Below are 111,044 nucleotides of genomic sequence, written 5' to 3'. Positions count from 1 at the left end.
CAGCGCGGGCCAGCCGCCCTCGACGAACTGCTTCCAGGCCGCCGGATAGCCGTCGGGGGTCTTTACGCCCTCCGGGCTCCAGCGGCAGCCCTGCTTGTCGCCCGGGCCGTTGATCGGCACCAGCACCTCGGTGGCGAAGCGCGCCGCCTGCTCCAGCACCTCGCGGGCGATGTCGCCGTCCAGCTCGGCAAATGCGGGCTGCGCGCGCCAGGAGGCGGGGGCATCGAGCACCTGCTCGATGACGAACTGCATGTCCTCCAGCGGAGGGATGTACGTGCTCATGGGGTTCTTCCCTTTGGGCTCGGCTGCCGGACCGGCGGCCGGGGCAAACGCAGCGGTTCGATGTTCGTCAAGCGGCCACCGCGGATCCGGCTCAGCCGGTCCGCTGGTGGCGCCCCCCTGGGGGGGAGCGGCGTCAGCCGCAACGGGGGGTTACTTTTTCGCGCCGAGGTAAGTCTCGATGACGCGCGGATCCTCGGCCAGGTCCTTCGCCGGCCCTTCCAGGCCGATCGCGCCGGTCTCCAGCACGTAGCCGTAGTCGGCCACCTCCAGCGCGGCGCGGGCGTTCTGCTCGATCAGCAGGATCGACACGCCCGTCTCGCGCAGCCGCTCGATGATGCGGAAGATCTCGCGCACCACCAGCGGCGCCAGGCCGAGGCTGGGCTCGTCGAGCATCAGCACCTTGGGCTGGCTCATCAGCGCACGGCCTACCGCCAGCATCTGGCGCTCGCCGCCCGAGAGCGTGCCCGACAGCTGCGTGCGGCGCTCCTTCAGGCGCGGGAACAGCTCGTAAACCTTGTCGATCTGGTCGCGCCACTGGGCGTTGCCGGCGCGCATCTGGCGGTAGCCGCCCAGCACCAGGTTGTCCTCCACCGGCATGGTGGAAAACAGCTCGCGCTTTTCCGGCACCAGCGCCAGGCCCATCATCACGCGCTCTTCCAGCGTGACGTTGGCCAGCGGCTGGCCGTCGAAGGTGATCTCGCCGCGTGAGGGCAGCACGCCCATCAGCGCGTTCAGCGTGGTGGACTTGCCCGCGCCGTTGGGGCCGATCACGGTGACCACCGAGCCGCGCGGCAGCTTCAGGTTCAGGCCCGACAGCACCTCGGCGCGGCCGTAGCCGGCGTGGAGGTTGCGTACATCGAGCAGCAGGTCGTTCGGGTTCGCAATGCTCATGGCTCAGTGCTCCGTGCCGAGATAGGCCGCGCGGACGGCCGGACTGGCCTGGACCTCCTCCGGCGTGCCCTCGATCAGCTTGGTGCCGAACTCCATCACCGTGATGCGGTCGGTCAGGTTCATCACGAAGTCCATGTCGTGTTCCACCAGCAGGATGCTCAGGCCTTCGGCCTTGAGCTGGCGCAGCACCGTGCTCAGGGCCTGCTTCTCCTTGTGGCGCAGGCCGGCGGCGGGTTCGTCCAGCAGCAGCAGGGCCGGGTCGGTGCACAGCGCGCGGGCGATTTCCATCAGCCGGGCCGGGCCCAGCGCCAGGTTGCCGGCCAGCTCGTGCATCTGGTCCTTCATGCCGATGCGCTCCAGCTGGCGCTCGGCCTCCTTGAACAGGCGCCGCTCCTCGTCGCGGTCCAGCCGCAGCATGGCCTTGACCACGCCGGCGTGGCTGCGCAGGTAGCCGCCCAGGGCGACGTTCTCCAGCACCGTCATCTCCGGCAGCATCTTGACGTGCTGGAAGGTGCGGCTCATGCCGCGCCGGGCGATCTCGCGCGAGGCCAGCCCACCCACCTTCTCGCCGCGGAAGGTCACGTTGCCCGCCGTCAGCGGCAGCACGCCGGTGATGAGGTTGAAGGTGGTCGACTTGCCGGCGCCGTTCGGGCCGATCAGGCCGATGATCTCGCCGGCACGGATCGTGAAGCTCACGTCGTTGACCGCCACCAGCCCGCCGAACTGCTTGCGCACCGCCTGCACGTCCAGCAGCAGCTCGCCCGGCGTGGGCTTGCTGCGCTCCTCCAGCGCGGCGGCGTCGGCCCAGTCGCGCACGCGGCGCTGGGCCGGCAGCCAGCGGCCCGCCAGCTTCTCGACGAAGGGCCACAGGCCCTGCGGCGCGTACTTCAGCACCACCACCAGCACGATGCCGAAGACGATGATCTCGTAGTTGCCGCTGCCGCCGAACAGCTTGGGCAGCAGCACCTGCAGCTGGTCTTCCAGCAGCTTGACCAGACCGGCGCCGACGAAGGCGCCCCAGACGTTGCCCACGCCGCCGAGCACCGCCATGAAGAGGTACTCGATGCCCTTGGAGATCGCGAAGGGCGAGGGGTTGACGGTGCGCTGGAAGTGCGCAAACAGCCAGCCCGACACGCAGGCGAGGATCGCCGCCAGCACGAACACCAGCACCTTGTAGCTGTAGGTGGAGATGCCCATCGCCTCGGCCATCGTCACGCCGCCCTTGAGGGCGCGGATGGCCCGGCCGGTGCGCGAGTCCAGCAGGTGGATCACCGCCACCGCGGCGAGCAGCGCAACGACCCAGATCAGGTAGAAGTAGCTGCGCCCGGAAGCCAGGCTGATGCCGAAGAACTCCATCGCCGGCACGCCCAGGATCCCGTCGTACTTGCCCAGGAACTCCATGTTGGACATGGTGTAGTACAGCGACAGCCCCCAGGCGATGGTGGCCAGCGGCAGGTAGTGGCCCGACATGCGCAGCGTGATCGACGCCAGCGCCAGCGCCACCGCGACGGTGATCACCAGCGCGACGAGGATCGTCAGCCAGGGCGAGACGCCATGCGCGGTGGAGAGGTAGGCCGAGGTGTAGGCGCCCAGCCCCACGAAGGCCGCCTGGCCGAAGGAGGTCAGCCCGGACACCCCGGTCAGCAGCACCAGGCCCAGCGCCACGATGGCGAACAGGCCGATGTAGTTGAGCTGGGTGATCCAGAACTCCGGAACCCCCGCGATGGGCAGCAGCGCCAGGAGGGCGGCCACGCCGGCAAGAACCATTTGACGTGCATTCACGTGTGTCACTCCTCGTCGCTGTGCGGGTCGCGCAGCGAACGCCACAGCAGCACCGGCAGGATGGAGGTGAACACGATCACCTCCTTGAAGGCGCTGGCCCAGAACGAGCCGAAGGCTTCCAGGACGCCCACGCCCAGGGCGCCGACGGCGGCCAGCGGGTAGCTCGACAGGCCGGCGAACACCGCCGCGACGAAGCCCTTCAGGCCGATCAGGAAGCCGCTGTCGTAGAAGATCGTCGTGGTCGGCCCGATCAGCAGGCCCGACAGCGCGCCGATGAAGGCCGCCATCGTGAATGACAGCCGCCCGGCGTTGGTCGACGAGATGCCCATCAGCCGCGCGCCCAGGCGGTTCACCGCGGTGGCGCGCAGCGCCTTGCCGTAGAGCGAGCGCTCGAAGAACAGGAAGAGCATCACGATCAGCGCCGCCGAGGCCAGGAAGATGATCACCGCCTGGCCCGACAGGGTCAGCGCGCCGATGCTGAAGCGCTCATCCCAGAAACTCGGGTTGCGGAAGCCCTCGGCACCGAAGAACAGCAGCGCCAGCCCGGTCAGTGCGAAGTGCACGCCCACCGAGACGATCAGCAGCACCAGCACGGTGGCATCGGCCAGCGACTCGTAGGCCAGCCGGTAGACCAGCGAGCCGAAGGGCGTCACCAGCGCCAGCGTCAGCAGCGCCTGTACCCACAGCGGGAAGCCCTGCGGCGCGGCCCAGATCGTCAGCAGCGAGATCGCCACCGGGTAGGCGGCCGTCTGCGCCGCGGCCCTGAGCCAGCGTGCGGCCGGTGCGCCGCGGCGGATGCCGTGCACCACCTCCAGCAGCGTGGCCACTGCCGTCATGATCAACAGCAGCCAGACCGTGCCGGGCACCTGGTTGGTTTGCAGGATGGCCAATGTGAGGGCGCCGAAGGCGACGAACTCGCCCTGCGGGATGAAGATCACGCGCGTGACGGCGAACAGCAGCACCGTGGCCATGGCCAGGAGCGCGTAGATCGCGCCGTTGGTGACGCCGTCGAGCGTGAGGATGCTTGCGATGGAGAAGTCCATGCGGATTCCGTCGGAGGCTGTGCGAGGCGGTGCCGTTCAGGCGCGCAGGGGCGCGCTCGGGCATCGGCTCGGGGCTCGTGCGCTGCCACCCCGTGGCGGCGCACGCAGGCCGGGACCGGCGCCCCGCCCCAACCGGTCAGCGGTGGTAGGGGAGGAAGCGCCGGCCTCGCCGTTCAGAGCAGGGTCACTCGACCTTCCAGTCGCCGTTGACCACCTTGAGCATCACGCCGGTCTCGGTGGTGAAGCCCCAGTGGTTGTCCTTGGTGTAGGCCAGCACGCCATGGGACACGACCGTGCGGCCCATGGTTTCGACGGCCTCGCGCAGCGCTGCGCGGAACTCCTTGGTGCCCGGCTTGCCCTTCTTCAGCGCCACCGGCACCACCTTCTGCAGGACCAGGGCAACGTCGTAGGAGTGGCCGGCGAACTGGTTGCGGCTGTTCGGGCCATAGGCCTTCTCGTACTGGGCGATGAAGTCCTGGGCGATCTTCTTGGACGGGTGGCTGTCGGGCAGCTGGTCGGCCACCACGGCCGGGCCAGAGACGACGTAGGAGCCTTCGACGTCCTTGCCGCCCACGCGCATCAGGTCACGCGAGGCCGCGGCGTGGGTCTGGTAGATCTTGCCCTTGTAGCCGCGCTCGACGATGGCCTTGTGCGGCATCGCGGCGCCCGAGCCGGAGGCAACGACCAGCATGGCGTCCGGGTTGGCGCTGACCAGCTTGAGCGCCTGGCCGGTCACCGAGGTGTCGGAGCGCTGGAAGCGCTCGGCGGCGACGATCTTGATCTCCGGGGCGATCTTGGCGGCCTCGGCCTTGAAGTCCACCAGCCAGCCTTCGCCATAGGCGTCGGTGTAGCCCAGGAAGCCGACGGTCTTCACGCCCTGCTTCTTCATGTGCTGCAGCATGGCGTGGGCCATCACGGCGTTGGACTGCGGCAGGCGGAAGGCCCAGGCGTCCTTGCCGGCGGGCAGGTTGGCCGGCGAGAGCATCAGCTGCAAGGTGCCCGATTCGGCGATCGGGTCGGCCATCGCGATGGCGGCCGGCGTGGCCACCGAGCCCACCACCAGGTCGACCTTCTCCTCGGTCACGAAGCGCTTGGCGTTCTGCGCGGCCTTGGTCGGATCGGCGGCGTCGTCCAGCACGATGACCTTGAGCTTCTCGCCCGCGATGGTGGTCGGCCAGAGCTTGACGCCGTTGTTGCAGGGGATGCCCAGGCCGCTGGCCGGGCCGGTCAGCGAGAGGCTGACGCCAATGGTGATGTCAGCCTGGGCGGCGCCAGCAAGCGCGATCAGGGCGGCGGCAGCGAGGGTCTTGAACGTGGGGGTCATCGTCATGTCTCCTGTGGGGCTCGGGGGAAGCTTCGGTGGGAAATCGGGCCGGACTGTGCCGCTTGCACCACGGGGCCGCCATTGGGGCCGCCCCGGTGTGGGGGTTGTGCGCGGGCACCTGGTCCGGTGGTTGCGCGCTCAGCGCGGCGCCATGCGCAGCGCGCCGTCCAGGCGGATGGTTTCGCCGTTCAGGTGCGTATTGCTCACGATGTGGCAGGCCAGCGCCGCAAACTCCTCGGGCTTGCCCAGCCGCGAGGGGAAGGGGATCGAGGCGGCCAGCGACTGCTGCACCGGCTCGGGCAGCGTCTTCATCAGCGGGGTGGCGAACAGGCCCGGGGCGATGGTGCACACGCGGATGCCGTACTGCGCCATGTCGCGCGCCAGCGGCAGCGTCATGCCGACGATGCCGCCCTTGGAGGCCGAGTAGGACTCCTGGCCGATCTGGCCGTCGAAGGCCGCCACCGAGGCGGTGCAGACCATCGCGCCGCGCTCGCCGTCCTCCAGTGCCTCCAGCTTGGCGATGCGCGCGGCGGCCAGGCGGATGACGTTGTAGGTGCCGATCAGGTTGATGCGCACCACGCGCTCGAAGTCTTCCAGCGGGGCGGGCGAGCCGTCCTTGGCGATGATGCGCTTGGCACCGCCGATGCCGGCGATGTTCATCACGATGCGCGCCGGGCCGTGGGCGGCCTCGGCGGCGTCCAGCGCGGCGGTGACCGAGGCGCTGTCGGTGATGTCGCACTTGCACGCAACGCCGCCGATCTCCGCGGCCACGCGCTGCGCGCCGGCCTCGTTGACGTCCAGCACCGTGACCTTGGCGCCCAGGCGGGCGAGTTCGCGGGCGACGGCCTCGCCGAGGCCGGAACCCCCGCCGGTGACGAGGGCGGCTTGTCCTTGGATCTGCATGGGAAATCTCCTGATCGGAATGCGGCACGGGGCCGGTACGTTGGGGTCTAGCCCTTGACGGGCAGGATGAGGTAGGGGTCGGCCGTGGGGCCTTCGTACATCGCCTCGACCAGCGAGGCGCGGTGCGTCAGCACGGCGCGCTGGTTGATCGAACTCTTGTCGGTGATCTCGCCGTGGTCGATGGAGGGCGGCTCCACCAGCACGTGCAGGCGCGCCACGCGGTTGGCGCTGCCGGTGCCCTCGGCCGCCAGGCGGTTGCACAGCGCCTGGAAGAATCCGCGCACCGCCGGGTGGTGCAGCACCTCGGCCGGGCCCGCGCCCGGCGCCAGCCCGGCGGACTCCGCCAGCGCCTGGCAGTCGGCCAGGCGGGGGAAGACCATCATGCCCATCTCGTCGCGGTTCAGGCCGGTGACCACCACGTCCTGCACGCAGGGGTGGCCGTAGGCGATGGCCTTGGCGCGCAGCGGGCCGACGCTGACGAAGGTGCCGGTGGAGAGCTTGAAGTCCTCGGCGATGCGGCCGTCGAACAGCAGGCCCAGGCGCAGGTCATCGGGATCGACCAGCTTGACCGCGTCGCCGGTGCAGTAGAAGCCTTCCTCGTCGAAGGCCTCGGCGGTCTTCTCCGGCTCGCGCCAGTAGCCGGGCATGACGTTGGGGCCGCGGAAGCGCACCTCGGTCTTGCCGCTGTCCTGCGCGTTGGGCACCAGCTTCACCTCCACGCCCGGGCAGGGCAGGCCGATGTAGCCCGAGCGTGCGTGCGTGCCCACCACGAAGGTGCAGGAGGGCGCCGTCTCGGTCATGCCCAGGCCGGTGAGGATGCGGATGCGCTCACCCACCGTGGCCTCGGCATGCGCGTCCAGCGCGTCCCACACCGCCTGCGACAGGCCGGCGGCGGCAAACATGATGGCCTGCACCTTCGAGAAGAAGGTCTGGCGCAGCTGCGCGTCGCCGTCCATCGCGCGGGCGATCTCCTCCAGGCCCTTGGGCACGTTGAAGTAGACCGTGGGGGCGATCTCTCGCAGGTTGCGGATCGTCTCGGCGATGCCCCGCGGCGTGGGCTTGCCGTCGTCGATGTACAGCGTGCCGCCGTTGTAGAGCACGATGCCCAGGTTGTGGTTGCCGCCGAAGGTGTGGCTCCAGGGCAGCCAGTCCACCAGCACCGGCGGTTCGTCGGCCAGGAAGGCCATGCACTGGCGCAGCATCTGCTGGTTGGCGCAGAGCATGCGGTGCGTGGTGATGACGCCCTTGGGCGTCTTCGTCGAGCCCGAGGTGAACAGGAACTTCAGGATGGTCTCGGGCGTGATCGCCGCATGCGCAGCGTCGATGCCCGCACCCGGCGCGGTGGCCAGCAGCTCGGCGAACGAGCGGGTGGCGCGGCCCTCGATCTGCCCCTCGCCCAGCACCACGGTGGCATCGGCCGCCACCACGGTCTGGATCGCCCGGGCAAAGCGCGCGTCCGACGCATACACCAGCCCTGGCGTGACCGTGCCCAGGATGTGGCGCAGCTTGCCGAAGTCGGTGGAGATCAGCGAGTACGCCGAGGAGACGGACACGAAGGGCACGCCGGCCCACATCGCGCCCATCATGATCGACAGGTGCTCCAGGTCGTTGTCCGACAGGATGGCGATCGGCCGCTCGGGCGACAGCCCCAGGTCGACGAAGGCCTGGCCCAGCGCCCGGGCGCGCTGCAGCATCTGCGCGTAGCTGATGCGGACCCAGTCGCCGCGCGTGCCGTCGGGCCGTGCGGCGCGGCGGGCGGCGAAGGTGCGCTCCGGCACTTCGGTCGCCCACTGCGCCAGCAGGTCGCCCAGGTTCTCCGGGTGCCAGCCGAGCGCCTCGGTGGAGCGCAGCACCTGCGTGCCGTCGGCACGCGTTTCCAGCGTGGCCTCGGTGCAGCCGCCGACGTGGGCTTCGCGGAAGCGGGCAGCGCTCATGGGCTCAGCCCTCCTTCACGACCTTGCCGGCCCGGCCTTCCAGGAAGGCGCGCAGCCGGTCCTGGGCCTCGGGCGTGTTGCTGGCCACGGAGGCCATCAGCGATTCGGCGAACAGGCCCTCGCTGGGCGACATCTCGGCGATGCGCGGCAGCGCGTGCATCACCGCAAAGGCCGTCATCGGCGCGTTGCTGGTGATCTTGCGGGCGATGGCCACCGCCTTGGCGAAGCCCTCGCCGTCGGCGGTGCGGTAGTTGACGACGCCGTAGCGCTCGCCCTGGTCGGCGTCGAAGACCCGGCCGGTGAGCATCATGTCCATCATGCGCGAGGTGCCCATCAGCCGCGGCACGCGCACCGAGGCGCCGCCGCCCACGAAGATGCCGCGCTGGCCTTCGGGCAGGCCGAAGTAGGCCGAGTCCTCCGCCACGCGGATGTGGCAGGACGCCGCGATCTCCAGGCCGCCGCCCACCACCGCGCCGTGCAGCACCGCGATCACCGGCACACGGCCGTACTGGATGGCCTCGAAGGCCGCGTGCCAGCCGCGCGAGTGCAGCACCGCCGCCAGCGTGTTGCGCTCCACCAGTTCGGACAGGTCCAGCCCGGCGCAGAAATGCTCGCCCGCGCCGCTGAGGATCACCGCCCGCACATCGGCCGGCAGGTTCACGAAGGTGGTGTGGATCTGGGCGATCAGCGTGTCGTTGATCGCGTTGCGCTTGGTCGGCCGGTTCAGCCGCACATGCAGGACGGCCCCGGCCTGGGAGATCTCCAGCAGGTCCAGGCTGGCCAGCAGGCCGGTGACGGGTTCGAACACGGGGGCGTCGGAGTGGCTCATGGCGGGCGGGCAGGAACGCGAAAAGGGAGGGGCGGGCCGAGGGGACAGGGCATCCGGGCAGCGGGCCTGTGTCACCGAGGTGCCACGATTTGCTTACTTGCCTGAATTATCTTGAGGTGCACAATGATGCAGGTGGCGCGGCTCGCACGCAATAGGATCTCGGTTCACATCGGGTTTTCCCTAGAGGGGGATCTACCAAGTGATTCATGAAATAAACTATCAAGCCACAGGATCCCTGGCGCCTGTCGCCGCGGCGGTCCTGCCCGCGCGAGGCCGGTGAACGGCCTTGCACCTCCTGCGCCCCCGTTCTGCCGCGTCCCCCCCGGAGTCCCCGATGTCCGCCTTCCTGCCCTACGGTGTCTACTGGTCCACGCCCTTCGCCAAGTGGCAGGGCTCGCTCGCCAACCTGAACTCGGTGCGGCTGGCCGCCATCACCGGCAAGACCGCGCTGGCGGCGAAGCACTTCCCGATGGAGCGCGTCGACTTGGGGCTGCTGGGCATGACGAATCCGCAGAAGGGCAGCTTCTACGGCCTGCCGTACCTCACCGGCCTGATGGGCATCGACCGCGTCGCCGGCCCGACCGTGCAGCAGGCCTGCGCCACCAGCGTGCGCTCGCTGCAGATGGCCACGCAGGAGATCGACGGCGGCACCGCCTCCTGCGCCCTGCTGGTGATGTGCGACCGCATGTCCAACGGCCCGATCGTCCACTACCCCGACGCCACCGCCCCCGGCGGCAACGGCATCACCGAGCGCTGGACGCTGGACAACTTCGCCGCCGACCCCTACGCCGGCAAGGCGATGCTGGAGACCGGCGAGAACGTGGCCGCCAAGTACGGCGTGACGCTGGCCGACCAGCACGAGCTGAAGCTGCACCGCTTCGAGCAGTACCAGGCCGCGCTGGCCAACGACCGCGCCTTCCAGCGCCGCTACATGGTCGACGCGCCGATCTTCGACTCGGGCTTCCGCAAGCAGACCGGCGCGCTGAGTGCCGACGAAGGCATCTTCCCGACCACCGCCGAAGGCCTGGCGCGCCTGAAGCCGGTGCGCGAGGGCGGCACCATCACCTTCGGCGCCCAGACCCACCCGGCCGACGGCAACGCCGGGGCGATCGTCACCACCCGCGAGATCGCGCGCGAGGTGTCGATGGACGCGGGCATCGAGATCGAGCTGCTCGGCTTCGGCCAGGCCCGCGTCGAGAAGGCCCACATGCCGATGGCCCCGGCCCCGGCGGCGCTGAACGCGCTCAAGCATGCCGGCCTGACGATCGCTGACGTGGATGCCGTCAAGACCCACAACCCGTTTGCCGTCAATGACCTGGCCTTCGCCAAGGACACCGGCTTCGACTGGCGGAAGATGAACAACTACGGCAGCTCCATCATCTGGGGCCACCCGCAGGGCCCCACCGGCCTGCGCGGTGTGATCGAGCTGGTCGAGGAGCTGGTGCTGCGCGGCGGCGGCGTGGGCGTGTTCACCGGCTGCGCCGCTGGCGACAGCGGCGTGGCCTGCGTGCTGCGCGTGACGGACAGCCGCAAGAAGTAAGCCGCGCCAAGTCAGCGCGCGCTGACCCAAGCCCGCCTCTCCCCGCCCGACCGAACGCCCCAGGAGCCCCGCATGCAGATCATCACCGCCGACCAAGCCGGCGCCCTCATCAAGGACCGCGCCACGATCTTCCTCGGCGGCCTGGGCATGGGCAGTCTCGCGGAGGAGGTGCTGCAGGGTCTGGAGCGCCAGTTCCTGGCCACCGGCCACCCGCAGCAGCTCACCACCTGGGCCTGCGGCGCGATCGGCAACTCGGGCGACGGCGGCATGAAGCACTTCGCCCACAAGGGCATGATCCAGCGCGTGATCGCCGGGCACTTCGGCCAGACCGGGCCGGAGATGATGAAGATGGTCCACGCCGCGGAGGTGGAGGCCTACAACTTCCCGCAGGGCTCGATCTCGCACCTGACCCGCCACATCGCCGCCCGCACCCCCGGCCTGCTGACCAAGGTGGGCCTGCGCACCTTCGTCGACCCGCGCTACGAGGGCGGCAAGATGAACGCCGCGTCCACCGAGGACCTGGTCAGGCTGGTCGAGTTCGCCGGCGAGGAGTGGCTGCACTACCCGACGCCGGTGATCGACGTGGGCATCATCCGCGGCACCCTGGCCGACGAGAACGGCAACATCAGCGTGGACAAGGAGGGCGTGCTGCTGGAGCAGCTGGCCATCGCCCAATCCGCGCGGCGCTGCGGCGGCATCGTGATCTGCCAGGTCGAGCGCGTCGTCGAGGCCGGCTCCATCCACCCCAAACGCGTCAAGGTCCCGGGCTACCTGGTGGACTACGTGGTCGTGGCCACCCGGCCCGAGAACCACATGCAGACCATCTCGACGGTCTACAACCCCTCCTTCAGCGGCGATGTGAAGGTGCCGCTGGGCCACCTGGAGCCCCTGCCGCTGGACGAGCGCAAGGTGATTGCCCGCCGCGCCGCGATGGAGCTGCGCCCAGGCGCCATCACCAACCTGGGGATCGGCATCCCGGCCGGCGTGCCGGCGGTGGCGGCCGAGGAGGGCATTGCCGACCTGCTGACGCTCTCGGTCGAGTCCGGCGTCACCGGCGGCGTGCCGGCGCAGGGCGGCGACTTCAGCCAGGCCTACAACCCGGAGTCGATGGTCGAGCAGAGCGCGCAGTTCGACTTCTACGACGGCGGCGGTCTGGACTACAGCTTCCTCGGCCTGGCGCAGGTGGACCACCACGGCAACATCAACGTCAGCAAGTTCAGCGGCCGCCCGGTGGGCTGCGGCGGCTTCATCAACATCACCCGCTCGACGCCCAACCTGGTCTTCTGCGGCACCTTCACCGCCGGCGGGCTGAAGCTGGCGATCGGCGACGGCAAGCTGACCATCCTCCAGGAAGGCCGCTCGAAGAAGTTCATCACCCAGGTCGAGCAGGTCACCTTCAACGGCGAGGACGCCGCCCAGCGCCGCCAGAACGTCGTCTTCGTCACCGAGCGCGCCGTCTTCCACCTGCGCGAGGAGGGCCTGGAGCTGACCGAGATCGCCCCGGGCGTCGACCTGCAGCGCGACGTGCTGGACCAGATGGACTTCCCGCCCATCGTGCGCGATGTCAAGCGGATGGACCCCGGCCTGTTCAGCGAGACCTGGGGCGGCCTGGGCGACATCGTGCGCCGCGCGCCTTCTGCGCATCCCGCCCATCCTGGCCACTGACCTTCTTTCCTTGTAGCGCGCCCCCCCGTGGCGCACGGAGCCCCGCATGCAAGTCATCACCGCCGACCAGGTCGGCCCGCTGATCCCCGACCACGCCACCATCTTCCTGGGCGGCCTGGCCGTCACCAGCCTGCCCGAGGAGATCCTGCAGGGCCTGGAGCGCCACTTCCTGGCCACCGGCCACCCGCAGATGGTGTCCACCTGGGCCTGCGGCGCGGTGGGCAACTCCGGCGAGGCGGGCATGAAGCACTTCGCCCACAAGGGGATGATCAAGCGAGTGATTGCCGGCCACTTCGGCCAGACCGGCAAGGAGATGATGAAGATGGTCTTCGACGGCGAGGTCGAGGCCTACAACTTCCCGCAGGGCTCGCTGTCGCACCTGACCCGCCAGATCGCCAACAAGTCGCCCGGCCTGCTCACGCAGGTGGGCCTGGGCACCTTCGTCGACCCGCGCTACGAGGGCGGCAAGATGAACGCCGCCTCCACCGAGGACCTCGTCAAGGCAGTGGAGTTCGACGGCCAGGAGTGGCTCTTCTACCGCTCGCCGAAGATCGACGTGGCCATCATCCGCGGCACCGTCTGCGACGAGAACGGCAACCTCACGCTGGACAAGGAAGGCGTGCTGCTCGAACAGCTCTCCATCGCCCAGGCCGCCAAGCGCTGGGGCGGCGTGGTGATCTGCCAGGTCGAGCAGATCGTGCAGGCCGGCAGCCTCCACCCCAAGGCGGTGAAGGTCCCGGGCTTCCTGGTCGACTACGTGGTCGTGGCCAAGCCCGAGAACCACATGCAGACCATCGCCACCCAGTACAACCCGGCGCTGTGCGGCAACATCCGCGTGCCGCTGGGCCACCTGGAGCCGATGCCCCTGGACGAGCGCAAGGTCATCGCCCGCCGCGCCGCGATGGAAGTGCGCCCCGGCGCCATCACCAACCTGGGCATCGGCATCCCCGCCGGCATCCCCACCGTGGCGGCCGAGGAGGGTGTGTCCGACCTGCTCAAGCTCTCAATCGAATCCGGCGTCAACGGCGGCGTGCCCGCGCAGCTGGGCGACTTCGGCCTGGCCTACAACGCCGAGTCGATCATCGAGCAGAGCTTCCAGTTCGACTTCTACGACGGTGGTGGCCTGAGTGCCAGCTTCCTCGGCCTGGCCCAGGTGGACCACCACGGCAACGTCAACGTCAGCAAGTTCAGCGGCCGCCCGGTGGGCTGTGGCGGCTTCATCAACATCACCCGCTCGACGCCGAACCTGGTGTTCTGCGGCAGCTTCACCGCCGGCGGCGTGGAGCTGAAGATCGGCGGCGGCAGGCTGGAGATCGTCAAGGAAGGCCGCAACAAGAAGTTCATCGACCGCGTCGAACAGGTCACCTTCAACGGCCACGACGCCGCGCTGCGCCAGCAGAACGTCATCTTCATCACCGAGCGCGCTGTCTTCCACCTGCGCCCCGAGGGCCTGGAGCTGACCGAGATCGCTCCGGACATCGATCTGGAGCGTGACGTGCTGGCGCACATGGCCTTCAAGCCGATCATGAAGGACGTGAAGATCATGGACCCCGGCATCTTCAGCGAGACCTGGGGCGGGCTGGCCGCGGCCGTGAACGCCCACTGAACCCGCAGCGCCCAGCCCTATCCGACCTGGCCCGCCACACGCGGGCCTTTTTCATCCCGGACCTGATCCAGGACCGCATCCCGAATCGAGGAGACACCCCATGGCCTTCGCTGCCACCTTTGATGACATCTGGCTGGTCGACGGCGTCCGCACCCCCTTCGTGGACTACTGCGGCGCCTTCGGCGGCATTTCCGCCACCGACCTGGGCATCAAGGTCGCCCGCGAGGCCATCGCCCGCAGCGGCCTGCCCGTCGCTGACATCGGCTCGGTGGTCACCGGTTCGATGGCGCCCTCCGACTTCGACGTCTTCTGCCTGCCCCGCCACGTCGGCCTCTACGCCGGTGTGCCGGTCGAGGTGCCGGCCATCATGGCGCAGCGCATCTGCGGCACCGGCTTCGAACTGTTCCGCCAGGCGGCCGACCAGATCAGCCTGGGCTATGCCGACAGCGCGCTGGTGGTGGGCGCCGAGTCGATGACGCGCAACCCGATTGCTGCCTTCACCCACCGCACCGGCTTCAAGCTCGGCGCGCCGGTGGGCTTCAAGGACTTCATGTGGGAGGCGCTGATCGACCCGGCCCCGGGCATCGACATGATCGCCACCGCCGAGAACCTGGCGAAGAAGTACGGCATCACCCGCGAAGAGGTGGACGCTTTCGCCGCCCAGTCCTTCGAGCGCGCCCTGGCCGCCCAGGCCGAAGGCCGCCTGGCCGCCGAGATCTGCCCGGTGGCCAGCGAGCGCTTCGAGCTGCCCGGCTACGCCACCCGCGGCCTCCAGATCCCGTCCAAGCTCGGCACGGTCAGCGCCGACACCCACCCGCGCCCCTCGCCCATCGAGGCCCTGGCCAAGCTGCGCGCCGTGCACCCCGGCGGCGTGCAGACCGCCGGCAACAGCGCCGCGCTGGTGGACGGCGCCGCGGCCGCCGTCGTGGCCCGCGGCAAGCTGGTGCGCGAGCGCCACCTGCAGCCCCTGGCCCGCATCGCCGCCGCCGCCGCGGTGGGCGTCCCGCCCGAAATCATGGGCATCGGCCCCGCCCCCGCCATCCGCGCCCTGCTCGCCAAGACCGGCCTGACGCTGGCGGACATCGACCTCATCGAAATCAACGAAGCCCAGGGCGCCCAGCTCCTGGCCTGCGAACGCGAACTCGGCCTGGACCGCGCCAAGCTGAACGTCAACGGCGGCGCCATCGCCCTGGGCCACCCGCTGGCCGCCACCGGCGTGCGGTTGACGATCACGGTGGCGAAGGAACTGCAGCGGCGTGGTGCGCGCTGGGGGATCGCCTCCGCCTGCGTAGGTGGGGGGCAGGGGATGGCGGTGTTGGTGGAGAACCTGGGAGGGTGAGTTTGAGTTCGTGGAGTCTGATGAGCGCGGCCGGCTCTGATCGCCTCACCGTGATGGATGCCTCATCTACAAAGCACAAACGGCGTCGACTGTGTGAGGGCTCCAGTCTCAGTGCCGCGGACGTGCCATGCTTTCCGCAAGCAGACAGCATGGAGGCGCGGCGATGGACTCACGAACCTTTTCCGTTCAGCAGATCTACCAGGACCGGCGGCAGTACCGCGTTCCCTTCTACCAGCGACCTTACGTCTGGAACCGGGAGGATCAATGGGGCCGCCTGTGGGAGGACATCCGCGACAAGGCCGATGCCCGCCTGCACGACAACAAGCCCGTGCCTCACTTCATGGGCGCAGTCGTACTTGAACCTCAGAAGAAGGCCGGGCTGCTCGGTGTGGAGCGACACCACATCATCGACGGGCAGCAGCGCCTGACAACGCTCCAGTACGTTCTGACGGCTCTCGTCCATACCCTGCGTGCCGCAGGACACGAGAAGCTGCTTCCGCTGATCGATGCATGCCTGACGAACTCGAACCCCGAGACGATGGAGGACGAGTCGGTCGAGCAGTTCAAGCTGTGGCCGACCTTCCGAGATCGCAAACAGTACGAGATGGCCATGACTGCAGGGTCGGTCGATGCGCTGCGCGAGCGTTTCCCGGCGAGCTTCACCCAGACCGGAAGCCTGCGAAAGATCGGCATCGATCATCCTCCGGCGTTGGAAGCGATCATGTTCTTCCACGAATCGATGCTGGACTGGGTGCGTGACCCGTCGGAAGGGGACATCGCAACTCGTTCGATGGCTTTGGCATCAGCGGTACTCACTGACCTCTCCATCGTCTGTATCTCGCTGGGCGAAGAGGACGATGCACAGGTGATCTTCGAGACGCTCAACGGTCACGGGGCCGAGCTGCACGCCACAGACCTGATCCGCAACTACATCTTTATGCGGGCTGGAACGGATGCAGACGATCTCTACAACAACCTTTGGAGCCAGTTCGAGGCGCCGCTGTGGTCCGAGCTTCAGTCCAGAGGGCGCCTGAACCGTCCGCGATTGGAATGGTTTGTCCAGACGGCGGTGCAGGCACAAACAGGCGACGAGATCGATGTCGGGCGGTTGTACGCCGGCTACCGCCGTTTCGTCGACGGTACACCGGGGCTGAGCCACGCTAACGCTCAACTTGGGATGCTGAATAGCCTTGCTGGGCACTACAAGGCGCTGGTGCTGGGATCGGGCGACAGTCCGGTTGCAGTCTTTGGCCGCAGAGTGGCCGTCTGGGATGCTTCGCCGACCCATGCCCTCGCCATCCGCGTGGCAGCATCCGATCTCAGCCTTGACGAGCAGCACCTGATCTTCTCGTGCATTGAGTCCTATCTGGTCCGACGTGCGGTATGTGGGCTATCACGAAAGAACTACAACAAGGTCTTCGCGCAACAGTTGAAGAAGCTGATCGATGGGGAGCTCAGCGCTGCGTCACTTCGAACGGTGCTGTCATCACTCTCGGGTGACGCGTCGCGCTGGCCCACTGACAACGAGTTTCGGCAGCAGTGGCTCGCGGGATCTGCGTACCCCGGCCGGTTGGATGCGGCCAAGCTCCGCGCGGTTTTCCATCGATTGGAGACGGCGATGCGAACAGCGCGCTCCGAGGAGCGAGTTCCGCTGGACCTGGACGCACTCGACATCGACCATGTGATGCCGCAGGCTTGGACTGCACACTGGCCACTGTTCGACGGTACCACTGTGACCTCGGAGGAGGCTTCTGCAGCGGCTGCCAAGCGGTTTGCGACGGAAGGTATCGACGCGCGCAGCGACGCCATCCTGCAGCGCCAGGAGGCCATCCCCCGACTGGGCAACCTGACCCTTGTGCACTACGGCGTCAACCGTTCGCTGCAGAACTCTGCCTTCGCGGCGAAGCGCAAGGCCCTATTCGAACACTCGAACTTGCACCTGAACCGTCAGCTGATGCAGCAAGACGCGTGGGACGAGGCAGGCATTGCAGCGCGCGGAGAGGCACTCGCGCAGAGTGCTCTGAAGATCTGGCCGGGGCCCTTGTGACAAGGACAAGCTGAAGGAGTTTGCGCAGTCGCTGACGACAAGCCAGTTCACCACTCCAGTTCGTGGCATCGTCTTCGAGCGGCTCAACAATGCCCTTCTTGAACGACTCGCGCATGCCCGGTACGGCCAGCAGGTACAGGGTTTCCTGGATGGCCTGCCAGTCTTCTTCGGACAGCAGCACCGCGCTGCTGCGCTTGCCGGCGATGTGAGTCGGTTGGTGCGACTCGGCCGTCTGATCGATCAGGCGGTACAGGTGGCGCGGGCTTCACTGGCGGTGAGGACGGGCATGGGCGATCTCCGGTTCCGAGGAGTTGCACCAATCGTACGCAACGACGTACGTGAACGTCATTCGCTGTGATCGGCAGTTGTGTTCCAAGGCGGGCGGGCCCGGAGGGTACGGCGCAAGCCAGCGGTTGGTGCAGGCGGCTGATCGAGCAGGGCTTGGAAGGCGTCGAAGGCGACCGCGTCCAGCGTGAAGTCCGCCTGATCGCGCGAGTCGTACGGTCCTGGATCGGCATGGCTGCCGATCGTGATGGGTTCGTGCGCCTGGTGCATTGGACTTCCCTCCTGCGGCAACAGAGTTTGGCTTACGTCATGCACGCCGGGATGGCGGGCAATGCAGGCAGCGAGCCGCAACCACCGCTGAAGCCTCTTAGTGCCCGACCTACTCAATCACCAACTCCCGCAGCCAGCGCGCCTGCGGGGGCATGTCGTGGCGCAGGGCCTTCTTGAAGGGGGGGATGGACGGATCACGCGGGGGCGCGGAGATCTCGTTGAGGTCCACGGCCTTGGGTGTGCCGACCAGCGCCGCGCCCTGTTCCTGGAATTCGTAGTAGACGCCGTTCCAGAGCTTGGCGCCGAATTCGGCCGGGCTCTTGAACAGGAACAGCAAGCTGTGCTCCAGCCAGGCCAGCTGGCCCGGGCCCACCGTCGCGGGGGTCGGGTAGGGGTAGGGGACGTGGCAGCTGATTTCCTGGGCGGCGTTCAGGCACTTGAACTCGCGCATCGACAGGAAGTGGTCAGTGAAGACCTCGGTCTTCAGCGTGAGGCGGAAGGTCGTGGGTGCGCCGGCGGCCGGGGTGAAGTCGATGCTGCCCAGCGGGGTGCGCGCGCCATCGGCGGTCACGGCGACGAGGGTCTTGCGGCCGTTGAAGTCAAAGGCCGTGGCGGCCGAGCCGGCCAGGGCCAGCGCCACCAGCAGGGCGGTCCTCCCGCCGTGGATCCCGGCCAGCCGGCGCACCACCGCCCAGCCGCAGCGCCCCTTATTCATCCAGCTCATACATCGCCTCGAACTTCTCGCGCCCGATGCAGTAGGCGTCGCCGCCGTCGGACTGGTTGGCGACGAGGTAGTCGCCGGGCTGGTAGTGGGAGGCGCCTTCCTTGGTGGCTACGCTGCCGGCGGTGGTGGCCGCTTCGGCCCAGACCGGGGTGGACTTGACGTAGCGGCCGGGGGCGACGGCGCGGTAGGTGCGCTCGAAGACTTCGGCGTCGACGGTGTAGGTGTCGCCGTCGTTGTCCACCAGCCAGTCGCCGGGCTTGCAGCGCTGTTCGGCGCCCCACTTGAGGTAGGTGAAGCCGGCGGTGTCCAGCGCCAGGCGCACGGCGGTGACGGCGAGATCGGCGCGCTTGCGGTAGCGGCGGCGTGGGTGGGTCATGGCGCGGGTCCGGTGGGCAGGGGAGGGGGTTGGCTGGGCACCCCACCCGACCGGACGGGGCCGGTCAGGCGGGGAGCAGGTCGAACACGGCCGGGAAGTCGTCGGACTGCACCTCGCGGTCGGCGACCAAGCCACCCAGGTGGAACAGGGTTTCCATGTTCTCCGGGGCGTCCATCTCGCTGAGGTGGGCGATCAGCTCGTCGTCCAGCGCGGGGTCGAGTTTGTGCACTTCGTCACGGCTCAGGTCGACGTTGTAGCGCAGATAGCTCAGCAGCGCTCGCCCGCCGATCAGGTCATGGCGCAGGTCGCCCAGTTCGCGGTCGATCGTGCGGGCCTGCGGGCTGGCGGACATCCACTGCAGCAGGGTTTCCTGCAGGGTCGCGCAATCGTCCATCAGCGCCTTGAGCGAGTTGATGGCGTGCAGCGCGGCCAGGCTGGAGCGCTGCACGCGGGGGTCGGCTGTGCCGGTGCCGACCGACACGACCATGAGGCGATCCGCGCCGCTGGGCCAGCCGATGCGGTAGCCGTCCAGCGTGGCGTACATGACGGCCTGCAGCGCCGGGTTGTTGAAGGGGCTGACGCCGCCGTCGACGAACTCGCCCTCCACGCCGGCGGCGATGGCGATGTGCTCGGGGTCGAAGAAGGCGGGCGCGGCGGTGGAGGCGCGCACGACCTGCCACAGCGGGTAGGCGCCGTTGCCGATGGCACCGCTGGGCCGGGTGGCGAAGTACTTGCCGCGCGGGTTGTTGCTGATCGGCCAGGGGCTGCCGGAGTCGAGCCGCTTGGTCATGACGAGCAGGCCGGTCTGCAGCGAGGCATCGCCCAGCGTGGTGTCGGCGCCGTAGACGCGCTGCAGCCCGGCGATCAGCTTGTCCTCGTCGTACTTGGCGCGCAACGCGCCCTGGCGCAGCAGGCTCTTGCGGAACACGTCCCGGCCCAGCTGGCGGTACTCGGCCAGGATGGCCTCGACCGACATGCCCTTGGCCAGGGCGGCGGCGATGATGGCGCCGGTGGAGGTGCCAGCGATGAGGTCGAAGTAGTGGCTGAGGCGGAAGTCCGCCCCGCCGCCATGGCGTTCGCGCAGGGTCGACTCGATGCGCAGCAGGATGCCCAGGCTCAGCATGCCGCGCAGGCCCCCGCCGTCGAGGGCAAGGATGCGCTTGGGGGTGCCGTCGCTGCGCAGGTGGTCGTCGCGGGTGCGGGTGCGGTATGCCATGGTGCTGCCTCCAGGTGGTTGCACGTTGCGCGGTCACCGACTGCGTGGCCACGGAAAAGTGCAAAAGCCATGCTGCGACGGAGCACCGGGCGCCGTCAACACCCATGAGGGGGGCACGAGAAAGGGAAAGGGGCGCCATGCGCCCCTGTCGAAACCCGTGCGGATGCCGCGGTGGCGGCGCCCGTCTCAGTGAGTCAGCCTGTCCATCGGTCCGTCAGCCCATCAGGCCGCGGCTTCGGCCAACTCCGGCAGCGCCACGCGCTGCTCGGTGCTGAACTGGTAGTCCTGGAACACGTGCTCGGCCGAGAGCAGCTGGTAGCTGCCGTCGGTGGCCTTGACGGTGGTGTCCTTCAGGCGCCAGGTGAGCTGGCCGCAGGTCCAGATCTCGAAGTTGCGCATGTGGGTGCACAGGCAGGTCTTGTCGAATACCTGCACGCGCTTGGCGCCGGGGTGGGCGGCCACTTCGCGGTTCCAGGAGGTGATGTAGGCGCACTTGCCGTTGGCGTCGAGCAGGTAGCCGTAGGCCTCGCAGTTCGGGCGGATGCCGTCGCCGATGCCGGGGCTGGCCTTGATCATGCGCATCGGGTAGCCGGTCGGGGAGATCTGGTTGACCTCGATGTCGTCCTCGCTGGCCTTGAAGTACTCCTGCTTGATGTCGTCGGGCAGGCCGCATTCCTTGGTGACGGTGAAGCGGGTGGCCACCTGCACGCCGGCCGCGCCCATCTCCATGAAGCCCACCGCGTCGCTGCCGGTGAAGATGCCGCCAGCGGGGATCACCGGGATGTCGAGCTGCTCGGCCTTCATCCAGGTCATGATCTCGGCGACGATGGTGGCCAGGTCGTACTGCGCCCAGTCCATGCCGAAGCCGAGGTGGCCGCCAGCCAGCGGGCCTTCGACGACGACGTAGTCGGGCAGGCGGTTCAGGCGGGCGTTCTTCTTCAGGAAGAGCTGCAGCGCGCGCAGGCTGGAGACGATGATGCCCAGCTTGGCGTCACGGAAGCGCGGGTGGTCCTCGATCAGCGCGAAGGAGCCCAGGTGCAGGCCGGCGGCCAGCGTGACGCCGTCGATGCCGGCGCTGAGCGCGGCATCCAGGCGCACCTTGAGGGTGTCGCGCGGCGCGTTCATCGTCAGCTTTTCCATGCAGTTGATGAACACCATGCCGCTGCCCTGCTTGCGGTCCATGGTGTGCTCGACGTGCAGGCGCGTCGCCTCGGCCAGGTCGGCGAGGTTGAACTTGACGGTCGACTTGTCGGGCGAGTCGACGTTGTACTTGTACTGGGCCTGCTTGGCCTTGACGTACTTGGTCTTGTAGCGGCGGTCGGTGACCGTCTTGATCATCGCGTCGGAGATGTGGCCCACGCCACCGAGCCGGGCCGCCTCCAGAGCGAGGTCCGAGGACGAGATGTCCACACCCATGCCGCCGATCATGATGGGCACCAGTTCGTGCTGGCCCATGCGCAGGCGGAAGTCATCCAAACGTTTCATCATCAGCTTTCGCGAGGCCCGACCCGGGGGGCTTCGACTGGGACCGTCTCTCTCGGCGGGTGCCGTGACGGGGCGGCATTGCCCCGCGCAAGGGGCTGATTTTCGCCTGATTGGCGAGCGATTTCGTCGGGGAAGACCTTGAAGCGCGGATGGAACTTGATTCAACTCGACTTTGCCGGCGCTGCGACGGTGCTCAAGCCGGGCTTGCTGCGCCTTTGTGGCCCTTCTCGGCCGTCCCGCCGGCCCCCACCTGCACCTCCAGCCCGAACAGCCGCCCGTAGCGCAGCGCGATGTAGGCGTGCTCGCGCATGAGCATCTCCACCCGGGCGGACTCGCGCCGCCGCAGGGCGTCGACGATGAGCTGGTGCTGCATCTGGGCCAGCTGCAGCTTGAGGTACTCGCGCTCCAGGGCATCGCGGTCGATCACCAGCGAGCCGGCCGAGGCGAAGGGCAGGTGGTCGTTGCGGGCGATGGCATCGGCAATCACCCGCCCGCCGCCAGCCTGCACGATGGCGCGGTGGAAGCGCTCGTTCAGCCGGCTCCAGTGGGCGATGTCGTCGGCCGTCAGGTGGCCCTTGCCGAGCACCGCGGCCCCCTCGGCCAGTGCGCCGTCCAGCTCGGCCAGCACGGCCAGTACAGCCGGTGGGGGCGCCTGCTCGGCCAGGCGGCGCGCGGCCAGGCCCTCCAGCGCACCGCGCACCTCCAGCGCGCAGAGCACGTCCGCCTCGGAGAAGGCGCGCACGGTGTAGCCGCGCTTGCCGGTCTTCTCCAGCAGGCCCTCCTGCTCCAGGGTGCGAAAGGCCAGCCGCACCGGCGTGCGCGACACCCCCAGCGCCGCAGCCACGGGGATCTCGGCCAGCCGCGCGCCGGCGCCGTAGCGCCCGTCGATGATCAGCTTGCGCAGCGTCGCCACCAGCGAGGCCGGGTCGGCAGCGCCGGTAGCGGCCGGCGGGTCAGCTTCGATTGGATCCATTTCAGGGGTCATCAATTGACGATTCTGCCACTCGGTGGCCAAATTGGATCCAATTTCAGATCAACGGAGACATCGATGTTCCCCAAGAACGCCTGGTACGTGGCCTGCACGCCCGACGAGTTTGCCGACCGTCCCCTGGGCCGGCGCATCTGCGGCGAGCGCATGGTGTTCTATCGCAACGGCGCCGGCCAGGTGGCGGCGCTGGAGGACTTCTGCCCGCACCGTGGTGCGCCGCTGTCGCTGGGGCGGGTCTGCGAGGGCGAGCTGACCTGCGGCTACCACGGCCTGGTGATGGGCTGCGACGGGCGCACGGTGTCCATGCCCGGCCAGCGGGTGGAGCGATTTGCCGCGATCCGCAGCTTCCCGGTGGTGGAGCGGCACGGCTTCGTCTGGGTCTGGCCCGGCGAGGCGGCGCGGGCCGACGAGGCAGCGGTGCCCGAGTTCGAGTGGTCCGACAGCCCCGACTGGGCCTACGGCGGCGGGCTGTACCACATCGGCTGCGACTACCGCCTCATGGTCGACAACCTGATGGACCTGACGCACGAGACCTACGTGCACTCGACCAGCATCGGCCAGAAGGAGATCGACGAGACGCCCTGCGAGACGCTGCGCAACGGCGACGAGGTGATCACCCGCCGCTTCATGCACGACATCGGTGCGCCGCCGTTCTGGCAGATGGCCATGCGCATGAACGGCCAGGATCCGTCGCAGAAGGTGGACCGCTGGCAGATCTGCCGCTTCACGCCGCCCAGCCACGTGATGATCGAGGTGGGCGTGGCGCGGGCCGGCCAGGGCGGCTACGACGCCCCGTTGGCGGCGAAGACCTCGGCGACGGTGGTGGACTTCATCACCCCGGAGACCGAGACCACCATGTGGTATTTCTGGGGCATGGCGCGGCGCTTCAAGCCGGGGGATGCCTCGCTGACCACGCAGATCCGCGAGGGCCAGGGCCGCATCTTCTCGGAGGACCGCGAGATGCTGGAGCGCCAGCAGGCCAACCTGCTGACCTGGCCCGAGCGCCGGTTGATGACGCTGAACATCGATGCGGGCGGCGCCCACGCGCGGCGCATCATCGACCGGCTGCTGGCGGCCGAGGCCGCCGAAGTCACGGGCGCGGCGGCGGAGGGCTGATCGCCGGAGCTGCTGCGCGGCGGGCCGCACGGTGGGCCGCCGCAGAACGGCCGGCTGGGGTGGCTCATTCGTTGCGCCGCCACGCCAGGGCGCGACGCTTTTTGGTTTCCGGCCCACCTTGTGGCGTCGATGCGTCGAGTTGTGAACAACTGACGGTCTGAGCGCATGGCGCCCGGCTATCTTGGCAGCATTGCACCTTTGAGCAGGGGTCTTCGCCACGCTGGATGATGGCGGCTGGCCCCTGCAAGCCTGCCTTGACCACCCACGACACCCCCAGCGATCTGCCGCCGTCCGCTCCCCCGGATGCCCCATCGGACATGTCTCCGGATGCAACGCCGGATACCACTGCGGGTGCATCACCCGCGGCCGCCGTGGCGGTGCCTTCCGAGGCGGCCCCGGGCCCAGCGCCGGCAGACGCCACCGCAGTGGCGGGCGCGGTGCCGCCCTCGCCGGAGCGCCCCAAGGCGCCGTTTCGCGCCCGGCGCTGGGTCCTCGGCGCGGTGGGGTTGGGTGTGCTCGGGCTGGCCGGGTGGGCGGCCTGGCATGAGTTCCAGTACTCCTCGGTCCAGGCCCGCGTGGCCAGCGGCATTGCCGGCGAGCTGACTTTCTCGCTTCAGCCCGGGCCGACCACGGCGGTGCGCTACCCCGGCGATGGCCCCTATGACACGCGCTTCGGCTACCACCAGCTGCCAGGCATGATCGAGCGGCTCAAGCAGCAGGGCTACGGCGTGACCGCGCAGGCGCGCATGTCGCCGCGCATGCTGGCCGTCAGCGACCAGGGCCTGTTCCCGATCTACCGGGAGAAGTCCCAGGCGGGCCTCGCCCTGCAGGACTGCCGGGCCCAGCCGATGTACACGCTGCGCACGCCCGAGCGGGTCTACGAGCGCTTCGAGGCCGTGCCGGCGCTGATGCGCGACGCGCTGCTCTTCATCGAGAACCGCGAGCTGCTGGATCCCCAGCGCCCCGCCACGCGCAACCCGGCGGTGGAGTGGGACCGCTTCGGCAAGGCGGTGGTGGACCAGGCGGTGCGGCGCGTCATCGACGACCACTCCGCGGGCGGCGGCAGCACGCTGGCCACGCAGATCGAGAAGTACCGCCACTCGCCCGACGGCCGCACCGACTCGGCGGCCGAGAAGTTGCGCCAGATGGCCAGCGCCACGCTGCGCGCCTACAGCCGCGGCGAGGACACCACGCCGCGCCGGCGCGAGATCGTGCTCGACTACCTCAACACCGTGCCGCTGGCCGCGCGGGCCGGCTTCGGCGAGGTCAACGGCATCGGCGACGGGCTGTGGGCCTGGTTCGGCCGCGACTTCGACGAGGTCAACCGCCTGCTCGCCTCGGGGGCCACGGGCGGAACCCCGGCCAACGACCCGGAGCTGGCCGAGCGGGCCCTGGCCTTCAAGCAGGTGCTGGGGCTCGTGGTGGCACAGCGCCGTCCGTCCTATTACCTGCTCGATGGCGTGGCCGACCTGGGCGAGCTGGTCAACGCCCACCTGCGGCTGATGGCGTCCAGCGGGTTGATCACCCCCGCGCTGCGGGACTCCGCGCTGATGCAGCCGTTGCAGATGCGCACCCAGGCGCCGGCGCGCACGCCGGTGTCCTTCGTCGAACGCAAGGCCACCAACGCCACGCGCACCAAGCTGTCGGCCCTGCTGGACGTGCCGCGCGCCTACGACCTGGACCGCTTCGACCTCACCGCCACCAGCTCGCTGGACAGCGGCATCCAGCGCACCGCCACCGAGCTGCTGCGCAGCCTGTCGACCAAGGAGGGTGCGCGCGCGGCCGGGCTGGTGGGCTTCCGCCTGCTGGGCGAGGCGGACGACCCCGCGCCGCTGGTGTTCAGCTTCACGCTGTTCGAGCGCACCCCGGGCGCCAACCTGGTGCGGGTGCAGACCGACAGCGTCGACCAGCCCTTCGACCTCAACGAGGGCGCCCGCCTCGACCTGGGCTCCACCTCCAAGCTGCGCACCCTGGTGACCTACCTGGAGCTGATCGCCGAGCTGCACCGGCGCTGGGAGCCGCTGGCGCCCGAGCAGCTCCGCGCCGAGCCGATCTACGCCCGGGACGTGCTGGGCCTGTGGGCGCGCGAGCACCTGCTGCAGGCCAAGGACCGCAGCCTGCCGGCGATGCTGGAAGCGGCGATGGACCGCAAGTATTCCGCCAGCCCCTACGAGGGCTTCTTCACCGGTGGCGGGCTGCACACCTTCGAGAACTTCGAGCCCGAGGACAACGGCCGCATCATGAACCTGCGCGAGGCGCTGCGCCGGTCGGTCAACCTGCCCTTCATCCGCCTGATGCGCGATGTGGTGCACCACTTCATGTACCGCCAGGCGGGTGCCAACATCACCTGGCTGGACAACCCCGACGACCCGCGCCGCCAGGAGTACCTGGCCCGCTTCGCCGACAAGGAAGGGCGCGAGTTCCTGGCGCGCTTCCATGCCCGCTACCAGGGCCGGACTGCCGAGGAGGCGGTGGCGCTGCTGATGGAGCGCGTGCGTCCGACCCAGGCCAAGCTGGCGGCGGTGTTCCTGACCTTCGAGCCGCAGGCCACGCCGGCGCAGCTGCAGGCCTTCCTCGATGCCTACACGCCCAAGCCGGTGCCCGGTCAACCCGCGCCACGCTACAAGCCGCGCACGCCCGAGTCGCTGATCGCCCAGTACGCCCCGGCGGTGATGAACCTGGACGACCGCGGCTACGTCAGCGGCATCCACCCGTTGGAGCTCTGGCTGGTGGGCCAGCTGCGCCGGCAGCCGAAGGCCAGCCTCAGCGAGCTGGTCGCGGCCAGCAAGGACGTGCGCCAGGAGGTCTACACCTGGCTGTTCAAGACCCGCCACAAGGGGGCGCAGGACATGCGCATCCGCAGCCTGCTGGAGCAGGAGGGTTTCCAGGAAATCCAGCGGCGCTGGAAGCGCGTGGGCTATCCCTTCGATGCCCTCACGCCGTCCTACGCCAGCGCGCTGGGCGCCTCGGGCGACCGGCCGGCCGCGCTGGCCGAGCTGATGGGCATCATCGTCAACGAGGGCGTGCGCCTGCCGGTGGCACGCGTCACCCGCCTGCACTTCGCCCAGGGCACGCCCTACGAGACCCGGCTGGACCTGCGCCCCGCTGCCGGTGAGCGGGTGCTGCCGGCCGAGGTGACGAAGGTGGTGCGCAGGGCGCTGGTCGACGTGGTGGACAACGGCACCGCGGCCCGCCTGCGCGGGGCGTTGAAGCTGCCGGACGGCAGCGCCGTGCCCATCGGCGGCAAGACCGGCACCGGCGATCACCGCTTCGACGTGCATGGCCGTGGCGGCGTGCTGATCTCCTCGCGGGTGGTCAACCGCACCGCCACCCTGGCCTTCCTGATCGGTGACCGCTACTTCGGCACCATGATGGCCTACGTGCACGAGCCGCATGCGGCGCGCTACAAGTTCACCAGCGCGATGCCCTCGCAGCTGCTCAAGGCCCTGGTGCCAGCCCTGCAGCCCATGCTGGCGCAGGGGCCCTGCGGCGCAGCGTCGCTGCCGGTGCAGCTCACGAGCCTGCCCTGAGTCACCGGCGCAGGCGGGGCGGCAAGGGCGGCAGCGCTGCTCCACGGGTGTGAGCAGGTAGGTCACCACGTAGGTGACCACGTAGGATGGGCGCCCTGCCAAGGAGAGTCTGTCCATGTCGACGCGTCCCTCGTCCGGCGAAGCCCGCCCGTTCTGCCCGTTTTTCCCATCCCACCCGCCCCGTCGTGCCCGGCTGGCAGCACGGCAGGCACCACGGCTGATGCTGGCCTGCCTGGTCCTGTTCGGATCGCTGGGCGGGCTGACCGCGTGCACGCCTCCCGAGGCGCATGTCCGCGTGGATGTCCGCATCGCGGCCCAGGGCCAGTGCGAGGTCGAGGGGACGCGCCTGGCCTGCGATCAGGCTGGGCCGGCGATGGTGGCCCGGCACCCCGGGCAGGCGATCGCCGCGGTGATCCTGAGCGGCCCGGATGCCGACCCCGCCGGCAAGCAGGCCGTGCTGACGGGGCTGGGCCGGGCGCACATCTCGCACATCCAGTTCGGTGACCCGGCGGCGATGTCATTCGAGCCAGCGCCGCGAGGGATCGTGCGCTGACCTCCTACGGCCTGCGCCATGCCTGACGCTGTATTGCTGGAGCCGCCTGCCAGTCTGACGCGGTGCCTGCACGGGCAGCGACGGTGGCCTCGCCGACCAAGACCGGCCGCTGTCGCAGGCGGGTCGGCGTCGGCTTGTAGGGTGGGGCGGGTATCCTGGGAGGATTTCCCGGTGCCATTCTTGACGATGGTCAAGACCATGACGCCGTCGGTTACCGACAATCCCGCCACTTGAGCAATTTGCTCGGGTATTGATGGAGACCCCCGATGGAAGCGAGGAGCTTCGACCTGCCGCGGTACCTCTCGGTGCTGCCGCTGTTCCAGGAGATGACGCCGGTCGAGCTGCAACGCCTCGCTCAGGGCTGCCGCGTGCGGCGGCTGGCCCGTGGAGACAACGTGTTCCGGGTCGGGGAGACCTGCGAGGAGTTCCACGTCACGGTGATGGGACAGGTCAAGCTGTTTGCTATCTCGCCGGCCGGGCAGGAGAAGGTGATCGAGCTGATCGGCCCGGGGCAGAGCTTTGCCGAGGCGCTGATGTTCTCGGACAAGCCCTACATCATCAATGCGCAGGCGCTGACCGACACGCTGCTGCTCAGCGTCGGCAAGCCGGCGGTGGTCACCGAGATCGAGCACGATCCACGCTTCGCATTGCGCATGATGGCAGGCATGGCGCGCCGCCTGCACGGGCTGGTGCACGACGTGCAGGCCTATGCGCTGCACAGCGGCATGCAGCGGGTGATCGGCTACCTGCTGCGTGACATGCCCGGCGAGCTGGAGGGGGCCGCGACGGCCTTCGATGTCGCGGACGATCAGGCCGACTGCTACCCGGGCTGCCCCAAGCAGTGCGGCAGCTGCGCCATCGGTGCGGCGCGCGCTGACGATGCCGGCGCGTCGCGCTCGGCCCGCGAGCTGCGCGTGTCGCTGCCGGTCAGCAAGGCGACCATCGCGTCGCGGCTGTCGCTGACACCGGAGTACTTCTCCCGCGTCCTGCACGAGCTGGAGGGGGCCGGGCTGATCGAGATCGACAAGCGCGACATCCGCATCCCCGACCCCGGGCGGCTGGCCCGCTACCAGACGCAGTGAGGCGGGTGTGACGAATCCCGGGGCGACGTCCGGCCGAGGGCAGGGCGGGCCGGCCGCGTTGTTGACGGTGGTGAAGCTGGTCGGCGAGCGCCAGGGCCTGCGCCTGTGGGGGCCGCTGGGCTTCGAGCTGATGCCCGGCCGGGCGGTGCACGTGCAGGGCCCGAACGGCTGCGGCAAGACCACGCTGCTGCGCACGCTGGCCGGCCTGCGTCGCCCGGCGCTGGGCGAGGTGTGCCTGCCGGGGCCCTGCTGGTTCATCGGCCACGCCACGCCGCTGGCCGAGGACCTGGGTGCCTTCGCCAACCTGCGCCTGTGGCTGGACCTGGCCGGTGCGGCGGCGGTGGCCGATGCCGAGCTGCACGGCTGGCTGCAGCACTGGTCGCTGCCCGCTGAGCGGCCGGTGCGCCAGCTCTCCGCCGGGCAGCGTCGCAAGCTCGCGCTGGCGCCGCTCACGCTGGCGCCGCGGTCGCTGTGGCTGCTCGACGAGCCCTTCGACGCGCTCGACCACGCCGGCTGCGCCTGGCTGGCCCAGGCCGCGGCGGCGCACCTGGCCGGTGGCGGCGCGCTGCTGCTGAGCTCGCACCAGGCGCTGCCGACAGGCTTCCCGCCCTGCGACGCCTGGTGGCTCGGGGCGCGTGGCGCCCGCAAGGCGGCCCCGGCCGTGGCGGAGGCGGCATGAGCGGCGAGGTCAGCCTGAGCGTGGCTGCTGGCAGCGTGCGCTCGTCGGTCGAATCAGCCCCCGCCATCCCCGCTCCCGCCTGGGCGCCGACGCTGCGCGCCGTGGCACGCCGGGAGTGGCTCACCGCCGTGCGCCGCCCGGGTGACCTGCTCTGGCATGCCGGCTTCTTCGTGATGGTGGCGGCGCTGTTCCCGCTGTCGCTGCGGCCTGACCCCGCCACGCTGCTGCTGCTCGGCCCGGGCGTGCTCTGGGTGGCGGCGCTGCTGGCGGTGCTGCTGGCCACCGGCCGGCTGTTTCACGACGACCTCAAGAGCGGCTGGCTGGACCAGTGCGTGCTCGCCTCCGCCGCGGCCGGGGTGCCGCTGGCGCTGATCGTCGCCGCGCGCATGGCGGTGCAGTGGCTGCTCGCGGCCGGCCCGGTGCTGGCGGTGGCGCCGCTGGTGGCGCTGCAGTTCGGCCTCAATGCCGCCGCGCTGGGCGTGCTGCTGGCGGGGCTGGCGCTGGGCACCGCGGTGCTGGTGGCGCTGGCCAGCGTGGCCGCCGCCCTGGCTGCCGGCCTGCGCGGCGCGGCGCTGCTGACGATGCTGATGGTGCTGCCGATGGCCGCGCCGGTGATGGTCTTCGGGGCCCTGGCGGTGCATGCCGCGCAGGGCGGCGCCCCGGCCGGCGCCGAGCTGTCGCTGCTGGGGGCCATGCTGGCCGCCGCTGCCCTGGTCTGCCCGGTGCTGGGTGCGCTGGCGCTGCGCAGCGCCACCGAGGCCTGACCCGCCTGATCCGCCGGCCCCCCTGCTGACTGCACGAAACGGCCCTCCCACAAGGTTCCTGCGATGTTTTCCCGCCTGATCTTCTACTTCGCCAGCCCGATGCGCCTGCACGCGCTGGCCGCGCGTCTGGTGCGCCCGCTGCTGTGGCTGGCACTGGCGCTGGCGCTGCCCGGGCTGTGGCTGGCGCTGGTGGTCACTCCGGCCGATGCGGTGCAGGGCGAGGGCTACCGGCTGCTCTACGTGCACGTGCCCGCGGCGTGGATGAGCATGTTCGTCTACCTGCTGATGGCCTTCTGGAGCTTCGTCGGGCTGGTGTGGCACACCCGTGCCTCGGCGATGCTGGCGCATGCGCTGGCACCCACCGGCGCGGTGTTCGCGCTGCTCAGCCTGATCACCGGTGCCTTCTGGGGCCAGCCGATGTGGGGCACCTGGTGGGTCTGGGATGCGCGCCTGAGCTCGTCGCTGCTGCTGTTCTTCCTCTACCTGGGCTACCTCGCGCTGCTGCGCGCCAACGAGGACAGCGCCCGGGCCGACCGCGCCTGCGCCGTGCTGGCGCTGCTGGGCGCGGTGAACCTGCCGGTGATCTACTTCTCGGTGCGGTGGTGGAACACCCTGCACCAGGGCGCCAGCCTGTCGCCCGGCAAGGCCAGCATGGCCCCCGAGATGCTCACCGCGCTGCTGCTCATGATCGGCGCAGCCTGGGCCTACACCGCGGCCACCGCCTTCAAGCGGGTGCAGCTCATCATTGCCGAGCGCGAGGCGCAGGCGCGCTGGCTGCAGCAGTTGCAGGACGACATGAATCAATCCGATGACGGTGGCCCCGAGCTGTCCGCCGCCGACCTGGAGGCCTCCCGTGCCTGACGCGTTTTCTTCCTTCCTGACACCCTGGTGGCCCGATGTGGCCTCCTTCCTGCGTATGGGCCGGCATGGCCTTTACGTCTGGCCGACGCTGGGCATCTGCGCCGTGGCGCTGGCTGGCGAGTGGCTGCTGCTCCAGCAGCGCGAGCGCCGCCTGAAGGCGAACGGCGGGCGCGGCGCCGGGGAGCACCTGCGATGAACACGCCTGCCGTGAAGCCCCCTCCGCCCCCTTCGCCCCCATCGCCTCGTTCGGCCTGGACGCCGCGCCGGCGCCGGCTCGTGATGCTGCTGGCCATCGGGGTCCTGATCGCGGTGGCGGCCACCCTGGTGCTCAACGCCTTCCGCAGCAACCTGGTTTTCTTCGTCACGCCCACCCAGGTGGCGGCCGGCGAGGTGCAGGGCCGCGACGCGCTGCGCGTGGGCGGGCTGGTGCAGCTCGATTCGATCCGGCGTGAACCCGGCAGCCTGCGCGTGAACTTTGTGCTGACCGACAACGCTCACAACGTGCCGGTGGTCTACGACGGCGTGCTGCCCGACCTCTTCTCCGCCGGCAAGGGCGCGATCGCCCAGGGCCGCCTGGACGCCTCCGGCCGCCTGGTGGCCACCGAGGTGCTCGCCAAGCACGACGAGAACTACATGCCGCCCGAGGTGCATGACGCCGTCAAGAAGGGCACGGCGCAGGCCGCGGCCGCCTCGGCCGCGGCGCTGGCGGCTACGGCGTCCGCCGCGGGGGCCAAGCCATGACGGGGGAAATCGGTCATCTGCTGCTGATGCTCGCGCTGCTGGCAGCGCTGGTGCAGACCTGGGCCGGCCTGGGCCCGACGGTGCAGCCGCGCCTGGGCGCCGCCGCGGTGCGCTGGCAGCTGGCCGGCGTGGGCGGGGCGATGCTGGCGCTGGCCTGGGCCTTCGTGCAGCACGACTTCAGCCTGGTCTACGTGGTGCAGCACAGCCACTCGACGCTCCCGCTGGCCTATTGCGTCGCCGCGGTCTGGGGCGGGCATGAGGGCTCGATGCTGCTCTGGGCCTTCGTGCTCGCGCTATGGAGCGCTGCGGCGCTGTGGGGCCTGGGCCGGCAGGACCGCGCCTACGCCGCGCGCGTGCTGGGCATGCTCGGCCTGGTGGCGGTGGCGATGCTGAGCTTCGTGCTCTTCACTTCCAACCCCTTCATCCGCCTGCTGCCCGGTGCCGCCGAGGGGCAGAGCCTGAACCCGCTGCTGCAGGACCCGGGCCTGGTGATGCACCCGCCGCTGCTCTACATGGGCTACGTCGGCACTGCGGTGCCCTTCGCGATGACGCTGGCAGCGCTCTGGGCGCCGGCCTCGCCGCAGGCGGCACGCCACTGGGTGCGCTGGGCGCGGCCCTACACCGCGGCGGCGCTGGCCTTCCTCTCGCTGGGCATCGCGCTGGGGTCCTGGTGGGCCTACTACGAGCTGGGCTGGGGCGGCTGGTGGTTCTGGGATCCGGTCGAGAACGCCTCGCTGATGCCCTGGCTGGCGCTGGCCGCGCTGCTGCACGCGCTGGCCGTGCGCGAGCAGCGCCAGCGCTTCGTGCACTGGAGCGCCTGGCTGGCGATCGGCGCCTTCGTGCTTTCGCTGCTGGGGACCTTCCTGGTGCGCTCGGGCGTGCTGACCTCGGTGCACGCCTTCGCGTCGGATCCGCGGCGTGGCAGCTTCATGCTGGCGATGATCGCCGTCACTCTGCTGGGCAGCCTGGCGCTGTACGCCCAGCGCAGCGAGCGCCTGATCGACCGTGAACCGGCTCAGGCGCCGGCCGCGCTGCTGTCGCGCGACACCGCGCTGGCGGTCAACAACCTGCTGCTGGTGGTGGCCTGCGCCAGCGTGCTGCTGGGCACGCTCTACCCGTTGGCGATGGACGCGCTCAACCTGGGCAAGATCTCGGTGGGCCCGCCCTACTTCGACGCGGTGATGGCGCCGCTGCTGCTGCCGATGGCCGCGCTGCTGCTGGTGGCCGCCTGGCTGCGCTGGAGCAGCGACGGCCCGGGCCTGCTGCGCCGGCTTGTGCCCACGCTGCTGGCCCTCGGCCTCGGGGCGGTGGCGCTGCCCTGGGCACTGTCGGCGGTCTACGGCGTGGTGCACCCGCTGGTGCTGGCCGCGCTGCTGCTGGCGCTGGGCGTGGCGGTGTCGACGCTGCACTGGGCCGGGCAAAGGCTGCGCAACGGCCGCTGGGCGGACTTCGGCGCCGGCCCGGCCGGCATGGTCGCGGCGCACCTGGGGGTGGCGGTCTTCGTGGTCGGCGTGGCGATGGTCAAGGGCTACGGCGTCGAGCGCGACGTGCGCATGGCGCCGGGCGACAGCCACCCGTTGGCGGGCTGCACGCTGCGCTTCGAGCGCATGGCCGCACGCCAGGGCCCCAACTACGAGTCGAAGGCCGGCGAATTCAGCCTGGCCTGCCCCGGCGCGGCCCCGCTCGCGCTGCTGAGCGAGAAGCGCGCCTACGTCGGCTCGGGCATGCCGATGACCGAATCGGCCATCTCGCCGGGCCTGACGCGCGACCTCTACGTCGCGCTGGGCGAGGCGATCGGCCCGGGTGAGCAGGGCGCATGGAGCGTGCGGGTGCAGTACAAGCCCTTCATGCGCTGGGTCTGGGGCGGCGTGCTGCTGATGGCCATCGGCAGCTTCTGGGCCGCTGCGGCGCGGCGCTACCGGCGTGTGCGCCAACCGGCCGATGCCGCGGCAGACGTTGCCGTTGACGTTACGGCGGGCGGTGCCCCGGCCGCGGCCTTCCAACCCGTTCCGGAGCCTTCGGCATGAGCGAAGTGAGTGGTTCCTCTCCTGTGGCGGGGGCATCGCCCAAGGGCCGCCCGCGCTGGGGCCTGTGGGCCGCGCTGGCGGCGGTGGTGGCCCTGCTGGGCCTGCTGGCCGCGGGCATGGGGCGCGACCCGCGCGAGCTGCCCTCGGTGCTGATCGGCAAGCCCTGGCCCGCGCTGGCGCTGCCGCAGCTGAACGACCCCACGCCCATCGGCGCGCCGCAGTGGACCGGCAAGCCGCGCCTGATCAACCTCTGGGCCTCCTGGTGTGCCACCTGCGTGGAGGAGCACCCGGCCCTGCTGGCGCTGGCCGCGCAGCTGCGTGCCCAGGGCCGCAGCGACCAGCTCATCGGCCTGAACTACAAGGACAAGGCCGGCGACGCCCAGGCCTGGCTGGCCCGGCATGGCAACCCGTTCAGCACCTCGCTGGTCGATGCCGATGGCCGGCTGGCCATCGAGCTGGGGGTCTACGGCGCGCCCGAGACCTTCGTGATCGACGCGCGTGGCGTGATCGTGCACAAGCACATCGGCGCGCTGACGCCCGAAGTCATCCGCGATCGCATCCTGCCGCTGCTGGACGGCAAGCCGGCGGCGAAGGAGGGCGCATGAGGCCGTCCCTGTCCCGGCTGGTGGCCATCGCCGCCCTGCTGCTGTCCAACGCGGGCTGGGCGGTGGTGCCTGCGCCGATGCCGGCGTCCGGTTCTACTTCGGTTTCTGCTTCGGTTTCAGCCTCGGCCGCAGCGGTGGCAGGCGAAGTGGACGCCGACCGCTTCATGGCGCTGACCAGCGAGCTGCGTTGCCTGGTCTGCCAGAACGAGTCGCTGGCCGACTCGCACGCGCCGCTGGCGATGGACCTCAAGCGCGAGATCCAGGCGCGCATGGCCGCCGGTGACAGCAATGCGCAGATCCTCGACTTTCTGGTACAGCGCTACGGCGACTTCGTCACCTACCGCCCGCCCGTCAACGCTCGCACCGGGCTGCTCTGGCTCGGGCCGGCGCTGCTGCTGGCCATCGGCGCGGTGGTGGTCTGGCGCCAGACCCGCCGCACGCGGGGCGGTGAGGACAGCCCTTCGAGGTCGACATCATGAGCAGCAGCGCTTTCCTGCAGGGCTGGTTCTGGCCCTTCGCCGCCACCGCCCTGGTGCTGGTGGCCCTGTTCACCTTCAGCCTGGCCCGCGCCGCACGGGCCACCCCGGCCGCTGGCGGGGGCGCGGAGGCGGGGGGCGGCGCACCGCGCGGCCAGGCCTTTGCCTTCGCGGTGGGGCTGCCGCTGCTGGCGCTGGCGCTCTATGCCGCGCTCGGCCAGCCGCGCGCGCTCAACCCAGCCGAGCGCGAGACCGGCTCGGTGGCCCAGGTCGAGAGCATGGTCGAGCGCCTCGCCGAGCGCCTCCAGCGCGACCCCGGCGACGTCAAGGGCTGGCTGATGCTGGCGCATTCCTACAAGGTGATGGGCCGGGCCGCCGAGTCGGCCGAGGCCTACGAGCAGGCCGACCGGGCCGCACCCGACACGGGGGCGCCGGCCGCAGCGGTGGCGGCCGCCTCGGTCGCTGGGCCGGCCGGGCTGATCGCCGCCGGCCAGCCCTGGCAGCGTGACCCCAACCGGCTGGTCGACTGGATCGAGGTGCGCATGCTGGCGGCCGACGATCACTTCGATGCGCGCAGCCTGCAGCTGCTGCGCCGCGCGCAGGCGCTGGCGCCGCAGCACCCGGGCGTGCTGATGCTGTCCGGCCTGGCTGCGCTGGACCGGCATGACTTTGCGGCGGCGCGGGCTGCCTTCACCGCGCTGCGTGACCAGTCCGATCCGGGCTCCGAGGACCGCGCCACGCTGGACGAGGCACTGGCCAAGCTGGCGCAGGGCGTGGACCCGCGCCGCGCCGCCGCGCCCGCCGAACCCGCCACCGCGGCCAGCGGGCGCTGAGGCGCGCGGGCGCACAGACTGGGTGGCATGGACCCACGCCGACGCTTCTTCCTGCGCGCTGCGGCCCGGCCGGCCGAGCTGGCCGCGGCCCGGGTGCCCCAGCCGCGCCCGCCCTGGGCGCTGCGGCCCGATGCGGCCTTCACCGAACGCTGCAGCCGCTGTGGCGACTGCGTGCGCGCCTGCCCGCGCGGCCTGCTTGCGGCGGGCGGCTTCCCGGTCCTGAGCTTTGCCCGGCAGGGCTGCGACGAGTGCGGTGCCTGCCGCAGCGCCTGCACGACCGGGGCGATCGTGCCCGCAGCGACCGCCACGCCGCCGGCCTTCACCTGGCGCGTGGCCATCGGCACGGGCTGCCTGGCGCAGCACCGGGTCGAGTGCCGCCTGTGTGCCGACGCCTGCGACGCGCGCGCCCTGCGCTTCGTGCCCGCGCTGGGCGGTGTGGCGCAGCTGCGCATCGACACCGAGGCCTGCACGGGCTGCGGCGAGTGCGTGTCGCTCTGCCCGGTGGCCGCGATCACGATGGCCGAGCCTGCCCCTCCCGCGGCGACCGCAGCCGCGCCCGACCGTTCGACCGCCCCCGAGGCCGACCATGGATGACACCCAGCTCACCGAGCTCTGCGACGCGCTGATCCACACCCGCCAGCACGTCGGACCCAAGCGCCTGGGCGAGCCGGCCCCGGACGAGCGGCAGCTGCGCGAGCTCTTCGCCGCCGCGGCGGCGGCCCCGGACCACGGGCAGCTGCGGCCCTGGCGCTTCCTGGTGCTCGGCCCCGCGGCGCGCGAGCGCCTGGCGCAGTGCTTTGCCGATGCGCTGCTGGAGCGCGACCCGCAGGCCCTGCCCGGGCAGATCGAGGACGCGCGCCGCAAGGCCGTCCGGGGGCCGGTGCTGCTGCTGGCCATTGCCGACCTGCGTGCCGAAGATCCCGATGTACCACCTGCCGAGCGGCTGCTGTCGCTGGGCTGCGCCATCCAGAACCTGCTGCTGGCCGCGCGTGCGCGGGGCTACGCCAGCGGGCTGTCGAGCGGGCGGGCGCTGCGCTCGCCGCTGCTGCGCAGTGCCTTTGGCGTGCGCGAGGGCGAGGAGGCTGTGTGCTTCATCAGCCTGGGCACGCCACTGAGCAGCAAGCCGCCGCGCCAGCGCCCGGCGGTGGACGACTTCGTGCAATGGGTCGCCTGACCCTCGGGAGAACCCCAGGGCCGGCGGGGGTCCGTCAGCCTTGATGTTCGTCAATTTGACGAGCATCAAAGCCCTGCGATCGAAACTTGAGCATAGTCAAGTCTGTGCCGGCCGTCGTTGGGAACGGCACACTTTGCAGTCTTCCGAGGTTGCCTGATCCCCTCCGTTGGAGGGTGAGCAAGCCTGGGGTCAGGAGCAGGGCCATGAACATCCTCGGCGCCGTGGTGCGCACCCGAATGAACGATCTGGACGCCGTCGTCACCCGCATGGGCTCGCTGGCGGGCGTGGACGTGGCGCTCAACCCGGGTGATGGCCGCCTGGTGGCGGTGCTGGAGGATGCCTGCACCGCCGACGGGTTGCCCGTCAGCGCGGCCGGCCAGCTGGCGCAGATCGCCCTGTGGCCCGAGGTGCTGTCGACCTCGCTGGTCTACGAGTACTCCGGTACGCCGGCCAATGCGCCGGCTGCCCAGCCAGTGGCCGGGCCGGTGCTGCAGGGCGCCACCGACTGGCGCATGGGGCTGGCCGAGCTGGCCCGCTACGGCAGCGCACCGCCCGGCTGAGGGGCGCGGCGCACATTGATTTCCCCGGCTGCTCCCGGCTGCTCCCAGCCGGTCCCGGACCTCCGACTCATCACGGCAGATCTTCCCCGCGGGCCCTGGGCCCAATGTGGGCGGCGCTGCTGCATTCTCTGATCACCCCACCGAGCGAACACACCATGGAATCGAATCGCCGTGACTTCCTGAAATCGCAGGCCCTGGCGGCCAGCGCGGCTGCGGCCGGCATTTCCATGCCCGTCGTGGCCGAGGCGGCCGCACCGGCGCCGGCCAAGACCGCCGCCGACGTGGCGGTGCGCTGGGACAAGGCGCCCTGCCGCTTCTGCGGCACCGGCTGCTCGGTGATGGTGGGCGTGCAGGACGGGCGCGTGGTCGCCACCCAGGGCGACCCGGAGGCGCCGGTCAACCGCGGGCTGAACTGCATCAAGGGCTACTTCCTGTCCAAGATCATGTACGGCAAGGACCGCCTGACCACGCCGCTGCTGCGCAAGAAGAACGGCGTGTACGACAAGGAAGGCGACTTCGTGCCGGTGGGCTGGGACGAGGCCTTCGACATCATGGCCGCCAAGTGGAAGGAGGCGCTGAAGACCGAGGGCCCGGGCTCGATCGCCATGTTCGGCTCCGGCCAGTGGACGATCTGGGAGGGCTACGCTGCCAGCAAGCTCTGGAAGGCGGGCTTTCGCTCCAACAACCTGGATCCGAACGCGCGCCATTGCATGGCCAGCGCGGTGACGGGCTTCATGCGCACCTTCGGCATCGACGAGCCGATGGGCTGCTACGACGACATCGAGCAGGCCGACGCCTTCGTGCTCTGGGGCTCGAACATGGCCGAGATGCACCCCATCCTGTGGAGCCGCATCACCGACCGCCGGTTGTCCAACCCGAACGTCAAGGTCGCGGTGCTGTCCACCTACGAGCACCGCAGCTTCGACCTGGCCGATCAGCCGATGGTCTTCACGCCGCAGACCGACCTGGCGATCCTGAACTTCATCGCGAACTACATCATCACCAACAAAAAGGTGAACACCGAGTTCGTCAAGAAGAACATCAACTTCAAGAAGGGCGCCACCGACATCGGCTATGGCCTGCGCCCCGGCCATGCGCTGGAGAAGGACGCGACCTCCAACGGCTACCCCGGCGCCGACGGCAAGCCCAAGAACAACCCGAACGACGCGACGCCGATCAGCTTCGACGAGTACGCCAGGTTCGTCAGCGAGTACACCGCCGAGAAGGTCAGCAAGCTCAGCGGCGTGCCGGTCAAGCAGCTCGAAGACCTGGCCAGACTCTATGCCGACCCGAAGGTCAAGGTGGTGTCCTTCTGGACCATGGGCTTCAACCAGCACACCCGGGGCACGTGGGCCAACAACATGGTTTACAACATCCACCTGCTGACCGGCAAGATCAGCACGCCGGGCTCGGGCCCGTTCAGCCTCACCGGCCAGCCCAGCGCCTGCGGCACCGCGCGCGAGGTGGGCACCTTCGCGCACCGCCTGCCGGCCGACATGGTGGTGACCAACCCGGACCACCGCCGCCACACCGAGGAGATCTGGGGCCTGCCCGAGGGCACCATCCCCGACAAGATCGGCCTGCACGCCGTGGCCCAGAGCCGCGCGCTCAAGGACGGCAAGCTGCGCTGCTACTGGGTCACCACCAACAACAACATGCAGGCCGGGCCGAACATCAACGGCGAGATCCTGCCGGGTTGGCGCAACCCGAAGGCCTTCGTGGTGGTCAGCGACCCCTACCCGACGGTCAGCGCGATGGCCGCCGACCTGGTGCTGCCCGCGGCGATGTGGGTGGAGAAGGAAGGCGCCTTCGGCAACGCGGAGCGCCGCACCCAGTTCTGGCGCCAGCAGGTCAGCGCGCCGGGCCAGGCCCGCTCGGACCTGTGGCAGATGATGGAGTTCGCCAAGCGCTTCAAGATCGAGGAGGTCTGGCCGGCCGAGCTGATCGCCAAGATGCCCGCACTCAAGGGCAAGTCGATGTTCGACGTGCTCTACAAGAACGGCAAGGTCAACAAGTTCCCGGCGGCCGACCTGGGCAAGGTCAACGGCAAGTACATCAAGGACTACCGCAACGACGAGTCCACCGCCTTCGGCTTCTACGTGCAGAAGGGCCTGTTCGAGGAGTACGCCGAGTTCGGCCGCGGCCACGGCCACGACCTGGCGGCCTTCGACGTCTACCACGAGGCGCGCGGCCTGCGCTGGCCGGTGGTGGATGGCAAGGAGACGCTGTGGCGCTTCCGCGAGGGCTATGACCCCTATGTGAAGGCGGGCGAGGGGATCAAGTTCTACGGCCACAAGGACGGCCGGGCGGTGATCTTCGCGCTGCCCTACCAGCCGGCGGCCGAGAGCCCGGGCAAGGACTACGACCTGTGGCTGTGCACCGGCCGTGTGCTGGAGCACTGGCACACCGGCACCATGACCCGCCGCGTGGGCGAGCTGCACCGCGCGGTGCCCGAGGCGGTGTGCTTCATGCACCCCGACGACGCCAAGGCGCGCGGCATCCAGCGCGGCATGAAGGTCAAGGTGGCCTCGCGCCGTGGCGAGATCGAGCTGGCGGTGGAGACCAAGGGCCGCAACAAGGTGCCCAAGGGCCTGATCTTCGTGCCCTTCTTCGACGAGGGCCGGCTGGTCAACAAGCTGACGCTGGACGCCACCTGCCCGATCTCGAAGGAGACCGATTTCAAGAAGTGCGCCGTCAAGGTGGTGAGGGCCTGACCCTCTGCTCGCCATGAAGCTGTCGCGACGTGAACTGATGCAGGGCGCTGCCAGCGCCGCCACCGCCGGGCTCATCGCCGGCGGTGCGGCCCTGGCTGGGCGGCCGGCGCTGGCGCGGCCGGCGCAGGCGATCCGCCCGCCGGGCGCGCTCGCGGAAGACCGCTTCCTGGCCGCCTGCGTGCGCTGCGGCCTGTGTGTGCGCGACTGTCCGCCGCAGAACCTGAAGCTCTCGCGCTGGGGCGATGGCATCGCCGCGGACGTGGCCATTGGCACGCCCTATTTCGTCGCCCGCGAGATCCCCTGCGAGATGTGCGAGCAGGTGCCCTGCGTCAAGGCCTGCCCCACCGGCGCGCTCGATCCGGCGCTCACCGACATCGCGAAGGCGAAGATGGGCGTGGCGGTGCTGATCGACCAGGAGAACTGCCTGAACTTCCTGGGCCTGCGCTGCGACGTCTGCTACCGCGTCTGCCCGGTGATCGACCAGGCCATCACGCTGGAGAAAGTCTCCAACCCGCGCAGCGACCGCCACGCGATGCTGCTGCCCACGGTGCATGCCGGGGCCTGCACCGGCTGCGGCAAGTGCGAGAAGAGCTGCGTGCTGGAGCAGGCCGCCATCAAGGTGCTGCCGGCGGCCATCGCCCGCGGCGAGCTGGGGCACCACTACCGCAAGGGCTGGGAGGCCGGCAGTCGCGACGGCCGTCCCCACTTCGACGCGCCGGTGCAGCGCCTGCCCGAACACGCCGTGCCCGGTGACCTGGCGCCGCTGCGTTCGGGGGCAGCGCCCTACACGCCACCGGTGCTCGCGCCCGGCGCAGCCGCCTCCGGAGGCGCGCCATGAAGCTGACGCCACCCATCGCCACCCCCGCCGAGTCGCGCACCTTTGGCCTCAAGCACGCCGGCCAGGTTCAACGGCCCGGCCGCGAGGCGGTGCGCATGAAGGGCTGGCTCGCCGCGCACCGCTTCTGGCTGCTGCGCCGGCTGGTGCAGTGCGCCATCTTCGGCCTGTTCCTGCTCGGCCCGCTGGCCGGTGTCTGGATCGTCAAGGGCAACCTGTCCAGCAGCCTGACGCTGGGCGTGTTGCTGCTGACGGATCCCTTCGTGCTGGCGCAGACGCTGGCGGCGCGGCATGTGCCGGAGCTGTCGGCGCTGATCGGCGCGGGCATCGTGGTCGCCTTCTATGCCCTGGTGGGCGGGCGGGTGTTCTGCGCCTGGGTCTGTCCGGTCAACGTGGTGACCGATGCCGCGGCCTGGCTGCGCCGGCGCCTGGGGATCCACACCGGTCGGGCGCCGCGTGGGTCGTTGCGGTACTGGCTGCTGGGCGCCGTGCTGCTGGCCAGCGCGGTGAGCGGCTTTGCGGCCTGGGAGACCGTCAACCCGGTGAGCCTGACGCAGCGCGCACTGATCTTCGGTGGCGGCGTCGCCTGGGGCGTCACCGCGGCGGTGTTCGTGTTCGACCTGCTGGTCGCGCCGCGCGGCTGGTGTGGCCACGTCTGCCCGGTGGGTGCGATGTATGCGTTGATCGGCCGGGTTGCGCTGCTGCGTGTCTCGGCACGCCACAGCAGCCGCTGCAACGACTGCGCGGACTGCTACGCCGTGTGCCCCGAGCCGCAGGTCATTCCCATCGCACTCAAGGGCAAGGACAGGGGCAAGGGCGGCGCCTCGCCCGTCATCACCGATTCCGCCTGCACCAACTGTGGCCGCTGCATCGACGTCTGCGGCCCGGATGTCTTCACCTACACACACCGTTTCGACACGAGGAGGGTCTGACCATGACCATCAAGGATTGCATCAAGATCGCCCTGGCCGTCGGCCTCGTGGCCATGGGCCTGCAGCAGTTCGCCCGCGCGGCGGATGCGGCAGCGTCCGCCCCCGTCAAGCTGCAGGGCCTACGCGGGGGGACGCCGGTGAACCAGGACAACCCGCCCGGAGGCCACAAGCAGGAGCGCGACCACGGCCCGGCCGACCGCGACTTCGTGCAGCAGCCGCCGCTGATCCCGCACACCACCTCGGGCTACCAGATCACCCGCAACTACAACAAGTGCATGGACTGCCATGCCTGGCAGAAGACCAAGGAGAGCGGAGCGACCAAGGTCAGCGTCACGCACTTCCGCACCCGCGAGGGCCAGGAGCTGGACAACATCAGCCCGCGGCGCTACTTCTGCACCCAGTGCCACGTGCCGCAGACCGACGCCAAGCCGCTGGTGGGCAACACCTTCCAGCGCGCCCGTGGGCTGCAGTGAGCCGATGAGCGGCAAGGAGGAGTTCCACCATGGCTGACCAATCGACTGACAACGACAAGGTGGCCCGCCCGGGCCTGATCGCACGGGGCTGGGCGGCGGTGAAGACGCGCCGCTTCGGCATCCTCGCCAGCACCTTCGTGGCAGGCATCCTGTTCTGGGGCGGCTTCAACACCGCGATGGAATGGACCAACCGCGAGGAGTTCTGCATCTCCTGCCACGAGATGCGTGACAACGTCTACGCCGAGTACCGCAACACCATCCACTACCAGAACCGCACCGGCGTCCGGGCCACCTGCCCGGACTGCCACGTGCCCAAGGAGTGGGGGCACAAGATGATCCGCAAGATCCAGGCGAGCAACGAGGTGCTGCACAAGGTGCTGGGCAGCATCGACACACCGGAGAAGTTCAACGCCAAGCGCGCCGAGCTGGCCCAGCACGAGTGGGACCGCATGAAGCGCACCGACAGCCGCGAGTGCCGCAACTGCCACCACTTCGAGTCGATGGACTACGCCGAGCAGAACCAGCGCTCGTCGGCCAAGCACCAGGTGGCCTTCAACGCCGGCCAGACCTGCATCGACTGCCACAAGGGCATTGCGCACACCTTGCCGCCGGTGGAGCAGCACATCGGCGCGCCCAAGGAGGCGCCGGCCGACCCGAGCAGCCCGGGGGTGGTCAACCCCAATCAAGCCGCGCAGGCTGCCTCCGAGGCGGCGTCGCGCTGAAACGGCGCGTCGCGGTCACGGACTGCGCATTTCCTGACCCAGTTGAAGGATTCGCGGCGCGCCTGCGGGCACGATCGGCTCCATGGCGGTGAACCCACCGCCGCCGATCAACCGGAGTCGTACCGTGGACCTGATGGACTGGATCAAGATCGCCCTCGCCGTGGGCCTGATGTCGGTGGGCGTGCAGCTCTACGCGGGCGCGCCGGATGCGCCTGCCTCTGCCCCGGTGGCCGCCCAGCCCGTGGCACGCTGATCCGCAGGCACAAAAAAGCGGCCCCGCCGGGCCGCTGAAGGCGGGACCACGGCCCGCCGGGAGAGAAGCTGGCGCGCTGCGCGAACGGTCAGTCGTCGCTGCCGCCGCCCAGGCCGAAGATGGCCAGCAGCGACTGGAAGACGTTGTACAGGCTCAGGTACACGCCCAGCGTGGCGGTGATGTAGTTGGTCTCCTCGCCATCGCGCACGCGCTTGAGGTCGTGCAGGATGAAGGCCGAGAAGATCCCCACCGCCAGCACCGACAGTGCCATCATCAGCGCGCTGGACTGGATGAAGACGTTGGCGATGCCGACCACCATCAGCACCATCGCGCCGATGAACAGCCAGCGGCCCATGCCGCTCAGGTCGCGCTTGATCACGCTGGACAGCGTGGCCATTGCGAAGAACACACCTCCCGTGCCGGCAAAGGCCAGCATGATCAGGTTGGCGCCATTGCTCAGGCCCAGCACCGCGCCGACCAGGCGCGAGAGCATCAGCCCCATGAAGAAGGTGAAGGCCAGCAGCACCGGCACGCCGGCGGCGGAGTTCTTGGTCTTCTCGATGGCGAACATCAGGCCGAACGAGCCGACCAGGAAGACCACCAGGCCGACGCCCGGCGACATCGCCCGGGCCAGCCCGGTGGCGACGCCGATCCAGGCGCCCAGCACGGTGGGCACCATCGACAGCGCGAGCAGCCAGTAGGTGTTGCGCAGCACGCGGTTGCGTTCGGCGGCGGAAAGGACGGGGCTGCCGTAGTACGCAGCCGTCTGGGACAGGGGAGTGCTCATCGACAGGCTCCTGGGTGGTTGAAACGAGAGGGGGGGATGGGCGGCCCGCGTCAGGAAGACGTGGCCCGGTTCTCCTGGCCGGCAGCGGCGGCGTGCGCCAGGCGCTTGGCCCGGGCGCGGAGATTGAGTGCCTCGACCGCGAGCGAGAAGGCCATGGCCGCGTAGATGTAGCCCTTGGGCACGTGCATCTCGAAGGCCTCGGCCGTCAGCGCCATGCCCACCATCACCAGGAAGGCCAGCGCCAGCACCTTGACCGACGGGTGGCGGTCGACGAACTCGCCGATCGGCTTGGCCGCCACCAGCATGATGCCCACCGAGGCGACGACGGCCGCGACCATGACGCCGATCTGGTCGACCATGCCTACCGCGGTGATCACCGAGTCGAGCGAGAAGACGATGTCGATCACCGCGATCTGGCCGATGATGGCCCAGAACATGCGCGAGCCGGCAGCCTTCATCGTGGCTGCGTCGGTGGCGGGCGGGCCGTCCTCCTCGCGGGCCTCGACCTCCACGAAGATTTCGTGCGAGGCCTTGTAGAGCAGGAACAGGCCACCGAACAGCAGCACCAGGTCACGCCCGCTGATGCCCTGGCCCAGCACCTGGAAGAGGTCGTCCTTCAGGCCCATCACCCAACTCAGCGAGAACAGCAGCGCCAGGCGTGACAGCATCGCGAAGCCCAGGCCGAGCCGGCGGGCCTGGTCACGCAGATGCACCGGCAGGCGGCCCACCAGGATGGAGATGAAGATGATGTTGTCCACGCCCAGGACGATCTCCAGGGCGGTGAGCATCGCGAAGGCGATCCAGACGTTCGGATCCAGCAGCAGTTCCATGGCGGCAAGTGGACCCCGGGGCCCCTTGGATGTAGACAGGTGCGAAAGGTACGGGTTGATTGACTTCGCGTAAAGTCGATTGATTGAACACGTCAGTTCGAGAAAACAGAAGTGAACTACAAACACCTGTACTACTTCTGGGCCACCGCCAAGGCCGGTGGCGTGGTGCGTGCCAGCGAGCAGCTGCACATCACGCCGCAGACACTGTCCACCCAGATCAAGCTGCTGGAAGGGCGCTTGGGGTGCACGCTGCTGCGCAAGAGCGGCCGGCGCCTGGAGCTGACCGAGGACGGCCGCACCGCGCTGCGCTACGCAGACCAGATCTTCGCGCTGGGCACGGAGCTGGAGGCCGCGCTGGGCCGCACGCTGGGCGACGAGCAGTCGCTGGACTTCCGGGTCGGCATCGCCGACGCAGTGCCCAAGTCGATTGCCTATCGGTTGCTGGAGCCGGCGCTGGCGCTGGACCGGCCCGTGCGCCTGATCGGCCACGAGGGCAAGATGCCCGACCTGCTGGCCCAGCTGTCGGTGCAGCGCCTGGACCTGGTGATCGCCGACGAGCCGATGAGCCGGCGCACCAGCGTCAAGGCCTTCAACCATGCGCTGGGCACCACGGCGATGAGTTTCTTTGCCGCGAACGGCTTGCGCGCCACGCTGGGGCCCGAATTCCCGGCCTGCCTGGATGGCGCTCCGATGCTGATCCAGGGCCGTGCCTCGGCGATGCGACAGCGCCTGGATCTGTGGCTCAGCGAGCAGGGGTTGCGCCCACGTCTGATCGGCGAATTCGACGACGCCGCGCTGCTCAAGGCCTTTGGCGCCGAGGGGCGGGGCGTGTTCATGTCGCCCACGGTGCTGGAGGACGAAACCTGTGCCCAGTACGGCGTGCAGGTGCTGGGGCGCAGCAGCGAGCTGGTGGAGGAGTTCTTCGCCATCTCGGTGGAGCGGCGGGTGACTCACCCCTGCGTCGTGGCGATCACCGCGTCGGCGCGGGAGCGCTTCCTGGCAAGCTGACCGATGCGGCGTGCGGCGTGCGGCGCGTCAGCCGCCGGTCTCGAAGCGAAAGCGCGCCACCCGCTCCCCGCCGCCGACGGGCGCACGCACGACCAGGATCCACGCCATGCGACCGGTGATGCAGGCCGTCAGCGAGGTCGAACCGATCCAGCGGCCGTCGGGGCCCGGCGCCAGGTCGACGTGGTTGGGCCCCATGTTCATGGTTTCGCCGTTCAGGTCCACGCTCACGGTCCGCGGCTCGAAGCCGAGCGGGCGCAGGCGCAGTGCGATTGGTTGGTTGGACGGCACCGGCCGCGGGGCCAGCGCCAGTTCCAGCGCCGAGCCATCCTCAAAGGTGGCCCGGCAGGCACTGCGCTGCAGGTCGCAGCCGGGGGCGGTCTGTGCGGTGACCTCGCCCCAGGGGGGCGCCAGCCAGCGCTGCCACAGGAGCGGGACGGCGGCGCAGGCGCCCAGCAGGGTGGCCAGCAACAGGGCAGCGGCCAGCCGGCCGAACGGCGTTCTGCGGCGCAGGGAGGAGGGGGGCGCAGCGGGCGACGGAACCCCGCCCCAGGACATCGACGACCTCATGGGGAGCCAGCATACGGCCCGATGCCCCGCCCGTGTGTTGCGCTGCTGCACCCTCGCGGGGCTGTCGTTTCTTTACTTGAACTGGTTCAAGGATCGGTATTTGCCTGGGGGCCGAGACTGCTCCCTGCGTTGTGACCCGGCACGTATTCCATGCATTGCGCATGGATCGGTACTCACATCGAACCCCCTGGAGAGAACCATGAAAATCAGCTCGATGCAACGCTGGCGCCTGGCGACCGTCGCTGGCGCAGCCCTCATCGCCACCGGTGCCTTTGCCAGCGACTCGCTGCAGGACGTGATGAAGAACCGCGGCCTGAGCCAGCAGGATCTGTTGGCCGCGGCCAAGACCTACGTGCCCACCGGCAAGCGCGACGAGTTCGTGACCTTCAGTTCGGGCGGCCAATCCGGCCAGGTGATCGTCTACGGGGTGCCCTCGATGCGCATCCTGAAGTACGTCGCGGTGTTCACGCCCGAGCCCTGGCAGGGCTACGGCTACGACGAGAACAGCAAGGCCGTGCTCAAGCAGGGCCGCATCGACGGCAAGGACATCACCTGGGGCGACACCCACCACCCGGCGATCTCCGAGACCAATGGCGAATACGACGGCCAGTTCCTGTTCATCAACGACAAGGCCAACCCGCGCATTGCGGTGATCGACCTGCGTGACTTCGAGACCAAGCAGATCGTCGTCAACCCGATCTTCAAGTCCGAGCACGGCGGTACGTTCGTCAGCCCGAACACCGACTACATCATCGAGGCGGCCCAATACGCCGCGCCGCTGGAGAACAAGAAGTTCTACCCGCTGGAGGAGTTCAACGAGAAGTACCGCGGCGGCGTCACTTACTGGAAGTTTGACCGCAAGGCCGGGCGCATCGACGAGAAGAAGAGCTTCTCGCTCGAACTCCCGCCGTACTCGCAGGACCTGTCGGACTTCGGCAAGGGCCCGTCCGACGGCTGGAGCTTCACCAACAGCTTCTGCTCGGAGCGCTATGTCGGCGGCATCGAGAAGGGCCGCCCGCCCTATGAGGCCGGCTGCTCCGCCAAGGACACCGACTACCTGCACGTCGTCAACTGGAAGCGTGCGGCCGAGTTGGTGGCTGCAGGCAAGGCCAAGAAGATCAACGGCCACGACGTGATCATGATGGACACGGCGATCAAGGAAGGCATCCTCTTCCTGATCCCGGAGCCCAAGTCGCCCCACGGTGTGGACGTGACCCCGGACGGCAAGCTGCTCGTGGTGGCCGGCAAGCTCGACACGCACGTGTCGGTCTACAGCTTCGAGAAGATCCAGGCTGCGATCAAGGCCGGCAAGTTCGAGTCCAAGGACCCGTACGGCATCCCGGTCATCGCGATGAAGGATGCGCTGCACACCCAGGTGTCGCTGGGCCTGGGGCCCCTGCATACGCAGTACGACAGCAAGTCCTGCGTGGCCTACACCTCGCTGTACGTGGACTCGCAGGTCGCCAAGTGGAACTACTGCGAAGGCAAGGTGCTCGACAAGATCAGCGTGCACTACAACATTGGCCACCTGATGGCGATGGAGGGCGACTCCACCAAGCCGGGCGGCAAGTACCTGGTGGCGCTGAACAAGCTGGCCATCGACCGCTTCGTGCCGGTGGGACCGCTGCACCCGCAGAACCACCAGCTGATCGACATCAGCGGCGACAAGATGCAGCTGCTGTACGACATGCCGCTGCCGCTGGGTGAGCCGCACTACGCGGTGTCCATCGCCGCCAACAAGCTCAAGCCGGCCGTGCGCTACAAGGTCGGCACCGACAGCCGCACCGACGAGAAGCACCCGGGTGCGGTCAAGGCCGGCGAAGAGAAGACGGTCAAGAAGGGCAATAAGGTCGAGGTGTTCGGCACCCTGATCCGCTCGCACATCACGCCCGAGACCATCGAGGTCGAGGTGGGCGATGAGGTCACCATCCACCTGACCAATCTGGAGCGCGCCCAGGACGAGACGCACGGCTTCACCGTGTCGACCTACAACACCCACGCGTCGATCGAACCCGGCAAGACCGTGACGGTGAAGTTCAAGGCCGACAAGGAAGGTGTGTATCCGTACTACTGCACCGAGTTCTGCTCGGCGCTGCACCTGGAAATGCAGGGCTACCTGCTGGTCAAGCCCAAGGGCTGGAAGCCCACCAAGACCAACCTGGCGGCCGGCAACTACACCGAGGCCGACTACAAGGCCACGCTGAAGAAGGTGGCCGATACCCAGGCGGTGATCGACTCGGTGGTGGCCTACATCACCAGCGTGAACTACAAGGACTTCCCGGAAGTGGTCGCGATGGTGGACGACGCCTTCGACCAGCTCGGCAAGACCAAGGACCTGAAGCCCAAGCACGAGGCCGCTGCCGCGAAGAAGGATTGGGAAAACGCCAACCTGTGGGCCGAGCAGATCTGGCAATACCAGGTCAAGACGGCTGACCTCGGCCTGCGTGCCAAGACCTTCCTCGAACAGAACGGCGCCAAGAAGGTCAAGTAAGACCGCGGCCCTCGGGCATGCGCAACGGGGGCGGAGCAATCCGCCCCTTTTTTTGTTCTTGCCGCCGCCATGACCCTGCCGGCAGCGTGTGGTTTTCCTTGAACTGGGTCATCGCGCGCCGCTTACCCGCCCGCCTATCCTTGTTTTTGCTCCCTCCAACCTACCCCCGTGCAGAGGAACCCTTCATGAAGCAACTCGTCATCGGCGCCCTGTTGGGTGCCTTCGCCCTGACCCCGGTCCTTGCTGCCGATGGCGCGGCGCTCTACAAGGACAAGACCTGCAACGCCTGCCACGGCCCCACCGGCAACAAGCCGCTGATGCCGGACTACCCCAAGATTGCTGGCCAGAACGCCAAGTACATCGAGAAGCAGATGCTGGACATCAAGAGCGGCGCCCGCGCCAACGGCAACAGCGCCGCGATGAAGGGCGTGATGCACCTGGTGTCCGATGCCGAGATCAAGGACATCGCCGAGTACCTGTCCAAGCTCAAGCCCTGATTCCAGCCGCACCTGCGCTCCAGGAGAGATCACCATGATGAAGAAACTGACCCTGTTGGCCGCCGCGATGTTGACGGCCACCATCGCCTTGGCCGCCGCTCCGGCGCCGCACAAGTCCGGCATCGAAGGCAAGGACTACAAGTGGAACGCCCAGGAGGGCGAGAAGATGGAGGCCCTCAAGATGAAGGGCCGCGTCAAGGAAGGCGAGGAGGCCTACGAGGTCTGCGGCGCCTGTCACCTGCCCTCGGGCGCGGGGCGTCCGGACGGCACCTTCCCGCAGCTGGCCGGCCAGCACTCCACGGTGCTGATCAAGCAGATGGCCGACATCCGCGCAGGCCTGCGCGACAACCCGACGATGTACCCCTTCGCGATCTCGTTGACCGACCCGCAGGAGCTGGCCGACGCCGCCGCGTACATCAACAGCCTGTGCATTCCGCCTACCCACGGTGCCTACGAGGGCAAGGATGCCGCAGCCCAGATCGCCGCCGGCAAGGATCTCTACGAGAAGCAGTGCCTGGAGTGCCACGGCAAGACCGGCGAGGGCAACAAGGAGAAGTTCTATCCGGTGATCGCCGGCCAGCACTACAAGTACCTGCTGCGCCAGATGACCGAGATCCGCGACGGCCACCGCCGCAATGCCAACCCGGACATGGTCAAGGTCATCAAGCCCTACACCAACGAACAGCTGGTGGCCATTTCGGCCTACCAGTCCAGCCTGGTCATGCCCGGTGCGATGTGCAAGGCCAAGCCTGCGGCAAAGAAGAAGTGACCTGATGGCGCTGGGGCGGGGAGGGCTCTGCATTCCCCGCCTGTCATCACGGACCGCCGCGCCTCCCTGACTCCAACTCCATCCCCATGCCCGCTGCACTCGCCACCTCCGCCAGTCCCGCCACCCGCAAGCAGACCCGTCTGATCCGTCTGCTCACTCTGGTGGCCCTACTCGCGATGGTCGCTGCCTACTTCGCCCCGATCTGGTGGGTGTCGTTGACCGCGCCGAACTACCCGAAGGACGCCTTCCCCGACGGCATCCGCATCCACTTCCATTTCGACGGCGTTCACAACGGCTGCAAGGCCGCCGTGAGGGGCTCGCAGCTGGCCAACGAGACGCTGCAGGAAGACCTGGCCAAGGACACCGAGCGCTACAACCCGGTGCTGGACGCCAAGAAGGATGTCAACAAGGACGCCAAGGGCCTGGACTGCGTCCATGAGATGAACACGATCAATCACTACGTCGGCATGTTCCCGATCTCCACCGGCGCGCCGGTGGAAAAGCCGCTGGCGAAGTTCTTCTTCGGCTTCTTCGCGGTGATGCTGCTGGCCTTTGCGGCAATCGAGCGGCGCACCCGCCTGCTGGTGCTGGGCGTGGGCTTTTCCGCGGTGGCGGTGTGGGCGGTGGTGGACCAGTTCGTGCTCGGCCACCTGGCCAGCCATGTGAAGGCCTACGTGGACGAGGCAGGGACCTTCTTCAAGGAGCCCGAGAAGATCCGTGCCTGGGGCGACAACGTCACGCTCGTGACGAAGGTCGTGGTGGGTGTGCTGGTGCTGGCGATGGGCATCGTGTTTGCCGGCGTGGCCAAGCTGCGCAGCTTCGAGTTGCTGATGGCGCTGGTGCCGGCGCTGCTGCCCGTCTTCTTCGTCATCGAGTACGCCACCTGGCTCTGGTTCTTCGGCCATAACCTGCACCCCTGGGGGGCCTTCACGGTCAAGCCCTTCATGCCCACCGTGTTCGGCGAGGGCAAGGTGGCGCAGTTCTCGACCTTCTCCTACCCGCACTACGGCTACGCGCTGCTGCTCGCGGCGTCGGCCTGCCTGCTGGTGGCGCTGCTGCTGCGCCGCAAGCAGCTGCGCGAAGAGGCCGCCGGGAGCCTGGCATGAGCCACCGGAAGGTCGTGCGTGCGATGGCCCGTACGATGGCCCGTGCGGCCTGGCTGGCCTGTGCCGGCTTGGCGCTGACCGCGGCGGCACAGCTCGCCCCCTTCGGCGCCCGTGAGAGCGCCAGCGAGGCCGACAGCCCGGGCGACAAGCCCCGCGTGGCGGCCTCCGACCTCGCCACCGCGCCGCGTGTCGACGTGGACAAGCCGGTGGAGCTGATCCCGCTGTACCAGCGCGACAAACGCATCCATGGCCTGAAGCCCTTGCAGGCCTTGATCGACGCTGCCCCCGAAGGCGCGGTGCTGAATGTGCCCTCGGGCCGCTACGCCGGGCCGGTGCACCTCAAGAAGCCGCTGACCATCGTTGGCCAGGGCGAGGTGGTGGTCGATGGCGGCGACAAGGGCACTGTCTTCGTGGTCGAGACCAACGGCGCGACGCTGCGCCACCTGACCATCACCGGCTCGGGCGACTCGCACGACTCCGATGACGGCTGCCTGAACCTGCGCGGCCACCGCAACACCATCGAGGATGTGACCATCGCCGACTGCCTGTTCGGCATCGACCTCAAGCAGTCCAGCGACAACCTGCTGCGTGGCAACCGGGTGCGCTCCAAGCCGGCCGAACTCGGCGTGCGCGGCGACGCCATCCGCCTGTGGTACAGCCACCGCAACCGCATCGAGGGCAACCTGATCACCGACTCGCGCGACATGGTGGCCTGGTACTCGAACGACAACGTCTACCTGCGCAACGAGGGCCGGCGCAGCCGCTACTCGATCCACTTCATGTTTGCCAACCGCAACGTGGTGGAGCACAACCGCTTCATCGACAACGCGGTGGGCGTGTACTACATGTACTGCGAAGGTGGCGGTGCGCGGCACAACCTGATCTCGCATGCCACCGGGGCCACCGGGATGGCGCTGGGGTTCAAGGAAGCGTCGGACATCTTCATCGAGGACAACGAGATCATCTACTCGGCCATCGGCGTCGGGTCGGACATCTCGCCCTTCCAGCCCAACACGACGATTCGCTTCAACCGCAACCGCTTCGCCTACAACGGCATCGCCATCCAGCTCACCAGCGAGTTGGGTGGCAACGTGCTGGCCGACAACCTCTTCGAGGGCAACCTTACTGACATCGTGCGTGCCGGGCACAGCAACGGGACCGAGAACCGCTGGGTCGGCAACTGGTTTGACACGTACCAGGGCTTCGACCGCAATGGCGACGGTGTCGGCGACCAGCCGCACGAGCACTACGCCTACGCCGACCAGATCTGGATGGAGATCCCGGCGGCGCGCTTCTTCAAGACCTCGCCAGTGCTGGAGATGCTGGACTTCCTGGAGCGCCTGGCGCCGTTCTCGTCTCCCGACCTGCAGCTGCGCGACGACAAACCGCGCCAGCATCGCCCGACGCTGAACACGCTGGAGAGTCGATCATGAGCGATGACCCCAAGGACTCGCCGTCTGCGGCGCCCGAGCCGGCCGCATCCTCACCCGCGCCACGCAAGCCGGCGCTGACCGCAGCGCAGCGCATGTCGCGCGAACGGCAGCAGCAGGCGCGCCGCCGCGTGCTGCACACGATCCTGCTCTCCGGCGGGGTGATGGGCGCGGCGCTGTCGGGCTGGCTGCCGCTGGCCTACGCGCAGCGCCAGCGCCTGCGCCCGCCCGGTGCGCTGGACGAGAAGGACTTCCTGGCCTCTTGCATCAAGTGCGGCCAGTGCGTGCAGGTCTGTCCGGTCAATGCGATCAAGCTGGCCGACCTGGTCGATGGCTTCGGGGTGGGCGCGCCCTACATCGCCGCGCGCGACCAGGCCTGCGACTTTTCCTGCGATGCGGTGCAGTGCATCCTGGCCTGCCCGACCGGGGCGCTGACCTACCACAAGCCCGACTTCCTCAAGCCCCGCAGCGGTGCCGGCCTGGCCGCCAAGCCCGTGCTCAAGGCCAAGCAGAAGGACCCGGAGCCGACGCTGAACCTGACCGAGCGCATCGGCGTGGCGCGGCTGACCCGGCCCGAGTCCTGCCTGGCATTGCAGGGCAAGGGCTTCAAGGGCCAGGCGCGCGGAGCCGACTTCAAGGGCCGCATGCGCTACATGGAGGTGGACCGCTGGAAGCCGATTCCCGTGGCCGATCACCCCTACGACGTGCCCGAGTGCGACCTGTGCGTGCGCGAGTGCCCGGTGGCGCAGGCGATCTCGATCGAGACCGTCACGCTGGCCGATGGCCGCCAGCGCCGCCAGCCCGTGGTGCACGAGCCCTGCGTGGGCTGCGGCGTGTGCGAGATGGTCTGCCCGGTCGAACAGGCGGCCATCGAGGTGGTGCCGCGGGAGGTGTGGCGAGCATGAACAACCCGTTGAGAAAACGCTTCGGCGAGCAGATCCTCCTCATGTTCGGCCGCGAGCCGAAGCGCCCGGAGGAGGGCGACATCGCCCCCGCGGCGCAGAAGATCCACTTCTTCAAGCAGGGCAACCGCGACTTCATCGCCGAGAAGAAGCACGCGCGCGCCCATGCGGTCAAGAAGAACACCTGGCGCAACCGCCGCTGGGCCACGCTGATCACCGCCAACCTGCTGTTCGTGCTGTCGTACTGGCTGGACGTGCAGTTGCTGGAGGGCTCGCTGACTGCCTCGCGCTTCGTCGGCTTCCACCTGATCGACCTGAACTCGGCCCTGCAGGTGATGCTGGCGCACAAGCACATCATCGTGAACCTGCTGATCGGCACCGGCACCATCCTGGTGGGCTGGGCACTGCTGGGCGGGCGCACCTTCTGCTCCTGGGTGTGCCCGTACCACCTGCTGGCCGAGTGGGCCGAGAAGCTGCACCTGTGGCTGGCCGAGAAGAAGCTCGTGTCTGATGCGCCGATCGACCGGCGCCTGCGCGTGGTGTTCTGGCTGATCTTCGCGCTGCTGGCGCTGGGCACCGGCTACACGGTGTACGAGGCCATCTCGCCCACCGGCATCCTCTCGCGGGCGCTGATCTACGGCCCGGGCCTGGCGCTGCTGTGGGTGATCGCGCTGCTGTTCTTCGAGGTGTTCTTCTCCCGCCGTGCCTGGTGCCGCTACGCCTGCCCGATCGGGCTGACCTACGGCGTGGTGGGCATCGTCTCGCCGCTGCGCGTCAAGTACACGCTGGAAGGCTGCTTCCACGAGGGCGATTGCCGCAAGGTCTGCCTGGTGCCGCACGTGCTCGACACGGTCATCAAGGGCCGCGCGGTGGACACCGAGGTGCCCATCGGCCCGGACTGCACCCGCTGCGGCCTGTGCGTGGACACCTGCCCGAGCGGATCGCTCAAGTTTGACGTCAAGGGCCTGTCTAAATTGTTGTAGGTCAAGTTGACCGACAGCGATTGCGGCGAGGATGACGCCCGGTCACCCGTCCTGTTCCGTCCCGCCCGCCCTGCTCGTTTCTCCCATGATTCGCATCGCCTCTGTTTCCAAGACCTTTCGCCGGGCCCGCGTGCTCGATGGCATCGAGCTCGACATCGGGCCGGGTGAGCGGGTCGCGTTGATCGGCTCCAACGGCGCGGGCAAGACCACGCTGGTGCGCTGCCTGCTGGGCGAGTACACCCACGAGGGCATCATCACCATCGGCGGGCGCTCGCCGCGCAACGAGCGCACGGCGGTGCTGGGCACGGTGGGCTTCGTGCCGCAGCTGCCGCCGCCGCTGAAGATGCCGGTGGGCCGGCTGATCGACTTTGCCGCCAGCCTGTGCGGCACGCCGCCGCAGCGCATCGTCGAGCTGGCCGCCCGGCTTGGGCTGGATACCGCGCCGATCATGGACCGCCCCTTCGTGCGCCTGTCCGGCGGCATGAAGCAGAAGCTGCTGATCGCCATCGCGCTGGGCCGCGATGCGCGCGTACTCATCCTCGACGAGCCGGCCGCCAACCTGGACCCAGCGGCGCGCAAGGTGTTCTTCGAGCTCCTGGCCGAGCGCGTCCAGGACGCGACCATGCTGATCTCCAGCCACCGGCTCAACGAGGTCTCCTCGCTGGTCAACCGGGTGATCGAGCTGGACCTGGGCAAGGTGGTGCTCGACGACCGCGTGGCCGACGATGCCAACCTGACCAGCGTGCTCGATGCCCGCGTGGTGGTGCGCCGCGCCGATGCCGCGCTGGCGCGGGCGCTGGGCGAGTGGCACTTCGCCGATGTCGGCGATGTGGGCGACCCCGGCGCGGGCCAGGTCTGGCAGGGCCGCGTGGCGGGTGCCGACCGGCTGCGCTTCCTGGGCATGATCTCGCGCTACGTCGGGCTGATCCAGGACCTCCAGCTGCGCGAGCAGGAGTCGGCATGACGCAGCCGCCGGTTCAGCCGACCCGGCGCGCCCTGCTGGCGGCCGGCTTCGCCTTCAGCCCGCTGATGGGGGCGCTGGCCTCGCTCACGGCCCTCACCGTCCTGGGTGGCTGCAGCCGCGAGGAGGGCTGGCCCGAGGGCATGCAGCCCATCAAGTGGGACCGTGACACCTGCAACCGCTGCCGCATGGTGATCTCCGATCGCCGCTTCGCCGTCGGGTTGGCCGGTGCAGGCCCACGCCAGCTGTTCAATTTCGACGACATCGGCTGCGCGGTCTTCTGGCTGCGCGACCAGGCCCAGGCCCATCCCTGGATGGCCGAGCCGACCACCCGCCTGTGGGTGGCCGATGTCTTCAGTCGCGGCGCGATGCCGCAGTGGCTGGACGCCCGCTTGGCCCAGTACCTCACCAAGACCTCTCCCATGGGTTACAACTTTGGCGCCACGCGCCATCCGCAGGCCGGTTCGGTCGATTTCCGCACGATGGGCGAGCACGTGCTTGCCCGTGCACGCTGAGAAGGGGGCCGCCATGTCTGCTCTGTGGTTGACCGCCCGCCTGGACATCGTCGAGTCGCTGCGCGCGCGCTGGTTCCTGATCTACACGCTGGTGTTCGGCGGCATCGTCGCGCTGCTGTTCCTGTTCGGCCTGACTGAGTCGCGCGTGCTGGGCTTCATCGGCCTGTCGCGCCTGCTGGTGACCTACATCCAGCTCACCATGGCCATCCTGCCGATCTTCGTGCTCATCACCACCGTGCGCTCGGTGGCGGGGGACCGCGAGGCTGGTGTCTTCGAGTACCTGCTGTCGCTGCCGGTGTCCCTGGGCGCCTGGTTCTGGGGCAAGTTCGTCGGCCGCTGGCTGGTGGTCTTCCTGCCGGTGGCCGCGGCCATGCTGGCGGCGGTGGGCATCGCGCTGGTGCGCGGCATCGAGGTGCCTTGGACGATGTTTGGCTACTACACCGCTCTGCTGGCGGCGATGGCGGTGTGCTTCCTCGGGTTCGGCATGCTGATCTCGGCGGTGGCGCGCTCGACCGACATGGCGCAGGGTGCGGCCTTCCTGCTCTGGCTGGTGCTGCTGCTCTTCCTGGACCTGATCCTGCTGGGCGTGATGATCCAGGGCCGCGTGGCGCCCGAGGTGGCGGTGGGCGTGGCGCTGGCCAACCCGCTGCAGGTCTTCCGCACCGCGGCGCTGGCGCTGTTCGACCCGCAGCTGATCGTGCTTGGCCCCTCGGCCTTCGTGATCCTGGACACCTTCGGCGCCAAGGGCTACATGGCCTTCGCGCTGGCCTACCCGAGTGCGCTGGGCCTGCTGGCCGCGTCGCTGGGCTACTTCCTCTTCCGCCGCGGGGACCTGCCGTGATGCAGCCCACGCGCCGCCGCCTGCTGTCGCTGGCCCTCGGATCGGCGGTGGCCGGCCCGGCCTGGCTGCAGGCCGGCGCAGCGCGGGCCCAGACCCAGACCCAGGCCACCGGCGCGCTGGTGCTGGAGCCCGAGGGGCGCCTCAACGCTGCGCCGCTGTTCGCCGCCGCGCTGTGGGACCTGGACAACCGCCCGGCCAGGGTGAGCGCCGGCCAGCCGCTGATCGTCAACTTCTGGGCCCGCTGGTGCGGACCCTGCCGGGTCGAGATCCCCGAGCTGGTGGCGCACACCGAACGCAAGACCGGCGTCGGTGTGATCGGCATCAACATCGAGACCGACCCGGCGCCGGTGCGCGACTTTGCCCGCGCCTACGACGTCAACTACCCCGTCGTGCTCACCCGCGAGCGCGGCCTGGACCTGATGCGTGCGCTGGGCAACAGCAAGGCCGGCCTGCCCTTCACCGTGGTGCTGGACCGCCGCGGCGCGGTGGTCGCCAGCCGGCTCGGGCTGCTCAGCCGCGAGCACATCGAGGCGGCCACCCAGCGCGCGCTGCGCTGAACGGCCTTGCCGCGCCCAGGATCTTCCGGAGTCAAGCAGCGATGAGTCTCCCGCCCGACGGCCCCGCGATCGACCGCAGCTTCGGCAACCAGGCGGTGGCCACTGACGAGCGGCGCGCCCTCATCCGCCGGGTGTTCGAGTCGGTGGCGCCGCGCTACGACCTGATGAACGACCTGATGAGCATGGGCATCCACCGGCTGTGGAAGCGCACGCTCGCCCGCCGGGTGGCGCACTGCCGTGGCACCGTGGTCGACCTGGCCGGTGGCACCGGCGACGTGGCGCGCCTGTTGCGCGGCCCGGGCCGGCAGGTGACGGTCTGCGACCCCAGCGCCGCGATGATGGCGGTGGGCCGGGCCCGCGCCGACAGCGCCGGCCTGCAGTGGATCGAGGGCGAGGCCGAGCACCTGCCCTTTGCCGATGCCAGCGTGGACCTGCTCACGCTTTCCTTCGGCCTGCGCAACGCCACCCAGGTGGCGGCCGCGCTGGCCGAGGTGCGGCGTGTGCTGCGCCCCGGCGGCCAGTACGTCTGCCTGGAGTTCTCGCGCCCGCGGCCCTGGCTGGCGCCGATGTACGACCTCTACTCGCGCTGGGTCATCCCGCGCCTGGGTGCCGCGGTGGCCGGCCAGCCGGAGGCCTACCGCTACCTGATCGAATCGATCCGGCGCTTTCCGGACCAGCGCGAGCTGGCCACGCTGATGCGCGAGGCCGGCTTCACCGACGTGCGCTGGGAGAACCTCTCCTTCGGTATCGCCTGCCTGCACCACGGGAGCCGCGCATGACGCCCGACGCCCGGCCACTGGGTGGCCTGCACCCGATGAGCAGCCTGCCCGAGGCCCGCCGCACGACGGCGCCGCTGCCACCCATGCCGGCCTGGCGCGTCTGGGCGCTCGCCATCCGCCCGCGCACGCTGAGCCTGGCGGTGACGCCGGTGCTGCTGGGCACCGCGCTGGCCTGGGCCGATGGTGCTGCGCGCGACTGGTGGGCCTTTGCCGCCGCGCTGGCCTGCGCGCTGCTGATCCAGATCGCCACCAACCTGCACAACGACGCGGCCGACTTCGAGCGCGGCACCGACGTCGAGGGCCGCATCGGCCCGCTGCGCGTGGCCGCCGCCGGCTGGGTCAGCGCGGCGGTGCTCAAGCGCGCCACCTTCGCCTGCCTGGGCGCGGCGCTGGCGCTGGGCGTCTTCCTGGTCGAGCGCGGCGGCTGGCCGATCCTGCTGGCCGGGCTGGCCTCGCTGGGCGCGGCCTGGGCCTACTCGGGCGGGCCGCGGCCGATCTCGCACTCGGCCTGGGGCGAGGTCTTCGTGCTGCTGTTCTTCGGCCTGGTCGCGGTGGCGGGCAGCCACTGGCTGCAGGCCGGCTGGACGGGGCAGCTGGCGCTGGCGCCCTGGCTGGCCGGCGCGGTGGTGGGCCTGCCGGCGGCGGCCGTGCTGCTGGTCAACAACTACCGCGACCTGGAGGGCGACTGCCGCGCCGGGCGCCGCACCCTGGTGGCCCGGCTGGGACGCGAGCGCGCCCGCGCGATCTATGCGCTGCTGATGCTGCTGCCTTACCTGGGTGTCGTCGCGCTCGCCGTCACCGGCGAGAACGGCGGCCGGCCCGGGGCCTGGCTCGCCCTGCTGGCCCTGCCGCTGGCGCTGAGGCTGGTGCGCTCGCTGGGCGCCCAGCCGCCCGGGGCCTGGCTGAACACCCACTTGGCCGCCACCGCCAAGGCCTGCAGCCTGCTCGGGCTGCTGTTGGCCGTGGGGGTGATGCTGTGAACGCCGCCCCCCCAAGCGCCACCATCACCGGCGTGCTGCTGCCGCTGGCGCTGGCCTTCATCATGCTGTACCTGGGGCTGACACTGCAGCTGGGCGACTTCCGCGCCGTGCTGCGGCGCCCGCGTGCGCTGGCGGTCGGTCTCGTCGGCCAGATGCTGATGCTGCCGCTGCTGGGCTGGGTGGTGGCCGAGTTGGCCCTGTCGGCCGGGCTGCCGCCGGTGATGGCGGTCGGCCTGATGGTGCTGGCCGCCTGCCCGGGCGGGGTCAGCTCCGGCCTGGTCACCCACTTGGCCGGCGGCGACGTGGCGCTGTCGATCGCGCTGACCGCCGTGACCAGCATCGCCGCGATGCTGAGCCTGCCGCTGGTGGTGGACGTGGCGCTGCAGCACTTCATGGCCAGCGGCCTGAGCATCGACCTGCCGCTGGCGCAGATGGTGCGCAGCGTCTTCCTGCTCACCACGCTGCCGGTGCTGATCGGCATGGCGCTGCGCGCCTGGCGGCCGGTGCGGGTGCGGCGCATCGAGCCGGTGGCCGGGCGCATCGCCACCGGGCTGTTCCTGCTCATCGTGCTGGCCACCTTCTGGTCGCAGCGGCTGGTGCTGGCCGAGCACCTCGGCGGCGTCGGGCTGGCGGCGCTGGCGTTGAACGCGGCGGTGCTGGCCGGTGCCTGGGGGCTGGGCAGCCAGGCCGGGCTGGACCGGCGCGACCGCATTGCGGTGGCCACCGAATGCGGGCTGCAGAACTCGGCGCTGGGCATCTACGTCTGCGTCGAGCTGCTGCGCCAGCCGGCGATGAGCGTGCCCAGCGTGGTCTACGCGCTGCTGATGAACGGCGGCGCGATCGTCTTCGCGCTGCTGATGCGCCACCGCACGGGGCGCCATGCCGGGGGCGCCGGCGCGGGTGCCTGAAGGACGACGCATGCGGCGGGCCGGTGCAACGAGGGTCGGGCGGATTGGCGCGCTCCTGATCGCGGCGGTGGCGCTCGCGGGGGGGATGCTGGCGCTGCTGTCGGGAGGGGCCGGTGCGCCCGTGGCCGCCGCGGTGCCGGCGCGGCCACAGCCATTGCCCTTGCTCCAGCCGCTGATCGACGCCGTGCCGAGCGGCGGCACGCTGCGCCTCCCCGCCGGGCGCTACCAGGGGCCGGCGCAGATCACCCGGCCGATGGTGCTCGACGGCGGCGGCGCGGCCACCATCGAGGGCGACGGCCGCAGTACCGTGCTGGTCGTGCAGGCCGATGGCGTCACCGTGCGTGGCCTGCACCTGCGCGGCAGCGGTGACTCGCAGGACCGCGTCGATGCTGGCCTGGAGCTGTCGGGCGCCGACCTGCTGGCCGAGGACAACACCCTGGAAGACGTGCTCTTCGGCCTGCACCTCAAGGGCGTCAGCCGCTCGCTGGTGCGCGGCAACCGGGTGACCGGCAAGCCGCTGACGCCCGGCATGCGCGGCGACGCGCTGCGGCTGTGGAACAGCCGGCACAACCGCGTCGAGGACAACCGCTTCGAGCGCGGGCGCGACCTCACGCTGATCAACTCGCCCGACAACCAGCTGCGCCGCAACCACTTCACCGACGGCCGCTACGGGCTGCACGCCGTCTTCTCGCCGCGCCTGCTGGCCGAGGGCAACCGACTGAGCCACACTGGCACCGGCATCGTGGTGCTCTACTCGCCGGCGCTGACGCTGCGCGGCAACCAGATCGCCCACGCGCTGACCGATGGCGGCGCCGGCATCGTGCTCAAGGACAGCCACGACAGCCTGATCGAGGGCAACGAGGTGCTGCACTGCGCGGTGGGCTTCAAGCTCGACACCGGCGTCGAAGGCCGGGGCCACCTGCAGGTGCGCGGCAACCACTTTGCCCACAACATCATCGGCATGTTCTTCTACGGCGAGGCCGGCCAGGACCATTTCAGCGGCAGCCGCTACACCAACAACCTCACCACCGTGGCCGTCAGCGCCCCCGGTGCGGGCGCGTCGCACCAGTGGTCCGGCAACGACTGGGACGAGTACCTCGGCTTCGACCGCGACCACGACGGCCGAGGCGACACGCCGCACGACGTGCTGCTGTTCGCCGACCGCATCTGGATGGAAACGCCGCTGGCCACCTTCTTCCGCGCCAGCCCGGCGCTGGAGCTGCTCGACTTCCTGGAGCGCCTGGCGCCCTTCACCAGTCCCTACCGGGTGCTGCGCGACCCCAGCCCGCGCATGGCCGCGCCGGCATCGTCGGCCTCTTGATCCAACCTCATCCTGTCCAGCGAGTTCCACCCATGACATCCGCTCCCCGCTCCTTCCTGTTCCTGTGCTGCGCAGCGGTCGTGACCGGCTGTGCCCAGACCCCGGCCCCCGTGGCCACGCCGAACGCCACCCCCGCGACGCCTGTCGCGGCCCCTGCGGTCGAGACCGGCCTGAAGGAGATCGGCGAGCTCGCCGAGGTCAACGGCCGCGCCCTGGCCTGCCAGGACCTGGCTGCTGCCCGGCGCGCCAAGGCGCTCATGCTGGCGCACGCGCCCAAGACGGCCCGCTACGGCAGCGCCTTCGACGATGGCACCCAGCAGAGCTACCTGGCCGTGACGGGCAGTCGCACCGCCTGCCCCGAGCCCGCCGCGCAGCAGGCCCGGCTGGATGTACTTGCCCAGCGCCTGCAGGCCGTCCTGCCTGCAGCGCCCCCGGCGCCGGCCGGGCCGGCCCAGTGAGCGCGCACGCAGGCGCGGCGGCCGCGGCGCTGATGGTGGCGCTCGCCTGGGCGCTGCCGCTCGCTCCGGCCACTGCACAGACCGTGGCGGTTGCGGCACCCGAGGCCGTCGCAGATGCCCCGGCCGACGCCACCTCGCGCCGCACGCCCCGCTGGATCCTGCAGGGCCCAGGCGGGCGGGCGCTCACCTCCGAGGACTTCCGCGGCCGCTTCCAGCTGGTCGCCTTCGGCTACGTGTCCTGCCCGGACGTCTGCCCCACCACCATGCTGGAGATGCAGCAGGTGCTGGCCGCGCTCGGCCCCGCCAAGGCGCGGCGGCTGCAGCCGATCTTCATCAGCGTCGATCCCCAGCGCGACACCCTGGTGGTGCTGGGCGAATACACCCGCGCGTTCGATGACCGCATCCTGGGCCTGACCGGCTCTGCCGACCTGGTCCGACGTGCTGCCGGTGCCTTTGACGTGACCTACACCGTCGTGCGCGAACCCGGTGCCTCGCCCAATGCCTACACGGTGGACCACACCGCCGGTATGTTCCTGGTCGGTCCGGATGGGCAGTTGCTGGCCCGCTTCGGCTACAGCACGCCGGTGCCGACGCTGGTTGAGCGCATCGAAGGCTGGCTGGCGGCCGACGCGCGATGAAGCGCCGCAGCCTCGTTGGCGGCATGCTGGGCGGCCTGGCCGCTGCGGCGCTGGGCGGCCAGGCCCGCGCAAGGGTGCTGATCGTCGGTGGTGGCTGGGGCGGCCTGGCTGCAGCGCATGCGCTCGGCCGTGACGGCGCGGGCCGGCTGGACATCACGCTCATCGACCGCTCTCCGCAGTGGCGCTCCCTGCCGCTGAGCAGCGCCTGGCTGGTCGACCGGGCCCCCGAGCGCCTGCCGCGGCTCGACCTGGCCGAACTCGGGCGCCGGCAGGGCTGGCGTTTCGTGGCTGCCGACGTGCAGGCCATCGACCGCCCGGGCCGGCGGCTCGACACCAGTGCGGGTGCCTTCGCCTACGACTGGCTCATCCTCGCCACCGGCGCCACGTATGACGACGCCGCCTGGTACGGCGGCGACGCCCGCGCGCAGGCCGAGGCGCGCTCACGCTTCCCGGCCGGCTTCCAGGCCAGCGAGCTGGATGGCCTGCAGCGCGCGCTGCAGGGATTCCAGGGAGGCGACCTGCTGCTCACCGTACCGCCGCCGCCCTACCGTTGCCCACCCGCGCCCTATGAGCGTGCCGTGCTGCTGGCTGGCTGGATCCGCGCCCGCGGCCTGCGCGCCAAGGTCACCCTGCTCGATGCCGGCGGCGGCATGCCGCGCTACTCCCGGCTGTTCAACGAGCGCTGGCGCGGCCTGATCGAGCACCGCCCCTACAGCGAGGTGCGGCGCGTCGACCCCTGGGCCAGGACGGTCCGCACCGACGATGGCGAGCTTCCCTTCGACCACGCCCTGCTGCTGCCACCGATGGGCGCCGGCGCGCTGCTCACCCAGGCCGGCCTGCTCGGGCGCGGCCCGCAGGGGCAGCCCAGCCGCTGGGCGGCGGTGGAGCCACTGAGCCTGCGCGCACCTGGCGACGAGCGGGTCCTGATCGTCGGCGATGCGCTGGACAGCGTCTCGATCCTCTTCGGCGCCTACCCCAAGACCGCGCAGATCGCCGCCGACCTGGGCGCCGCCGCGGCCCGGCAGGTGCTGGCCGCCAGCCTGGGGCAGGCCCTGCCGCCCGCGGCCGAACTGCTGCCGGCCAGCCAGTGCCACGTCTGGCTCGACGCCGACCCGGCCGAGCAGCTGCGCATCGACACCAGCTACCGCCTGCGCGGCGACGGCGTCATCGTCCAGACCGTGCGCCAGGTTGACAACCCGCAGCCACGCGACGAGGATCTGCAGTGGGCGCGCAGCCTGATGGCGGCTCGGCTGGGGGTGGGCTGACAACGGCCACCCGCGCAGCGTCCCGGCCCGCGGGTACCCAGGGACAGCCGGCGTAGAGGTAGCGGGTCTGGTCGGGTGACACCCCCAGACCCAGCACCGGCTTCAGGTCACTGCGCGGTCCGACCAAGAGCGCGGGCCGGTCCGGGCGGTATTCCAGCGTCACGAGGCCCGGATGCCCCGCATCACCGCGGTGGTGCAGGCTCTGCCCCACGCTGGCCAGCCAGCGGTCACCGTGGTGGGTGCGGTCCGCCGGGGACCAGAACAGGCTGCCGATGATCGCGGCGGCAAGGACGGCATACATCGCGGGGCGGGCGGTGGCAGTGCGCCGGATGATCGTCAGCGCGGGAGGCGGCCTCTCCTCAATGCCTTGCCCACACCTTGCCGCGGCCATCGCGGCCGACGAGCAGGGTGACGTAGGCCTCGCGGCGCACGGTGGGTTCGGCGGCGGCGTTGTCGAGGATGGTGCAGGCGGTGTCGCAGATCGGGTTGTAGCTCTCCCGGCCCGGGGCACCGCGCGGCAGTCCGGGCACGGCCAGGCCGCGGGCCTTGGGCTGCTCCTTGAGCAGCGCCAGGATGTCGTCGGCCGGCACGTGGCCCTCGATGAAGTAGGGGCCCACACGGGCGGTGTGCACCGATTCGAGGTCGCTGGGCACGTTCAGCCAGCGCTTGATGCGCGGCATCTCGGCCTGCGGCTTGTCTTCCATCGTCACGGTGAAGCCGTGGCGGCGCAGGTGGTCGGCCCAGTCGATGCACGCCAGGCAGGGGCTGGGCGCGTAGACGGTGACGGGCGGCAGGTCGGCGCGGGGGGAGATACCCGATGGCGCGGCCGATGCGGCGGCCGAGGCCGTGGCCGGCTGGGCGTGCGCGGTCAGGCTGCCCAGCCCGAGGCCAAGCACCGCGGCGGCGCCGGCCAGCAGCAGGGGGGCGAGCGGGCGGCCGATCCGGTGGATGACTCCGGGTGCGGTCCGAGGGGTGATCCGCAAGGCGAGCGGCGTGATGGCAGGCATGGTTTGCTCCGCGTGTGGGTCCGCCGTCAGCAGGGCTTGGCGGGCGTGCAGCCCTTGAGGATCCACAGGGAGACCTCGCCGGCCAGCTCGTCGGCGCGCACGCGCCGGGCCATGCTGAGCACGTCGCGGCCGGCGTCGGTCTTGAGCAGGGGGTCGGCACCGGCGCGCAGCAGCAGCTTGGCGTTGGCGGTGCGGGTGGAGAAGGCGGCCATGTGCAGCGGCGTGCGGCCCTCGCCGTCGCGGGCGTTGGGGTTGGCGCCGGCGGCCACCAGGGCCTGCAGCGCGCCGGGGTCGGCGTTGGTGGCGGCCAGGTGCAGCGGGGTGGCGCCCAGGGGGTTGCGGGCGTCGCGCTGCCGGGGGTCGGCGCGCAGCAGTTGTTCCAGCGCCTGCCGGGTCCCGGTGCTCGCGACTTCGTGGATTGGCAGGCCGGTGCCGGTGCCCACGGCGGGCGCCGATGAGGTCGCCGGGGTGGTCGCCGGGGCTGCCTGGGCCTGAGCCTGGGCGTGCGCCGGCGCGTGGGCCAGCGTCAGCCACACGGTCAGCCCCAGCGCCAGGCCCGTCACCAGTCCGGCACGCAGCCCGGCCACCAAGCCGTGGCGGGCAGCGGGGGCGGTCAGTCCTGGCATCGAGGTGAGCAGGTCCGTGTTCATGGCTTCTCCGGGGTCTGGATCAGGGTGAGGTAGGCGAGCACGTCGTTCATGTCCTGCTCGTTGAGCCGGTTGAGGATGCCGACCACGCCCTCTTCGTCGTGTGGCCGGTCGCCCTTGACGAAGGCGTCCATCTGCTTCTTCAGGTAGGCGCTGTACTGGCCCACCAGGCGCGGGAACTTGCCGCGTCCCATGCCCGTGCGGGCGTGGCAGGCGGCGCATTCCTTCTGGAAGAGGGTGCGGCCGCGGTCCACGTCGCCCGGCGCGCGCGGGATGATCATCACCTTCTCCATGGCCGTCAGGCGCGTCAGGGCGTCATCGTCGGGCTTGAAGGTGGGCCACTCGGTGGGCAGCTCGACCCCGGCGAGGTAGGCGGACACGTCCTCAATGTCGGCGTTGGACAGCTCGCGCTCCTGCGTGTACGGGAACATCGGCAGGTTGATGCGGGTCCGATTGCGGAAGGCGCGCAGCTGGTCGGCGATGTGCGCGGCGCGCTGGCCGGCCAGGCGGGGGTACTCGCCCTTCTTGCCGCCCTGGCCGAACTCGCCGTGGCAGCCGGCGCAGGTGGCGTTGATCTCCTTGCCGCGCTCCAGGTTCTGGGCCGGGGCGGCGCCCACCGCGGCGAGCAGGCACAGCGGCAGCAGCAGACGGTTGACGTGCCGGGCAAGCCGCCCTCGCCGCGCGTGACTGGGGCGGTTCGTGGGAGCGCGAGATGGGTCCATGGCGGTCGGGTCGGATGACACTGCCCGGGGTGGCACGCAGGCCGGCCCGGGGCAGCTGACGATGCCGCCGAACTTGGCTTGCGTCAAGCTGCAGCGGCGACCCGCGAGCGTCCGACAGCTGGCCCCGGCCGTCCTTGAACCAGGTCAAGCCGGCCGCGTCAAGGCTTCAGAACCGCCAGTTCACGCCGGCGTAGAGGCTGCGCCCGGGGCCGGGGACCGGGGTGCCCCAGGGCACGATGGTGCCGGACATGGTCTTGCCCTGGCCGGTGTAGGCGCCGCCCAGCGGGTGCTGGTAGAAGCGGTCGAGCAGGTTCTCGATGCCCGCATCGATGCGCAGGCCGCCGCGCTCCCAGCCGGCGCGCAGGTGCAGCAGGCCGTAGCCGGCGGTGCGCTGCTCGTTGCGGGTGGCCGAGAGGCGCTCCTTGGCGTCGACCCCCTCGGCCTCCAGGGTGCTGTTGAAGCTGCCTCCTGCCAGCGGCAGGCGCTGCTCCAGGGCGATGCGCGCGTGCAGCGGCATCATGTTGTAGAGGTGGTCGCCCGTGTCGCGGTTCTTGCCGCGCAGGTAGCTGATCTGGGCGCGCGTGCTGAGGGCGCCTAGCCGGCCCCACTGGCCGAGCTGCGCGTCACCGGACAGGTCCAGCCCGTACAGCCGGGCCGACTGGTTGACGTAGCGCAGGTAGACGAAGCCGTTCTGCAGGGTCAGGTTGGCGGCGGTGCAGGCCGTGTTGGTGGCGCTGGAGAAGCAGCGCGCGGCGTCGATGTAGTCCTCGACCTGCGTGAGGTGCGGTGACACGCGCAGGTGCCAGGCCTTGCCGTCCTCGGCCTGCCAGTCGGCGGCGGCGCTGAGCGTGTGGGCGGTTTCGGGCTGCAAGGCCAGGTTGCCAACGTAGCCGTTGCCGTCGCCGACCAGGTTGACCATGCGCATGGCCATGCCGTGGCTGGACCAGGCGTAGCGCTCATAGAGGTTGGGCGAGCGCGTCTTCATCGCGTAGCCGGCCTCCAGCGTCAGGGTCGCCGCGGGCTTGAGGCGGGTCAGCGCCACCAGGTTGAGGTTCTGGTCGCGGTGCCGGCGGTCGGCGGTATTGAAGGCGGCCTGGTCGGTGGGGCTGAAGGTGGCGTTGTAGCCCTGCACCTCGCCAGCGTCCATCATCACCGTCTCGTGGCGCAGGCCGATGTGGCTGAGCCACTGGGCCGACCACTGTGCCTCCCACTCGCCGAACAGCGCGGCGCGGTCACGCTGGCCGTCGCGGATGTTCCAGAAGGTGTTGGGCCACATGCCCTTGCCGGAGGGATCCCACCAGTCGTCCAGGCGGTAGCGCTGCCACTCGCTGCCGGCACGCAGCAGGTCGCGCTCGTTCAGCCGGGCGTCGGCCTTCACCGTCAGGCCGGTGTTGCGGCCGTGCGTGTCCATGGGCATGCCGGCCGCGTAGCCCGTGGTGCCTCCGCTGATCGGGCCGGCCACGCCGTCGCTGCCCCCGGTGGGGCCGTACCAGAACAGCTTGTAGTCGCCGAACTGCATCTGGTGTTCGGTGTCCTCGTGGTACAGGCGCGCCTCGACGCCGCCCCAGTCGAAGCGGCCCTGGTAGCGCAGGTTGGCCTGGACGCTGTCGTTGCCCGTCATGTCCATGCGCTGGTTGGGCCAGTCCTGCTTCGGGATGTCCTGCAGGCCCAGGCGCAGCTCGGCGAGGTGCTGTGCACCGAGGCGCACGGCGGTTGACAGGGCGTGGTTGACGGACTTGTAGGCGGTTGAGCCCACCTCGTCGCCGTCGAGCCAGTCGCGCCCGGCCGCGGCGGCCCCGGCGGCCTTGAAGTCGCTGCCGGCGCGGTAGTTGTCGGCCCGGGCGACCGAGCCGCGATAGCTCACGCTGACCTGCTCGCCCGCCACGGTGGCGCCCAGGTGGGCGGCCGCGGCGCGGCCGTTGCTGCGCAGGCTGGCGCCGACCTCGCCCTGGGTCAGCAGGCCGGCGCCGGGCTCGGCGAACTCGGGATCGGCCGAGCGCACCGAGATCGTGCCGCCGATGCTGTCGCCACCGGCGCTGACCGGCGCGATGCCGGCGAACACCTCGACGCTGCGCACCGCGCTGGCGTCGATGTAAGACAGCGGCGCATTCATGTGGTTGGCGCAGGCCGAGATCAGGTCCATGCCATCCACCTGCACGCGCAGGCGATCGTCGGCCAGTCCCCGGATGGCGGGCAGGCTGGAGACGCCGCCGGCCGTGTAGAGCGACAAGCCGGGCACGTCCAGCAGCAGCCGGGCGCTGTCGCTGGTGGCGGCGCGGCGTGAGATGAGCTGGCGCTCGTTCGGCCCATCGGCAGCCGGCAGCGGCTTGGGGCGCACGCCGGTCACCACGACGGGGGCGAGTGCGGTCGGCGCGCTGGCCCCCGCTGGGGCGGGCATGGCTGCGTCGGCGGCCTGGGCCAGGGTGGGGAACAGGGTGGCAGACAGCGGCAGCGCGGTGGCGAGGGCCAGGCTGAGGTGGGACAAACGGAGGGAGGCCCGACGGCAGGCGGCCGTCCGGGTCGACAGGGTGGAGCGCATGGAAAGAATCCTGACAAGGGGTGCGCACGCCGGCATGGCGTCATGGCGCGCACGGCACCGCTCCCGGCGCATCGAGGGCGCCCGGGCGGGTCACGTGGGAATCGCGTAGGAACTGCGGATCGAGCCGGCCATGGGGCCGGGCACGGGTTCACACGGCGCGAGTCGGTGGCGCGCGCATCGGCGCGCTCAGCAGGATCCACCCGGAGGTGTCGGGCAGCAGGAGGGTGAGCGCATCAGGCCGCAGCCTGACCCGCTCGACCGGTGCCAGCAGCGCCGGGCGCTGCGCGACCTGCGGGGCCGGCGGCACGTTGACGTGCGCCAGCGCCCAGGCGCAGGGCTGGGCCAGGCCCTGCAGGCCGGGTGGCGTGTCGGTGTCTGAGTCGGCCAGGTCGCCACGGGGTGCCTCGGTCAGCGGCATCCAGCGCATGCCCTGCGCGGTGCAGACCTCGACCACCGGGCCGCCATCGGCGAGTGCCGTGACGACCGTCGCGCCGAGCAGGCCCTGCAGGGCCGAGAACCACATCGCCAGCAGCAGCCCGCCCAGCCAGAGGCGCTGCCGCGTGCGTGCGCACAGCGGCCACCGGCACGTCAGCGAACGCGCGGGGGGAGGGCGACGGGGCGAGGCGTGGCGGCCAGGGGGACGAACGGGCACGAGCGGCACGATAGCGTGTGGGCCGTCCGGCACCGCACTTTCTGACGGTGGAAATGGTGCCGGCTTAAAGTGGGTCAAGCCGGCCGGTGGCCGTGCGCGCCGTGTGCGGCTTGCACGCGACACCCCTCTGCCGTCGTGACGCGCCGGGTCAGGCCCCAGCGCGCGCGCTGGGCCGCTCGGCGATGCGGTCGCGCCAGGCCTGCAGGTGGGCCAGCCCCTCGTCGCCAGGGCGGTACTTCATCAGGCCGCGGGCGAACTCCAGGCCGCAGAAGGCGGTGATGTCGGCGATGGTGAAGCGCTCTCCGGCCACGAAGGGCTGGCGGGCCAGTTCGCCGTCCAGCCAGGCGGTGATGCCGCGCAGCTTCTCGCCCTGGGAGGCGGAGAAGTCGGGGAACTGGGGCCGCTCCAGGTTGGCCAGCCCGGGATGGCCGTGGCGGATCCAATTGGCGATGGTGCCCAGCATCGTGATTTCCATGCGCCGGTCGGCCATCTCGATGAAGGCGCGCTCGGTGGCGTCGCGGCCCATCAGGTTGGGCTCGGGGGCCAGGCCTTCGAGGTAGGTGCAGATCGCCCTGGTTTCGGCCAGGGCGCGGCCGTCGTCGAGTTGCAGCACCGGCACGCGCGCCATCGGATTGAGCGCCCTGAACTCGGCGCTGCGGTGGTCGCCACGCACCAGGTCGATGCTGTCCAGCGCGATGTCGGGCAGGCTGTTGCCCTTCTCGGCGATGAACATGCGCACGCGGCGGGGGTTGGGCGCTCGGGGGGAAACGATCAGCTTCATCGGGGGCTCCTCGCATGGCAGCCGGTGGCACGGACCGGCTGCGCCATGGTGCACCCGCCGCGCGGCGTCGGCGAGTCCCCGGCATGACAGACCTGGGGTAACCCAGTGTCGTCAGTGTGTGTCCAAGGGTGTCGTGGCTCAAGTGTGTCCTGCGGCGCTCCGATACTGAATGGGTCCGTGCCGTCCAGGGGCTGAGCCCCGGTTGCCGCCCCCTCCATGAAAGCCCCTGCCGTCCCTGCCTCTGATTCCACGGGCGCGCCGTCGTTGCACGAGCGGCGGGTGCGCCGCATGCTCCTGCTGGGCAGCGGGCTGACGGCGGTCTTCTGCGTGGGCTGGGGCACCTTTTTCGCGCTGCATGGCAACCGGGCGATCGCCGCACTGGACCTGGTCTGCATCCTCCTGTCCGCCCTGACCTTCCATCTGGTGCAGCGCGGGCGCATCCGCCAGGCGGCCCGCCTGCTGTCGGGGGTGCTGTACGGCGTCATGACTTTCAACGCCGCGTACCTGGATGTGCCCTCGCTCGGGGTGCCCCGGTCGGCGCATGCCTTCCTGCTCGGCTATGCCGTGGTCGCCGTGCTGCTGATGCGTGACGAGCCGCCCTGGCTGCGCCACGGCGTGCCGCTGCTGTTCCTCTGTACCTATGCGGTCCTGGCCAGCAGCAATGCCGGCCCGCAGACGGCATTCATGCTGCCTGACAGCGTGCGGGCGCCGGGGGTGTGGATCAACCACGGCTTCGTGGTCGCGCTGGTGTATGGCGCGCTGTGGATCATCCAGGCCGACGTGGCCCAGCGCAACGGCCAGGGGCGTGAGCTGGAGCGTGCCCTGTTGCAGGGGGAACTGCTGTTGTACCTGCAGCCCCAGGTCGGCGAGGACGGCCGCATCCTCGGCGCGGAGGCGCTGCTGCGCTGGCAGCACCCGCAGCGCGGCATGGTGTCGCCGGGCGAGTTCATCCCGCTGGCCGAACGCAGCGGCCTGATGCCGGCGTTGGGCGACTGGGTGCTGCGCACGGCCTGCCTGCGGCTGGCAGCCTGGCGCCTGGATGCGCGCACCGCCGGCCTGCAGCTGGCGGTGAACGTCAGCGCCTCGCAATTCACCCAGCCGGATTTCGTCGCGCGGGTGCTGGCGCGCGTCGCCGAGGCCGGCATCGACCCGTCGATGCTGAAGCTGGAGCTGACCGAGAGCGTACTGGCCGATGACCTGGATGCCGTGGTCGCCAAGATGGCCGTCCTCAAGGCGCATGGCATCGGTTTCTCGCTGGACGACTTCGGCACCGGCTTTTCGTCGCTGAGTTACCTGCGCCGGCTGCCGCTGGACCAGCTGAAGATCGACCAGTCCTTCGTGCGCAACATGCTGGCCTCGCCCAACGACGCGGCCATCGCCCAGACCGTGGTGGCGCTGGGCCGCACCCTCGGCCTGCAGGTGATTGCCGAGGGCGTCGAGACCGACGAGCAGCGCAGCTTCCTGTGCGAAATGGGCTGCGAGGCCTTCCAGGGCTACCTGTTCAGCCGGCCCGTGCCGCCCGCGGAGTTCGAGGCGCAGCTCCATGGCGCCTGGCGGCCGCTGGTACCGCTGGCATCGACCCCGTTGGCGGGGCCGGCCGAAGGGGCTCGCGACCGCCAGATCGAGCACACCTGAGGAGTGCGTCAAGACGGGGGCGCACAGCCTCCTTCGTCCTGGCTGTGCGGTCTTCCTTCGAGCGGCGGCAGGTCGACCACAGCTTCCAGTCCACCGCCTTCGCGGCCCTGCAGTTCGACGTGCCAACCGTGGATGGCGGCCAGCTGACGCACCACGGCCAGGCCCAGGCCCCAGCCGCCGGTCTGCGGGCTGCGCGAGGCCTCCAGGCGTTGGAAGGGGCGCCAGACCACCGGCAGGTGCTCGGCCGCGATGCCGGGGCCACGGTCGGCCACGCTCAGACGCACCGTGTCACCGCCCGGCAGGCGCTGGCCCTGCAAGGTGATTTCGCCCGGAGCGTAGCGCAGCGCGTTGCCGAGCAGGTTGTCGATCACGCGCGCCAGGGCACCCGGTGCGGCCTGGACACCCAGGCCCGCCTCGCAATCGACCTCGATGTGTGCTCCGGCCACGGCAGCGGCCTCGCGGTGGGCTTCGGCGCGCAGCGCCAGCCAGGCGGCAACGTCGATCGGCTCGGCTGCCTCGCGATCCAGGCCGCGGGCCAGGTCGAGCATCTGGCCGATCAGGGCGTCCATCGCCTGGATGTCCTGCTCCAGCCGGTGGATCAGCCGTTCGTCGGGCTGGAGCCTCAGCATCTCCAGGGCCAGGCGCATGCGCGCCAGCGGCGTGCGCAGGTCGTGGGAGACGCCCGCCAGCAAGGTGGTGCGCGCCTCCAGCAGCTCGCGCACCTGGGTCGCCATGTGGTTGAAGTGGCGCGCCAGCCGGGCGAGTTCGGCCGGCCCGGTCTCCGGCAGCCGCTGCGGCCCGCTCCCGGCCGCCAGGGCCGCTGCGGCCTGCTCCAGCTGGGCCACCGGCTGGGCGATGCGCCGGGCCAGCCAGAGCGCCAATCCGATGGCCAGCGCACTGCCGAGCGCCAGGATGGACCCCAGCGCCTGCAGGGGGTGGGTGTCCAGCCGGGTGGTGTCGAAGCCCACGCCGATCTGCCGGCCCGCCGTCGGGATGCGCGTCCACAGCCAGGGGGCGGCAGGGTGATCGGTGATGGCGGCGCCGGGAGCGCTGGCGCGGTCGCCCGGCGCCGGCAGAAGCTGCAGTGAGGCCGGCTGGCCGGTGCGGCGCTGCAGCGCATCCTCCAGGAAGCCGATGTAGAAGCCGTGCACCAGCTCGGTGCCGGGCGGCGGCGGGGCGAAGTCGGGCCGCAGCGCCAGCCGGTGGCGCAGCGCCAGCTCTTCCTCGAAGGCGGGCCGTGTCTCGGGTGGCAACTCGCTCCAGGTCTGGGCCGCCAGCACCATCAGGCCGGCGAGGTCGTCGGCCGAGCGCTGTGCCATCGGCCAGAGCACGAACTGCAGCGCGCTGCCGACGATCACCCCGCCCAGCGCCAGTGTCAGGGCAGCCAGCCAGACCAAGTAGTGGCGAGCCAGGGGGGCCGGTGGGCGCGGGGGCATCGGAGATGAAAGGCGGGCGGGACGCGCCCGTCAGGCCGCCTCGCCGCGTGGGTTGAACAGGTAGCCCTCGCCGCGCACGGTGCGGATGTAGACCGGGTGGGCGGGGTCGGACTCGATGCGGCGGCGCAGCCGGGTCACGCGCGTGTCGATGCTGCGATCGAAGGCGTCGCGTTCGTAGCCCTTGAGCCGCTCGATCAGGTCGTCGCGCGAGAGCACCCGGTTCGGGTGCTGCACGAACAGGCGCAGCAGTGCGAACTCGGCGCTGGTCACTGCCACTTCGCTGCCGTCGCGCAGCAGCCGCCAGGCCTGTGGGTCCAGCGTGTAAGGGCCGAAGCGGTGCAGCGTGGCCGCTTCGGCCGGTGGTGCGAGCGCAGGGGCGGGGGACGTCGCGGCCTCCGGCGGTGACGGCGTGGGGGCCGCCGGGTGGCTGCGCCGCAGCAGGGCGCGCAGGCGGGCCAGCAATTCGCGCGGGCCGAAGGGCTTGGCCAGGTAGTCGTCGGCGCCGACCTCCAGGCCGATCACGCGGTCGATCTCCTCGCCCCGTGCCGACAGCATCAGGATGGGCAGGTCGGAGTGGCGGCGCAGCTCGCGCGCAAGGCTCAGGCCGTCCTCTCCCGGCAGCATCAGGTCGAGCACCAGCACATCGGGCCAGGCCTGCGCCATGCGTGCGCGCATCTGCACGCCATCGGCGGCGCCTTCGACCTGAAAGCCGCTGGCGCCGAGGTAGTCGGTCAGCAATTCGCGCAACGTGGGGTCGTCGTCGACCACCAGCACGCGCGGACTTTGGGGACTGTCCATCGGATCAGTCTATCGCTGCGGCTGCCGCGCTGTGCAATCCGTCACGCAGTGACACCGGCCGACATGCGGTGTCACCGGGTGCCACGCAGTGGCGCCGACGGCGGCGCCGCTGACATCGGGTGGCGACGGGCCGGGCCTACGCTGACGCCCAGAGATCGCCGCCATGACAACCCTGTTGATCTGCCCGACCGCTACGCGGTTTTCCTGGGCGCTGGCCCTGCTGCTCACCACGACGGCCGTGGCTCACGCCGAGCCTAGGTCCGTCGCGCCAGAGGAGCCGGCCGCCAGCGCCCCGCTGGGTGCCGCGTCCGCGGTGCGCATGGAGCGGGCCGGGCCGCCGTGGGGCGCGGGTTACGAGCAGCGGCAGGCCCAGAGGCCAGGCACTTCGCCGAGCTGGCCTGTACCGCAGGGAGGTTCGCCGCCCTGGGGGCGGGGGGCGATGGGCGGGGGCCTGGGTGGTGATCGAGGAGGCGCCGGCCGTGGCCGGGGCCGTTGAGAGGCTGAGTTCTTGTTCACGTAGGAGTCTGTGATGAAGACGAAGACGTTCGACCTGAAGTGGATCGCGCTGGCCGCTGCGCTGGCATTTGGCGGTGCGGCCCTGGCTGTGGGCGGCGCGGCCGGTGGCGGTGCAGGCGCCGGCGGGAGTGCCGGATCCGCGGGTGCCGGGGCAGGTGTGGGAGCTGGTGCGGGCGCAGGAGCTGGTACCGGTGCTGGTGCTGGAACCGGGGCGGCGGGCCCGTCCGGCAAGGGCATGCCCCAGCAGACCATGAGCCAGACCCAGGTCCGCGAGGCCCTCAAGGCCCAGGAACAGGTGCGTACCCGCGAACAGTTGAAGGTGCAGTGAAGCTGATGTCTTCCTGCAAGTTGCCTACCAGGAGTACCCCATGACGACGAACCGGATGACCATCAAACAACCGACCCCGCGCTGGCTGCATCTGACGATCCTGGCCTGCGTGACCGGCGGGCTGTGGGCCTGTGGCGGAGGGGGGGCAGGGGGCGACGAGGCGTCGCTGGCGATGCAGGGTGGCGCCGCCCGCGGCCAGGCCGCCTCCGCAGCGGTTTGGCAGTCCGCCGTGGACAGCCTGCCGTTGCAGGAACTGTCGGCCGCCGAATCGGCCGGGCTGCTGGCGATGCGGCAGGAAGAGCAGGTGGCACACGACGTCTATGCCGGTGCCGCCGCGTTGTGGCCGCTGCCGGTGTTCGCCAACATCGCTTCCAGCGAAACCACCCATGCCACGGCGGTGGCGACGCTGCTGGATCGCTACGACCTGCCCGACCCGATGGACGGCCTGGCCGAGCGGGTGTTCGCCACGCCCGAGTTCCAGTCGCTGTACGCCACCCTGGCGGCACGCAGCCGGCTCAGCCTGATCGATGCCCTGCAGGTGGGCTGCGAGATCGAGGAGCTGGACATGCGCGACATCGTGGCGCACCAGCTGGCGGCCGACAACGCGGACATCCTGCTGGTCTATGGCAACCTGCTGCGCGGTTCACGCAACCACCTGCGCTCGTTCTACGCGACGCTGCTGCAGCAGGGCGGCAGCTACACGCCCAAATACCTGACGCAGGCGGAGTTCGATGCGATCGTCAACTCGGCGATGGAGTCGGGCGCCTGATGGCGCTCCGGGGGCGGGCACCCGTGGCCCGTCCCGACGAGGTTCCCATGACGAAGGGGTGCAGCTTGTGGCTGCACCCCTTGTTCGTTGCGCGCAAAGTCCGCAGCAGCAAGGCAGCGGGCAGCCGGCCCTCCCGCTGCAGCTGCCCGGCTCAGCTTATTTCTTGAACCCGGCGCAGGCGTCACGCCGCGGGCCGCTCAGGGTCTGGCCCTTCTCCTTGGCGCGGGCGGCCATCTGCTCGTGGTGCTTGTCGGCATAGGCCCGGCATTCGTCATAGGTCTTCATCGAGCGCATCTGGTTGCGGTGCTCGTTGCGCTCCTCCTTGGTCATCATGGCCCAGCCCGGGGTGAAATCACCGCCGGCGCGGGCTGCCTGACGACCCTGCATACCGCCCATGCCACCCATCCCAGCTCCCATGCCGGGCCCCATGCCGCTCATGCCCTGCCCCATGCCTCCCATCCCGCCCATGCCGGGACCGGGGGCGCTGGCGGCCTGGGCGAAGACCGTGCCGGCGCACAGCGCCAGGGCGGCCGACAGGATCCAGGTACGGGACTTGCGGGGACTGCGAACCATGCGGGAAGTGTTCATATGAACCTCCATGGGTGGGAACGGATGTGGACAATTTACGCCGGTGGCGCCGCGGGGGGGCGATCCAGCGCAAGGTCCGGCAGGGAACTTTCCGGCCGCGCTGGCACCACCCTTGCTCAGACCTCGCGCCCCTCGCCGGCTTCCTCGACCGTGCGGCCGTCGCGGATGTGGTAGATCCGCTTGAAGGTGGGGATGATCTTCTCGTCGTGCGTCACGACGATGATCCCGCTGCGGTACTGCCGCGCCATCTGGTTGAGCATGCGCACCACGGCCAGTGCGCGTTCGCTGTCCAGCGGCGCGGTGGGCTCGTCGGCCAGCACCACGGGCGGGTGGTTGGCCAGTGCGCGGGCGATCGACACGCGCTGCTGCTCACCGCCGGAGAGCTCGCTCGGTTGGGCCCGGGCGCGGTGTGCCACGTCCAGTGCGCCCAGCAGTTCCTGTGCCCGCTCGCGCGCGACGCGGTTGGACTGGCCGGAGAGCATGGGCAGCAGGGCGACGTTGTCGGTCACGTCCAGGAAGGGGATCAGGTAGGGCGCCTGGAAGATGAAGCCGATGCGGTCGCGCCGCAGCGCGCGCAGGTCGGGAATCTGCCAGCCGCCCCGACCTGGCCCGCTGCTGTCGTAGATGGTCTGGCCGCCCAGCACCATGCGCCCGGCGGTGGGCTCGATGACGGCGCCCAGGCACTTCAGCAGCGTGCTCTTGCCCGAGCCGGAGGGGCCGATCAGGCCGACCACCTCGCCGGGCTCGACGCGCAGGTGCACGTCCTTGAGCGCCTCGACGGCGGTGTCGCCGTGTCCGTAGACCTTGCGCAGGCCCTCGATCAGGATGGCGGGTTCGGTCATGGCGTCATCCTCCAATGGCTTCGGCCGGGTCCACCGCCAGCGCCTTGCGGATCGCCAGCGTGCTGGCCAGCGCGCAGATCACCATCACGATGGCCAGCCCGCGCAGTGCGTCGCCGCTCTCCAGCAGCACGTACTTGGGGAACACCGGCGCCCAGATCGTCGCGGCCACCTTGCCGACGATGAAACCGATCAGCCCCAGCCCGAGCGCCTGCTGCAGGATCATCCCGGCGATGGTGGCGTTGCGCGTGCCGATGAGCTTCAGCACCGCGATCTCGCGGATCTTGCCCAGCGTCATCGTGTAGATGATGAAGGCGACGATGGCGGCGCTGACGATCGCCAGGATGACCAGGAACATGCCGATCTGCTTGGCCGAGGTGGCGATCAGCTTGGCCACCAGGATGTCCTCCATCTGCACCCGGGTGTAGGCCTCCAGGTGCTTCCAGCGGCGGATGGGCTGCGCCACCGCCTCGGCATCGAAGCCGGGTTGCACCTGAAGCAGCACCGCGTTGACGTTGTGGTTGCTGGCCTGCGCGGCCTGCACCGCCTCCAGCAGGCCGGGCACGCCGGGGCGGTTGATCGCCGGGTTGGTGGCGGTGCGGGCGCGCTCGTTGAGGATCGCGTCGTTGTCCTTCAGGAACTGCGCCTCCTGCGCATCGGCCAGCGGGATGAACACCATCGGGTCGCCGCCGGAGGAGACCATGCGCCGCGTCAGCCCGACCACGGTGTAGTCGTGCCGGCGGATGCGGATGCGCTCGCCGAGCTGGAAGTTGGTCTTCACGTCGGCCACCGCCTCGTAATGGCTGCGCGTGGGCTGGCGTCCGGCCACCAAGTAGGGCGGCGCGCCAGGCTGGCCCGGCAGCGTGCTGTCGAAACCCACCACCATCGCCCGTACATCGCGGTCGCTGTCACGATTGCTGTCGGCACCGTCGATGCCCGAGACGGCCGGGCCGACGCGGCGCACCTGCATCGTCAGGTAGGTGACGTTGGCGGCACGCGCCACGCCGGCCTGGCCGCGCAGGCTGCGGACCACGTCGTCGCGCAGGCTGGAGGATTCGGCGTACGGGCCCTGGGTGTCCTGCTGCACCACCCAGAGGTCGGCGCCGCTGTTGGTGAGCAGGGCGCGGGCGTCATCGACCATGCCGCGGTAGACGCCGGCCATCGTCAGCGTCACGCCGATCAGCAGGCCCAGCCCCATGCCGGTCAGCACGAAGCGGCCCCAGCCATGCAGGATGTCCCGCCCGGCGAGGCTGATCATTTCGCCAGCCCCGTCGAGCCTGCCGACCCGCCGGCCAGCGCGTCGACCACGCGCAGCCGTGCGTCGGCACTCAATGCCTTTTCGCTGTACACGATGATGGCGTCACCCGCCTTCAGCCCGTCGAGCACCTGGACGCGGCCGTCGAGGTCGCCGCTGCCGAGTTGCAGCGGGGTGAAGACGGGCCGGCCCTCGGCCACGCGCCACACGCCGGTCTGGCCGCCGCGCTGCTGCAGGGCGGCGTTGGGCACCCAGGGGCGGTCGGTGGTGGGGGCCAGCTGCACGGTCACCTCGGCCAGTTCACCCACGGTCAACCCGGCAGGCAGCGCATCGAGCGCGACCTGGGCGATGCGTTCCTCGGTCACGGCGTCGCCCAGCGGCTCCAGCCGGGCGATGCGGCCAGGCAGCACCTGGCCGGGCCGCGAACGCAGGGCGACCTGGGCGGGCTGGCCAGCGGCGAGGCCGGCGGCGCGGCCCTGGTCGAAACGCACCTTCAGCCACAGGCTGGCCGGGTCGATCAGCCGCAGCACCGCCTGGCCGGCCACGACGGTGGAGCCGGGTTCGGCCTCGCGGCTGGCGATCACGCCGGCTGCCGGTGCGCTCAGGCGCAGCCGGTCGCGCTGTTGCGACAGGCCGGCGCGTTCGGCGCCCAGGCGTTGCAGGTCCTGCCGGCTGGCGGCCAGGGCGGCGTCGGCGGCCTGCACGGCGGCATCGGCGGAGCGCTGCTCCTGCTGGCGGGCTTCCAGGGCGCCGGCACTGATGAATTCCTGCGCGCTCAACTCGGCATAGCGCCGGGCGTTGGCGGTGGCCAGCTCGCGCCGGGCCTGGGCGTCACGCTGCTGCGCTTCGGCGGACGTAACGAGGCTGCGTGCGCGCGTCAGCGAGGCATCCAGCGCAGCGACACGCTGGTCCAGGTCGACCGGATCCAGCTCGGCCAGCAGCTGGCCCGGCTGCACCAAGTCGCCCACGTCGACATGCACTTTCAGGACGCGGGCCGTGGCGGTCGGCCCCAACAGGTGGCTGCGGCGCGCCTCCACCGTGCCGATGCCGAACAGGGCCGGCTGCAGCGCGCCGTTGGCGACGCGGGTCATGGTGACGCGCGTGGGCGCCCAAGGCCCCGACTTCACGGCCACCCAGGCCAGCGCACCGATCAAGACCAAGGCGCCAATGCCCAGCCCGGCGCGGCGCTTCCACAGGGAGGATGAATTCATGAGTGCTCTCGCAGTCCGCGAAGGTAAAGGGCCAGCACACGGGCGGCCTGCTCCGGCATTTGCGCGGGCTGGCCACTGATCAGGGCCTGCATCACCAGGCCCTGCACGATGCCGATGAAGAGGGTGGCGGCGGCGTCCTGGTCCAGGTCGGCGGGCACCTCCGCGTTCGCCACGGCCTGGGCGAGGTGGTGCTGCAACAGGCGGCGGTAGTCCTGCAGCAGGCCGCGAACAGCCTGCTTCACTGGCGAGTCACCGGGCTGCTGCAGCTCCTGGAAGATCACCCGCGGAACGCCGGGGTGCTCGGTGACGAAGTCCACATGGGCCCGGAACATCGCCGCAAGCGCATCCAGTGCACCGGCCGGCGGCTGCACGGCGGCGTCCAGGCGCCGCATCAGCTCGGCGTGCACCCAGCCCATGGCCGCCAGCCAGATCGCTTCCTTGCTGGGAAAGTGCCTGAACACCGCGCCCTGGGTGATGCCCAGCGCCGCCGCGATGTCACCGGTGGTGATGTGGGCCGGGCTGCGCTCGCCGGCGAGCCGGAACACCGCGGCGACGATGGCCGCCTGACGCACCCCGGTGGGCTGGCGGCTGGAGCCAGGGGGAGGAGACTGGGGCATTGACTAAAAGTAAGTAATTGAATACTTGCATTGTGCGGCGAAATCCCCGGGGCGTGTGCGTTCACACGATCAACCATATACCTATGGTGGTATCTTCCTGGCGAAACATGATGGTCATCAATTTCCGTGCCACAGGCAGTTGTTGCTCCTGCGTTGAGCCGGCGGGGTCTTGAACCAGTTCAAGGACGCTCCCCCCCCTGAGATCGAACATGGCGCACGCTCAAGGCGAGGATCTGCAGCCCCCGCCGGGCCCATCGGAACGAGGTGAGACGATGGCGTTCGTGCTGCAAGGGCCGCGAGATCCGTGGCCCGCTAGACGGAGTGTTGAGATGACAACCAGGACATTGACTCGGCTGGCGCTGGCGCTGATGGCGACCTTCGCGGCCGGGGCCCAGGCACAGACCGGTGCGCCAGAGATGACGCAGGCCGAAATCGAGGTGGGCAAGAAGATCTACTTCGAGCGCTGCGCAGGCTGCCACGGCGTGCTGCGCAAGGGCGCCACCGGCAAGAACCTGGAGCCGCACTGGTCCAAGAAGGACAAGGACGGGAACGTGACCGAGGGCGGCACGCTCAAGCTCGGCACCAACCGGCTTGAGAAGATCATCGCCCTGGGCACCGAAGGCGGCATGGTGAACTATGACGACATCCTCACCAAGGAGGAGATCAACGTCATGGCCCGCTACATCCAGCGCACGCCGGACGTGCCGCCCGAGTTCGGCCTGAAAGACATGCAGGCTTCGTGGAAGCTGCTGGTGCCCGTGGACCAGCGCCCCAAGAAGCAGATGAACAAGGTGAACCTGAAGAACATCTTCGCCATCACGCTGCGTGACGCGGGCAAGCTGGCGCTGGTGGACGGCGACACCAAGCAGATCTGGAAGATCCTGGACACCGGTTACGCGGTGCACATCTCCCGCCTCTCGGCGTCGGGCCGCTATATCTATACCGTCGGCCGTGATGGCCTGGTGACGCTGATCGACATGTGGTACGAAGAGCCGAAGACGGTCGCCACGGTCAAGCTCGGTGCCGATGCCCGCTCGGTTGACACCTCCAAGTTCAAGGGCTTCGAGGACAAGTACCTGATCGGTGGCACCTACTGGCCGCCCCAGTACTCGATCATGGACGGCGAGACGCTGGAGCCGAAGAAGATCGTCTCGACCCGCGGCAACACGGTGGATGGCGAGTACCACCCCGAGCCGCGCGTGGCCTCGATCGTGGCGTCGATGACCAAGCCGGAGTGGGTGGTCAACGTCAAGGAAACCGGCCAGATCATGCTGGTGGACTACAGCGACATCAAGAACCTGAAGACCACGACGATCGAGTCGGCCAAGTTCCTGCACGACGGTGGCTGGGACCAGTCCAAGCGCTACTTCCTGGTCGCTGCCAACGCCTCGCACAAGATCGCTGCGGTGGACACCAAGACCGGCAAGCTCGCTGCCCTGGTGGACACCAAGAAGATCCCGCACCCGGGCCGTGGCGCGAACTTCGTGCACCCGACCTACGGGCCGGTGTGGGCCACGGGTCACCTGGGCGATGCGGCGATCACGCTGATCTCCACGCCGTCCGAGAAGAAGGCCGACGCCAAGTTCAAGCAGTACAACTGGAAGGTCGTCCAGGAGCTGAAGACCGGCGGTGCGGGCAACCTGTTCGTCAAGACGCACCCGAAGTCCACCCACCTGTGGGCCGACATGCCGATGAACCCCGAGCGTGAGAACGCCGAGTCGGTGTATGTCTACGACATGAAGGACCTGAACAAGGCGCCGGTCAAGCTCAACGTGGCCCAGGACAGCGGCCTGCCGCAGACCAAGGCGCTGCGCCGCGCCACCCACCCGGAATACAACATGGCGGGTGACGAGGTGTGGATCAGCCTGTGGGGCGGCAAGACCGACCAGTCGGCGATCGTGATCTATGACGACAAGACGCTGAAGCTCAAGAAGGTGATCACCGATCCCGCGATCGTGACGCCGACCGGCAAGTTCAACGTCTACAACACCCAGCACGACGTCTACTGACCGCTGGCGCGGCCGCTGGACACGGCCGCAACGTGAGTGCCGCGAGGGCGGCGCTCACGGCAGGCAGCGCCCATCGTGGCGCTGCCCGCATCCACCAAGGGCCACGGATCTGGAGGATCTGCAAGTGAGCGACAACAACACTTCCCTGATCGGGCGCCTTCGTGCTCCCAGTTCAAAATACTCGGTGCTGACCCTGCTCGTGGTCGGCATCGTGCTCGGCGTGCTCTTCTGGGGTGGCTTCAACACCGCGTTGGAAGCCACCAACAAGGAGTCGTTCTGCATCAGCTGCCATGAGATGCGCGACAACGTCTACGCCGAGTACAAGGAAAACACGATCCACTACACCAACCGCACCGGTGTGCGTGCGACCTGCCCGGACTGCCACGTGCCCAAGGAATGGGGCCCGAAGATGCTGCGCAAGATCCAGGCGTCGCGCGAGGTCTGGGGCAAGCTGGTGGGCACCATCGACACGCGCGAGAAGTTCGAGGCCAAGCGCCTGAAGCTCGCCGAAAGCGAGTGGGCGCGCATGAAGGCCAACGAGTCGCTCGAGTGCCGCAACTGCCACACGCTGGCGAGCATGGATCCCGAGCGGCAGAAGCCGCGTGCCAAGAAGTCGCACGAGATGGCCAAGAAGAACGGCGATACCTGCATCGACTGCCACAAGGGCATCGCACACCACAAGCCCCAGGGCATGAAGGAAGAGGAGTGAGGATTCCGGGCGCCGCCTGAAGGTGGTTGGCCTCGCCATGCCCGGTGGGGTCAACGGCTTCGGATCGCCTGCGTTGAATCACCCGCGAAGATCGAACATTGAAAGGACCGACACCATGCAAATGACCCGCATCGCCCTGGCCGCCGCCGCCCTCGTGCTCGGCGCTGGCTCCGCTTTCGCCGCCGCTCCGGACTGGAGCAAGGTGCCCGCCCGCAAGGTCACCGCCTTCTACCCCGGCACGTCGCCGATGGAGTGGATCACCAAGGGCACCGAGCACGGTGGCGCGCGCGCGCTCAAGAAGGGCGAGACCTGCGCGAGCTGCCATGACGAGGAAACGGCCGACATGGGCAAGAAGATGGCCAGCGGCCAGAAGCTCGAACCCAAGCCGATCAAGGGCAAGGCCGCCTCCATCGCCGTGAACGTGCAGGCCGCCCACGACGGCAGCAACCTGTACATGCGCTTCAGCTGGAAGCAGCCCGCCGCGGCCGGTGGCGACAAGATGGACAAGGACAACCAGGTCAAGCTGGCCTTCATGCTGGAGGACAACAAGGTGCCCGGCGCCAACCTCTCCGGCTGCTGGGAAACCTGCCACAACGACGCCCGCACGATGCCGGACGCCAAGGACGACAAGAAGACCAAGTACATCAAGGACGGCAACGTCGCCGGCGGCAAGTTCTATGACCTGCTGCAGTGGACCAGCAAGGGCGGCAAGTTCGACGGCTACGTGGCCGACAAGCGCGTGATGGAAGGCGGCAAGGCGCTGGTCGAAGCCAAGGGTGAGAAGAAGGGCGACGAGTGGGTGGTGGTCTTCACCCGCAAGCTCGCTGGCGGTGAGGGCGACGTCGCCCTGGCCGCGGGCAAGGCGGTGAACTTCGGCTTCGCCATCCACGACGACTGGGCCACCGGCCGTTACCACCATGTCTCCCTGGGCTACACCCTGGGCATCGACACCAAGGGCGACATCACTGCTGCGAAACAGTAAGCCCCGTTGCGGCTCACGCCGCTCCCCCCAGGGGGCGCAACCTGTGGACCGGCAAAGCCGGATCCACGGTGGCTGCTTGGCGTGATCGCAGTTCAACGCAGGGACTCTTCGGCTGGCGACCCCCGGGTCTGCCAGCCGTTTTCCGTTTCAGAACCCGGAGAACTTCCATGCCCCCGCTGAACCGTCGACGCCTGTGCACGGCCCTCCTGGCCGTGGGGGCGGGTGTCCTGCACGCTGTCGCCGCCGCGGCTGAACCTGCGGCGGCGGTGGTCGTGGTCGAGATCCGCGACTATCAGTACCTGCCCGCCTCTGTCACCGTGAAAGCAGGCAGCATCGTGCGCTGGGTCAACCGCGAGAAGCGCACCACCCACTCGGTGCGGTTCCTCGGGCCCCAGGGCAGCGAGTCCGAGCGGCTCTTTCCCGACGACGCCTGGGAGCGGCGCTTCGACCGTCCGGGGCGCTACCCCTACGAGTGCGGCCCGCATCCGGAGATGAAGGGCGAGGTGGTCGTCACCGAGTGACGACAGGCCGGCGCTGGTCGGCCGCGCGATGGGCATGACCGCAGCACCGGTCGGGCGCCCAGCCCGCCAGTGCCGTCATGACGCAAAAGTGGCTGGCCTGCGGTGAACCCTACGGCCGGCCGCTTCAATCACTTCGCGGCGACGTTGCCCGAGAAGGTGTTGGTCACCAGCGGCTTGGCATCCACCTGCGGCACGTGGCAGCTGTTGCACTGGTAGCGCTCCATGCGCACCGCCGCCGCCACGGTCAGGTGGCTGTCACCGATCTTCGGTGCGGCCTTCTTCGGCGCATTGGCCGGGCTGTGGCATTCGAGGCACTGGTTCTCCTCGTTGGTGATCTCGTCGAAGTTCTCGATCGCGTGAGGCACCAGCGGCGGCTGCTCCTTGAAGGTGCGGGCAATGGGGGCGCCGCTGCCCGGGCGCTTGCCGGCGTAGAGCTTCTGCTCGGCCGGTGCCTTGTCGATGGTGGCGGCGTCTTCGCCACGCAGCGAGTTCACGCCGGCGAACTGCGCGCAGCCGAACACGCCAGCGGCCACGGCCGCGGCCATCAGGAGGGTGAGGGACTTGCTCATTTCAGGTCCTTTCTTTGTTCGTTCGTCGTCGTCGCTTCGTGCGGATCGGGAGGGGTGATCGTCGTGGTCTGGCATGCGCCGCCTCAGCGGCCGCCCGTCGTGCCACTGCCGACGGGCTGGATGGGAATGTGCCGGGTGCCGGCGCCGTCGGGGCTGCTGGCCCAGCGGCTGCCATAGTGGAAGACGTCCTTGGAGCAGATGTCGATGCAGCGGCCGCAGTTGGTGCACTCCGGGGCGGTGATCACCGGGCCGGCGCCAGCCACGCCCTTCAGCGCGGGCTTGATGACCAGCGGCTCGGGGCAGATGGCGTAGCAGTCGGCGCAGTCGTTGCAGGCCTCTCGCCTGGTTGCAGCCACGCGCAGCACGCTGGCGCGGCCGATCAGGCTGTAGAAGGCGCCCACCGGGCAGAGGTGGCCACACCAGCCGCGCTGCATCACGAACAGGTCGAACAGGAAGATCGCCAGCACCACCGCCCAGGTCGCGCCCAGGCCGAAGATCAGCCCGCGCTGCAGCATCGACACCGGGTTCACCAGCTCCCAGGCGATGCTGCCGGTGACCAGGGCCACCACGCCGGTCATGGCGAGCAGCGCATAGCGCAGGTTGCGCGAGACGCGCGCGCTGCCGCGGATGCCGTAGCGCTGGCGCAGCCAGGCGGCGAGGTCGGTCACCGGATTGATCGGGCAGACCCAGGAGCAGAAGCTGCGCCCGCCCACCAGCAGGTAGAAGGCCAGCACGATCAGGGTGCCGATCAGCGCCGTGCGCTGCGGGGCCTTGCCGGCCAGCAGCGACTGCAGGAAGACGTAGGGGTCGGTCAGCGGCAGCACGCCCAGCGTCAGGCTGGAGGCCAGGTTGCCCTTGACGATCCACCAGCCGAACCAGGGGCCGGCCAGGAAGAGCAGCAAGATGCCGAGCTGGCTGGTGCGGCGCGCGATCAGCAGGCGGTGGGTGGCCCACCAGCCCTTGGCTTCGAGGGCCTCGGCGCCGATGCGGGGCTTGATGGCAGTGGGCTTGGTGGCAGGAAACTTGGCGGCGCTCACAGCTTGTCTCCCTGCAGCGCTTTGGGCAGCCCGACGGGGGCCTGCCCCGGTGAAGGCGCTGCACTGGCACCTGACGCCGCCTCATCGCGCAGCAGGCCGCGGCCCTGCTCGTAGCGCAGGCCCTCGGGCAGGTTGTACTGGTGCTCCACGTCGGGGGCCACCAGGCTGCCGCCAGCCTTTTCCTTCTCGATCCAGCCGAGCCGATAGTGCTTGTTGGGCTCGCCCTTGGCCAGCTCGCGCGGGTAGACCTTGATCGCGGCCACCTCCAGCGGGCAACTCTTCTCGCACTTGCCGCAGCCGGTGCAGGCGTCCGAATGCACCACCGGGATGAACAGGGCGTGCTTGCCGGTGCGGGCGTTGCTGGACAGGTCCAGCGTGATCGCCTTGTCGATCACCGGGCAGACGCGGTAGCAGATGTCGCAGCGCAGCCCGAGGAAGTTCAGGCAGTTCTCCTGGTCCACCAGCACCGCCAGGCCCATCTGGGCCCGGTTGATGTCGGTGAGCTTCGGGTCGAGCGCGCCGGTGGGGCAGGCCTTCACGCAGGGCACGTCCACGCACATCTCGCAGGGCTTCTGCCGCGCGATGAAGTAGGGCGTGCCGTTGGCCACCGCCTCCTCGGGCGTGGCAAGCTTGAGGATGTCGTAGGGGCAGTCGCGCACGCACAGCCCGCAGCGCACGCAGGCGCCCAGGAAGTCGACCTCGTGCAGTGCGCCGGGCGGGCGCACCGCCATCGGCGGGTTCGAGCGCGCATCGCGGGCCAGCAACCCCAGGCCCAGGCCCGCGGCACCGACCCCGCAGACCATGCGGGCCGAATCGAGGATGAACTGCCGGCGCTCGCGCGCCCGGGCATCCGGCGTGGACACGACTCTCTCCTGGGACAGGTGCAAAGGACGCTGCGCGCTTCGACGCACCCGCTGGCATTCATCCAGCGGCCACCGTGGATCCGGCTGTGCCGGTCCACTGGTGGCGCCCCCTTGAGGGGGAGCGGCGTCAGCCGCTTCGGGGGTGGTCGTCAGTCAAGCCTTGACGACCTTGACGGCGCACTTCTTGAAGTCGGTTTCCTTCGAGATCGGGCAGGTCGCGTCCAGCGTGAGCTTGTTGACCAGGCGGTGCTCGTCGAAGAAGGGGATGAACACCAGGCCCTCGGGCACCTTGTTGCGTCCGCGGGTGTTCACGCGCAGGGCGATCTCGCCGCGCCGCGTGACCGCCTTGACAGCGTCGCCGTGCTTCATGCCGCGCTTCTCGGCGTCCTTGGGGTGCATCCACACCACGGCGTCGGGGAAGGCCTTGTACAGCTCGGGCACGCGGCGCGTCATCGTGCCGGTGTGCCAGTGCTCCAGCACGCGGCCGGTGCACAGCCAGAGGTCGTACTCGGCGTCGGGCATCTCGGCGGCCGGCTGGTAGGGCAGGGCGAAGATCTTGGCCTTGCCGTCTGGGTAGCCGTAGAACTTCACGCCCTCGCCGGCCTTCACGTAGGGGTCATAGCCCTCGCGGAAGCGCCACAGGGTTTCCTTGCCGTTCACCACCGGCCAGCGCATGCCGCGCACCTTGTGATAGACGTCGAAGTCCGCCAGGTCGTGGGCGTGGCCGCGGCCGAAGCTGGCGTACTCCTCGAACAGGCCCTTCTGCAGGTAGAAACCGAAGGCCTCCGACTCGGCATTGCTGTAGTTCGGGATCGCATGGCCGTTGACCTTGGCGAGTTCGGCGAGGCCGAACTTGTTCACCTGGCCGTTGGCGTACAGCACCTCGTAGAGCGTCTTGCCCTTGTACTGCGGGTTCTTGTCGAGCAGTTCGGCCGGCCAGACCTCATCGGTCTTGAAGCGCTTGGAGAACTCGATGTACTGCCACAGGTCGGACTTCGCATCGCCCGGCGCCTTGACCTGCTGGCGCCACATCTGGCCGCGGCGCTCGGCGTTGCCGAACATGCCTTCCTTCTCCATCCACATCGCGCAGGGCAGGATCAGGTCGGCGGCCATGGCCGAGACCGTCGGGTAGGCGTCCGAGACCACGGTGAAGCACTTCGGGTTGCGCCAGCCAGGATAGGTTTCCTGGTTGATGTTCGGCCCGGCCTGCATGTTGTTGGTCGTGCTGGTCCAGAGGAAGCCGATCTTGCCGTCCTTGGCCATGCGGCTTTGCAGCACGGCGTGGTAGCCCACCCAGTCAGGGATCGTGCCGGCCGGCAGGTTCCAGAGCTTCTCGCTCTCGGCGCGGTGCTTCGGGTTGGTCACCACCATGTCGGCCGGCAGGCGGTGCGCGAAGGTGCCGACCTCGCGCGCGGTGCCGCAGGCGCTGGGCTGGCCGGTGAGCGAGAAGGGGCTGTTGCCAGGCTCGGAGATCTTGCCCACCAGCAGGTGGACGTTGTAGATCATGTTGTTCACCCAGGTGCCCCGGGTGTGCTGGTTGAAGCCCATGGTCCAGTAGGACGTCACCTTGGTCTTCGGGTCGGCGTAGGCCTTGGCCAGCGCTTCCAGCTTGTCCTTGGGCACGCCGGAGATCTCGTGCGCCTTGTCCAGGGTGTACTCGGAGACGAAGGCGGCGAAGTCGTCGAAGCTGATCGGCGTGTGCTTGTTCGGGTCGCCCTTGGGCTTGCCGTCCGCACCCATGTAGCCGTTGTTGCCGGCAGCCACTTCCAGCGGGTGATTGGGGCGCAGGCCGTAACCGATGTCGGTGACGCCCTTGAAGAAGCCGACGTTCTTCTTCACGAAGGCCTCGTTGACCGCCTTGTTCTGGATGATGTAGTTGCAGATGTAATTGAGGATCGCCAGGTCGCTCTGCGGCTTGAAGATCAACTCGTTGTCGGCCAGCTCGCAGCTGCGGTGCGTGAAGGTGGACAGCACGTGCAGCTTGACGTGCTTGGCGCTCAGGCGCCGGTTGGTGATGCGCGACCAGAGGATCGGGTGCATCTCGGCCATGTTCGAGCCCCAGAGCACGAAGGCGTCGGCGTGCTCGGCGTCGTCATAGCAGCCCATCGGCTCGTCGATGCCGAAGGTGCGCATGAAGCCGGCCACGGCGCTGGCCATGCAGTGGCGCGCATTCGGGTCCAGGCTGTTGGTGCGCAGGCCGGCCTTCCAGAGCTTGGCGGCGGCATAGCCCTCGAACACGGTCCACTGGCCGGAGCCGAACATCGCCACGCCGCGCGCGCCCTGGTTGGGGTCCTTCAGCGTGGTCTTGACCTTCTCGGCCATGATGTCGAAGGCCTGGTCCCAGCTGATCGGCTGGAACTCGCCGGCCTTGTCGAACTTGCCGTCCTTCATGCGCAGAAGCGGCTTGGTCAGGCGGTCCTGGCCGTACTGGATCTTGGCCAGGAAGTAGCCCTTGATGCAGTTCAGGCCCTTGTTGACCGGCGCGTCCGGGTCGCCCTGGGTGGCGACGATGCGCCCGTCCTTGACGCCCACCAGCACGCCGCAGCCGGTGCCGCAGTAGCGGCAGGCGCCCTTGTCCCAGCGGATGCCGTCGGAGGCCGCGGCCGTTTGCGCGTAGGCCTCGGGCAAGGCCACGCCCGCGGCGGTGGCGGCAGCGGCGGCCGCCTTGTGCTTGACGAAATCGCGGCGCGTGAAGGTGACGGGGAATTCCATCTCAGTGCTCCTGGCTCAGGTCCTGGTCGGGTTCGAACTGGTGATAGACCATGGCCACCGACATCACGCCTTCGACCGCGCCGATGCGCGAGAAGGTGTCGGTGGTGGCGTCGTTGGTATCGGCTTCGAGCGTGACGATCAGCTTGCCCTCGGGCGTGGCGGCGTGCACGTCCACACCGGGGATCGCACCCAGCTGGTGGCGCACCTGCGCGAGGAAGTCGGGTCGGGCGTCGACCACGAGGCTGGAAATGTTCATCGCTGGCACCTGATCGGGTTGCGTCCGCCCGCAGCGGGGCAAACACGAAGAATTGGTGGAGCCTAGGTGGGGGAAACCCCGAAATCCTTGAACCGGTTCAGTTTTTTGACCGGATGTCGAGTGGGTGCAATGGGGTTGCGCTTGATCAAGCAGGGGCGCTTGCCGCGTCGGACGGCGTCGGGCGCGCATGCCGCGCGACAGGCGCGGTACGCGCGCACGTCCTTTATTGAGGGGGCGGTAGCCTGCACTTTCTTGAACCAGTTCAACGCAAAGTCCGGCGCCGCAGCCAATCATGGCCACAGCGCGATGTACCGCGGCGGGGACGGCCCGATGGGGCGGCCCGTGACAGGGCGGTCACCCGGCCAGCCGGGGGCGCCGACTGGGCATGACGGAGTAGGCAGCACATGGATGCAAGGTGGAGGATCCGACCCGCAGGGGCCGGGCCGATTCGGATGGCAGGCGTGGCCCTGGCTCTGCTGATGGGGGCGGGCGCCGGTGCGGGCGAGGCTGCCGTACCGGTCGCTCAGGTCGCTCAGGAAGCACCGGCCGCGGAGCCGGCTGCGCCGCGCCGGCAGGCGCTGGTGCGCATGGTCCGCCAGGACTGCGGCTCCTGCCACGGCATGCAGCTCACCGGCGGCCTGGGCCCGGCGCTGACGCGCGAGGCGCTGGCCGACAAGTCGACCGAAGGCCTGGCGATCACGATCTACCAGGGCCGCCTGGGCACGCCGATGCCGGGCTGGCGCACGATGCTCAGCGAGCCGGAGGCCCAATGGATTGCCGAGCGGCTGGTGGCGGGATTCCCGCAGGAGGGTGCGCGATGAGCGCGACGAACACGATGAACCGGCGCGCCTGCCTGCTGGGTGGCCTGGCGCTGCCGCTGGCCTGGAGCGGCTGTGCCGCGGTGGCGCCGAGCGGGGCCGCACCGTCGGCGGCTCCGGCCCTGATGGGCAGTGGCGACCTGGGCGTGGTGATCGAGCGCGCCACCGGCACGCTCGCCATCGTCAACACCAGCTCGCGCAGCCTGCTCGGCAAGGTCACCGGGCTGGGCGACCTCTCGCACGCCTCGGTGGTGTTCTCGCGCGACCAGCGCTTTGCCTACGTGTTCGGCCGCGACGGCGGTCTGACGAAGGTGGATGTGCTGGAGCGCCGCATCGTCCACCGTGTGATGCAGGCCGGCAACTCGATCGGCGGCGCCATCTCGGCCGACGGCACGCTGGTGGCGGCGCAGAACTACACGCCCGGCGGCGTGAAGGTGTTCGATGCCCGCACGCTGGCGCTGGTGGCCGACCTCCCGGCGGTCATCGACCCGGTGAAGCAGTCCGGCAAGCCCACTGGTCAGTTGTCCCGCGTGGTTGGCCTGGTCGACCTGCCGGGGCGGCGTTTCGCCTACAGCCTGTTCGACGCCGACGCGATCTGGATCGCCGACCTGAGCGATGTCGCCCAGCCGAAGGTCACCAAGCTGGAGGGCATCGGCCGCCAGCCCTACGACGCGCTGGTCACGCCCGATGGGCGCCACTACATCGCCGGCCTGTTCGGCGAGGACGGCCTGGCGATGGTCGACCTGTGGGCCGCCGAGCCCCGGGTGCGGCGCATCCTGGGCGGCTACGGCCGCGGCCAGCAGCCGCTGCCGGTGTTCAAGATGCCGCACCTGCGCGGCTGGGCCGTGGCCGGGCGGCATGCCTACCTGCCCGCCATCGGCCGCCACGAGGTGCTGGTGGTGGACACCGAGAGCTGGCAGGAGGTGGGCCGCATCCCGGTGGCCGGCCAGCCCGTGTTTGTGATCGCGCGGCCGGACGGCCGCCAGGTCTGGGTCAACTTCGCGGTGCCCGACTACCACCGCGTGCAGGTCATCGACACGACCAGCCGCAGCGTGGTCCGGACCATCGAGCCGGGCAAGGCCGTGCTGCACATGGAGTTCACGCCGCGCGGCGAGGCGGTGTGGATCAGCGCGCGCGATGCGAACCGGGTGACGGTCTACGACACCCAGCGCATCGAGCCGGTCGGCGAGCTGGCGCTGGACGCGCCCAGCGGCATCTTTTTCACCGCCCGCGCCGCGCGCGTGGGCTTCTGAGGCGGGGCCGTGATGATGCACGATGGCTTCCGGCTGGCGCTGCTCAACCCCTGGCAGCACGACTTCCCGCTGCTGCGCGACCCCTTCGACGTGATCGCCCGCTCGCTCGCGGTGGAGCCCGACGTGGTGCTGGCGGGCTACCGCCGCCTGCTGGCCGATGGCAGCCTGAGCCGCATCGGCGCGGTCTTTGCCGCCGGTGCCGGCGGTGCCGGGCTGCTGGCCGCGATGGCGGTACCGCTGGAGCGGCTGGAGGCGGTGGCGGCGATCGTCTCCGCGCACCCGGGCGTGAACCACAACTACGAGCGCGAGGGGCTGCACAACCTCTGGTTCGTGATGACCGGCGCCGACCGCGCGGCCGTCGACGCGGCGATGGACCACCTGGAGCAGGCCACCGGCCTGGCCGCGCTACGCCTGCGCATGCTGCGACCCTACCGCATCGACCTGGGCTTCGACCTGAATGGCACGGCCCGTGCCCGCCCGCCGCGCCGCGCCGAGGTGCCCCGCGTGGCCGAGGCCGACTGGCCGCTGGCCGCCCTGGCCGAGGCCGGCCTGCCGCTGGAACGCGATCCCTTCGACCGCTGGGCCGCGCAGCTCGGCCGCCACCCGGAGGATCTGATCGCCACGCTGGCCGACTGGGTGCAGGCCGGCACGCTCAGCCGCTTCGGCACCGTGGTGCGCCACCACGAGCTGGGCTGGAGCGCCAATGCGATGACGGTGTTCGACGTGCCCGACGACCGCGTCGATGCCTGTGGCGCCGCGCTGGCGCGCGTGCCGGGCGTGACGCTGGCCTACCGGCGCGAGCGCGCCAGCGGCTGGCCGTACAACCTCTACTGCATGGTGCACGGGCGTGACCGCGAGGCGGTGGCGCGGCTGCTGGCCGAGGCGATCGGCCCCTGCGGGCTGGCGGACTGCCCGCGCTCGGTGCTGTTCTCACGCAGGCGTTTCAAGCAAACGGGGGCCCGGCGTTTCCGCGACCGGGTGACCCTGCCAACACGGGGGGAGTCACATGCACATGGCTGAAGTCTCACAGGTCCGGACCACCGCGCACCTGGCCGACATGGATCTGCGCCTGCTGGAGCGCCTGCACGGCGAGCTGCCGTTGTCCGACCGGCCGTTCGCCGAGGTGGCCGTCGAACTGGGCCTGCGCGAGGATGCGCTGATCGACCGCCTGCGCCAGCTGCTCTCCAGCGGCGTGCTGACGCGCTTCGGGCCGCTGTTCCAGATCGAGCGGGCGGGCGGGCGCTTCGTGCTGGCCGCCATCGCCGTGCCGCCCGAGCGCTGGGACGCCGTGGTCGCGCAGGTCAACGCCCACGCCGAGGTGGCGCACAACTACCGCCGCGAGCACGCGCTGAACATGTGGTTCGTGGTGGCGACCGAATCGCTGGCGCAGGCCGACGCGGTGCTGGCCGCCATCCAGGCCGAGACCGGGCTGGAGGTGCTCGCCTTCCCGAAGGAGCGCGAGTACTTCGTCGAGCTGCGCCTGCCGCTGAGGGGCTCCCCGCTGGATGCCCGCCCCGATGCGGCCCCGCCCGTGGCGCGCCGGCCCGCGGCACCCCAGGCCATGGCCACGCTGGACGGCTTCGACCGCGCACTGATCGCCGCCACCCAGGGCGGCCTGCCGCTGGTGCCGCGGCCCTACGAGGCGGTCGGTGCCGTGCTCGGCGTGAGTGCCGAGCAGGTGCGCGAGCGCCTGGCCGAGATGCTCGCGCAGGGGCTGATCCGCCGCATCGGCGCGGTGCCCAACCACTACCGGCTCGGCTACATCGCCAACGGCATGACGGTGTGGGACGTGGACGATGCGCACATCGACGCGCTGGGCGAGCGCATCGGCGCGCTGCCCGGCGTGAGCCACTGCTACCGCCGCCCGCGCCACCTGCCCAGCTGGCCGTACAACCTCTTCGCCATGCTGCACGGGCGCAGCCGCGCCGAGGTCGAGCAGCAGGCCGCGCAGCTGCGTACCCTGCTGGGCGATGCCTGCAGGGCCAGCGACATCCTCTACTCCAGCGAAATCCTGAAGAAGACAGGGCTTCGGCTGGGCCACGTCGGCTGATTCCGAAAGCCCCACGATGTTCCGCATTTCTCAGTACCTGCGCGACCTGGCCACCGCCGAGCGCACCGGCAGCTACCCGGCGCTGCCGGCCCGCCGCGGCGCGGGCCTGCCGGGCCCGGTCGTGATCTGGAACCTGATCCGCCGCTGCAACCTCACCTGCAAGCACTGCTACGCCCTGTCGGCCGACCACGAGTACGCCGGCGAGCTCAGCACGCAGGAGGTCTTCACCGTGATGGACGACCTGCGTGCCTACCGCGTGCCGGTACTCATCCTCTCCGGCGGCGAGCCGCTGCTGCGCCCGGACCTGTTCGACATCGCCGACCGCGCCAAGGTGATGGGCTTCTACGTTGGCCTGTCCACCAATGGCACGCTGATCGACGCGCCGATGGCCAACCGCGTGGCGCGCGCGCGCTTCAACTACGTCGGCATCAGCCTGGACGGCATCGGCGCGGTGCACGACCGCTTCCGCCGGCTCGAAGGTGCCTTCGACCTCAGCCTGGCTGCCGTGAGGCACCTGCACGAGCGCGGCGTCAAGGTCGGCCTGCGCTACACCATGACCGACCTCAACGCCGGCGAGCTGCCCGCGCTGCTGCAGCTCATGCACGACGAGGGCGCCGAGAAGTTCTACTTCTCCCACCTCAACTACGCCGGGCGCGGCAACATCCACCGCGGCCGCGATGCCCACTTCATCGCCACCCGCCGGGCGATGGACCTGCTCTTCGACACCGCCTGGCGCGACGCCCAGGCCGGCAGCCCGCGTGAGTACGTCACCGGCAACAACGATGCCGACGGCGTCTACCTGCTGCAGTGGGTGCGCGAGCGCTTTCCCCGCTGGGTCGAACCCCTGCGCCAGCATCTGCAGGCCTGGGGTGGCAACTCCAGCGGCGTCAACGTGGCCAACATCGACAACCTCGGCGTGGTCCACCCCGACACCATGTGGTGGCACCACAGCCTGGGCAGCGTGCGCGAGCGGCCCTTCTCGACCATCTGGAGCGACACCAGCGACCCGCTCATGGCCGGTCTCAAGCAGAAGCCCCGCGCCGTGGGCGGGCGCTGCGCACAGTGCCAGCACGTTGCCATCTGCGGCGGCAACACCCGCGTGCGCGCCCAGCAGGTCACCGGCGACGCCTGGGCCGAAGACCCGGGCTGCTACCTGGACGACGCCGAGATCGGCCTGGACGCCCGTGCAGCCGGGGCAACCGAGCGCGTGGCCGTGACCCCCTTCAAGTCCGCCCGCAGCGCCCGGATCGAGGACATCCCGGTCGTTTCGAGCTGAGCCCCTGTTCTTCCGGATCCCTGCACCAGATCAAGGAGCGTGACGCACTGCCCACCTATACCTGTATCTGCGGCCTGTGCCGTGATGAGGAGTTTGGTGATGAAGCAGTTCCCGCATCCCGTTTCCCTGACGCTTGCCGTCGTCGCTGCCGCCCTGCTGGCCGGCTGCGCCGCCTCCGTCGGCGCCCAGTCCGCAGCCCCCACTGCGGCAGTTGCGCCAGCCGCCTCCGGCACCCCGGTGCCCGCCGCTGGCGTGAGCCGCCCCGGCTTCGACTCCAAACCGATCTACACCGCCGGCGTGTCCGGTGACGAGCAAAAAGAGGTGGTGATGATCTCGGTCGCTATCGCCCCCGGCGCCTCCTCTCCGGCGCATACCCACCCCGGCGACTGCGTCGGCACCGTGATTGACGGCCAGATTGAGTTGCGCGCCTTCGGCAAGGATCCCCGCCGCGTCCAGGCTGGCGAGGCCTTCGGCAACACCCGCGGCACCGTGCACCAGTTCGTCAACGTCGGCGACAAGCCCGTGCGCATGATCACCACCCTGGTGGTCGACAAGGGCCGGCCGCGCACGGTGATGCAGCCGGATTTCAAGTGAAACTGGCGGTGTGACGCGGCCATTGAGGTGGCGGGGCATGGAAGTGGTCTGCTGTGATCCGGATGTAGCACGTTTGCTATACATTCAGCCCATGCGCTCTGCCACCTTTCCCCCAATCCGTGTCAAGCCCGAGGTTCGGTCTGAAGTCGAGGCCGTTCTCCGCGAAGGAGAGTCGCTGACCCAGTTCATCGAAGAAGCCGTGGTGTCAGCCGCAGCGTGGCGGCGTAACCAGGCTGAGTTCGTGGCCCGCGGCGAGGCGGCCATCGACCGGTGCAAACGCGAGGGCGGCGGCCTGTCGGTGGACGAGGCCATGGCTGACCTGCAGGGGCGTCTCGACGCAGCCCGCAGTCAGGCCGCCAAGCGCTCCCACCAGTGACCTCCTACACGGTCACCCTGTCGCCAGAGGCCATGGCCGACCTGAGGCGGCTGGAAGACTTTGCCATTGAGCGCGAACTCGACAGCCACACACCGGACTGGGGCACTCCGCAACGTGCACTGGACGCGCTGCACGAAGGCCTGCGCCTGCTGTCCTGGTCGCCATACACCTGCCGCAAGGCGGAGTTGGGCAACGGCCGCTCGCGTGAGCTGATCGTGCCCTTTGGCGGGACCGGCTACGTCGTCCTCTTCGAAATTATTGGCGACCGAGTGCTGGTCGGCGCGGTCCGCCACCAGCGGGAAGAGGATTACCGGCGCTGATGCCTTTGGAGCCGACCGGCCTTCAGCCTGTTCGGCCAAACAGCACTTGCAGCAGTGCCTGCGCCTGCTCTTTGCCCTGCGGGGTGAACATCACCGCCTTCGCATTGCCCACCGGGTTGGAGATCAGCCCCTTGACATGCAGCCGGTTCATGGCGTCCCAGTCGAAGGACTTCCAGGCGCGGTTGCCCCCATGCAGCCCCAGCAGCAGCAATGCCAACACGGCGTCGTCGATGCGTTCGGCGTCCAGTTCCATGGCGGGATGCCTCCATTCAGGCTGGTAACAGCGCATCCAGCGGGCTGCGCGCCCCCATGCCGCCGACCTTCAGCACGTGGGTGTAGATCATGGTCGTGGCCACATCCGCGTGGCCAAGCAGTTCCTGCACGGTGCGGATGTCCGAGCCCGACTGCAGCAGGTGCGTGGCAAAACAATGCCGCAATGTGTGCGGCGTGGCCGGTTTGGTGATGCCGGCGGCCTGCACGGCGCGCTTGAAGGCTCGCTGGAAGGTCTCCGGATACAGGTGATGGCGGCGGATCACCCCGCTGCGCGGATCGGTCGACAGGCGCTGCTGCGCAAACACCCAGAACCAGGCCCAGCTCACGCCGGCGCGGGGGTACTTGCGCTCCAGTGCGTCCGGTAACTGAACGCCAGCGTGCCCTGCGGCTGCATCGGCTGACCAGAGCGCACGGGCTTCCTGTGCGACATGCTGCCTGAGTTCCGATGTCAGGCTGCGCGGCAGCATCACGACACGGTCCTTGCCGCCCTTGCCGGAGCGCACGAAGATGGCCTGGTTCGCGAAGTCCAGGTCCTTGACCCGCAACTGAAGTGCCTCCTCGATGCGCAGCCCAGTCCCATAGAGCAGGCGTGCCAGCAGGCCATACACCCCCTCCATGCCCGCGAGCACCGCGGCCACCTCCTGTGTGGACAGGACGACGGGCAAGCGCCGCTTGGGCACCGGCCGCCCGATCTCGTCCATCCACGGCAGCTGCTGGCCCAGCACCTTGCCGTAGAGAAACAGCAATGCCGACAGCGCCTGCCGATGGCTCGACACCGACAATCGACGCTCTGCCGCAAGATGCGTCAAGAAGGCCTCGACCTCGGGCCCGCCCATCTCGGCCGGGTGCCGCAGGCCATGAAAACGCACGAAGGCACGGCACCAGAACACATAGGCCTCTTCGGTGCGCAGGCTGTAGTGCAAGCCCCGCACCCGCTCGCGCACCTGATCCAGCAGCCGCGTGGCACGCAGGGGTGGCAGCGCCGCTGCCCTCACAGGCCGCAGCGGCCTGCCCGCCACACCTGCCAAGGCCTTCTGATCCCCGCGTGGACTCGTCGTCAACATGCCCAACCCCTTGCCACCGCGGCTGGCGGTGCGCAGAATCAGCTCCACGCACCCGCCGCTTTGTGCGGCAAATTTAGTACTGTATGGATGTACAGTCAATAGGGAGAAAATCAAAGTGCATCAAGAACTTGGCACCACGCGTTCGGCTTGCGGTAGACGACACCTGTCGCGCAAAGCGGCGTAAGGTTGTCGTCCATAACACGTTAGCCGTCATAGGAGAGTTCGTGGATAAGATCGACCTTAAAAGCGAGCTAAAGACCCTATACAGGCCTTCCGCAAAGTCGGTCGTTGAGGTTGATGTGCCTGCGTTCAACTTTCTCATGGTTGATGGCGATGGCAACCCAAACACCTCCGAGAAGTACAAAGAGGCGGTAGAAGCGCTCTACTCCGTCTCGTACACCATCAAGTTCGCACTAAAGCGGGAAAAGGCGCTCGACTACGTCGTGATGCCACTTGAGGGCTTGTGGTGGGCCGATGATCTGACCAGCTTCAACCGCGACGAGAAAGACAACTGGAAATGGACGATGATGATTATGCAGCCACCAGAAGCGTCAAAGCAGATGCTGCAGTCAGCGATCACCAGCGTTCAAGACAAGAAAGGGCTGCCTGGGCTAAAAGGGATTCGATTCGAGCAATTCAAAGAGGGGCGCTGTGCACAAACCATGCACATTGGTCCGTTCTCTGCCGAGGGGCCGACAATTCAACGGGTGCACGACTTCATATCAAGCCACTCGGCACTGAGGGGCAAGCACCACGAGATCTACCTGAGCGACATACGCAAGGCGGCACCGGACAAATGGAAAACCATCATTCGCCAGCCAATGGAATGACGGCTAACAATTCATTCAAGCCGAACCCGCTTCGCGGGTCGGCTTAATTCAGGCGTTAGGCCCCAAGGTTCTCGCGCAGCGTTTTCAGCGCCGCAACGATCCCGCTGTCCTGGCCACGCGCGTAGCTGCCAGGGCTTCCCGCTGGATTGAGCGGGTCCACCATCCGCCAAGTCTTGCGCAGAGCCTCCTCCCATCGCCGTTGTTCTGCCAGACCCGACACTGCCCAGGCTTGCCTGCAAGAGTTTTCCCAGCCCTTGTAGGTATCTGGCGTCGATTCCGCTTTGGTGGTGTCCCACCATTCGTCAAATGTCATCGTCGTTCCTTTCGCTTCGGATACAGGCCTAACTGGTCGCTCAAGGCGACCTCCTACGGGCCTGCGGCCCTACGTCGGCGCCTTAGCTCCAACGTTAGAGGGTAAAGCAGTAATCAAAAGTTCGCAGAGAACTATCACATAGGACTTACGCAGGGTCACTTCAGCTAGCGCAATGATTCGCCATTTCGACTCAATATGTCAGATGGGTGCCATGCGAATGGTTGGTGACCGAAGTTCCTTCTTGAGGAATTCCGAGAGGATTCCCTTCTTCAGGCTGTAGATGTTTGTCTTCAGCGCTTTGGCCGTCTCGCAGAGGTGGACCCAGGCCAATATCGCGCAGGCGATGTGATTCTTCTGTGACCGGGCCATTCTGCACTGACATTTTTCGATGCCAAGAACCTGCTTGATCTCCCTGTGGTACTGCTCAATCTTCCAGCGCACGGCACACATCTCATGCGTATCGTCCGTCGAATCTTGAGATAGGTCGTTTGTCACAACCCAGTCCGTGCGATTGGTATCAACCACAACCCGGAACAGTTTCAGCTTGATGTCACTGGGAAACTTGAACAGTTTGACGTGTTTGCCATGCACATGTTCTTGGGCACTCCACTGCAGCGTACTGACCGCCTTGTAGGGCTGCTGGCCTTGGCTGTCGTCAACCTTGCGATTGCTCTTGAGCGGGCAGTAGAAGTGCTTGCCCGCCCGGTGGATGTGCTTCATCAGATCCATGGTGGCGTACCAGGAGTCCATCAGCACGGTGCGAAAGGGCAGCTTCTTGTGCGCCATGGCATTGTCGAACATCTCCTGGACATGATCCAGCTTGGACTTGCCGTCTTCGTCAGGCGCATAGATGCGCCAGTCGATGATCCAGTAGTGGCCGGTCTTGATGTTCACGTACAGGCAGTTGACCACCCCAATGCCCTTGATCAGGCCGTGGGCGTTGCCGCTGTACTGTTTGCGCACCAGCTCGATTTTGTGCGAGTGGTTCTTGTCCAGAACGCTGTCATCGAAAACCAGGCAGGCATCGTCGTCAAATTCGATGTTTCGTCGGGCCAGATTCCAGACATCGGCCGGGCTGATATTGGCAGCCTGCAAGTAGCGATTTATGGCGTCATGAGAAAACCTCTGATGGTGATCCGCAAAATAGGTCTGCGTGTAGTTGATTTGTGTGGATATCAGAAATTGGCAGTAGTCTCGGCTCGTGGGTTTCATGGTGAATATATTATCACAAATACCACGAAATCGGCGCCGATATATTAAATAATCTAGTTTGATTTAAACGTTTGCGTAAGTCCTATCACAGATAGTCACTGCAAAAAATCGATGTAGAGGTAAAAAAATAGATGGCAAACGAAAATAGCGGCTTACATTCTGCAAAGCGCAACAAGAAGGACGAGTTTTATACTCAAATCTCCGATATTGAGAGGGAGATGCATCATTACCGTCGTCACTTCAAAGGGAAGGTGGTGTACTGCAACTGTGACGACCCATATGTCAGTGCTTTCTTTGAGTATTTCACTAAGAATTTTGAATTTTTGGGTCTTAAAAAACTCATCACCACCTGTTATAAGAATCAACGAATTGACCTTTTCAGTCAAAGCGATTCAGAACAAGCTATTAAACTAGAATACGCAGGCGGAGCAAAGAATAGCCTACCGACTCCTGAAGATATTGGCATTACTGCGCTCAAAGGGGATGGTGACTTCCGCAGCCAAGAGTGCATTAAAATCCTACAAGAGGCAGATATTGTCGTCACCAATCCACCGTTTTCTCTGTTTAGTGAGTATGTGGCTCAATTGGCCAGCCTTGACAAGAAGTTCATAATTATAGGCCACCAGAACGCAATTACTTACAAAGACGTTTTTCCGCTCATTAAGGGAAACAAAATGTGGCTGGGGTTCGGTTTTAAAAGAAACATGGCTCATTTTATTGCCCCGCATTACGAAGACACCGCTTCTGACGCCGACCATCGCGAGGGCATGATTCGCGTATCAGGCGTTGTCTGGTATACAAGCGTCGACCACAGCAAGCGCCACGAAGAAATGATTTTGGTTCAGCGTTATCGTGGTAATGAAGCCTCTTATCCGCACTACGACAATTACGATGCTATCGAGGTTTCCAAGACACAGGACATCCCAATGGATTATACGGGAGCAATGGGAGTTCCCATAACCTTCCTTACCAAATATAACCCTGACCAATTCGAGATAATTGGAGCAACAGAAAGTGAAGGGAAAGGCTTTTCTGTAGGTCTTTGGAACCCTGAAAGTGGTGTTGCGCAGGCAACCATCAATGGAAAGCGAGTTTACAAAAGGCTTTTCATACGCAACCGCAACCCCGTAGTCCTGGAGGCATAATGGATATTGAATTAAAAAACATTGCGGTGAGAGAGTTAGTCGAGAATTACCAAGATAATCAGGAAGCTGGGGTTGTAGGGTTTGGGGGCAAACTGAACATCCGCCCACCTTATCAGCGCGAGTTTGTTTACAGTGAAAAGCAGCGTGAAGCGGTGATTGACACAATTACTAGAGGATTCCCGCTCAATACAATGTACTGGGCTACCACCCCAGATGGGTTCGAAATAATTGATGGCCAACAACGCACAATTTCCATATGCCAGTATGTGGACGGTGTCTTTTCTTACAAAGACCGTTATTTCCACAACCTTCAGAAAGATGAAAAGGATGCCATCCTTGATTACAAACTTACCGTCTACCAGTGCCAAGGCACTGATAGTGAAAAATTAGATTGGTTTCGAACTATCAATATAGCTGGTGAGAAATTAACAGAACAAGAGTTGCGAAATGCCGTCTATGCAGGCTCATGGACGGCAGATGCCAAGCGCTATTTTTCCAAGACTCAATGCGCTGCATGGCAGCTTGCTGACAAGTACATGACTGGCTCCCCCATCCGGCAAGAGTACCTCGAGACCGCAATTTCATGGATAAATGAAGGCGATATAGAGGGGTATATGGCAAAGCATCAGCACGATAAGAATGCTAACCATCTATGGCTTTATTTCCAAGCCATTATCAGTTGGGTCAATGCAAATTTTCCGAAGTACCGAAAGGAGATGAAGGGCATTTCTTGGGGGGATTTATACAACGTCCACAAGGATGACAACCTTGATCCCACCACCTTAGAGGCTGAAACAGCTCGTCTCATGGCTGATGACGAAGTGACAAAGAAAAAAGGTATTTATGAGTATCTGCTCACGAAAAACGAAAAATACTTGAGCATCCGCTCTTTCACAGACAGTAACAAACGCACCCTCTACGAACGCCAAAAAGGTATTTGCACTGCCTGCAAAAATCACTTCGAGATTGAGCAAATGGAAGCAGATCACATCACGCCGTGGTCGCAGGGAGGTAAGACAGAGCTGGATAACGGCCAAATGCTTTGTCGTGATTGCAACCGAAGAAAATCAGATAGATAAAAACAGAGGTAGTGTGCCACCAGCCCTCTAACAAGCCGCTCAACCGGAAGCGCTAAAGCGCGCCGGTTATCTCAGGCGTTAGGCCCGCCGGGAAACAATGCCTGTTGGGCACATCTACAAACGGCCTTGTTGCACCGCGGGCGGTGCGGACCCCAGCATTGGGGTCGCCAGCATTGGGGTCAGGTCTTGTCGTTTGCTGTCTGACGATCCTGGTCGACCGCCGCCGGGCTTCGGGACTAAAGTCCTCCGTGAACCTCAATCGGAACCCATCATGGCTGACCTCGGAGCTGTCTTCTCGGACCTCAGGGCCATCATGGCGCCCTATGCGGCAAGGCTGGATTCAAAGAAGGACGATGGCACCGAGTTGTACGTTGATACACGACACGTCCAGAAGAACAGGAAGCCGCTCTTCTTCGGCGCTGTCCAAGTGAAGAAGGCCTACGTCAGCTACCACCTGATGCCCGTCTATCTGAAGCCGGAACTCCTTGCTGGGCTGTCGCCCGCGTTGAAGGCGAGGATGCAGGGGAAATCCTGCTTCAACTTCACGGCCTCGGACGCAGCGCTCGTGCAGGAACTGGCCGACCTCACCGAGGCAGGGTATGCCAGCTACAAGGAGCAGGGCTTTGTGTAGCCATCGCAAGGGTTTGCGGACTCGGTTGCCCAGGGCCTGACGTCCACCTGGCTCCAATGTCTGGCTTCAAAGGACACATCATGCCAACCGGATACTCCGGCACACCCCTGCCCAGGAAACTCGGGTTCAGCGACAGCACGTGCCTGGTCGTGCTGGGGGAGCCTGATGGTTACGCGGCACTGCTTGGCCCGATACCCGCTGGCCTGGAGCGGCAGCCCGGCATCACGGTGAGCACCAACCTGGTTCATGTCTTCGTCACCCAGCGCCAGGAGCTCGTCGGGCACCTGGGCGCATTGCGGGCAACGCTCCGGCCCGAGGCGGTGATCTGGGTTTCCTGGCCGAAGAAGGCATCGAAGGTGGCCACCGATGTCACCGAAGACCGCATCCGCGAAGTGGCGCTGCCGCTGGGCCTGGTTGATGTCAAGGTCTGCGCGGTCAGCGAGGTCTGGTCCGGGCTGAAGCTGGTCGTGCGCAAGGAGCTGCGGGCACAAGGGGCAGCCTTGTCAGAGCGCCCCGCCCAAACCTAATCAGGATCAAGGCCGCCGCCGCGCCTGCGGCCTAGATTGGCGGCCATGAAGTCGCTGCGTTTTTCCTCTTCCCTTGCCCTCGCGCTGGCCGCCGTGGCGTCGCTGGTGGCGGGGTCCGCGCGTGCGCAGGCCGCGCCCGATGCCCCCGCGCTCTACCGCCAGCACTGCGCCGCCTGCCATGGCGAGCAGCGCACCGGCGGCATGGGGCCGGCGCTGTTGCCCGAGAGCCTGGAGCGGCTGCGCCGTCCCGAGGCACTGAAGGTCATCACGCAGGGCCGCGCGGCCACGCAGATGGCCGGGTTTGCCCCGGCGCTGAAGGCCGAGGAGATTGCCGCGCTGGCGCAGTGGATCTACACGCCGGTGCTGCCGGCGCCGACCTGGGCGGACGCGGATATCCGCGCCTCGCGTGTCGAGACCCCGGGCGCCAAGGACTTGCCGGCCAAGCCGGTGTGGTCGGCCGACCCGATGAACCTGTTCGTGGTGGTGGAGGGCGGCGACCACCACGTGTCGCTGCTGGATGGCGACCGCTTCGAGCGCATGCACCGCTTCGCCAGCCGCTATGCGCTGCACGGCGGGCCGAAGTTCAGCCCGGAGGGGCGCTTCGTCTACTTCGGCTCGCGCGACGGCTGGATCACCAAGTACGACCTCTGGAACCTGACCGTGGTGGCCGAGGTGCGCGCCGGCCTGAACATGCGCAACGTGGCGGTGAGCGGCGACGGCAAGTGGATCATGGCGGCCAACTACTTTCCGCACACGCTGGCGCTGTTCGATGCCGACCTGAAGCTGGTGAAGACCTACGCGGCGACGACGGCCGACGGCCGGGCCAGCTCGCGGGTGTCGGCGGTGTACGACGCCACACCGCGGCAGAGCTTCGTGGTGGCGCTCAAGGACATCCCGGAGCTCTGGGAGATCAGCTACGACCCGAAGGCCGAGCCGCTCTACGACGGCTTGGTGCACGACTACAAGATGGGTGAGGGCGTGCCCAAGCCGGGCCAGTTCGGCGTGAAGCGCTCGCGGCTGGACGAGCCGCTGGACGACTTCTACTTCGACCAGGCCTACACCCACGCCTTTGGCGCGACGCGGCCCAAGGGCGAGGGCCAGCCGAACGCGCAGGTGGTGAACCTGGACGTGCGCCGCACCATCGCCCGCCTGCCGATCGCCGGCATGCCGCACCTGGGCTCGGGCATCACCTTCGACTGGCAGGGCCGGCGGGTGATGGCGAGCCCGAACCTGAAGGACGGTGCGATCGACGTGATCGAGCTGGACAGCTGGAAGCCGGTGAAGACCATCCGAACGCCGGGCCCCGGCTTCTTCATGCGCAGCCACGAGAAGAGCCGCTTCGCCTGGACCGACTCGATGATGAGCCCCACGGCCAGGGACACGCTCACCATCATCGACAAGACGACGCTGGAGCCGGTGGCCAGCGTGCGCGAGCCGGGCCGGACGCTGGCGCACATCGAGTTCACCAAGGACGGCCGCTACGCGCTGGCCAGCGTCTGGGAAATGGACGGCGCGCTGATCGTCTATGACGCCACCACCTTCAAGGAGGTGAAGCGCCTGCCCATGAGCAAACCGGTGGGCAAGTACAACGTGTTCAACAAGATCACCCGCTCGGAGGGCACCTCGCACTGAGCCGGCTCGCTGCTGGCGCGATCATTCCGGAGCCATCCAAGATACCCTGTGGGGTGATCACATCCTGACGAGGAGACGGACATGGACGATGCTGCGGCTGATGGAACCACCCAGGCGCAGGCGATGACGCTGCCTGCCCGGGACGAGGAGGGCTACCTCGTCGATCCCGATACGTGGAGCGAGCCGGTGGCGCGGGCCCTGGCGAGCGAGCTGGGGATCGCGCTCGGGGAGGAGCACTGGCAGGTGCTGCGCTTCATGCGCGACTGGTACGAGGAGCACCGCGTCATCGCCGATGCGCGCCACGCGATGCGCCTGCTGGAGCAGCGCCATCCGGGACAGGGGAGGCAGCGGTTGTTCGAGCTGTTTCCCTACGGCTATGTGGCGCAGGCCTGCCGCATCGCCGGCATGCGGCGCCCGCGTGCCTGGAGCACGGGTTGACGCTGCGCAAGGGACGTGGCGGCCTGGCCGCAGACTGAATCCAGTTGTGTGCGGGAGTGCTTGGCGCGGGTCAAGCGCCGCGACGGGGCCCACCCCGTCCTTGTGACAGTTCAAGGAAACCGTGGGCACATCGCCCGAACAATGGCGCTCGCCGACCGGAGTGCCGCCCATGTCCCCGCCCACGTTCCCGCCCACGCTGCAGTCACCGAACCGGCCCTCGATCCGGCCGTCGATCACCGCGCGCATCGACGCCATCACCGAGATCGCGCCGGCCTGGCGCAGCACCACACCGCCTGCGCCGCGCTCGGTGAAGATCGAGCTGACGGGGCGCTGCAACTTCCGCTGCTCGTTCTGCGCCCACAACCAGCGCCTGCGCCAGGTGGGGGAGATGGACCGAGGCTTCTTCGAGCGCATCCTGCCCGAGATGCGCGCGGCCGGCGTCGAGGAGCTGGGGCTGTTCTACCTGGGCGAATCCTTCCTCTGCGACTGGCTGCCCGAGGCGGTGGCCTGCGCCAAGCGGGTCGGCTTCGACTATGTCTTCCTGACCACCAACGGCTCGGTGTCCACGCCCGACAAGGTCGAGGCCTGCATGGCCGCGGGGCTGGACTCGCTGAAGTTCTCGCTCAACTACGCGGACCAGGCGCAGTTCGAGTCGATCGCGCGGGTCAAGGGCCCCCTGTTCGAGCAGATCGCCGAGCATGTGCGTGCGGCCCATGCGCTGCGCGAGGCAGGTGGCCACCGCTGCGGCCTGTTCGGCTCCTACATCGACTACGACGGCGAGCAGGGCGAGCGCATCCACGCCTACATCGACGCGCTGCGGCCGTACCTGGACGAGGTCTACGCCCTGCCGCTCTACAACCAGGCGGCGCTGATCGACAACGACGAGTGGCGCTTCGTGCAGGGCAACCGCGGCCGGGCCGCTGCGCTGCGTGACCCGCTGCCCTGCTGGAGCATCTTCACCGAGGGGCACATTTCCTTCGACGGCCGGCTCAGTGCCTGCTGCTTCGACCACGACCAGCGTTTCAGCATGGGTGACCTCACCCGGCTGTCCTTCATGGAGGCCTGGAACAGCCCGGCCTTTCAATCCCTGCGGGCCGCGCACCTGCGCCGCGACGTGCGTGGCACGATCTGCGAGCAGTGCGTGGCCTGTGGCTGAGGCCTGCGGTGCCCACCGGTGCCCGGCCCCTTCACCCTGGAGAACCCACCGATGTCCGAACTGCTGCTTGACCGTCCCCTGGGCGACCTCGCGAGCGCCATCCCTGGCGCGACGGCCGTGTTCCACCGCCATCACCTCGACTTCTGCTGCGGCGGGCGCCAGAGCCTGCGCGCCGCGGCGGCGGGCCGTGGTGAGGATCCCGCGGCGGTGGCGGCCGAACTGGCCGAGCTGCAGCGCCAGCCGGCCGCCGGCGAGCGCGACTGGCGCCAGGCCCGCGCGGGCGAGCTGATCGACCACATCCTGGTGCGCTTCCACGAACGCCACCGCGCCCAGTTGCCCGAGCTGATCCGCCTGGCGAACAAGGTCGAGACCGTGCATGCCGACAGCGCCGACTGCCCGCGCGGGCTGACCAACCACCTGGAGGCGATGCAGCAGGACCTGCTCAACCACATGCTCAAGGAGGAGCAGATCCTGTTCCCGCTGCTGCGGCACGGCTCGGCGGCCTTTGTCCCGGGGCCCATCGCGATGATGCGCGATGAGCACGACCTGCACGGCGCCGCCCTGGCGCGCATGGTCGAGCTGGCCGGGGGGCTCACGCCGCCCGAGGGCGCCTGCACCACCTGGCGCGCCCTGATCGCCGGGCTGCAGGTGCTGCGCGAGGACCTGATGCAGCACATCCACCTGGAGAACAACGTGCTGTTCGAAGGCCAGACGGTGGAAGTCGCCAGCGCAGTACCGGCCCGCCAGAGCGGCTGCTGCGGCTCCTGCGGCGGCGGCCGGGGCTGACCGGAACGGGCACCGGCTGGAGGGCGAGCCCCGTGCTGAATCCCAGGCCGCCCTCAGTGGCCTGATCCGCTTCGCGCAGCCATGAGCTGGCGGCCCATTACAGTCGGGCGATGAGCATGGTTGCTGAACGCTGGACCCTCGGCGCCAAGCTGGCGCTGACCAGCGTGCCCTTCATCCTGGCCGGGTTGTTGATGACCGGTCTGACGCTGTGGGTGTCCTGGCAGCTTGACGGCGGGGCCGCCGCGGTGAACGAGGCCGGCCGCCTGCGCATGCAGGCCTATCGATTGGCCTGGTCCACCGTGGACGTTGCCGCCGCGCCGCGCCGCATCGAACTGCTGAAGGAGGTCGAACGCAGCTTCGTGCTGCTGGAGCATGGCGACGTCGACCGACCCTTGTTCGTTCCCAAGGGCCCCGATGTGCAGGACCGTTTCCTGCTCGCCAAGGCGGCGTGGCAGGACCTGCGGGCACTGCATGAACCGGCCGGGCTGTACACCTCGCACGCACGACTGGACCAGGCCACCGCGGAACTGGTGCTTCGCATCGACCGCCTGGTCAGTGCCATCGAGAAGCACCTGGCGCGTTACACCGCCATCATGCATCTGCTGCAGATCGGTCTGCTGATGCTCGGCGTGATCGCCGCACTGGTGCTGATGATGGTGGGCTACCGCTTCGTGCTCGAGCCTGTGGCGGACTTGAAGCATGCCGTGGCTGCGCTGCGCGGGGGTGACCTCACCACGCGCGTGCAACCTACCACCAGCGACGAGCTGGGAGCGCTGGCCGTGGGTTTCAACGAGATGGCAGAGAGGCTGCAGGCTTCCTATGCCGATCTGGAGGAGCGCGTTCGCAGGAAGACCGCCGAGCTGGAGGATCAACGGGCCCGGCTGCAGGCGCTCTACGACGTCAGCGTGCTGGTGGCGCGCGCGGGCAACCTGACCGAGCTGGCGGCAGGGTTCAGCCGTCGGGTGCGCGAGGTGGCGCATGCCGATGCGTCGGCCCTGCGCTGGGCCGATGTGGGCAAGGCCCAGTTCGTCATGCTCGCTGGAGATGGGCTGCCGACCTCGATGGCCGAGGAAGAACATTGCATCCGTGCCGACGAGTGCTTCTGCGGCCACCTGACCAGCGCACCGGATACCCGCACGATCCCGATCCGAGGCGTTCCCAGCGAGCGGCGTTCGCACTGTGAACGAGCGGGCTGGGCCAGCATCGTGGCGGTGCCGATCCGTGTGCAGGAGCGGTTGCTGGGCGAGCTGAATCTGTTCTTCCACGCCGAGGTCTCTCTCTCGGACGCCGACCGCGCGATGCTGGAAACCATCTGCACGCACCTGGCCAGCGGCATGGAGAACCTGCGCCTGCGCGCGCTGGAACGCGAGGCGGCCGTGGCCGAGGAGCGGGGTTTCCTGGCGCGTGAGCTGCACGACTCGATCGCCCAATCGCTGGCATTCCTGAACATCCAGGCGCAGCTGATGCGCAAGGCGATGGCGCGGCACGACCTGCCGCGCATATCGGAGGTACTCGCCGAGATCGAGCTGGGTTTGCACGAGAGCCACGGCGACGTGCGCGAGCTGCTGGTGCACTTCCGCACCCGCACGAACACGGAGGACATCGAGCCGGCGCTGCAGGCCACGCTCAGCAAGTTCGAGCACCAGAGCGGCGTGCCGGCGACCCTGACGGTGCATGGCCACGGCCTGCCGCTGGCGTCGGATGTGCAGGTGCAGGCGCTGCACATCGTGCAGGAGGCGCTGTCGAACGTGCGCAAGCATGCCGCGGCGTCGCATGTCTGGCTCGACGTCTGGAAGCAGCCGCAGTGGCGCTTCGAGGTGCGCGACGACGGGGTGGGCTTCGTGTACCCGGGCGATGGATCGCCCGAACCGGTGGACGGTGACACCCACGTCGGCCTGCACATCATGCGCGAGCGCGCCGAGCGTCTGTGTGCAGCCCTGACGCTCGATTCGCAGCCAGGCCGTGGAACCCGCCTGGTGCTGACCCTGCCGCCCGGACAGGGCTCTGCTGCGGCGTCGTCTCAGGGGCCGACGAAGGGGCCGGCGAAGGGGCCGCCCCGCGTGCCACCCGCGCCCACGCAGCAGGCATGATCCAGTCCGTGATGAGCCCGCCACCCACGATCCGCTTGCTTGTGGTCGATGACCACACGTTGTTCCGCCGTGCCCTGACGGCGCTGCTCGGCAGCGAGCCAGGGCTGGAGGTGGTGGGCGACGCGGCCGATGCCGGCGAGGCACAGCGCAAGGCCGAGCGCCTGCAACCGGATGTGATCCTGCTGGACAACCACCTCCCCGGCGTGGCGGGTGTCCAGGCGATTCCCGCGCTGCTGGAAGCCTGCCCGCATGCCCGCGTGATCATGCTCACCGTGAGCGAAGACGAGCAGGACCTGGCCGCCGCACTGCGTGCCGGGGCGGCGGGCTACCTGCTCAAGACCATCGAGGGCGATGCACTCGCCCAGGCCATCGTGCGGGCCATGCGGGGTGACTCCGTGGTGGCGCCGGAGATGACCGGCAAGCTGGTGGCCGTCTTCCGTCAATCGGCTGCGGCGCCCGAGGGCGTGTCGAGCCTGCTGCCCATCGGGCCACTGGACGGGTTGTCGCCGCGCGAGCGCGAGATCCTGGGGGCGATCGGCCGGGGCGCCACCAACAAGGAGATCGCGCGGGAGTTCGGCATCGCCGAGTCGACCGTCAAGATCCATGTGCAGCACCTGCTGCGCAAGCTCGACGTCGCTTCACGCGTGCAGTTGGCGGTGATCGCGTCCAGCCAGGGGCTGGGCTGAATCGGGTTGATCTGACTCAAGTGCGGATCGGCCGGCGGAGCCGGTAGTTCTCTCGAACTATGCCCCGGTGTGGCGGCATCGGCCATCCGCCGCGCTGCGTCGCGTCCTCCGGCGGATGTTCGCTCGCCAGGGGTGTTCCTAGGATTGTCCGTGTCGTGCATCCCGTTGTGCACGCCCGAGCAACCAAAGGAACGCTCTCATGAGCAAGCAAGCCCAGGCCCTGTCGGTGCTGGTGGTCAGCACCCTGGCCTTCACTGTGTGCTTCATGGTGTGGATGATGTTTGGCGTCATCGGCATCCCGCTGAAGAAGCAGCTTGGCCTGAACGCGACCGAGTTCGGCCTGCTCACCGCCATGCCGGTGCTCACCGGCTCGCTGATCCGCGTGCCGCTGGGCATCTGGACCGACCGCTTCGGTGGGCGCATCGTGCTGGCCGTGCTGCTGGCC

112 protein-coding genes and 2 pseudogenes (2 of these 114 cut by a window edge) are annotated in these 111,044 nt (G+C 68.9%); 74 read left to right on the top strand and 40 right to left on the bottom strand.

Annotated features, from left to right (window positions below):
- From NGK70_RS23775 to NGK70_RS23740, 8 genes are all read right to left on the bottom strand, one after another.
- Positions 1 to 282, bottom strand: the start of a protein-coding gene (locus NGK70_RS23775) for an acyl-CoA dehydrogenase (RefSeq protein WP_251970921.1). 1,500 nt of this gene lie to the left of the window's left edge; only the first 282 of its 1,782 coding nucleotides appear in the window; its start codon is at positions 280 to 282; the stop codon falls past the left edge of the window.
- A 150-nt stretch (positions 283 to 432) separates the two neighbouring features.
- A complete protein-coding gene (locus NGK70_RS23770; RefSeq protein WP_251970920.1) occupies positions 433 to 1,173 on the bottom strand; it encodes an ABC transporter ATP-binding protein in 741 nt (246 codons plus the stop codon).
- Positions 1,174 to 1,176: 3 nt separating this feature from the next.
- Positions 1,177 to 2,940 carry a branched-chain amino acid ABC transporter ATP-binding protein/permease gene (locus NGK70_RS23765; protein WP_251973883.1) on the bottom strand — a complete coding sequence of 588 codons (1,764 nt, stop codon included), beginning with the start codon at positions 2,938 to 2,940 and terminating at the stop codon, positions 1,177 to 1,179.
- Between the two features lie 20 nt (positions 2,941 to 2,960).
- Positions 2,961 to 3,998 carry a branched-chain amino acid ABC transporter permease gene (locus NGK70_RS23760; protein ID WP_251970919.1) on the bottom strand — a complete coding sequence of 346 codons (1,038 nt, stop codon included), beginning with the start codon at positions 3,996 to 3,998 and terminating at the stop codon, positions 2,961 to 2,963.
- 184 nt (positions 3,999 to 4,182) lie between these two features.
- Positions 4,183 to 5,328: an ABC transporter substrate-binding protein gene (locus NGK70_RS23755; RefSeq protein ID WP_428985553.1), complete on the bottom strand. Its 1,146-nt coding sequence runs from the start codon at positions 5,326 to 5,328 to the stop codon at positions 4,183 to 4,185.
- Between the two features lie 132 nt (positions 5,329 to 5,460).
- The gene (locus NGK70_RS23750) at positions 5,461 to 6,225 is read right to left on the bottom strand and encodes an SDR family NAD(P)-dependent oxidoreductase (protein ID WP_251970917.1); all 765 of its coding nucleotides are present in this window, start codon (positions 6,223 to 6,225) and stop codon (positions 5,461 to 5,463) included.
- 47 nt (positions 6,226 to 6,272) lie between these two features.
- Positions 6,273 to 8,159, bottom strand: a complete 1,887-nt coding sequence (locus tag NGK70_RS23745) for a feruloyl-CoA synthase (RefSeq protein WP_251970916.1) — start codon at positions 8,157 to 8,159, stop codon at positions 6,273 to 6,275.
- Positions 8,160 to 8,163: 4 nt separating this feature from the next.
- Positions 8,164 to 8,988 carry a crotonase/enoyl-CoA hydratase family protein gene (locus tag NGK70_RS23740; RefSeq protein ID WP_251970915.1) on the bottom strand — a complete coding sequence of 275 codons (825 nt, stop codon included), beginning with the start codon at positions 8,986 to 8,988 and terminating at the stop codon, positions 8,164 to 8,166.
- A gap of 334 nt (positions 8,989 to 9,322) precedes the next feature.
- Between NGK70_RS23740 and NGK70_RS23735 the strand changes: the two genes are divergently transcribed.
- The 5 genes from NGK70_RS23735 to NGK70_RS23715 all read left to right on the top strand — a co-directional run bounded on the left by NGK70_RS23735 (position 9,323) and on the right by NGK70_RS23715 (position 17,185).
- A complete protein-coding gene (locus tag NGK70_RS23735; protein ID WP_251970914.1) occupies positions 9,323 to 10,528 on the top strand; it encodes a thiolase family protein in 1,206 nt (401 codons plus the stop codon).
- Positions 10,529 to 10,600: 72 nt separating this feature from the next.
- Positions 10,601 to 12,193, top strand: a complete 1,593-nt coding sequence (locus NGK70_RS23730) for an acyl CoA:acetate/3-ketoacid CoA transferase (RefSeq protein ID WP_251970913.1) — start codon at positions 10,601 to 10,603, stop codon at positions 12,191 to 12,193.
- Between the two features lie 46 nt (positions 12,194 to 12,239).
- A complete protein-coding gene (locus NGK70_RS23725; protein ID WP_251970912.1) occupies positions 12,240 to 13,799 on the top strand; it encodes an acyl CoA:acetate/3-ketoacid CoA transferase in 1,560 nt (519 codons plus the stop codon).
- 100 nt (positions 13,800 to 13,899) lie between these two features.
- Positions 13,900 to 15,138 (top strand): thiolase family protein, encoded by a 1,239-nt coding sequence (locus tag NGK70_RS23720; protein ID WP_251970911.1) that lies wholly within the window; start codon positions 13,900 to 13,902, stop codon positions 15,136 to 15,138.
- 163 nt (positions 15,139 to 15,301) lie between these two features.
- On the top strand, positions 15,302 to 17,185 hold the full coding sequence (locus NGK70_RS23715) for a DUF262 domain-containing protein (protein WP_251970910.1): 1,884 nt from the start codon (positions 15,302 to 15,304) through the stop codon (positions 17,183 to 17,185).
- 148 nt (positions 17,186 to 17,333) lie between these two features.
- Here the strand turns inward: NGK70_RS23715 and NGK70_RS26710 are convergent.
- The 7 genes and pseudogenes from NGK70_RS26710 to NGK70_RS23680 all read right to left on the bottom strand — a co-directional run.
- Positions 17,334 to 17,390: pseudogene (locus tag NGK70_RS26710) on the bottom strand (hypothetical protein); the annotation flags it as partial.
- A 140-nt stretch (positions 17,391 to 17,530) separates the two neighbouring features.
- Entirely contained in the window at positions 17,531 to 17,740 is a 210-nt protein-coding gene (locus NGK70_RS23705; RefSeq protein WP_251970909.1) for a type II toxin-antitoxin system TacA family antitoxin, read from the bottom strand.
- 109 nt (positions 17,741 to 17,849) lie between these two features.
- Complete coding sequence (locus NGK70_RS23700; protein ID WP_251970908.1) at positions 17,850 to 18,464, bottom strand: hypothetical protein; 615 nt, start codon at positions 18,462 to 18,464, stop codon at positions 17,850 to 17,852.
- Positions 18,448 to 18,840: a PGDYG domain-containing protein gene (locus NGK70_RS23695; RefSeq protein ID WP_251970907.1), complete on the bottom strand. Its 393-nt coding sequence runs from the start codon at positions 18,838 to 18,840 to the stop codon at positions 18,448 to 18,450. The genes NGK70_RS23700 and NGK70_RS23695 overlap by 17 nt, the downstream gene beginning before the upstream one ends.
- Positions 18,841 to 18,904: 64 nt before the next feature.
- The gene (locus NGK70_RS23690; protein WP_251970906.1) at positions 18,905 to 20,056 is read right to left on the bottom strand and encodes a patatin-like phospholipase family protein; all 1,152 of its coding nucleotides are present in this window, start codon (positions 20,054 to 20,056) and stop codon (positions 18,905 to 18,907) included.
- Between the two features lie 222 nt (positions 20,057 to 20,278).
- Complete coding sequence (locus tag NGK70_RS23685; protein WP_251970905.1) at positions 20,279 to 21,541, bottom strand: nitronate monooxygenase; 1,263 nt, start codon at positions 21,539 to 21,541, stop codon at positions 20,279 to 20,281.
- A 193-nt stretch (positions 21,542 to 21,734) separates the two neighbouring features.
- Positions 21,735 to 22,514: a GntR family transcriptional regulator gene (locus tag NGK70_RS23680; protein WP_251970904.1), complete on the bottom strand. Its 780-nt coding sequence runs from the start codon at positions 22,512 to 22,514 to the stop codon at positions 21,735 to 21,737.
- Between the two features lie 75 nt (positions 22,515 to 22,589).
- On the opposite strand from NGK70_RS23680, the gene NGK70_RS23675 reads away from it, so the two are divergent.
- The 22 genes from NGK70_RS23675 (at position 22,590) to NGK70_RS23570 (ending at position 43,459) form a co-directional block, all read left to right on the top strand.
- On the top strand, positions 22,590 to 23,645 hold the full coding sequence (locus tag NGK70_RS23675) for an aromatic ring-hydroxylating oxygenase subunit alpha (protein WP_251970903.1): 1,056 nt from the start codon (positions 22,590 to 22,592) through the stop codon (positions 23,643 to 23,645).
- A gap of 317 nt (positions 23,646 to 23,962) precedes the next feature.
- Positions 23,963 to 27,175, top strand: coding sequence for a transglycosylase domain-containing protein (locus tag NGK70_RS23670; protein ID WP_251970902.1), 3,213 nt, complete (start codon positions 23,963 to 23,965; stop codon positions 27,173 to 27,175).
- A gap of 115 nt (positions 27,176 to 27,290) precedes the next feature.
- Positions 27,291 to 27,728, top strand: coding sequence for a hypothetical protein (locus NGK70_RS23665; RefSeq protein WP_251970901.1), 438 nt, complete (start codon positions 27,291 to 27,293; stop codon positions 27,726 to 27,728).
- 266 nt (positions 27,729 to 27,994) lie between these two features.
- On the top strand, positions 27,995 to 28,810 hold the full coding sequence (locus NGK70_RS23660) for a Crp/Fnr family transcriptional regulator (protein WP_251970900.1): 816 nt from the start codon (positions 27,995 to 27,997) through the stop codon (positions 28,808 to 28,810).
- Positions 28,811 to 28,817: 7 nt separating this feature from the next.
- On the top strand, positions 28,818 to 29,489 hold the full coding sequence (ccmA, locus tag NGK70_RS23655) for a heme ABC exporter ATP-binding protein CcmA (protein ID WP_251970899.1): 672 nt from the start codon (positions 28,818 to 28,820) through the stop codon (positions 29,487 to 29,489).
- Entirely contained in the window at positions 29,486 to 30,253 is a 768-nt protein-coding gene (locus NGK70_RS23650; protein WP_251970898.1) for a heme exporter protein CcmB, read from the top strand. Before ccmA ends, NGK70_RS23650 begins: the two co-directional genes overlap by 4 nt.
- A 63-nt stretch (positions 30,254 to 30,316) precedes the next feature.
- On the top strand, positions 30,317 to 31,114 hold the full coding sequence (ccmC, locus tag NGK70_RS23645) for a heme ABC transporter permease CcmC (RefSeq protein ID WP_251970897.1): 798 nt from the start codon (positions 30,317 to 30,319) through the stop codon (positions 31,112 to 31,114).
- A complete protein-coding gene (ccmD, locus tag NGK70_RS23640; protein WP_251970896.1) occupies positions 31,107 to 31,310 on the top strand; it encodes a heme exporter protein CcmD in 204 nt (67 codons plus the stop codon). Before ccmC ends, ccmD begins: the two co-directional genes overlap by 8 nt.
- Positions 31,307 to 31,855, top strand: a complete 549-nt coding sequence (gene ccmE, locus NGK70_RS23635; protein ID WP_256490709.1) for a cytochrome c maturation protein CcmE — start codon at positions 31,307 to 31,309, stop codon at positions 31,853 to 31,855. Before ccmD ends, ccmE begins: the two co-directional genes overlap by 4 nt.
- Complete coding sequence (locus NGK70_RS23630) at positions 31,852 to 33,882, top strand: heme lyase CcmF/NrfE family subunit (RefSeq protein ID WP_251970895.1); 2,031 nt, start codon at positions 31,852 to 31,854, stop codon at positions 33,880 to 33,882. The genes ccmE and NGK70_RS23630 overlap by 4 nt, the downstream gene beginning before the upstream one ends.
- A complete protein-coding gene (locus NGK70_RS23625) occupies positions 33,879 to 34,487 on the top strand; it encodes a DsbE family thiol:disulfide interchange protein (RefSeq protein WP_251970894.1) in 609 nt (202 codons plus the stop codon). The genes NGK70_RS23630 and NGK70_RS23625 overlap by 4 nt, the downstream gene beginning before the upstream one ends.
- Entirely contained in the window at positions 34,484 to 34,966 is a 483-nt protein-coding gene (locus NGK70_RS23620; RefSeq protein ID WP_251970893.1) for a cytochrome c-type biogenesis protein, read from the top strand. The genes NGK70_RS23625 and NGK70_RS23620 overlap by 4 nt, the downstream gene beginning before the upstream one ends.
- The gene (locus NGK70_RS23615) at positions 34,963 to 35,796 is read left to right on the top strand and encodes a tetratricopeptide repeat protein (RefSeq protein WP_251970892.1); all 834 of its coding nucleotides are present in this window, start codon (positions 34,963 to 34,965) and stop codon (positions 35,794 to 35,796) included. The genes NGK70_RS23620 and NGK70_RS23615 overlap by 4 nt, the downstream gene beginning before the upstream one ends.
- Positions 35,797 to 35,823: 27 nt before the next feature.
- A complete protein-coding gene (gene napF / locus NGK70_RS23610) occupies positions 35,824 to 36,390 on the top strand; it encodes a ferredoxin-type protein NapF (RefSeq protein WP_251970891.1) in 567 nt (188 codons plus the stop codon).
- Positions 36,383 to 36,970 carry a nitroreductase family protein gene (locus tag NGK70_RS23605; protein ID WP_251970890.1) on the top strand — a complete coding sequence of 196 codons (588 nt, stop codon included), beginning with the start codon at positions 36,383 to 36,385 and terminating at the stop codon, positions 36,968 to 36,970. The genes napF and NGK70_RS23605 overlap by 8 nt, the downstream gene beginning before the upstream one ends.
- 203 nt (positions 36,971 to 37,173) lie before the next feature.
- Complete coding sequence (locus NGK70_RS23600; protein WP_251970889.1) at positions 37,174 to 37,530, top strand: chaperone NapD; 357 nt, start codon at positions 37,174 to 37,176, stop codon at positions 37,528 to 37,530.
- A 155-nt stretch (positions 37,531 to 37,685) separates the two neighbouring features.
- On the top strand, positions 37,686 to 40,244 hold the full coding sequence (gene napA, locus NGK70_RS23595; RefSeq protein WP_251970888.1) for a nitrate reductase catalytic subunit NapA: 2,559 nt from the start codon (positions 37,686 to 37,688) through the stop codon (positions 40,242 to 40,244).
- Between the two features lie 13 nt (positions 40,245 to 40,257).
- Complete coding sequence (napG, locus tag NGK70_RS23590) at positions 40,258 to 41,082, top strand: ferredoxin-type protein NapG (protein WP_251970887.1); 825 nt, start codon at positions 40,258 to 40,260, stop codon at positions 41,080 to 41,082.
- Positions 41,079 to 42,011, top strand: a complete 933-nt coding sequence (napH, locus tag NGK70_RS23585; protein ID WP_251970886.1) for a quinol dehydrogenase ferredoxin subunit NapH — start codon at positions 41,079 to 41,081, stop codon at positions 42,009 to 42,011. Before napG (NGK70_RS23590) ends, napH (NGK70_RS23585) begins: the two co-directional genes overlap by 4 nt.
- Before the next feature lie 2 nt (positions 42,012 to 42,013).
- Entirely contained in the window at positions 42,014 to 42,484 is a 471-nt protein-coding gene (locus tag NGK70_RS23580) for a nitrate reductase cytochrome c-type subunit (protein ID WP_251970885.1), read from the top strand.
- A 29-nt stretch (positions 42,485 to 42,513) separates the two neighbouring features.
- The gene (locus NGK70_RS23575) at positions 42,514 to 43,206 is read left to right on the top strand and encodes a NapC/NirT family cytochrome c (RefSeq protein ID WP_251970884.1); all 693 of its coding nucleotides are present in this window, start codon (positions 42,514 to 42,516) and stop codon (positions 43,204 to 43,206) included.
- A gap of 82 nt (positions 43,207 to 43,288) precedes the next feature.
- Positions 43,289 to 43,459, top strand: a complete 171-nt coding sequence (locus NGK70_RS23570) for a hypothetical protein (protein WP_251970883.1) — start codon at positions 43,289 to 43,291, stop codon at positions 43,457 to 43,459.
- An 88-nt stretch (positions 43,460 to 43,547) separates the two neighbouring features.
- On the opposite strand, the gene NGK70_RS23565 is transcribed toward NGK70_RS23570, so the two are convergent.
- On the bottom strand, positions 43,548 to 44,246 hold the full coding sequence (locus NGK70_RS23565; protein WP_251970882.1) for a Bax inhibitor-1/YccA family protein: 699 nt from the start codon (positions 44,244 to 44,246) through the stop codon (positions 43,548 to 43,550).
- Between the two features lie 50 nt (positions 44,247 to 44,296).
- On the bottom strand, positions 44,297 to 45,076 hold the full coding sequence (locus tag NGK70_RS23560) for a TerC family protein (RefSeq protein WP_251970881.1): 780 nt from the start codon (positions 45,074 to 45,076) through the stop codon (positions 44,297 to 44,299).
- Between the two features lie 111 nt (positions 45,077 to 45,187).
- Between NGK70_RS23560 and nhaR the strand changes: the two genes are divergently transcribed.
- Positions 45,188 to 46,084 carry a transcriptional activator NhaR gene (nhaR, locus tag NGK70_RS23555; protein ID WP_251970880.1) on the top strand — a complete coding sequence of 299 codons (897 nt, stop codon included), beginning with the start codon at positions 45,188 to 45,190 and terminating at the stop codon, positions 46,082 to 46,084.
- A gap of 27 nt (positions 46,085 to 46,111) precedes the next feature.
- Here nhaR and NGK70_RS23550 read toward each other — a convergent pair whose 3' ends face one another.
- Positions 46,112 to 46,639: a hypothetical protein gene (locus NGK70_RS23550; protein WP_251970879.1), complete on the bottom strand. Its 528-nt coding sequence runs from the start codon at positions 46,637 to 46,639 to the stop codon at positions 46,112 to 46,114.
- A 211-nt stretch (positions 46,640 to 46,850) separates the two neighbouring features.
- Between NGK70_RS23550 and nosZ the strand changes: the two genes are divergently transcribed.
- The 18 genes from nosZ to NGK70_RS23460 all read left to right on the top strand — a co-directional run bounded on the left by nosZ (position 46,851) and on the right by NGK70_RS23460 (position 64,052).
- Positions 46,851 to 49,142 carry a Sec-dependent nitrous-oxide reductase gene (gene nosZ / locus NGK70_RS23545; protein ID WP_251970878.1) on the top strand — a complete coding sequence of 764 codons (2,292 nt, stop codon included), beginning with the start codon at positions 46,851 to 46,853 and terminating at the stop codon, positions 49,140 to 49,142.
- A 185-nt stretch (positions 49,143 to 49,327) separates the two neighbouring features.
- Positions 49,328 to 49,639 (top strand): c-type cytochrome, encoded by a 312-nt coding sequence (locus NGK70_RS23540; RefSeq protein ID WP_251970877.1) that lies wholly within the window; start codon positions 49,328 to 49,330, stop codon positions 49,637 to 49,639.
- Between the two features lie 34 nt (positions 49,640 to 49,673).
- Complete coding sequence (locus tag NGK70_RS23535) at positions 49,674 to 50,408, top strand: c-type cytochrome (protein ID WP_251970876.1); 735 nt, start codon at positions 49,674 to 49,676, stop codon at positions 50,406 to 50,408.
- 86 nt (positions 50,409 to 50,494) lie between these two features.
- Positions 50,495 to 51,514 (top strand): hypothetical protein, encoded by a 1,020-nt coding sequence (locus tag NGK70_RS23530; protein WP_251970875.1) that lies wholly within the window; start codon positions 50,495 to 50,497, stop codon positions 51,512 to 51,514.
- On the top strand, positions 51,511 to 52,947 hold the full coding sequence (nosD, locus tag NGK70_RS23525; RefSeq protein WP_251970874.1) for a nitrous oxide reductase family maturation protein NosD: 1,437 nt from the start codon (positions 51,511 to 51,513) through the stop codon (positions 52,945 to 52,947). The genes NGK70_RS23530 and nosD (NGK70_RS23525) overlap by 4 nt, the downstream gene beginning before the upstream one ends.
- A complete protein-coding gene (locus NGK70_RS23520) occupies positions 52,944 to 53,849 on the top strand; it encodes a 4Fe-4S dicluster domain-containing protein (protein ID WP_251970873.1) in 906 nt (301 codons plus the stop codon). The genes nosD (NGK70_RS23525) and NGK70_RS23520 overlap by 4 nt, the downstream gene beginning before the upstream one ends.
- The gene (locus NGK70_RS23515) at positions 53,846 to 54,829 is read left to right on the top strand and encodes a NapH/MauN family ferredoxin-type protein (protein WP_251970872.1); all 984 of its coding nucleotides are present in this window, start codon (positions 53,846 to 53,848) and stop codon (positions 54,827 to 54,829) included. Before NGK70_RS23520 ends, NGK70_RS23515 begins: the two co-directional genes overlap by 4 nt.
- Before the next feature lie 85 nt (positions 54,830 to 54,914).
- A complete protein-coding gene (locus NGK70_RS23510) occupies positions 54,915 to 55,793 on the top strand; it encodes an ABC transporter ATP-binding protein (RefSeq protein ID WP_251970871.1) in 879 nt (292 codons plus the stop codon).
- Positions 55,790 to 56,305, top strand: coding sequence for a hypothetical protein (locus NGK70_RS23505; RefSeq protein WP_251970870.1), 516 nt, complete (start codon positions 55,790 to 55,792; stop codon positions 56,303 to 56,305). The genes NGK70_RS23510 and NGK70_RS23505 overlap by 4 nt, the downstream gene beginning before the upstream one ends.
- Before the next feature lie 13 nt (positions 56,306 to 56,318).
- Entirely contained in the window at positions 56,319 to 57,146 is an 828-nt protein-coding gene (locus tag NGK70_RS23500; protein ID WP_251970869.1) for an ABC transporter permease, read from the top strand.
- Complete coding sequence (locus tag NGK70_RS23495) at positions 57,146 to 57,703, top strand: TlpA family protein disulfide reductase (RefSeq protein WP_251970868.1); 558 nt, start codon at positions 57,146 to 57,148, stop codon at positions 57,701 to 57,703. The genes NGK70_RS23500 and NGK70_RS23495 overlap by 1 nt, the downstream gene beginning before the upstream one ends.
- Positions 57,704 to 57,744: 41 nt before the next feature.
- Positions 57,745 to 58,482 (top strand): class I SAM-dependent methyltransferase, encoded by a 738-nt coding sequence (locus NGK70_RS23490; protein WP_251970867.1) that lies wholly within the window; start codon positions 57,745 to 57,747, stop codon positions 58,480 to 58,482.
- On the top strand, positions 58,479 to 59,462 hold the full coding sequence (gene menA, locus NGK70_RS23485) for a 1,4-dihydroxy-2-naphthoate octaprenyltransferase (protein ID WP_251970866.1): 984 nt from the start codon (positions 58,479 to 58,481) through the stop codon (positions 59,460 to 59,462). The genes NGK70_RS23490 and menA overlap by 4 nt, the downstream gene beginning before the upstream one ends.
- Positions 59,459 to 60,370, top strand: coding sequence for a bile acid:sodium symporter family protein (locus NGK70_RS23480; protein ID WP_251970865.1), 912 nt, complete (start codon positions 59,459 to 59,461; stop codon positions 60,368 to 60,370). Before menA ends, NGK70_RS23480 begins: the two co-directional genes overlap by 4 nt.
- An 85-nt stretch (positions 60,371 to 60,455) precedes the next feature.
- A complete protein-coding gene (gene nosD / locus NGK70_RS23475) occupies positions 60,456 to 61,691 on the top strand; it encodes a nitrous oxide reductase family maturation protein NosD (protein ID WP_251970864.1) in 1,236 nt (411 codons plus the stop codon).
- A 32-nt stretch (positions 61,692 to 61,723) separates the two neighbouring features.
- Positions 61,724 to 62,149, top strand: a complete 426-nt coding sequence (locus NGK70_RS23470; protein WP_251970863.1) for a hypothetical protein — start codon at positions 61,724 to 61,726, stop codon at positions 62,147 to 62,149.
- Complete coding sequence (locus tag NGK70_RS23465; RefSeq protein WP_251970862.1) at positions 62,146 to 62,787, top strand: SCO family protein; 642 nt, start codon at positions 62,146 to 62,148, stop codon at positions 62,785 to 62,787. Before NGK70_RS23470 ends, NGK70_RS23465 begins: the two co-directional genes overlap by 4 nt.
- Entirely contained in the window at positions 62,784 to 64,052 is a 1,269-nt protein-coding gene (locus NGK70_RS23460) for an FAD-dependent oxidoreductase (protein WP_251970861.1), read from the top strand. Before NGK70_RS23465 ends, NGK70_RS23460 begins: the two co-directional genes overlap by 4 nt.
- A gap of 359 nt (positions 64,053 to 64,411) precedes the next feature.
- On the opposite strand, the gene NGK70_RS23455 is transcribed toward NGK70_RS23460, so the two are convergent.
- From NGK70_RS23455 to NGK70_RS23430, 6 genes are all read right to left on the bottom strand, one after another.
- Positions 64,412 to 65,059 (bottom strand): DUF411 domain-containing protein, encoded by a 648-nt coding sequence (locus NGK70_RS23455; protein ID WP_251970860.1) that lies wholly within the window; start codon positions 65,057 to 65,059, stop codon positions 64,412 to 64,414.
- 26 nt (positions 65,060 to 65,085) lie between these two features.
- Positions 65,086 to 65,709, bottom strand: coding sequence for an ankyrin repeat domain-containing protein (locus tag NGK70_RS23450; protein WP_251970859.1), 624 nt, complete (start codon positions 65,707 to 65,709; stop codon positions 65,086 to 65,088).
- Positions 65,706 to 66,428 carry a c-type cytochrome gene (locus NGK70_RS23445; protein ID WP_251970858.1) on the bottom strand — a complete coding sequence of 241 codons (723 nt, stop codon included), beginning with the start codon at positions 66,426 to 66,428 and terminating at the stop codon, positions 65,706 to 65,708. Before NGK70_RS23445 ends, NGK70_RS23450 begins: the two co-directional genes overlap by 4 nt.
- Positions 66,429 to 66,594: 166 nt before the next feature.
- Positions 66,595 to 68,967, bottom strand: a complete 2,373-nt coding sequence (locus NGK70_RS23440) for a TonB-dependent receptor (protein ID WP_251970857.1) — start codon at positions 68,965 to 68,967, stop codon at positions 66,595 to 66,597.
- A gap of 148 nt (positions 68,968 to 69,115) precedes the next feature.
- Entirely contained in the window at positions 69,116 to 69,619 is a 504-nt protein-coding gene (locus NGK70_RS23435) for a DUF2946 family protein (RefSeq protein ID WP_251970856.1), read from the bottom strand.
- Positions 69,620 to 69,767: 148 nt separating this feature from the next.
- The gene (locus NGK70_RS23430) at positions 69,768 to 70,400 is read right to left on the bottom strand and encodes a glutathione S-transferase family protein (protein WP_251970855.1); all 633 of its coding nucleotides are present in this window, start codon (positions 70,398 to 70,400) and stop codon (positions 69,768 to 69,770) included.
- A gap of 216 nt (positions 70,401 to 70,616) precedes the next feature.
- On the opposite strand from NGK70_RS23430, the gene NGK70_RS26705 reads away from it, so the two are divergent.
- Complete coding sequence (locus NGK70_RS26705) at positions 70,617 to 72,035, top strand: putative bifunctional diguanylate cyclase/phosphodiesterase (RefSeq protein WP_428985552.1); 1,419 nt, start codon at positions 70,617 to 70,619, stop codon at positions 72,033 to 72,035.
- Positions 72,036 to 72,043: 8 nt separating this feature from the next.
- Here the strand turns inward: NGK70_RS26705 and NGK70_RS23420 are convergent, their stop codons facing one another.
- On the bottom strand, positions 72,044 to 73,471 hold the full coding sequence (locus NGK70_RS23420; RefSeq protein WP_251970854.1) for a sensor histidine kinase: 1,428 nt from the start codon (positions 73,469 to 73,471) through the stop codon (positions 72,044 to 72,046).
- 30 nt (positions 73,472 to 73,501) lie between these two features.
- Complete coding sequence (locus NGK70_RS23415) at positions 73,502 to 74,269, bottom strand: response regulator (RefSeq protein WP_251970853.1); 768 nt, start codon at positions 74,267 to 74,269, stop codon at positions 73,502 to 73,504.
- A 529-nt stretch (positions 74,270 to 74,798) separates the two neighbouring features.
- Here NGK70_RS23415 and NGK70_RS23410 point away from each other — a divergent pair.
- Together NGK70_RS23410 and NGK70_RS23405 are read left to right on the top strand one after the other, a co-directional pair.
- Positions 74,799 to 75,113, top strand: coding sequence for a hypothetical protein (locus NGK70_RS23410; protein ID WP_251970852.1), 315 nt, complete (start codon positions 74,799 to 74,801; stop codon positions 75,111 to 75,113).
- 40 nt (positions 75,114 to 75,153) lie between these two features.
- Entirely contained in the window at positions 75,154 to 75,882 is a 729-nt protein-coding gene (locus tag NGK70_RS23405; RefSeq protein ID WP_251970851.1) for a DUF2202 domain-containing protein, read from the top strand.
- A 156-nt stretch (positions 75,883 to 76,038) separates the two neighbouring features.
- On the opposite strand, the gene NGK70_RS23400 is transcribed toward NGK70_RS23405, so the two are convergent.
- The 5 genes from NGK70_RS23400 to NGK70_RS23380 form a co-directional block, all read right to left on the bottom strand.
- Positions 76,039 to 76,455, bottom strand: coding sequence for a hypothetical protein (locus NGK70_RS23400; protein WP_251970850.1), 417 nt, complete (start codon positions 76,453 to 76,455; stop codon positions 76,039 to 76,041).
- Positions 76,456 to 76,586: 131 nt separating this feature from the next.
- Entirely contained in the window at positions 76,587 to 77,312 is a 726-nt protein-coding gene (locus NGK70_RS23395) for an ABC transporter ATP-binding protein (protein WP_251970849.1), read from the bottom strand.
- A gap of 4 nt (positions 77,313 to 77,316) precedes the next feature.
- Positions 77,317 to 78,567 carry an ABC transporter permease gene (locus NGK70_RS23390; protein ID WP_251970848.1) on the bottom strand — a complete coding sequence of 417 codons (1,251 nt, stop codon included), beginning with the start codon at positions 78,565 to 78,567 and terminating at the stop codon, positions 77,317 to 77,319.
- Positions 78,564 to 79,775, bottom strand: a complete 1,212-nt coding sequence (locus tag NGK70_RS23385) for an efflux RND transporter periplasmic adaptor subunit (protein ID WP_251970847.1) — start codon at positions 79,773 to 79,775, stop codon at positions 78,564 to 78,566. The genes NGK70_RS23390 and NGK70_RS23385 overlap by 4 nt, the downstream gene beginning before the upstream one ends.
- On the bottom strand, positions 79,772 to 80,392 hold the full coding sequence (locus NGK70_RS23380) for a TetR/AcrR family transcriptional regulator (protein ID WP_251970846.1): 621 nt from the start codon (positions 80,390 to 80,392) through the stop codon (positions 79,772 to 79,774). Before NGK70_RS23380 ends, NGK70_RS23385 begins: the two co-directional genes overlap by 4 nt.
- A 368-nt stretch (positions 80,393 to 80,760) precedes the next feature.
- Here NGK70_RS23380 and NGK70_RS23375 point away from each other — a divergent pair, with 368 nt between their 5' ends.
- From NGK70_RS23375 to NGK70_RS23360, 4 genes are all read left to right on the top strand, one after another.
- A complete protein-coding gene (locus tag NGK70_RS23375) occupies positions 80,761 to 82,401 on the top strand; it encodes a cytochrome D1 domain-containing protein (protein ID WP_487391331.1) in 1,641 nt (546 codons plus the stop codon).
- A 124-nt stretch (positions 82,402 to 82,525) separates the two neighbouring features.
- The gene (locus NGK70_RS23370; protein WP_310742559.1) at positions 82,526 to 83,110 is read left to right on the top strand and encodes a NapC/NirT family cytochrome c; all 585 of its coding nucleotides are present in this window, start codon (positions 82,526 to 82,528) and stop codon (positions 83,108 to 83,110) included.
- A 115-nt stretch (positions 83,111 to 83,225) separates the two neighbouring features.
- Entirely contained in the window at positions 83,226 to 84,092 is an 867-nt protein-coding gene (locus NGK70_RS23365) for an ethylbenzene dehydrogenase-related protein (RefSeq protein ID WP_251970844.1), read from the top strand.
- Positions 84,093 to 84,259: 167 nt separating this feature from the next.
- On the top strand, positions 84,260 to 84,613 hold the full coding sequence (locus tag NGK70_RS23360; RefSeq protein WP_251970843.1) for a cupredoxin domain-containing protein: 354 nt from the start codon (positions 84,260 to 84,262) through the stop codon (positions 84,611 to 84,613).
- Between the two features lie 128 nt (positions 84,614 to 84,741).
- Here the strand turns inward: NGK70_RS23360 and NGK70_RS23355 are convergent, their stop codons facing one another.
- The 5 genes from NGK70_RS23355 to NGK70_RS23335 form a co-directional block, all read right to left on the bottom strand.
- Positions 84,742 to 85,182, bottom strand: a complete 441-nt coding sequence (locus NGK70_RS23355; protein WP_251970842.1) for a nitrate reductase cytochrome c-type subunit — start codon at positions 85,180 to 85,182, stop codon at positions 84,742 to 84,744.
- 83 nt (positions 85,183 to 85,265) lie between these two features.
- Complete coding sequence (gene napH, locus NGK70_RS23350; protein ID WP_251970841.1) at positions 85,266 to 86,219, bottom strand: quinol dehydrogenase ferredoxin subunit NapH; 954 nt, start codon at positions 86,217 to 86,219, stop codon at positions 85,266 to 85,268.
- Positions 86,216 to 87,082 (bottom strand): ferredoxin-type protein NapG, encoded by an 867-nt coding sequence (gene napG / locus NGK70_RS23345; RefSeq protein WP_251970840.1) that lies wholly within the window; start codon positions 87,080 to 87,082, stop codon positions 86,216 to 86,218. Before napG (NGK70_RS23345) ends, napH (NGK70_RS23350) begins: the two co-directional genes overlap by 4 nt.
- Positions 87,083 to 87,235: 153 nt before the next feature.
- On the bottom strand, positions 87,236 to 89,794 hold the full coding sequence (gene napA / locus NGK70_RS23340; protein ID WP_251970839.1) for a nitrate reductase catalytic subunit NapA: 2,559 nt from the start codon (positions 89,792 to 89,794) through the stop codon (positions 87,236 to 87,238).
- A gap of 1 nt (position 89,795) precedes the next feature.
- The gene (locus tag NGK70_RS23335) at positions 89,796 to 90,050 is read right to left on the bottom strand and encodes a chaperone NapD (protein WP_251970838.1); all 255 of its coding nucleotides are present in this window, start codon (positions 90,048 to 90,050) and stop codon (positions 89,796 to 89,798) included.
- A 452-nt stretch (positions 90,051 to 90,502) separates the two neighbouring features.
- On the opposite strand from NGK70_RS23335, the gene NGK70_RS23330 reads away from it, so the two are divergent.
- From NGK70_RS23330 to NGK70_RS23290, 9 genes and pseudogenes are all read left to right on the top strand, one after another.
- Positions 90,503 to 90,871: a c-type cytochrome gene (locus tag NGK70_RS23330; RefSeq protein ID WP_251970837.1), complete on the top strand. Its 369-nt coding sequence runs from the start codon at positions 90,503 to 90,505 to the stop codon at positions 90,869 to 90,871.
- A 14-nt stretch (positions 90,872 to 90,885) separates the two neighbouring features.
- Positions 90,886 to 92,121, top strand: coding sequence for a cytochrome D1 domain-containing protein (locus tag NGK70_RS23325; protein WP_310742609.1), 1,236 nt, complete (start codon positions 90,886 to 90,888; stop codon positions 92,119 to 92,121).
- A gap of 12 nt (positions 92,122 to 92,133) precedes the next feature.
- Complete coding sequence (ahbB, locus tag NGK70_RS23320; RefSeq protein ID WP_251970836.1) at positions 92,134 to 93,141, top strand: siroheme decarboxylase subunit beta; 1,008 nt, start codon at positions 92,134 to 92,136, stop codon at positions 93,139 to 93,141.
- A pseudogene (locus NGK70_RS23315) lies at positions 93,128 to 93,526 on the top strand (Lrp/AsnC family transcriptional regulator); the annotation flags it as partial. The gene ahbB (NGK70_RS23320) and the pseudogene NGK70_RS23315, both read left to right, overlap by 14 nt.
- Positions 93,527 to 93,682: 156 nt before the next feature.
- Positions 93,683 to 94,171 (top strand): siroheme decarboxylase subunit beta, encoded by a 489-nt coding sequence (gene ahbB / locus NGK70_RS23310; protein ID WP_251973879.1) that lies wholly within the window; start codon positions 93,683 to 93,685, stop codon positions 94,169 to 94,171.
- 16 nt (positions 94,172 to 94,187) lie between these two features.
- Positions 94,188 to 95,447 (top strand): heme d1 biosynthesis radical SAM protein NirJ, encoded by a 1,260-nt coding sequence (gene nirJ, locus NGK70_RS23305; protein WP_251970835.1) that lies wholly within the window; start codon positions 94,188 to 94,190, stop codon positions 95,445 to 95,447.
- Between the two features lie 99 nt (positions 95,448 to 95,546).
- Positions 95,547 to 96,041, top strand: a complete 495-nt coding sequence (locus tag NGK70_RS23300) for a cupin domain-containing protein (RefSeq protein WP_251970834.1) — start codon at positions 95,547 to 95,549, stop codon at positions 96,039 to 96,041.
- A 91-nt stretch (positions 96,042 to 96,132) separates the two neighbouring features.
- Entirely contained in the window at positions 96,133 to 96,417 is a 285-nt protein-coding gene (locus NGK70_RS23295) for a YlcI/YnfO family protein (RefSeq protein ID WP_251970833.1), read from the top strand.
- The gene (locus tag NGK70_RS23290; protein WP_251970832.1) at positions 96,414 to 96,737 is read left to right on the top strand and encodes a type II toxin-antitoxin system RelE/ParE family toxin; all 324 of its coding nucleotides are present in this window, start codon (positions 96,414 to 96,416) and stop codon (positions 96,735 to 96,737) included. Before NGK70_RS23295 ends, NGK70_RS23290 begins: the two co-directional genes overlap by 4 nt.
- A gap of 22 nt (positions 96,738 to 96,759) precedes the next feature.
- On the opposite strand, the gene NGK70_RS23285 is transcribed toward NGK70_RS23290, so the two are convergent.
- A complete protein-coding gene (locus NGK70_RS23285) occupies positions 96,760 to 96,990 on the bottom strand; it encodes a DUF6429 family protein (RefSeq protein ID WP_251970831.1) in 231 nt (76 codons plus the stop codon).
- A 16-nt stretch (positions 96,991 to 97,006) separates the two neighbouring features.
- Positions 97,007 to 98,188, bottom strand: coding sequence for an integron integrase (locus tag NGK70_RS23280; RefSeq protein ID WP_251970830.1), 1,182 nt, complete (start codon positions 98,186 to 98,188; stop codon positions 97,007 to 97,009).
- 110 nt (positions 98,189 to 98,298) lie between these two features.
- On the opposite strand from NGK70_RS23280, the gene NGK70_RS23275 reads away from it, so the two are divergent.
- Positions 98,299 to 98,904 (top strand): GyrI-like domain-containing protein, encoded by a 606-nt coding sequence (locus NGK70_RS23275; protein WP_251970829.1) that lies wholly within the window; start codon positions 98,299 to 98,301, stop codon positions 98,902 to 98,904.
- A 55-nt stretch (positions 98,905 to 98,959) separates the two neighbouring features.
- Here NGK70_RS23275 and NGK70_RS23270 read toward each other — a convergent pair whose 3' ends face one another.
- Positions 98,960 to 99,217: a hypothetical protein gene (locus NGK70_RS23270; protein ID WP_251970828.1), complete on the bottom strand. Its 258-nt coding sequence runs from the start codon at positions 99,215 to 99,217 to the stop codon at positions 98,960 to 98,962.
- Between the two features lie 198 nt (positions 99,218 to 99,415).
- Positions 99,416 to 100,429 carry an IS701 family transposase gene (locus tag NGK70_RS23265; RefSeq protein WP_251969112.1) on the bottom strand — a complete coding sequence of 338 codons (1,014 nt, stop codon included), beginning with the start codon at positions 100,427 to 100,429 and terminating at the stop codon, positions 99,416 to 99,418.
- 131 nt (positions 100,430 to 100,560) lie between these two features.
- Here NGK70_RS23265 and NGK70_RS23260 point away from each other — a divergent pair, with 131 nt between their 5' ends.
- The 11 genes from NGK70_RS23260 to NGK70_RS23210 all read left to right on the top strand — a co-directional run.
- Positions 100,561 to 101,574 (top strand): adenine-specific methyltransferase EcoRI family protein, encoded by a 1,014-nt coding sequence (locus NGK70_RS23260; RefSeq protein WP_251970827.1) that lies wholly within the window; start codon positions 100,561 to 100,563, stop codon positions 101,572 to 101,574.
- Positions 101,574 to 102,653 (top strand): HNH endonuclease family protein, encoded by a 1,080-nt coding sequence (locus NGK70_RS23255; protein WP_251970826.1) that lies wholly within the window; start codon positions 101,574 to 101,576, stop codon positions 102,651 to 102,653. Before NGK70_RS23260 ends, NGK70_RS23255 begins: the two co-directional genes overlap by 1 nt.
- A 271-nt stretch (positions 102,654 to 102,924) precedes the next feature.
- Complete coding sequence (locus NGK70_RS23250; protein ID WP_251970825.1) at positions 102,925 to 103,284, top strand: hypothetical protein; 360 nt, start codon at positions 102,925 to 102,927, stop codon at positions 103,282 to 103,284.
- A gap of 56 nt (positions 103,285 to 103,340) precedes the next feature.
- Complete coding sequence (locus NGK70_RS23245; RefSeq protein WP_251970824.1) at positions 103,341 to 103,811, top strand: DUF3052 family protein; 471 nt, start codon at positions 103,341 to 103,343, stop codon at positions 103,809 to 103,811.
- A 45-nt stretch (positions 103,812 to 103,856) separates the two neighbouring features.
- Complete coding sequence (locus tag NGK70_RS23240) at positions 103,857 to 105,443, top strand: nitrite reductase (RefSeq protein WP_251970823.1); 1,587 nt, start codon at positions 103,857 to 103,859, stop codon at positions 105,441 to 105,443.
- A gap of 81 nt (positions 105,444 to 105,524) precedes the next feature.
- Positions 105,525 to 105,881: a TusE/DsrC/DsvC family sulfur relay protein gene (locus tag NGK70_RS23235; RefSeq protein ID WP_251970822.1), complete on the top strand. Its 357-nt coding sequence runs from the start codon at positions 105,525 to 105,527 to the stop codon at positions 105,879 to 105,881.
- 169 nt (positions 105,882 to 106,050) lie between these two features.
- Positions 106,051 to 107,037, top strand: a complete 987-nt coding sequence (locus NGK70_RS23230; protein WP_251970821.1) for a radical SAM/SPASM domain-containing protein — start codon at positions 106,051 to 106,053, stop codon at positions 107,035 to 107,037.
- 51 nt (positions 107,038 to 107,088) lie between these two features.
- Positions 107,089 to 107,823 (top strand): iron-sulfur cluster repair protein YtfE, encoded by a 735-nt coding sequence (gene ytfE / locus NGK70_RS23225; protein WP_251970820.1) that lies wholly within the window; start codon positions 107,089 to 107,091, stop codon positions 107,821 to 107,823.
- Positions 107,824 to 107,939: 116 nt separating this feature from the next.
- Entirely contained in the window at positions 107,940 to 109,913 is a 1,974-nt protein-coding gene (locus tag NGK70_RS23220) for a type IV pili methyl-accepting chemotaxis transducer N-terminal domain-containing protein (RefSeq protein ID WP_251970819.1), read from the top strand.
- An 11-nt stretch (positions 109,914 to 109,924) separates the two neighbouring features.
- Complete coding sequence (locus NGK70_RS23215; RefSeq protein WP_251970818.1) at positions 109,925 to 110,599, top strand: response regulator; 675 nt, start codon at positions 109,925 to 109,927, stop codon at positions 110,597 to 110,599.
- Positions 110,600 to 110,798: 199 nt separating this feature from the next.
- A protein-coding gene (locus NGK70_RS23210) for an MFS transporter (RefSeq protein WP_251970817.1) crosses the window boundary here: on the top strand, positions 110,799 to 111,044 show its beginning. Its footprint extends 1,023 nt past the window's final position; only the first 246 of its 1,269 coding nucleotides appear in the window; its start codon is at positions 110,799 to 110,801; its stop codon lies off the right edge, out of view.

This window comes from Sphaerotilus microaerophilus (genome assembly GCF_023734135.1).
Classification (GTDB): Bacteria; Pseudomonadota; Gammaproteobacteria; order Burkholderiales; family Burkholderiaceae_C; genus Sphaerotilus; species Sphaerotilus microaerophilus.
Note: the sequence above shows the minus strand (reverse complement) of the source record. Positions and strands in the feature narration are given on the sequence as shown.

Bases quoted from the DNA above. Each gene is read 5' to 3' on its own strand.
- NGK70_RS23770 (WP_251970920.1), bottom strand. From the start codon at position 1,173: ATGAGCATTGCGAACCCGAACGACCTGCTGCTCGATGTACGCAACCTC.
- NGK70_RS23765 (WP_251973883.1), bottom strand. From the start codon at position 2,940: ATGGTTCTTGCCGGCGTGGCCGCCCTCCTGGCGCTGCTGCCCATCGCG.
- NGK70_RS23760 (WP_251970919.1), bottom strand. From the start codon at position 3,998: ATGGACTTCTCCATCGCAAGCATCCTCACGCTCGACGGCGTCACCAAC.
- NGK70_RS23755 (WP_428985553.1), bottom strand. From the start codon at position 5,328: ATGACGATGACCCCCACGTTCAAGACCCTCGCTGCCGCCGCCCTGATC.
- NGK70_RS23750 (WP_251970917.1), bottom strand. From the start codon at position 6,225: ATGCAGATCCAAGGACAAGCCGCCCTCGTCACCGGCGGGGGTTCCGGC.
- NGK70_RS23745 (WP_251970916.1), bottom strand. From the start codon at position 8,159: ATGAGCGCTGCCCGCTTCCGCGAAGCCCACGTCGGCGGCTGCACCGAG.
- NGK70_RS23740 (WP_251970915.1), bottom strand. From the start codon at position 8,988: ATGAGCCACTCCGACGCCCCCGTGTTCGAACCCGTCACCGGCCTGCTG.
- NGK70_RS23735 (WP_251970914.1), top strand. From the start codon at position 9,323: ATGTCCGCCTTCCTGCCCTACGGTGTCTACTGGTCCACGCCCTTCGCC.
- NGK70_RS23730 (WP_251970913.1), top strand. From the start codon at position 10,601: ATGCAGATCATCACCGCCGACCAAGCCGGCGCCCTCATCAAGGACCGC.
- NGK70_RS23725 (WP_251970912.1), top strand. From the start codon at position 12,240: ATGCAAGTCATCACCGCCGACCAGGTCGGCCCGCTGATCCCCGACCAC.
- NGK70_RS23720 (WP_251970911.1), top strand. From the start codon at position 13,900: ATGGCCTTCGCTGCCACCTTTGATGACATCTGGCTGGTCGACGGCGTC.
- NGK70_RS23715 (WP_251970910.1), top strand. From the start codon at position 15,302: ATGGACTCACGAACCTTTTCCGTTCAGCAGATCTACCAGGACCGGCGG.
- NGK70_RS23705 (WP_251970909.1), bottom strand. From the start codon at position 17,740: ATGCACCAGGCGCACGAACCCATCACGATCGGCAGCCATGCCGATCCA.
- NGK70_RS23700 (WP_251970908.1), bottom strand. From the start codon at position 18,464: ATGAGCTGGATGAATAAGGGGCGCTGCGGCTGGGCGGTGGTGCGCCGG.
- NGK70_RS23695 (WP_251970907.1), bottom strand. From the start codon at position 18,840: ATGACCCACCCACGCCGCCGCTACCGCAAGCGCGCCGATCTCGCCGTC.
- NGK70_RS23690 (WP_251970906.1), bottom strand. From the start codon at position 20,056: ATGGCATACCGCACCCGCACCCGCGACGACCACCTGCGCAGCGACGGC.
- NGK70_RS23685 (WP_251970905.1), bottom strand. From the start codon at position 21,541: ATGAAACGTTTGGATGACTTCCGCCTGCGCATGGGCCAGCACGAACTG.
- NGK70_RS23680 (WP_251970904.1), bottom strand. From the start codon at position 22,514: ATGGATCCAATCGAAGCTGACCCGCCGGCCGCTACCGGCGCTGCCGAC.
- NGK70_RS23675 (WP_251970903.1), top strand. From the start codon at position 22,590: ATGTTCCCCAAGAACGCCTGGTACGTGGCCTGCACGCCCGACGAGTTT.
- NGK70_RS23670 (WP_251970902.1), top strand. From the start codon at position 23,963: ATGTCTCCGGATGCAACGCCGGATACCACTGCGGGTGCATCACCCGCG.
- NGK70_RS23665 (WP_251970901.1), top strand. From the start codon at position 27,291: ATGTCGACGCGTCCCTCGTCCGGCGAAGCCCGCCCGTTCTGCCCGTTT.
- NGK70_RS23660 (WP_251970900.1), top strand. From the start codon at position 27,995: ATGGAAGCGAGGAGCTTCGACCTGCCGCGGTACCTCTCGGTGCTGCCG.
- NGK70_RS23650 (WP_251970898.1), top strand. From the start codon at position 29,486: ATGAGCGGCGAGGTCAGCCTGAGCGTGGCTGCTGGCAGCGTGCGCTCG.
- ccmC (WP_251970897.1), top strand. From the start codon at position 30,317: ATGTTTTCCCGCCTGATCTTCTACTTCGCCAGCCCGATGCGCCTGCAC.
- ccmE (WP_256490709.1), top strand. From the start codon at position 31,307: ATGAACACGCCTGCCGTGAAGCCCCCTCCGCCCCCTTCGCCCCCATCG.
- NGK70_RS23630 (WP_251970895.1), top strand. From the start codon at position 31,852: ATGACGGGGGAAATCGGTCATCTGCTGCTGATGCTCGCGCTGCTGGCA.
- NGK70_RS23625 (WP_251970894.1), top strand. From the start codon at position 33,879: ATGAGCGAAGTGAGTGGTTCCTCTCCTGTGGCGGGGGCATCGCCCAAG.
- NGK70_RS23620 (WP_251970893.1), top strand. From the start codon at position 34,484: ATGAGGCCGTCCCTGTCCCGGCTGGTGGCCATCGCCGCCCTGCTGCTG.
- NGK70_RS23615 (WP_251970892.1), top strand. From the start codon at position 34,963: ATGAGCAGCAGCGCTTTCCTGCAGGGCTGGTTCTGGCCCTTCGCCGCC.
- napF (WP_251970891.1), top strand. From the start codon at position 35,824: ATGGACCCACGCCGACGCTTCTTCCTGCGCGCTGCGGCCCGGCCGGCC.
- NGK70_RS23605 (WP_251970890.1), top strand. From the start codon at position 36,383: ATGGATGACACCCAGCTCACCGAGCTCTGCGACGCGCTGATCCACACC.
- NGK70_RS23600 (WP_251970889.1), top strand. From the start codon at position 37,174: ATGAACATCCTCGGCGCCGTGGTGCGCACCCGAATGAACGATCTGGAC.
- napA (WP_251970888.1), top strand. From the start codon at position 37,686: ATGGAATCGAATCGCCGTGACTTCCTGAAATCGCAGGCCCTGGCGGCC.
- napG (WP_251970887.1), top strand. From the start codon at position 40,258: ATGAAGCTGTCGCGACGTGAACTGATGCAGGGCGCTGCCAGCGCCGCC.
- napH (WP_251970886.1), top strand. From the start codon at position 41,079: ATGAAGCTGACGCCACCCATCGCCACCCCCGCCGAGTCGCGCACCTTT.
- NGK70_RS23580 (WP_251970885.1), top strand. From the start codon at position 42,014: ATGACCATCAAGGATTGCATCAAGATCGCCCTGGCCGTCGGCCTCGTG.
- NGK70_RS23575 (WP_251970884.1), top strand. From the start codon at position 42,514: ATGGCTGACCAATCGACTGACAACGACAAGGTGGCCCGCCCGGGCCTG.
- NGK70_RS23570 (WP_251970883.1), top strand. From the start codon at position 43,289: ATGGCGGTGAACCCACCGCCGCCGATCAACCGGAGTCGTACCGTGGAC.
- NGK70_RS23565 (WP_251970882.1), bottom strand. From the start codon at position 44,246: ATGAGCACTCCCCTGTCCCAGACGGCTGCGTACTACGGCAGCCCCGTC.
- NGK70_RS23560 (WP_251970881.1), bottom strand. From the start codon at position 45,076: ATGGAACTGCTGCTGGATCCGAACGTCTGGATCGCCTTCGCGATGCTC.
- NGK70_RS23550 (WP_251970879.1), bottom strand. From the start codon at position 46,639: ATGTCCTGGGGCGGGGTTCCGTCGCCCGCTGCGCCCCCCTCCTCCCTG.
- nosZ (WP_251970878.1), top strand. From the start codon at position 46,851: ATGAAAATCAGCTCGATGCAACGCTGGCGCCTGGCGACCGTCGCTGGC.
- NGK70_RS23540 (WP_251970877.1), top strand. From the start codon at position 49,328: ATGAAGCAACTCGTCATCGGCGCCCTGTTGGGTGCCTTCGCCCTGACC.
- NGK70_RS23535 (WP_251970876.1), top strand. From the start codon at position 49,674: ATGATGAAGAAACTGACCCTGTTGGCCGCCGCGATGTTGACGGCCACC.
- NGK70_RS23530 (WP_251970875.1), top strand. From the start codon at position 50,495: ATGCCCGCTGCACTCGCCACCTCCGCCAGTCCCGCCACCCGCAAGCAG.
- nosD (WP_251970874.1), top strand. From the start codon at position 51,511: ATGAGCCACCGGAAGGTCGTGCGTGCGATGGCCCGTACGATGGCCCGT.
- NGK70_RS23520 (WP_251970873.1), top strand. From the start codon at position 52,944: ATGAGCGATGACCCCAAGGACTCGCCGTCTGCGGCGCCCGAGCCGGCC.
- NGK70_RS23515 (WP_251970872.1), top strand. From the start codon at position 53,846: ATGAACAACCCGTTGAGAAAACGCTTCGGCGAGCAGATCCTCCTCATG.
- NGK70_RS23510 (WP_251970871.1), top strand. From the start codon at position 54,915: ATGATTCGCATCGCCTCTGTTTCCAAGACCTTTCGCCGGGCCCGCGTG.
- NGK70_RS23505 (WP_251970870.1), top strand. From the start codon at position 55,790: ATGACGCAGCCGCCGGTTCAGCCGACCCGGCGCGCCCTGCTGGCGGCC.
- NGK70_RS23500 (WP_251970869.1), top strand. From the start codon at position 56,319: ATGTCTGCTCTGTGGTTGACCGCCCGCCTGGACATCGTCGAGTCGCTG.
- NGK70_RS23495 (WP_251970868.1), top strand. From the start codon at position 57,146: ATGCAGCCCACGCGCCGCCGCCTGCTGTCGCTGGCCCTCGGATCGGCG.
- NGK70_RS23490 (WP_251970867.1), top strand. From the start codon at position 57,745: ATGAGTCTCCCGCCCGACGGCCCCGCGATCGACCGCAGCTTCGGCAAC.
- menA (WP_251970866.1), top strand. From the start codon at position 58,479: ATGACGCCCGACGCCCGGCCACTGGGTGGCCTGCACCCGATGAGCAGC.
- nosD (WP_251970864.1), top strand. From the start codon at position 60,456: ATGCTGGCGCTGCTGTCGGGAGGGGCCGGTGCGCCCGTGGCCGCCGCG.
- NGK70_RS23470 (WP_251970863.1), top strand. From the start codon at position 61,724: ATGACATCCGCTCCCCGCTCCTTCCTGTTCCTGTGCTGCGCAGCGGTC.
- NGK70_RS23460 (WP_251970861.1), top strand. From the start codon at position 62,784: ATGAAGCGCCGCAGCCTCGTTGGCGGCATGCTGGGCGGCCTGGCCGCT.
- NGK70_RS23455 (WP_251970860.1), bottom strand. From the start codon at position 65,059: ATGCCTGCCATCACGCCGCTCGCCTTGCGGATCACCCCTCGGACCGCA.
- NGK70_RS23450 (WP_251970859.1), bottom strand. From the start codon at position 65,709: ATGAACACGGACCTGCTCACCTCGATGCCAGGACTGACCGCCCCCGCT.
- NGK70_RS23445 (WP_251970858.1), bottom strand. From the start codon at position 66,428: ATGGACCCATCTCGCGCTCCCACGAACCGCCCCAGTCACGCGCGGCGA.
- NGK70_RS23440 (WP_251970857.1), bottom strand. From the start codon at position 68,967: ATGCGCTCCACCCTGTCGACCCGGACGGCCGCCTGCCGTCGGGCCTCC.
- NGK70_RS23430 (WP_251970855.1), bottom strand. From the start codon at position 70,400: ATGAAGCTGATCGTTTCCCCCCGAGCGCCCAACCCCCGCCGCGTGCGC.
- NGK70_RS26705 (WP_428985552.1), top strand. From the start codon at position 70,617: ATGAAAGCCCCTGCCGTCCCTGCCTCTGATTCCACGGGCGCGCCGTCG.
- NGK70_RS23420 (WP_251970854.1), bottom strand. From the start codon at position 73,471: ATGCCCCCGCGCCCACCGGCCCCCCTGGCTCGCCACTACTTGGTCTGG.
- NGK70_RS23415 (WP_251970853.1), bottom strand. From the start codon at position 74,269: ATGGACAGTCCCCAAAGTCCGCGCGTGCTGGTGGTCGACGACGACCCC.
- NGK70_RS23410 (WP_251970852.1), top strand. From the start codon at position 74,799: ATGAAGACGAAGACGTTCGACCTGAAGTGGATCGCGCTGGCCGCTGCG.
- NGK70_RS23405 (WP_251970851.1), top strand. From the start codon at position 75,154: ATGACGACGAACCGGATGACCATCAAACAACCGACCCCGCGCTGGCTG.
- NGK70_RS23400 (WP_251970850.1), bottom strand. From the start codon at position 76,455: ATGGTTCGCAGTCCCCGCAAGTCCCGTACCTGGATCCTGTCGGCCGCC.
- NGK70_RS23395 (WP_251970849.1), bottom strand. From the start codon at position 77,312: ATGACCGAACCCGCCATCCTGATCGAGGGCCTGCGCAAGGTCTACGGA.
- NGK70_RS23390 (WP_251970848.1), bottom strand. From the start codon at position 78,567: ATGATCAGCCTCGCCGGGCGGGACATCCTGCATGGCTGGGGCCGCTTC.
- NGK70_RS23385 (WP_251970847.1), bottom strand. From the start codon at position 79,775: ATGAATTCATCCTCCCTGTGGAAGCGCCGCGCCGGGCTGGGCATTGGC.
- NGK70_RS23380 (WP_251970846.1), bottom strand. From the start codon at position 80,392: ATGCCCCAGTCTCCTCCCCCTGGCTCCAGCCGCCAGCCCACCGGGGTG.
- NGK70_RS23375 (WP_487391331.1), top strand. From the start codon at position 80,761: ATGGCGACCTTCGCGGCCGGGGCCCAGGCACAGACCGGTGCGCCAGAG.
- NGK70_RS23365 (WP_251970844.1), top strand. From the start codon at position 83,226: ATGCAAATGACCCGCATCGCCCTGGCCGCCGCCGCCCTCGTGCTCGGC.
- NGK70_RS23360 (WP_251970843.1), top strand. From the start codon at position 84,260: ATGCCCCCGCTGAACCGTCGACGCCTGTGCACGGCCCTCCTGGCCGTG.
- NGK70_RS23355 (WP_251970842.1), bottom strand. From the start codon at position 85,182: ATGAGCAAGTCCCTCACCCTCCTGATGGCCGCGGCCGTGGCCGCTGGC.
- napA (WP_251970839.1), bottom strand. From the start codon at position 89,794: ATGGAATTCCCCGTCACCTTCACGCGCCGCGATTTCGTCAAGCACAAG.
- NGK70_RS23335 (WP_251970838.1), bottom strand. From the start codon at position 90,050: ATGAACATTTCCAGCCTCGTGGTCGACGCCCGACCCGACTTCCTCGCG.
- NGK70_RS23330 (WP_251970837.1), top strand. From the start codon at position 90,503: ATGGCAGGCGTGGCCCTGGCTCTGCTGATGGGGGCGGGCGCCGGTGCG.
- NGK70_RS23325 (WP_310742609.1), top strand. From the start codon at position 90,886: ATGAACCGGCGCGCCTGCCTGCTGGGTGGCCTGGCGCTGCCGCTGGCC.
- ahbB (WP_251970836.1), top strand. From the start codon at position 92,134: ATGATGCACGATGGCTTCCGGCTGGCGCTGCTCAACCCCTGGCAGCAC.
- ahbB (WP_251973879.1), top strand. From the start codon at position 93,683: ATGGCCACGCTGGACGGCTTCGACCGCGCACTGATCGCCGCCACCCAG.
- nirJ (WP_251970835.1), top strand. From the start codon at position 94,188: ATGTTCCGCATTTCTCAGTACCTGCGCGACCTGGCCACCGCCGAGCGC.
- NGK70_RS23300 (WP_251970834.1), top strand. From the start codon at position 95,547: ATGAAGCAGTTCCCGCATCCCGTTTCCCTGACGCTTGCCGTCGTCGCT.
- NGK70_RS23295 (WP_251970833.1), top strand. From the start codon at position 96,133: ATGCGCTCTGCCACCTTTCCCCCAATCCGTGTCAAGCCCGAGGTTCGG.
- NGK70_RS23285 (WP_251970831.1), bottom strand. From the start codon at position 96,990: ATGGAACTGGACGCCGAACGCATCGACGACGCCGTGTTGGCATTGCTG.
- NGK70_RS23270 (WP_251970828.1), bottom strand. From the start codon at position 99,217: ATGACATTTGACGAATGGTGGGACACCACCAAAGCGGAATCGACGCCA.
- NGK70_RS23265 (WP_251969112.1), bottom strand. From the start codon at position 100,429: ATGAAACCCACGAGCCGAGACTACTGCCAATTTCTGATATCCACACAA.
- NGK70_RS23260 (WP_251970827.1), top strand. From the start codon at position 100,561: ATGGCAAACGAAAATAGCGGCTTACATTCTGCAAAGCGCAACAAGAAG.
- NGK70_RS23255 (WP_251970826.1), top strand. From the start codon at position 101,574: ATGGATATTGAATTAAAAAACATTGCGGTGAGAGAGTTAGTCGAGAAT.
- NGK70_RS23250 (WP_251970825.1), top strand. From the start codon at position 102,925: ATGGCTGACCTCGGAGCTGTCTTCTCGGACCTCAGGGCCATCATGGCG.
- NGK70_RS23245 (WP_251970824.1), top strand. From the start codon at position 103,341: ATGTCTGGCTTCAAAGGACACATCATGCCAACCGGATACTCCGGCACA.
- NGK70_RS23240 (WP_251970823.1), top strand. From the start codon at position 103,857: ATGAAGTCGCTGCGTTTTTCCTCTTCCCTTGCCCTCGCGCTGGCCGCC.
- NGK70_RS23235 (WP_251970822.1), top strand. From the start codon at position 105,525: ATGGACGATGCTGCGGCTGATGGAACCACCCAGGCGCAGGCGATGACG.
- NGK70_RS23230 (WP_251970821.1), top strand. From the start codon at position 106,051: ATGTCCCCGCCCACGTTCCCGCCCACGCTGCAGTCACCGAACCGGCCC.
- ytfE (WP_251970820.1), top strand. From the start codon at position 107,089: ATGTCCGAACTGCTGCTTGACCGTCCCCTGGGCGACCTCGCGAGCGCC.
- NGK70_RS23220 (WP_251970819.1), top strand. From the start codon at position 107,940: ATGGTTGCTGAACGCTGGACCCTCGGCGCCAAGCTGGCGCTGACCAGC.
- NGK70_RS23215 (WP_251970818.1), top strand. From the start codon at position 109,925: ATGAGCCCGCCACCCACGATCCGCTTGCTTGTGGTCGATGACCACACG.